93 protein-coding genes, 2 tRNA genes, 1 other RNA gene and 1 pseudogene (2 of these 97 running past the window's edge) are annotated in these 115343 nt (G+C 34.5%); 46 read left to right on the top strand and 51 right to left on the bottom strand.

Going from position 1 to position 115343, the window contains the following annotated elements:
- The 7 genes from ACJJVN_RS07320 to ACJJVN_RS07350 all read right to left on the bottom strand — a co-directional run.
- Positions 1-766, bottom strand: the 5' portion of a protein-coding gene (locus tag ACJJVN_RS07320) for a hypothetical protein (protein WP_405377650.1). 299 nt of this gene lie to the left of the window's left edge; 766 of the gene's 1065 nt are visible here — the first part of the coding sequence; it begins with the start codon at positions 764-766; its stop codon lies beyond the left edge, outside the window.
- Positions 766-1200: a c-type cytochrome gene (locus ACJJVN_RS07325; protein ID WP_405369076.1), complete on the bottom strand. Its 435-nt coding sequence runs from the start codon at positions 1198-1200 to the stop codon at positions 766-768. The genes ACJJVN_RS07320 and ACJJVN_RS07325 overlap by 1 nt, the downstream gene beginning before the upstream one ends.
- Positions 1201-1331: 131 nt before the next feature.
- Entirely contained in the window at positions 1332-2525 is a 1194-nt protein-coding gene (locus ACJJVN_RS07330; protein WP_405377651.1) for a PQQ-dependent sugar dehydrogenase, read from the bottom strand.
- 186 nt (positions 2526-2711) lie between these two features.
- On the bottom strand, positions 2712-2840 hold the full coding sequence (locus ACJJVN_RS07335; RefSeq protein ID WP_262497522.1) for a hypothetical protein: 129 nt from the start codon (positions 2838-2840) through the stop codon (positions 2712-2714).
- Positions 2841-3194: 354 nt separating this feature from the next.
- Positions 3195-4994, bottom strand: coding sequence for a M56 family metallopeptidase (locus tag ACJJVN_RS07340; protein WP_405377652.1), 1800 nt, complete (start codon positions 4992-4994; stop codon positions 3195-3197).
- A gap of 2 nt (positions 4995-4996) precedes the next feature.
- On the bottom strand, positions 4997-5353 hold the full coding sequence (locus tag ACJJVN_RS07345) for a BlaI/MecI/CopY family transcriptional regulator (RefSeq protein ID WP_405377653.1): 357 nt from the start codon (positions 5351-5353) through the stop codon (positions 4997-4999).
- Positions 5354-5511: 158 nt separating this feature from the next.
- Positions 5512-5922, bottom strand: a complete 411-nt coding sequence (locus ACJJVN_RS07350; RefSeq protein WP_405377654.1) for a DUF2452 domain-containing protein — start codon at positions 5920-5922, stop codon at positions 5512-5514.
- 272 nt (positions 5923-6194) lie between these two features.
- On the opposite strand from ACJJVN_RS07350, the gene ACJJVN_RS07355 reads away from it, so the two are divergent.
- The 4 genes from ACJJVN_RS07355 (at position 6195) to ACJJVN_RS07370 (ending at position 11209) form a co-directional block, all read left to right on the top strand.
- The gene (locus tag ACJJVN_RS07355; RefSeq protein ID WP_405377655.1) at positions 6195-6461 is read left to right on the top strand and encodes a hypothetical protein; all 267 of its coding nucleotides are present in this window, start codon (positions 6195-6197) and stop codon (positions 6459-6461) included.
- Positions 6462-6495: 34 nt separating this feature from the next.
- Positions 6496-7335, top strand: a complete 840-nt coding sequence (locus ACJJVN_RS07360) for a 1,4-dihydroxy-2-naphthoyl-CoA synthase (protein ID WP_104516279.1) — start codon at positions 6496-6498, stop codon at positions 7333-7335.
- Positions 7336-7530: 195 nt separating this feature from the next.
- Complete coding sequence (locus ACJJVN_RS07365; RefSeq protein ID WP_405377656.1) at positions 7531-9975, top strand: DUF2339 domain-containing protein; 2445 nt, start codon at positions 7531-7533, stop codon at positions 9973-9975.
- On the top strand, positions 9959-11209 hold the full coding sequence (locus tag ACJJVN_RS07370; protein ID WP_405377657.1) for a DUF3999 family protein: 1251 nt from the start codon (positions 9959-9961) through the stop codon (positions 11207-11209). Before ACJJVN_RS07365 ends, ACJJVN_RS07370 begins: the two co-directional genes overlap by 17 nt.
- Before the next feature lie 65 nt (positions 11210-11274).
- On the opposite strand, the gene ACJJVN_RS07375 is transcribed toward ACJJVN_RS07370, so the two are convergent.
- The gene (locus tag ACJJVN_RS07375) at positions 11275-12090 is read right to left on the bottom strand and encodes a sugar nucleotide-binding protein (protein WP_405377658.1); all 816 of its coding nucleotides are present in this window, start codon (positions 12088-12090) and stop codon (positions 11275-11277) included.
- Between the two features lie 11 nt (positions 12091-12101).
- On the bottom strand, positions 12102-13184 hold the full coding sequence (gene gcvT, locus ACJJVN_RS07380) for a glycine cleavage system aminomethyltransferase GcvT (RefSeq protein WP_104516287.1): 1083 nt from the start codon (positions 13182-13184) through the stop codon (positions 12102-12104).
- Between the two features lie 147 nt (positions 13185-13331).
- Between gcvT and ACJJVN_RS07385 the strand changes: the two genes are divergently transcribed.
- On the top strand, positions 13332-14876 hold the full coding sequence (locus tag ACJJVN_RS07385; protein WP_405377659.1) for an NAD(P)H-hydrate dehydratase: 1545 nt from the start codon (positions 13332-13334) through the stop codon (positions 14874-14876).
- Positions 14877-14915: 39 nt separating this feature from the next.
- The gene (hutH, locus tag ACJJVN_RS07390) at positions 14916-16418 is read left to right on the top strand and encodes a histidine ammonia-lyase (RefSeq protein WP_104516289.1); all 1503 of its coding nucleotides are present in this window, start codon (positions 14916-14918) and stop codon (positions 16416-16418) included.
- Between the two features lie 38 nt (positions 16419-16456).
- On the opposite strand, the gene ACJJVN_RS07395 is transcribed toward hutH, so the two are convergent.
- Positions 16457-16828 (bottom strand): hypothetical protein, encoded by a 372-nt coding sequence (locus ACJJVN_RS07395; RefSeq protein WP_405377660.1) that lies wholly within the window; start codon positions 16826-16828, stop codon positions 16457-16459.
- Between the two features lie 276 nt (positions 16829-17104).
- Entirely contained in the window at positions 17105-19669 is a 2565-nt protein-coding gene (locus tag ACJJVN_RS07400; RefSeq protein ID WP_405369054.1) for an ATP-dependent Clp protease ATP-binding subunit, read from the bottom strand.
- Positions 19670-19937: 268 nt separating this feature from the next.
- On the opposite strand from ACJJVN_RS07400, the gene gyrA reads away from it, so the two are divergent.
- Both gyrA and ACJJVN_RS07410 read left to right on the top strand, forming a co-directional pair.
- A complete protein-coding gene (gyrA, locus tag ACJJVN_RS07405) occupies positions 19938-22463 on the top strand; it encodes a DNA gyrase subunit A (RefSeq protein WP_104516292.1) in 2526 nt (841 codons plus the stop codon).
- A 15-nt stretch (positions 22464-22478) separates the two neighbouring features.
- Positions 22479-23663, top strand: a complete 1185-nt coding sequence (locus ACJJVN_RS07410) for a tetratricopeptide repeat protein (RefSeq protein ID WP_405377661.1) — start codon at positions 22479-22481, stop codon at positions 23661-23663.
- Positions 23664-23732: 69 nt separating this feature from the next.
- On the opposite strand, the gene ACJJVN_RS07415 is transcribed toward ACJJVN_RS07410, so the two are convergent.
- Positions 23733-24482, bottom strand: a complete 750-nt coding sequence (locus ACJJVN_RS07415; RefSeq protein WP_405377662.1) for an NlpC/P60 family protein — start codon at positions 24480-24482, stop codon at positions 23733-23735.
- A gap of 11 nt (positions 24483-24493) precedes the next feature.
- Positions 24494-25666 (bottom strand): acetyl-CoA C-acyltransferase, encoded by a 1173-nt coding sequence (locus tag ACJJVN_RS07420; RefSeq protein WP_104516298.1) that lies wholly within the window; start codon positions 25664-25666, stop codon positions 24494-24496.
- 139 nt (positions 25667-25805) lie between these two features.
- On the opposite strand from ACJJVN_RS07420, the gene ACJJVN_RS07425 reads away from it, so the two are divergent.
- The 8 genes from ACJJVN_RS07425 (at position 25806) to ACJJVN_RS07460 (ending at position 33270) form a co-directional block, all read left to right on the top strand.
- Positions 25806-27839, top strand: coding sequence for an HD family phosphohydrolase (locus ACJJVN_RS07425; RefSeq protein WP_405377663.1), 2034 nt, complete (start codon positions 25806-25808; stop codon positions 27837-27839).
- Between the two features lie 96 nt (positions 27840-27935).
- A tRNA-Ser gene (locus ACJJVN_RS07430) sits at positions 27936-28019 on the top strand.
- Positions 28020-28103: 84 nt separating this feature from the next.
- Positions 28104-28178: transfer RNA gene (locus tag ACJJVN_RS07435), tRNA-Pro, on the top strand.
- Between the two features lie 371 nt (positions 28179-28549).
- Positions 28550-29194, top strand: a complete 645-nt coding sequence (pdxH, locus tag ACJJVN_RS07440; RefSeq protein WP_405377664.1) for a pyridoxamine 5'-phosphate oxidase — start codon at positions 28550-28552, stop codon at positions 29192-29194.
- Positions 29194-29679, top strand: a complete 486-nt coding sequence (locus ACJJVN_RS07445) for a SixA phosphatase family protein (protein ID WP_405377665.1) — start codon at positions 29194-29196, stop codon at positions 29677-29679. Before pdxH ends, ACJJVN_RS07445 begins: the two co-directional genes overlap by 1 nt.
- A complete protein-coding gene (gene ppk1, locus ACJJVN_RS07450; protein WP_405369042.1) occupies positions 29676-31724 on the top strand; it encodes a polyphosphate kinase 1 in 2049 nt (682 codons plus the stop codon). The genes ACJJVN_RS07445 and ppk1 overlap by 4 nt, the downstream gene beginning before the upstream one ends.
- Positions 31724-32620 (top strand): Ppx/GppA phosphatase family protein, encoded by an 897-nt coding sequence (locus ACJJVN_RS07455; RefSeq protein ID WP_405377666.1) that lies wholly within the window; start codon positions 31724-31726, stop codon positions 32618-32620. The genes ppk1 and ACJJVN_RS07455 overlap by 1 nt, the downstream gene beginning before the upstream one ends.
- 74 nt (positions 32621-32694) lie before the next feature.
- On the top strand, positions 32695-33270 hold the full coding sequence (locus ACJJVN_RS07460; protein ID WP_104516308.1) for a porin family protein: 576 nt from the start codon (positions 32695-32697) through the stop codon (positions 33268-33270).
- A gap of 81 nt (positions 33271-33351) precedes the next feature.
- Here ACJJVN_RS07460 and ACJJVN_RS07465 read toward each other — a convergent pair.
- Positions 33352-35186: pseudogene (locus tag ACJJVN_RS07465) on the bottom strand (DNA polymerase III subunit gamma/tau).
- Between the two features lie 92 nt (positions 35187-35278).
- On the opposite strand from ACJJVN_RS07465, the gene rnpB reads away from it, so the two are divergent.
- Positions 35279-35606, top strand: an RNA gene (gene rnpB / locus ACJJVN_RS07470) — RNase P RNA component class A.
- Here rnpB and ACJJVN_RS07475 read toward each other — a convergent pair.
- The 5 genes from ACJJVN_RS07475 to ACJJVN_RS07495 are packed head-to-tail and all read right to left on the bottom strand — an operon-like array spanning position 35605 to position 38761.
- Complete coding sequence (locus ACJJVN_RS07475; RefSeq protein WP_405377667.1) at positions 35605-36129, bottom strand: SecDF P1 head subdomain-containing protein; 525 nt, start codon at positions 36127-36129, stop codon at positions 35605-35607. The two genes, rnpB and ACJJVN_RS07475, sit on opposite strands and share 2 nt — an antisense overlap.
- A 27-nt stretch (positions 36130-36156) precedes the next feature.
- A complete protein-coding gene (locus tag ACJJVN_RS07480) occupies positions 36157-36699 on the bottom strand; it encodes a hypothetical protein (protein ID WP_405377668.1) in 543 nt (180 codons plus the stop codon).
- A 7-nt stretch (positions 36700-36706) separates the two neighbouring features.
- Positions 36707-37264, bottom strand: a complete 558-nt coding sequence (rsmD, locus tag ACJJVN_RS07485) for a 16S rRNA (guanine(966)-N(2))-methyltransferase RsmD (RefSeq protein WP_104516313.1) — start codon at positions 37262-37264, stop codon at positions 36707-36709.
- Positions 37255-38064 carry a DUF3822 family protein gene (locus tag ACJJVN_RS07490; protein ID WP_405377669.1) on the bottom strand — a complete coding sequence of 270 codons (810 nt, stop codon included), beginning with the start codon at positions 38062-38064 and terminating at the stop codon, positions 37255-37257. The genes rsmD and ACJJVN_RS07490 overlap by 10 nt, the downstream gene beginning before the upstream one ends.
- On the bottom strand, positions 38009-38761 hold the full coding sequence (locus ACJJVN_RS07495) for a hypothetical protein (RefSeq protein ID WP_405377670.1): 753 nt from the start codon (positions 38759-38761) through the stop codon (positions 38009-38011). The genes ACJJVN_RS07490 and ACJJVN_RS07495 overlap by 56 nt, the downstream gene beginning before the upstream one ends.
- Before the next feature lie 118 nt (positions 38762-38879).
- On the opposite strand from ACJJVN_RS07495, the gene ACJJVN_RS07500 reads away from it, so the two are divergent.
- From ACJJVN_RS07500 to kdsB, 6 genes are read left to right on the top strand one after another with little or no spacing between them, the layout of a single operon-like run.
- Positions 38880-40304 (top strand): ATP-dependent RecD-like DNA helicase, encoded by a 1425-nt coding sequence (locus tag ACJJVN_RS07500; RefSeq protein WP_405377671.1) that lies wholly within the window; start codon positions 38880-38882, stop codon positions 40302-40304.
- A 1-nt stretch (position 40305) separates the two neighbouring features.
- On the top strand, positions 40306-40890 hold the full coding sequence (locus ACJJVN_RS07505; protein ID WP_405377672.1) for a DUF4126 domain-containing protein: 585 nt from the start codon (positions 40306-40308) through the stop codon (positions 40888-40890).
- 53 nt (positions 40891-40943) lie between these two features.
- Positions 40944-41399 (top strand): hypothetical protein, encoded by a 456-nt coding sequence (locus tag ACJJVN_RS07510; protein ID WP_405377673.1) that lies wholly within the window; start codon positions 40944-40946, stop codon positions 41397-41399.
- A gap of 17 nt (positions 41400-41416) precedes the next feature.
- Positions 41417-41860, top strand: a complete 444-nt coding sequence (locus ACJJVN_RS07515; RefSeq protein WP_405377674.1) for a hypothetical protein — start codon at positions 41417-41419, stop codon at positions 41858-41860.
- A gap of 35 nt (positions 41861-41895) precedes the next feature.
- Entirely contained in the window at positions 41896-42327 is a 432-nt protein-coding gene (locus ACJJVN_RS07520) for a hypothetical protein (RefSeq protein WP_405377675.1), read from the top strand.
- Positions 42328-42357: 30 nt separating this feature from the next.
- Positions 42358-43095 (top strand): 3-deoxy-manno-octulosonate cytidylyltransferase, encoded by a 738-nt coding sequence (kdsB, locus tag ACJJVN_RS07525; protein ID WP_405377676.1) that lies wholly within the window; start codon positions 42358-42360, stop codon positions 43093-43095.
- A gap of 75 nt (positions 43096-43170) precedes the next feature.
- Here the strand turns inward: kdsB and ACJJVN_RS07530 are convergent, their stop codons facing one another.
- Positions 43171-43482, bottom strand: a complete 312-nt coding sequence (locus tag ACJJVN_RS07530; RefSeq protein ID WP_104516328.1) for an N-acetyltransferase — start codon at positions 43480-43482, stop codon at positions 43171-43173.
- Between the two features lie 187 nt (positions 43483-43669).
- On the opposite strand from ACJJVN_RS07530, the gene ACJJVN_RS07535 reads away from it, so the two are divergent.
- The 7 genes from ACJJVN_RS07535 to ACJJVN_RS07565 all read left to right on the top strand — a co-directional run bounded on the left by ACJJVN_RS07535 (position 43670) and on the right by ACJJVN_RS07565 (position 50297).
- On the top strand, positions 43670-44317 hold the full coding sequence (locus ACJJVN_RS07535; RefSeq protein ID WP_170034646.1) for an alpha/beta hydrolase: 648 nt from the start codon (positions 43670-43672) through the stop codon (positions 44315-44317).
- Positions 44318-44395: 78 nt separating this feature from the next.
- Entirely contained in the window at positions 44396-45367 is a 972-nt protein-coding gene (locus tag ACJJVN_RS07540) for a lytic transglycosylase domain-containing protein (protein WP_405369019.1), read from the top strand.
- A 3-nt stretch (positions 45368-45370) separates the two neighbouring features.
- Entirely contained in the window at positions 45371-46849 is a 1479-nt protein-coding gene (gene cls, locus ACJJVN_RS07545) for a cardiolipin synthase (RefSeq protein WP_405377677.1), read from the top strand.
- Between the two features lie 17 nt (positions 46850-46866).
- Entirely contained in the window at positions 46867-47268 is a 402-nt protein-coding gene (locus ACJJVN_RS07550; RefSeq protein WP_245890736.1) for a sulfite exporter TauE/SafE family protein, read from the top strand.
- A 69-nt stretch (positions 47269-47337) separates the two neighbouring features.
- Positions 47338-48183: a DUF2911 domain-containing protein gene (locus tag ACJJVN_RS07555; protein WP_405377678.1), complete on the top strand. Its 846-nt coding sequence runs from the start codon at positions 47338-47340 to the stop codon at positions 48181-48183.
- Between the two features lie 154 nt (positions 48184-48337).
- Positions 48338-48892, top strand: coding sequence for an RNA polymerase sigma factor (locus ACJJVN_RS07560; RefSeq protein ID WP_104516337.1), 555 nt, complete (start codon positions 48338-48340; stop codon positions 48890-48892).
- Positions 48882-50297 carry a hypothetical protein gene (locus tag ACJJVN_RS07565; protein ID WP_405377679.1) on the top strand — a complete coding sequence of 472 codons (1416 nt, stop codon included), beginning with the start codon at positions 48882-48884 and terminating at the stop codon, positions 50295-50297. Before ACJJVN_RS07560 ends, ACJJVN_RS07565 begins: the two co-directional genes overlap by 11 nt.
- A 273-nt stretch (positions 50298-50570) precedes the next feature.
- Here ACJJVN_RS07565 and ACJJVN_RS07570 read toward each other — a convergent pair whose 3' ends face one another.
- The 7 genes from ACJJVN_RS07570 to ACJJVN_RS07600 all read right to left on the bottom strand — a co-directional run bounded on the left by ACJJVN_RS07570 (position 50571) and on the right by ACJJVN_RS07600 (position 58514).
- Positions 50571-51194: a hypothetical protein gene (locus ACJJVN_RS07570; protein ID WP_405377680.1), complete on the bottom strand. Its 624-nt coding sequence runs from the start codon at positions 51192-51194 to the stop codon at positions 50571-50573.
- Between the two features lie 3 nt (positions 51195-51197).
- Complete coding sequence (locus tag ACJJVN_RS07575; RefSeq protein ID WP_405377681.1) at positions 51198-52925, bottom strand: sodium:solute symporter; 1728 nt, start codon at positions 52923-52925, stop codon at positions 51198-51200.
- Positions 52926-53005: 80 nt separating this feature from the next.
- Positions 53006-55552 (bottom strand): PIG-L family deacetylase, encoded by a 2547-nt coding sequence (locus tag ACJJVN_RS07580; protein ID WP_405377682.1) that lies wholly within the window; start codon positions 55550-55552, stop codon positions 53006-53008.
- 191 nt (positions 55553-55743) lie between these two features.
- Positions 55744-56196 carry a hypothetical protein gene (locus tag ACJJVN_RS07585; RefSeq protein WP_405377683.1) on the bottom strand — a complete coding sequence of 151 codons (453 nt, stop codon included), beginning with the start codon at positions 56194-56196 and terminating at the stop codon, positions 55744-55746.
- 5 nt (positions 56197-56201) lie between these two features.
- Positions 56202-56978, bottom strand: coding sequence for a DUF1206 domain-containing protein (locus ACJJVN_RS07590; RefSeq protein WP_405377684.1), 777 nt, complete (start codon positions 56976-56978; stop codon positions 56202-56204).
- A 78-nt stretch (positions 56979-57056) separates the two neighbouring features.
- Positions 57057-58169 (bottom strand): serine hydrolase domain-containing protein, encoded by a 1113-nt coding sequence (locus tag ACJJVN_RS07595; RefSeq protein WP_405377685.1) that lies wholly within the window; start codon positions 58167-58169, stop codon positions 57057-57059.
- Positions 58170-58229: 60 nt separating this feature from the next.
- Positions 58230-58514, bottom strand: coding sequence for a hypothetical protein (locus ACJJVN_RS07600; RefSeq protein ID WP_405369002.1), 285 nt, complete (start codon positions 58512-58514; stop codon positions 58230-58232).
- Positions 58515-58638: 124 nt separating this feature from the next.
- Here ACJJVN_RS07600 and ACJJVN_RS07605 point away from each other — a divergent pair, with 124 nt between their 5' ends.
- The 9 genes from ACJJVN_RS07605 (at position 58639) to ACJJVN_RS07645 (ending at position 80433) form a co-directional block, all read left to right on the top strand.
- Positions 58639-62163, top strand: a complete 3525-nt coding sequence (locus tag ACJJVN_RS07605; RefSeq protein WP_405377686.1) for a methylmalonyl-CoA mutase family protein — start codon at positions 58639-58641, stop codon at positions 62161-62163.
- Between the two features lie 747 nt (positions 62164-62910).
- Positions 62911-65790, top strand: a complete 2880-nt coding sequence (locus tag ACJJVN_RS07610; protein ID WP_405377687.1) for a T9SS type A sorting domain-containing protein — start codon at positions 62911-62913, stop codon at positions 65788-65790.
- Positions 65791-66065: 275 nt separating this feature from the next.
- Positions 66066-68942, top strand: coding sequence for a T9SS type A sorting domain-containing protein (locus ACJJVN_RS07615; RefSeq protein ID WP_405377688.1), 2877 nt, complete (start codon positions 66066-66068; stop codon positions 68940-68942).
- Between the two features lie 219 nt (positions 68943-69161).
- Complete coding sequence (locus ACJJVN_RS07620) at positions 69162-70076, top strand: DUF3078 domain-containing protein (protein WP_405377689.1); 915 nt, start codon at positions 69162-69164, stop codon at positions 70074-70076.
- Positions 70077-70423: 347 nt separating this feature from the next.
- On the top strand, positions 70424-71176 hold the full coding sequence (locus ACJJVN_RS07625) for a hypothetical protein (RefSeq protein ID WP_405368990.1): 753 nt from the start codon (positions 70424-70426) through the stop codon (positions 71174-71176).
- Positions 71177-71285: 109 nt separating this feature from the next.
- The gene (locus tag ACJJVN_RS07630) at positions 71286-76400 is read left to right on the top strand and encodes a translocation/assembly module TamB domain-containing protein (protein WP_405377690.1); all 5115 of its coding nucleotides are present in this window, start codon (positions 71286-71288) and stop codon (positions 76398-76400) included.
- A 10-nt stretch (positions 76401-76410) separates the two neighbouring features.
- Positions 76411-78693 carry a BamA/TamA family outer membrane protein gene (locus tag ACJJVN_RS07635; RefSeq protein ID WP_405377691.1) on the top strand — a complete coding sequence of 761 codons (2283 nt, stop codon included), beginning with the start codon at positions 76411-76413 and terminating at the stop codon, positions 78691-78693.
- An 81-nt stretch (positions 78694-78774) separates the two neighbouring features.
- Positions 78775-79278, top strand: a complete 504-nt coding sequence (locus tag ACJJVN_RS07640; RefSeq protein WP_405377692.1) for a DUF805 domain-containing protein — start codon at positions 78775-78777, stop codon at positions 79276-79278.
- A 75-nt stretch (positions 79279-79353) separates the two neighbouring features.
- Positions 79354-80433 carry an endonuclease/exonuclease/phosphatase family protein gene (locus ACJJVN_RS07645; RefSeq protein ID WP_405377693.1) on the top strand — a complete coding sequence of 360 codons (1080 nt, stop codon included), beginning with the start codon at positions 79354-79356 and terminating at the stop codon, positions 80431-80433.
- 49 nt (positions 80434-80482) lie between these two features.
- Here ACJJVN_RS07645 and ACJJVN_RS07650 read toward each other — a convergent pair whose 3' ends face one another.
- Positions 80483-81259, bottom strand: a complete 777-nt coding sequence (locus ACJJVN_RS07650) for a DJ-1/PfpI family protein (RefSeq protein WP_405377694.1) — start codon at positions 81257-81259, stop codon at positions 80483-80485.
- A 55-nt stretch (positions 81260-81314) separates the two neighbouring features.
- Here ACJJVN_RS07650 and ACJJVN_RS07655 point away from each other — a divergent pair, with 55 nt between their 5' ends.
- A complete protein-coding gene (locus ACJJVN_RS07655) occupies positions 81315-81524 on the top strand; it encodes a hypothetical protein (RefSeq protein ID WP_405377695.1) in 210 nt (69 codons plus the stop codon).
- On the opposite strand, the gene crcB is transcribed toward ACJJVN_RS07655, so the two are convergent.
- From crcB to ACJJVN_RS07670, 3 genes are all read right to left on the bottom strand, one after another.
- On the bottom strand, positions 81525-81902 hold the full coding sequence (gene crcB, locus ACJJVN_RS07660) for a fluoride efflux transporter CrcB (RefSeq protein ID WP_405377696.1): 378 nt from the start codon (positions 81900-81902) through the stop codon (positions 81525-81527).
- Positions 81903-82925 carry an SRPBCC family protein gene (locus ACJJVN_RS07665; protein ID WP_405377697.1) on the bottom strand — a complete coding sequence of 341 codons (1023 nt, stop codon included), beginning with the start codon at positions 82923-82925 and terminating at the stop codon, positions 81903-81905.
- A 453-nt stretch (positions 82926-83378) separates the two neighbouring features.
- Positions 83379-84719, bottom strand: coding sequence for a M28 family peptidase (locus ACJJVN_RS07670; RefSeq protein ID WP_405377698.1), 1341 nt, complete (start codon positions 84717-84719; stop codon positions 83379-83381).
- Positions 84720-84988: 269 nt separating this feature from the next.
- Here ACJJVN_RS07670 and ACJJVN_RS07675 point away from each other — a divergent pair, with 269 nt between their 5' ends.
- Entirely contained in the window at positions 84989-85843 is an 855-nt protein-coding gene (locus ACJJVN_RS07675; protein ID WP_405377699.1) for a polysaccharide lyase family 7 protein, read from the top strand.
- 63 nt (positions 85844-85906) lie between these two features.
- On the opposite strand, the gene ACJJVN_RS07680 is transcribed toward ACJJVN_RS07675, so the two are convergent.
- From ACJJVN_RS07680 to ACJJVN_RS07730, 11 genes are all read right to left on the bottom strand, one after another.
- Positions 85907-86767, bottom strand: a complete 861-nt coding sequence (locus ACJJVN_RS07680; protein WP_104515174.1) for a mechanosensitive ion channel family protein — start codon at positions 86765-86767, stop codon at positions 85907-85909.
- Between the two features lie 209 nt (positions 86768-86976).
- Positions 86977-87798 carry a mechanosensitive ion channel family protein gene (locus ACJJVN_RS07685; protein WP_405368970.1) on the bottom strand — a complete coding sequence of 274 codons (822 nt, stop codon included), beginning with the start codon at positions 87796-87798 and terminating at the stop codon, positions 86977-86979.
- 161 nt (positions 87799-87959) lie between these two features.
- Complete coding sequence (locus ACJJVN_RS07690; protein WP_104515172.1) at positions 87960-89765, bottom strand: acyl-CoA dehydrogenase family protein; 1806 nt, start codon at positions 89763-89765, stop codon at positions 87960-87962.
- A gap of 39 nt (positions 89766-89804) precedes the next feature.
- Positions 89805-90995, bottom strand: a complete 1191-nt coding sequence (locus ACJJVN_RS07695; RefSeq protein ID WP_104515171.1) for an acetyl-CoA C-acyltransferase — start codon at positions 90993-90995, stop codon at positions 89805-89807.
- 4 nt (positions 90996-90999) lie between these two features.
- The gene (locus tag ACJJVN_RS07700; protein WP_405377700.1) at positions 91000-93408 is read right to left on the bottom strand and encodes a 3-hydroxyacyl-CoA dehydrogenase/enoyl-CoA hydratase family protein; all 2409 of its coding nucleotides are present in this window, start codon (positions 93406-93408) and stop codon (positions 91000-91002) included.
- A 1-nt stretch (position 93409) separates the two neighbouring features.
- Positions 93410-93868, bottom strand: coding sequence for a MarR family winged helix-turn-helix transcriptional regulator (locus ACJJVN_RS07705; RefSeq protein ID WP_104515169.1), 459 nt, complete (start codon positions 93866-93868; stop codon positions 93410-93412).
- A 199-nt stretch (positions 93869-94067) separates the two neighbouring features.
- The gene (locus ACJJVN_RS07710) at positions 94068-96995 is read right to left on the bottom strand and encodes a gliding motility-associated C-terminal domain-containing protein (RefSeq protein WP_405377701.1); all 2928 of its coding nucleotides are present in this window, start codon (positions 96993-96995) and stop codon (positions 94068-94070) included.
- A 31-nt stretch (positions 96996-97026) separates the two neighbouring features.
- The gene (locus ACJJVN_RS07715; protein WP_405368963.1) at positions 97027-99075 is read right to left on the bottom strand and encodes a gliding motility-associated C-terminal domain-containing protein; all 2049 of its coding nucleotides are present in this window, start codon (positions 99073-99075) and stop codon (positions 97027-97029) included.
- 30 nt (positions 99076-99105) lie between these two features.
- A complete protein-coding gene (locus ACJJVN_RS07720; protein WP_405377702.1) occupies positions 99106-102381 on the bottom strand; it encodes a T9SS type B sorting domain-containing protein in 3276 nt (1091 codons plus the stop codon).
- A gap of 138 nt (positions 102382-102519) precedes the next feature.
- The gene (locus tag ACJJVN_RS07725) at positions 102520-103362 is read right to left on the bottom strand and encodes an ABC transporter permease (protein ID WP_405377703.1); all 843 of its coding nucleotides are present in this window, start codon (positions 103360-103362) and stop codon (positions 102520-102522) included.
- 8 nt (positions 103363-103370) lie between these two features.
- Positions 103371-104267: an ABC transporter ATP-binding protein gene (locus ACJJVN_RS07730; RefSeq protein ID WP_405377704.1), complete on the bottom strand. Its 897-nt coding sequence runs from the start codon at positions 104265-104267 to the stop codon at positions 103371-103373.
- 59 nt (positions 104268-104326) lie between these two features.
- Between ACJJVN_RS07730 and ACJJVN_RS07735 the strand changes: the two genes are divergently transcribed.
- A complete protein-coding gene (locus ACJJVN_RS07735) occupies positions 104327-105391 on the top strand; it encodes a hypothetical protein (protein WP_104515164.1) in 1065 nt (354 codons plus the stop codon).
- 71 nt (positions 105392-105462) lie between these two features.
- On the opposite strand, the gene ACJJVN_RS07740 is transcribed toward ACJJVN_RS07735, so the two are convergent.
- From ACJJVN_RS07740 to ACJJVN_RS07765, 6 genes are all read right to left on the bottom strand, one after another.
- A complete protein-coding gene (locus ACJJVN_RS07740) occupies positions 105463-106521 on the bottom strand; it encodes a nucleoid-associated protein (protein WP_104515163.1) in 1059 nt (352 codons plus the stop codon).
- Between the two features lie 3 nt (positions 106522-106524).
- On the bottom strand, positions 106525-107055 hold the full coding sequence (locus tag ACJJVN_RS07745) for an IS1096 element passenger TnpR family protein (protein WP_104515162.1): 531 nt from the start codon (positions 107053-107055) through the stop codon (positions 106525-106527).
- 134 nt (positions 107056-107189) lie between these two features.
- Positions 107190-107417: a putative signal transducing protein gene (locus ACJJVN_RS07750; RefSeq protein ID WP_104515161.1), complete on the bottom strand. Its 228-nt coding sequence runs from the start codon at positions 107415-107417 to the stop codon at positions 107190-107192.
- A 158-nt stretch (positions 107418-107575) separates the two neighbouring features.
- A complete protein-coding gene (locus ACJJVN_RS07755; protein WP_405377705.1) occupies positions 107576-108052 on the bottom strand; it encodes a Dps family protein in 477 nt (158 codons plus the stop codon).
- A gap of 104 nt (positions 108053-108156) precedes the next feature.
- Positions 108157-109209: a COX15/CtaA family protein gene (locus ACJJVN_RS07760; RefSeq protein ID WP_405377706.1), complete on the bottom strand. Its 1053-nt coding sequence runs from the start codon at positions 109207-109209 to the stop codon at positions 108157-108159.
- A gap of 29 nt (positions 109210-109238) precedes the next feature.
- Positions 109239-109847, bottom strand: coding sequence for a tRNA-(ms[2]io[6]A)-hydroxylase (locus tag ACJJVN_RS07765; RefSeq protein ID WP_104515158.1), 609 nt, complete (start codon positions 109845-109847; stop codon positions 109239-109241).
- Between the two features lie 170 nt (positions 109848-110017).
- On the opposite strand from ACJJVN_RS07765, the gene ACJJVN_RS07770 reads away from it, so the two are divergent.
- From ACJJVN_RS07770 to cmk, 4 genes are all read left to right on the top strand, one after another.
- Positions 110018-110380, top strand: coding sequence for a SnoaL-like domain-containing protein (locus ACJJVN_RS07770; RefSeq protein ID WP_405377707.1), 363 nt, complete (start codon positions 110018-110020; stop codon positions 110378-110380).
- Between the two features lie 163 nt (positions 110381-110543).
- Positions 110544-111872, top strand: coding sequence for a tRNA (N(6)-L-threonylcarbamoyladenosine(37)-C(2))-methylthiotransferase MtaB (mtaB, locus tag ACJJVN_RS07775; RefSeq protein WP_405377708.1), 1329 nt, complete (start codon positions 110544-110546; stop codon positions 111870-111872).
- Between the two features lie 79 nt (positions 111873-111951).
- Complete coding sequence (gene porQ, locus ACJJVN_RS07780) at positions 111952-112965, top strand: type IX secretion system protein PorQ (RefSeq protein ID WP_104515155.1); 1014 nt, start codon at positions 111952-111954, stop codon at positions 112963-112965.
- On the top strand, positions 112966-113661 hold the full coding sequence (cmk, locus tag ACJJVN_RS07785; protein ID WP_405368951.1) for a (d)CMP kinase: 696 nt from the start codon (positions 112966-112968) through the stop codon (positions 113659-113661).
- A 97-nt stretch (positions 113662-113758) separates the two neighbouring features.
- Here cmk and ACJJVN_RS07790 read toward each other — a convergent pair whose 3' ends face one another.
- The 3 genes from ACJJVN_RS07790 to ACJJVN_RS07800 form a co-directional block, all read right to left on the bottom strand.
- On the bottom strand, positions 113759-114217 hold the full coding sequence (locus ACJJVN_RS07790) for a hypothetical protein (protein WP_405377709.1): 459 nt from the start codon (positions 114215-114217) through the stop codon (positions 113759-113761).
- A 2-nt stretch (positions 114218-114219) separates the two neighbouring features.
- Complete coding sequence (locus tag ACJJVN_RS07795) at positions 114220-114678, bottom strand: DUF1801 domain-containing protein (RefSeq protein WP_405377710.1); 459 nt, start codon at positions 114676-114678, stop codon at positions 114220-114222.
- Between the two features lie 318 nt (positions 114679-114996).
- Positions 114997-115343 carry the end of a T9SS type B sorting domain-containing protein gene (locus ACJJVN_RS07800; protein ID WP_405377711.1) on the bottom strand. The gene runs 3019 nt beyond the window's last position, so only the last 347 of its 3366 coding nucleotides appear in the window; its start codon lies beyond the right edge, outside the window; its stop codon occupies positions 114997-114999.

Consider the following 115343-nt stretch of genomic DNA (forward strand, 5'->3'; position numbering starts at 1 on the left):
TATAGAATACGTGATCCACTTCTTGATTTTTTTTATTTAGATATAATTTAGATTTAAATGTGGTCGGTAAGACTGAATCATAAAATTTCTCATACCTAATAGTAGAAACAGGTATATGATTTTTATCATAATTTATTTGTAGAGATTCTGCTAATCTTAATGGATTACCCCAATATTGTTCCCATCCTATAAACTTTTGTTCTTCATCAAAATTGAAACTAATGTAAGATGTAATACTATTATCACCTTCATGATCAGAATCCTTAGTTTTAAATTTAGTCTCCTTTAAATATTCAAAACGTTTTATCGAAGTGGGAATAGAATCTTGTTTATTATCAAAATACTTAATCGCAGTAACTCTATCTAGTTCATCCCAAGTAAATACTTTTTTTTTATTACCAGATTCTATGATTGCTAAGTTAACTGCCTCAAAACTTTCAGGATAATGGTATTTGAAAATAGTTATTGTAGTATCTATTTCTATAGGCCAATTATTTCCTTTTCTATAAGTTAGGTAGCCTTTATCATTAAATTTTATGGAGTAGTATTTTTTTGGGATAGAGTCTTTTAGCGTCAAGCTGCTAGGATAATCGTATACCTCTAGATAATAGGAATCTCTACTTTTTACCTTACCATTTAAATTATAAGACTTTAAATCTTCCCAATGATTATCCTCATAATATCCATAAGGCAGTTGCTTATTATCAATCTTTTCCTCACAAGAAATAAAAGCAAATAGAATAAAAAGGAAAAGAAGGTATTTCATTACTTCTCCACAGCCTTAACCTCTTCTTCTGTAACCATATCTCCAGTGTTCCAGGTCTGTATGGCATAATTCATAACATCTGCTACTTCTTTATCATCTAGTCCTAATGGCAGCATGACACTATTATATGCAGCACCATTTACGGTAATTTCTCCTTTAAGACCATATTTTACTGCATGTATACTTGCTATACGTTTGTTAGTTAACCAGTCCGATGGGTTAAGTGGTGGGAATGCGCCAGGGACACCTTTACCAGTAGGCATGTGACAGGTAACACACAACTCGCCGAAGATATCTTCTCCACGTTTTACACTTTTTTCTAGCGGTGTAGTAGGTGTAGTCTCTACATTATTACTACCTAATGTAGATTTTCTTTTATCATTACCGCAGCTAGTTATAGCGATGGCTAGTAGTAATAGATATACGTATTTCATAATGGTTTTCTTGATGTTTAAAAATACAATTCCATTTGTAAATGGAAAGGTTTAAAAGGCACAATTTTTATCGAGTAAAAACGGTTTATTTATCTGACCGTACCTTTAAATGGATTACATAAAACTGTAAATTACTTTGTGATTTTAAAAATACCTTTTCCTTCTACACTTATATAAATAAAGCCATCGGGCCCTATTTTTACATTGCGCAAACGTCCTATACCGTCTACTATTTTTTCTCTTTTTGTAACTGCATTATCATTTACATAAAGCATTTCTAAGTATTGAAACTTTAAAGAACCTACTAAGTAATTTCCATTCCAATCGCCATAAGCCGTGTTATCTAGAATAGCAAATCCGCTAGGTGCAATACTAGGCACCCAATAATAGAAAGGTTGTTCCATTCCTTGCTTTGCAGTACTTTCGGCAAATTTTCCACCGCCATAGTTCTCACCATAGCTTATTACTGGCCAGCCATAATTGCGACCAGGTTTGACAAAATTAATCTCGTCACCACCTTGTGGACCATGTTCATGACTCACTATTTTACCTGTTTTAGGATGTACGGTAATCCCTTGCGGATTTCTATTTCCATAAGTAAAAGCAGCAGTTTTTGCACCAGCTATATCTATAAAAGGGTTATCAGCAGGCACGCTACCATCGTCATGCAGTCTGTATATCTTACCACCATCACGACTCAAATCCTGCGGATTCACATCACGCTCACCGCGCTCACCTATAGAAAAGTATAAATAACCATCACTATCCCAAGCAAATCGAGAGCCAAAATGCTGTCCTTTTCTAGTATTAGGTGTCGCTTTGTAAAGTACTTTTAAATCTGTTAATTGATCGTTTTTAAGAACAGCCGTAGCAATAGCCGTGTTCCCGCCAGATCCTTCACCCTCAGAACTTGCATAAGAAATGTAAATGCGCCCATTTTTATCAAATTCTGGATGTGTTATTACATCGAGTAAACCACCTTGACCACGTAAATATACCTCAGGTAAACCAGTGATTTCTATAGATTTTGTACCATTATATCGATAGAGTTTTCCTTCTTTTTCTGTGTAGATAAGATCACCATTAGGCAACCATGTCATTCCCCAGGCATTGTTTAATCCCTCAATTACAGGTGTAACCGTATACTTTTTTTGATCTTCAATAAGTGGTATGTTTTCAACAAGTGGTACTTGTTGATTACTATTTATACTAGTAATGGTGTTGCTATTAGTCTGTATAGCCACAATAGCTTCATTTGATTTAGATTCATTTTTACAACTTAAAACAAGAGCAGCAAGTAGTAAAAGAGTGAAGAGATGTTTCATAATCAGTAATTTGGCTTAAAAATAATTGTTACCAGCTGCCAAAACGTTAATAAAAGTAAAAATCCCTTAGCGCTAACTAAGGGATTCAGTTGTTTTTGGTGGTTTTGTGAAGTCTATCAGGCAAAGTAAAAAGATGTAAGAAGGCTAATTCAAAATTATCTAGATGTCTTTGCGGCTTCATGCTGCCTAGCATAAAAAGAAGGTGTTTGTGGCTTCCATGTTTTCATTAAATGGGTTATTCTCATCTATAGATCTATTTCTAGATAGGATAGGAAAGTCAGAGTTAAGGCTCAATATTTTTTGTGAAATTTTCATAATAAAAGTTTTAAGAGTTGAGGTTTAAATTATCTATAACGACGTCTAGAGTTCCATGAATCAGAAAAAGTAGTTGCATTGCTTGTTCTGTTAGTAGTCTGTTGGTTTCCGTTTAAAAATCCTGTTGAAGTTTTCATAATATTATTATTTTGTGGTTATATCTAATAGACGACCACGCTTTTCAATTGTTACAGTAAAATAAACAAATAATATTCGATTTTAATTTATAATACAGTTATTCAGATGGTTACATTGCTAATATTTTTAGCTATAAAATAAAAAAGCGATTCTTTTTAGTAAAGAATCGCTTTGATTGTGTTTGTTTCGCTTTCGCGAAAGCGGAATAAGTACCATTTATTCCTTTATTTCAAAAATGATAGGTAAAGCATAAATAGTGGTTACTGCTTTTCCTTTTTGCTTACCAGGAATCATTTTTGGTAGTTTGTTAATTACACGGGCAGCCTCATTTTGTAGCTCAATGCTTTTAGCTTTAGACTGTACACCTGTGACATTTCCATTTTTATCGATTTTGAATTGAACCGCAATTTTATGGCGTCCTGGTAAGTCTTGTGCAATCTCTGTATTGAAGTTTTTGTTTACAAATTTTGCGATTTTTTCTGAGGTACATTTTTTGATCTCGGTTTGAGTTCCTTTACAGTCTTCAAAATGTGGCACTTCTTCTATAATTGCAAAAGGAACGTCCTGAGAAATAATTTCAGCATCAGGATCAATTTCATCTGAAAAAGGATAAACCTCTTCTATTTCTATTATTTCTTCTATATTAACTTCATTATGTAGTTCTACAATACGGGAGATCATTTGTCGATATTGTTCATCGCTCAATTCTGAAACTCTATCTTTAAATGTACCACTTAAATAACCATCTACATAAGATTTAACTGAAGAACCGTTCCAACTGTAAGGAGCTGTCATATAACTAGGATCTCGATTAGGAGATTCTTTTAATATTATAATATTGAAATTTTCATTTACGTCATCTACTATCAACGATTCCCCATTTTTATTAACTATTGAAGATATTTTAGAATATCGTTTGCCATCTTCTGATTTCATTATTACATTTAATTGATCAATAGTGTTTACAGTTATACTATCAACTTTAATACTATTTAAAAATGAATCATAAAATGTAATTTCATTTTTACTCAACCCTTTGTAAAAGTCCTTTTTACCATATTCAAATTTTGAAAGTCTTGGTAAATAGCTAGGTTTTTCTTCTTTATTTATTAAAAAATTCTGTTCTTCTATAGTCTCAATTTCTTCATTACAAGCTGTAAAAATCAAACTACCCAATACTATAGGAAATAAGAAAGCTAGTTTAAATAAAGCTTTTGCGGTACTTTTCTTTTTTTGTAACATAAGGATCCGGTTTTTTAAAAGTGATTTATTGAAATAAGAGCTAGCAAGTGAAAATTGTTCTGCTCCAAAAACAGTATTCAATAAAGACTCTTGATAGGTTATAGGTTCTTGATTTTTAGTTAGTACATGATCCACGATGTATTCATGGACTTGTTTTAATTCTTTTTGTGCGATATAACAAATAGGGTGGAACCAGAAAAGGATTTTATACACCTCATAAGCCATCAAGTCCCATGAATGGAATTGTTTTACATGGATAATTTCATGATTTAATATTTCATCTACCTTTTTAGGGTCTAGATTTTCATCTATCACTATATTTTTAAAAAATGAAAAGGCAGTAAGTTTTTGAGATGTTTTAGTGATCCATATTCCGTCTTTGAAATGAGTTGTTCCTTTCCTAATAATCTCTTTTATGCTAGACACATTATATAGAAAAAAGAGAAGACTGATAAATGCACCTATACTATATATACTCACGGCGATCATTGTATAATCAATAGGTGTTGAGGTTTCCATGATAATAGGTTGTTCACTTGTCATAGATACATTACCTATATCTACCGACGCGAGTGGTACTACCTCATCGATTACCGTTGGAGTCATGTCTATAGAAAAAGGCGCGCTCAAAAACGGAATGGTTATGCTAAGCAAAGGAATAGCTAGTAAATAAGCTCTGTTCCACTGGAAAAACGTTTCTTTTCTTAGAAAGAGATGATAAACACCATAAAACAATATGGCAAGTATGGAGCTGTGTAAGATATGTTGTATCATGATTATTTCTTATTAATATCATTTAATATCTCTTCTAGATCTTGTACGCTTAGGTCTTCTTGTTCCATAAAAAACGAAACCATATTTTTAAAAGAACCTTTAAAATAATTACTAGCTAGTTTTCCGGCAGTGGCAGCAGTGTAGGTTTCTTTATTTACTTTAGGAAAATAGATATGTCCACGACCTTCTTTGCGATAATCCACAAACCCTTTGTTCTCTAAAATTCTAATTATGGTAGAAACGGTATTGTAGGCAGGTTTAGGAGATTTCATTTTTTCTATAATGCTCGCTACGTTTGCTTCTTTAAGCGACCATAGGTGTTGCATTATCTCTTCTTCGGCAGTGGTGAGTGTTTTCATATTCAACTAAGTTCTTAGTTCAAACTTAAACTAACTATTTAGTTTAAACTAATTTTTTAGTTGAATAATGTGAAATAATTAATTAAACACAAGAAAATCAGGCGGTTAATTAATTATTATACAAATCGATAAGATGTGTTGAAAGGTGGTGATAGAAATTAAGCGTTTATTTCTTCCCAAAGTTTTTCAGAAGTAAGTCTATAAGTACCCACAAAATCCCAAGAACATTCTGAGGGATCGATGACAGATAAGAATGGCTGTCCATCTTTACGTCCTTTATATAGATGATAGATTTCGCCCACTATAGGTTCAAAAGAGAATTTTGCTCCATAGACCAATTGGTTATCCTCAAATTTTTTAACCATAGCATCATATTGCTCTTTAATTTGGTCAAATTGGGATTTGATCTCATGGTTGACTTTATTAATGTTAGTCTGTTTCCATGAGGTAATATCTGGAGTGGTAATTTTAGGAGCGGCAACACCGCTAGAATAGGGAAGAAGTGCCGCGTTATAAGTTCCTGTCTCCTCATCATATACTACGTAATCTGGTTTTTTATCCTCGCTCATATTACAAATTTACGACTTGAAATTCTGTTTTGTAGAACATTAACATGAATTTCTTAAACAAAAAATCGAGACAGATGCATCTGCCTCGATTATGTTAATTCATCAATCCCCTACAACTGATGAACTCCTATGCTAAATTACTGACAGATAAGGTTCTTACACACGGTGATTAGATGATTGTACTTTCTGATTCTATGTATGGTAAGGATGACTTGATGAAACTCGCTTTCGCGAAAGCGTAACAAATATCATTTTACCTATACATATAAAGTATGACAAACGAAATACACTTTATAGATTTTGAGCCTCAGGTTTTAGAAAAAAGCTTTTGGGGTACAAAAACCTACGAGTCCACAGAAATTGTGATGCAGCGCGTGAATGAATGGGTTAGGAAGAATTACAACCGAGAGATTATTAATGTAGAAACCTTAATAGCTCCAAAAACACCTAATTCTACAAAGAGTTCTAATGCTAATAAATTGAACATGCAAGCCGGTATCGTTTACATGATTGAAACCATACGTGTGTGGTATAAATAGGATAGACCTTATATTTGTATAAAAACTAGATCATATGTCCATTAACTGGAAAACAGCAATAGAATTTGAAGATATTACTTATAAAAAAGCAGACGGTATAGCCCGTATAGCTTTTAATAGACCTGAGGTGCGCAACGCTTTTAGACCTAAAACGGTGAGCGAGCTTATTAAGGCTTTTTATGACGCACAAGAAGATCTTTCTATAGGTGTGGTTATTCTCACTGGAGAAGGACCTTCTAAGAAAGATGGTGGTTGGGCTTTTTGTAGTGGTGGTGATCAAAATGCTCGTGGACACGATGGCTATAAAGATGACTCTGGGACTGGTAGATTAAATATTCTAGAAGTACAGCGCATGATACGTTTTATGCCTAAAGTGGTTATTTGTGCAGTACCTGGCTGGGCTGTAGGTGGTGGACACAGTTTACATGTGGTATGTGACATGACTATAGCGAGTAAAGAACATGGTGTTTTTAAACAAACAGATACGGACGTAGCTAGTGTAGATGCTGGTTATGGTAGTGCATACCTAGCAAAAATGGTAGGGCAGAAAAAAGCTCGCGAGATTTTCTTTTTAGGTCGTACGTATAGTGCTCAAGAAGCAATGGATATGGGAATGGTAAATGCGGTTGTACCGCATGAAGAACTGGACCAGACGGCTTATGACTGGGGACAAGAAATACTTAAAAAATCTCCTATTGCTATAAAAATGGCAAAATTTGCTATGAATGCGACTGATGACGGTATGGTAGGACAACAGGTGTTTGCTGGAGAAATGACACGTCTTATCTACATGACTGACGAGGCAAAAGAAGGTAGAGAAGCGTTCTTAGAAAAACGTGCTCCAGAATGGGGTAATGATCGTTATATTCCATAATTTTTTTTAGAAAGATAGAAATTACAAAGTGTCAATTTAAAGAATTGGCACTTTTTTATTTTACGGTAAAAAAAGAGAGCTTTCTGTATCCCAGATTTTACCTGTAACTACATAGATTGTACTTAGTTCCATGAGTTTTTACTTACATTAGCACTAGATATAGCTTACAACTATATCTAGCCCAACCACACTCTTATGGCAGATCAACAAGATGTTATTAATCAGCTAATTGAAAAATTAGCAATTCTTTCTCAAAAGCAAGAGGCTTTTAAGTACGAGATATATGAGTTAAAAACACAGCTTAATCAATTACAGTCTGCTGCACAAGCTAGCAATGAGCAAGAAAAATTAGAGGAAGAAAAACCTACCGTTACAGAAACAGATGCTGTATCTAATAATCCCATGGCAGATTGGGAATCTTCTAATCAACAGCAGCAGCAGCAGCCGCAGCAAAATCAGCCGCAGCAAAGTCAGTCTGCATCAAATGATAATTGGGATGCAGTACCTAGTAAGAAGACTGTAAATTATCAAAAACCCATACAGCAACCTAAAAAGAAATCACCACTTCAAAAATCTAATCTAGAAAAATTTATAGGTGAAAACTTATTGAATAAAATAGGTATTCTTATAACGGTTATAGGTGTAGGGATAGGAGCAAAGTATTCTATTGAGAATGATTTAATAAGTCCACTAACTAGAATTATTTTAGGGTATTTGTCTGCAATAGGTTTGTTTGGTTTTGGAATGAAACTAAAACAGAAATATGAATCTTATAGTGCTGTGTTGGTAAGTGGAGCGATAGTAATACTTTACTTTATTACTTTCTTTGCCTACAGTTTTTATGAACTAATACCGCAAACAGTCGCCTTTATTCTCATGGTGGTGTTTACTGGGTTTACCATAGTCGCCTCGCTTAATTATAATAAACAGATTATCGCGCATCTAGGACTGGTGGGCGCTTATGCAGTTCCATTTTTACTAAGTAATGGTTCTGGTCAGGTAGAAATATTGTTTAGTTATATAGCGATTATTAATATAGGGATACTCATTCTAGCCTTTAAAAAATACTGGAAACCTTTATATTATTCTTCGTTTGCTTTCACTTGGTTAATTTTTATCTCTTGGATGATAATGGATTATAAGGATCAAGAACACTTTACTCTTGCGTTAGGGTTTTTACTTGTTTTCTTCATCATATTCTACCTTACTTTTCTCTCGTATAAACTGGTTAAGAAAGAATCGTTTGCAGTTTCAGATATTGTTTTACTGCTCTTAAACTCTTTTGTTTTCTACGGTTTAGGATTTGCTATCTTAAGTGATAATGAAACAGGAGAACATTACCTAGGTCTATTTACATTGTGTAACGCGGTAGTTCATTTTGCGGTGGCAACAGTCATTTATAAACAGAAGAAAAGCGATAGAAAATTGTTTTACCTAGCCACAGCACTAGTACTTGCTTTTATATCTATTGCCATACCAGTTCAGCTAGATGGTAATTGGGTGACTTTATTATGGAGTGCACAAGCTGTGTTGCTTTTCTGGTTAGGGACCTCAAAGAAAATTGAGATTTATGAAAAGCTATCTTACCCCATTATGCTACTGGCGACTTTAAGCCTGTTTCAAGATTGGGATAATGATTATAATATTTATGATATAGAATCTTATAGCGATATTATTCCTTTGTTGAATATAAGTTTTATGAGTTCTATGCTATTTGTAGCGGCACTAGGATTTATAGTTTATCTTCAAAGGAAAGAAACTTTTCTATCGGCACTTTCTAAAGACGGTATTTTTTATAAAATGGCTATGTATGCCATACCTTCTGTTTTAATTTTCACCTTGTATTGTGCGTTTAGATTAGAGATAGAATTTTACTTTGATCAATGGTATGATACTTCTCGAGTTCAACTACCAGAAGGATCTAGTCCTTATGCAAATAGTGTATTTGATTCTAGTATCAAGGATTTCAAATCTATATGGATAATTAATTACACACTCTTATTTATAGGTTTATTATCTTATTTTAATTACAAGAAAATTAAAAATAACGTTCTAGAAAACGCCGGATTGATATTTACGGTATTAACTGTATTTATCTTCCTAGTACAAGGTTTGTATTCTTTGAGTGATTTAAGAGAAGCCTATCTATCCACATCAGAATATTATAATAGAGGTATTTTCTATTTACTTATACGTTATATATCATTTGCTTTTGTAGCCTTTGCGATGCTCACTTTATATCGATTTATAAAGAAGCCAGAAATAGCCAAAGGCTTTAAAATCACCTATGATCTTATTCTACATATAAGTATAGTATGGATAATAAGTAGTGAGTTAATACACTGGCTCGATATAGCAGGCGCAACAGATGCTTATAAATTAGGTCTGAGTATATTATGGGGCGTCTATTCTTTCTTATTGATAGGTTTTGGAATATTAAAAAACAAACCTTATTTAAGAATAGGAGGCATGGGATTATTTGGTATTACCCTAATAAAACTATTCTTCTATGATATTGCGCATTTAAACACCATTTCAAAAACTATAGTATTTGTATCTCTAGGAGTATTGCTTTTAATAATCTCATTCCTTTATAATAAATACAAGAACCAAATCAATTATAATGAAAAGGAAGATTAAACTTTTTACTGTTTTAACGCTGTTAGTTAGCGTTATATCATTTGCTCAATTAAAAGAGTACGATTATAAAAGATCTCTAGATGCTGTAAAAGAGGATTGGCATACGGTTACGGTACCAGATGATGTATTTAGTAAGGTATCTCCATCTTTAAATGATATGAGGATTTACGGAATATCTACAGCGCTAGATACTATCGAGGTTCCTTATATTTTAAAGATTAATAAGGAAAAGACTATTTCTCAAAAACATCCTTTTGAGATTATAAATACTTCAAAAACTGATAAAGGCTATTACTTTACCTTTAAGTTAGACGCACCGACTAGCATTAATAACATACAGTTGTCATTTAAGGATACAAATTTTGACTGGAAAGTAGACCTAGAAGGTAGCCAGCACTTAAAACAATGGTTTACGATTCTAGAAGATTATAGAATACTAGACATTCACAACACGACCTCTGTGTATTCATTTACAGAATTGGTTTTACCAGAATCTAGTTATCGATATTTCCGTGTGCTAGTAAGAAGTGATCAACAGCCTGTGTTGGAATCTGCTTTAATATCTATGGATAAGCTTATAGATGGTGAGGTAGTAAAGCATCGTGTTAAAACTATGAAACTCAAGGAAGATAAGAGTTCAAAGTCGAGTGTATTTGAATTTGAGTTAGAAAATAAAGTTCCTGTAAGTCGCATTAAAGTTCATGTAGATGCAAATTACGATTACTTTAGAACTATTAATATATCTTATTTATCAGACAGTATTCATACAGAAAAAGGTTGGAAATATAACTACCGCAACATACGCACAGCGACTCTTAATTCATTAGAATCTAATGAGTTTAAGATTGATAAGACGATTGCTCAAAAATTTAGAATATCTGTTTTAAATGACGATAATCAAGCACTAGACATTACATCAGTAGTAGTAGAAGGCTATAAACATGAATTAATAGCTAGATTCACCCAGCCAGCAGATTATGTACTTGCTTATGGAAACGCATCAGCTTACCGACCTAATTATGATATACAGAAATTTAAAAACACCATTCCTGCTCAGTTAACGAGTTTAGGATTAGGTAAAGAAGTGGCTATTGATAAAATCAAGTCCACTGAAGTATCACCTTTATTTGAAAACGAATGGTGGCTTTGGGTGGTTATGGGAATTGTTATTACTTTATTAGCTGGTTTTACTTTTAAGATGTTAAGTAATACTAGTAGTAAGGTAGAAGAGTAGAGTAGTGTTTATATAAATTCCGCTTTCGCGAAAGCGTAACTATAATAAATCTTCTTCAACGTCTATTAAAGAGCAATACTACTTTCTACCACATCTTCTATGGTAAGTTGAAGATGTTTAGGAAGTAAATTATCTTTAGGTAATACAGCTAGATGTCTATCTTCATTAGAATCAAAGACCTGCTTTAATAAAGGAGTAGGAGTGCCCATTCGCTCACAAATATCACTTACTAAATCTATATGGTGGATAAGATTGCGACTACCTAAATGAAAAATACCACGACGTCTTCTATTAATAATATAATGGAGTTGCTGTACTAGTTTTTTAATATGTGTCGCGTTAATAACCACATTAGGAAAGACCTCGATAGCTTCATTTCTCTTAAGTTGATCTTTGATCTCATTAAGGCGTGGTGAGCCGGTACCGTAAATCATAGGTATTCTACAAATCACGTACTTGGAAACTGGTTTTCTAAGCAGCTCATTTTCAATTCTTATTTTAAAACGGCCATAAATACTTTCGGATAGTGTTTTATCATACTCATAACTTGGGTAGTTAGTAAAACGGTCAAAAACGTTTGCACTAGATAGAAAAATCACCTTACAATCTCGATTATCTATGTAGTCAGATATCTCAAAATGCATTCTTAAAAGACTATTCACATTACCTCTTACGGCGGTTACTATAAATTTAGGTTTTAAATTATCTAGTAATACGTCTAGGCTTTCTAATTCATAATCAAATTGATGAAAATGCTTATTTTTTTCAAAGACTTTACTATCTGTTTTATAGGTAGCATGTACATCAAAAAAAGGCGCAAGCTCTTTATAAAGGGCATTCCCTATAAAGCCGCTTCCGCCTAGTATTAAGATTCTATTCAAAAATGTAAGATTTACTTTTTATAAAAAGGTAGTTTTACTACTGTGGCAGGTACTAACTTTTTTCTAATTTGTATGTGTATTTTACTACCAGGAGTTGCAAAAATAGGTGGTACATAACCCATTCCTATTCCTATTCCCATAGATGGAGACATGGTACCGCTGGTAACTATTCCTAGATCTTGCTGGCTGCTATCTTTAATTTCATAACCACCACGAGGTATAGCACGCTCGTCCATTTCAAAGGCAATTAATTTTCTATCAACACCTTTTTCTTTGTGTTCTAATAACTGCTCGTGGTTTACAAAATCTTTAGTGAATTTTGTAACCCATCCTAGTCCAGCTTCATATGGAGAAGTGGTGTCGTCTATATCATTACCATAAAGACAGTAACCCATTTCTAATCTCAAGGTATCACGTGCAGCAAGACCTATAGGTTTGATACCATAATCTGCCCCAGCTTCAAAAACCTTATTCCAGATTTGTTCTACCTCAGTGTTTTTACAATAGATCTCAAAACCACCAGAACCTGTATAACCAGTTGCACTAATGATTACGTTTTCTATACCTGCAAAGTCAGATACTTCAAAGTGATAAAATTTAATAGCACTTAAATCTACAGAAGTAAGTGATTGCATTGCTTCTACAGCTTTAGGTCCTTGAATAGCAAGAAGTGAATAATCTTCAGAAAGATTTTTCATGTCTGCATTCATGGTATTATGAGAGGTAATGTGATCCCAATCTTTATCAATATTAGAAGCATTTACGACTAGTAAATATTGCTCTTCTTTGATTTTATAAACAATCATGTCATCTACTATACCGCCAGTAGCGTTAGGTAGGTAACTATATTGAGCTCTTCCTACTGTAAGTTTAGACGCGTCATTAGAAGATACTTTTTGAACTAGATTTAAAGCCTCAGGTCCAGAAATTAAAAATTCTCCCATGTGAGAAACGTCAAAAACACCTACGTTATCTCTAACAGTCTGGTGTTCTATGTTAACACCTTCATATTGAACAGGCATATTATATCCAGCAAAAGGAACCATTTTTGCTCCTAATGATTCATGTATAGCGGTAAGCGCGGTATTTTTCATATTCTAATTTTTACGAGTTCAAATGTAGAGATTTCTCCTTTAAATAGCACACCTTTTTAGATTCTGAAAATGCTAACTAATTCACAATTCTAATTAAATAGCTTTACACTCGATTTCCTTAACTTGCAGATTCATAAAATTGACACTTTGAAAATTCTAAGCGCACAACAACTGGCAGAAGCTGATCTGTCCACAATTAATAAACAACAAATTTCTAGTAACGACTTAATGGAGCGTGTGGCAACACTCGTTTTTGAAAGACTCCATCAACGATTAAATGGTGCACCAGTACCTGTAAAAATCTTTTGTGGGATAGGAAATAACGGTGGTGATGGTCTTGCGATAGCTAGACACATGATACAACATGGTTACCATGTAAAAGTTTATGTTACTAATTGTAGTAAAAAAAGGTCTCCGGACTTTTTAGTAAACTATGACCGTATAAAAGATGTGACTAACGAGTGGCCGGTGTTATTGAGCTGTAAAGAAGATTTTCCAGAAATCACACCTCAGGATTTTATTATAGATGCCATTTTTGGTACAGGAATTAATAGACCGGTAGATGGCTGGATGGCAGATTTAATAGTCTATTTAAATAGTGTCAAAGCATTTAAAGTTGCTATCGATATGCCTAGTGGCCTGTATGCAAATACAGCACATAAAACTGATGATGCCATCTTACAGGCAGACCATACCTTTACTTTTCAAACGCCTAAACTATCTTTTTTCCTTCCAGAAACAGGTCAGTATACCGGTACTTTTGAGGTGATTAATATAGGGTTAGATCCTGAGTATTTAATGGCAGCAGCGCCAATAGCTCAATTGATTACTAGAGAGGCCGCTCAAAATATGTATCAACCTCGAGAGAAATTTTCTTATAAAGGAGATTATGGTCACGTGTTAACATTTGCTGGTAGTAAAGGTAAGATGGGTGCCGCTGTACTTTGTGCAGGAGCAGCCATAAATGCAGGAGCAGGTAAAGTGACGGCCTATATCCCAGAAGACGGTAATTTTATAATGCAATCTTCTTTACCAGAGGTCATGACGGTAGAAAGTGATGGTGACGATTATGTAACAGATTTTAATAATCCTATTAAGAATGCAGTTTTGTGCATAGGTCCTGGAATAGGTGTCGAGAAGGATACGTGTTCCGCTTTCGCGAAAGCGGTAAAAGAACAATCTACTCCTATAGTTATTGATGCTGACGGAATTCAAATTCTAGCAAAGCATCCAGAATTAATAAAAGATATACCTAAAGATTCTATTTTAACTCCTCACGATGGTGAGCTTAAAAAGTTGATAGGTGAGTGGGATAATAGTTATACAAGGTTAGAAAAAGCACAAGAGTTTTCTAAGAAAAACAATGTAATTCTTGTATTAAAAGGAGCACATACTATTACTGTGGCAGGTTCTGGTCAGTATGTTAACAGTACAGGAAATCCTGGAATGGCAACTGCAGGTAGTGGCGATGTGTTGAGTGGTATTATAGCTTCTTTTCTTGCACAAGGATATGACCCACTTACGGCAGCTGCATTCTCTGTGTATTTACATGGAGCCAGTGGCGATCTAGCATCACAAACATATGCACATGAGGGTCTTAAGGCTTCCATAATATCTAATTTTATAGGTTCTAGTATACTCCAGCTATTTAGAAATCCGTCGCAAGAGCAACAAGCGCAACCACAGAGTTAAACTTTTTGTTTAATATTGCCGCAGTCTAAACAGCCCATCATGACACACGAAATTTCTTCAAAACGTTTAAGTTTAAAAGATTTACAGCACATAGTAAATAATGTTACAGCTCTAAAATTATCAGATAACGCTGCACAAGCCGTAAAGGAGTGTAGAGATTATTTAGATAAAAACTTTGGCGATACAAATAGCAAACCTACTTATGGTATCAATACAGGATTTGGTTCTTTGTGTAATACCCAGATAGAGAGTGATCAACTAACGCAGTTGCAACATAATCTAATTATGTCACATGCATGTGGGGCAGGAGAAGAGGTTCCAGAAAAGATAGTGAGATTGATGCTTTTTCTTAAAGTTCAAAGTTTAAGCTATGGACATAGTGGAATAAGTATAGCTGTAATACAACGATTAATTGATTTTTACAATGCAGGAGTGCATCCAGTAGTTTATCAACAAGGTTCTTTAGGAGCATCTGGAGATCTTGCACCACTAGCACATCTTGCTTTACCCTTAATAGGATTAGGAGAGGTTTCTTACCTAGGAAAACGATATACTGGTGCTGAAATCAATGATCTTATGGGATGGGATTCTCTCCAATTACAGTCTAAGGAAGGTCTAGCTCTTATTAATGGTACGCAATTCATGCTAGCTTATGGAGTTTATTTAAGTCTAGAATCTCAAAAACTATGGTACTGGTCACATGTGACTACCGCTATATCTTTAGATGGTTTTTCTTGTAATATGTCACCCTTTGACGAGCGAATTCACTTGATAAGACCACACAAAGGACAGCTTAAGAGTGCTTCCATTATCCGCGATTTATTAGAAGACAGTCAGATAGCGTCTGGTAAAAAAGAGAATGTACAAGATCCTTATAGTTTTAGATGCACACCACAAGTTCATGGTGCTACAAAGGACACACTAGATCATGTTATTAAAACAATAGTGACAGAATGTAACTCAGTTACCGATAATCCTAATGTATTTCCAGAATCTGACACCATTATATCTGGTGGTAATTTTCATGGACAACCACTTGCTCTAGCTCTAGATTTTCTTTCTATAGCAATGAGTGAAATAGCCAGCATTAGTGAGCGTAGAATATTTCAATTAATGAGCGGTACTCGTGGTTTACCACCTTTCTTATGTAATAATGCCGGTTTAAATAGTGGTTTAATGATTATTCAATATACCGCAGCAAGTATAGTAAGTCAGAATAGACATCTTGCAAACCCAGCTTCTACAGATAGTATCGTTAGTTCTAACGGGCAAGAAGATCATGTAAGTATGGGGGCAAATGCTGCAACTAAGGCTTATAAAATAATTGATAATATAAAAACAGTACTCGCCATAGAACTTATAAGTGGTACACAAGCATTAGAATTTCAAGGCAAGAAAACATCTGACTTTTTAGAATCTATTGTTATGCTACTGCGCAGTTCTGTACCTTTTTACGACACGGATAGAGTCATGTATGGAGATATTCAACTAGCTAGAGAGTTAATGGATTCCACAGCTTTGGACCTAGAAATAATAAATTAAGAAAAGAGGTGAACGTTACTATAGTTCACCTCTTTTTTTTAATTGAGTAATTGAGAGTTGGTCCAGTTGATGGCATGTTCTTTATTGAAAAAAGATTGTAGCTTTCCAGGTTTAAAGAACTTACTCTCTAGATCTACAGAGCTTATAATTTGAGAATTGCTCTCCACTATACTTATACTTCTTAAATTTTGATGTTTTGTATTATATAAATGCACCATAGGATCTATGCTGTAACTATTCTCGCGCACACTTATATACCCTAATTTTTGCTCGGTACCATAATGAGCAATAATCTCATCGTTAAGTATGGAGTTAAGAGCCATATTAAAGTGTATACCTTCATTAATTATACCTATAATTATATCTTTATGTAATTCAAATTTTCCGAACCCTAATTCTAAAATATTCATAATTCAATTCTTAAATCGAGGTGCAAATATAAGTGCTTTTTACTATGCGTGCATAATAAAAAATGTAACCAAAGATTAATCGATCAACTACTTAATTGATAGTTTTAAGACCTAAAAAGAGTATGAATATGTCTTTTTCGCCTCATTTTCACTAAAGGATTACTTATATGTTTTTTCATATTTCATGATAAAAATAACATAAAACAACAGATCATAAAAAAAACGAGTCTTAAGAAATACATCTTAAGACTCGTTTTAAAGAAATTATTTTGAAAATTACTCTGCAGACTGTTCTTCAGATTCTTTTTCAATTTTTATCACTAGTTTATCTTCTTCTTTATCAAAATTCATAAAAATAGAATCACCTTCACTAAGCTGACTGTTTACTATTTCTTCAGCAAGAGCGTCTTCTATATGTTTTTGAATAGCTCTTTTAAGTGGACGTGCACCGTACTCTTTGTCAAAACCTTTTTCTACAATGTAGTCTTTTGCCTCATCACTAAGAGAAAGATTGTACCCTAGACCTTTGATTCTAGTAAATAACTTAGCTAGTTCAATATCTATAATTTTATGAATATCATCTTTTTCTAAAGAGTTGAATACGATTACATCATCTATTCTGTTTAAGAATTCTGGTGCAAAGGTTTTCTTTAATGCTGCTTGTATAACTCCACGAGCGTTGTCGTCTTCGGCCATTTTGCGAGCTGCAGTACCGAATCCTACACCAGACGCACCAAAGTCTTTCAGTTTTCTAGCACCTACGTTAGAAGTCATTATGATGATAGTATTTCTAAAATCAATTTTTCTTCCTAAACTGTCTGTTAAGAAACCGTCATCAAGAACCTGCAGTAACATATTAAACACGTCAGGATGCGCTTTTTCTATCTCATCTAGAAGTATAACCGCATACGGTTTACGTCTTACTTTTTCAGTAAGCTGTCCACCTTCTTCATAACCTACATATCCTGGAGGTGCTCCTACTAGTCTAGAAATAGCAAATTTCTCCATGTATTCACTCATGTCAATACGTATAAGTGAATTCTCAGAATCAAATAATTCGTTTGCTAGAACCTTTGCAAGTTGTGTCTTACCTACACCAGTCTGTCCTAAGAATATGAAAGAACCTATTGGTTTATTAGGGTCTTTTAATCCAGCTCTATTACGTTGTATGGCTTTTACAACTTGTTTCACCGCTTTATCTTGACCTATAACTAGATCTGCAATAGTGCTATTAAGATTACTTAATTTCTTTAACTCTTTAGTAGCGATACGATTAACAGGTATTCCAGTCATCATGCTCACTACTTCGGCAACATTTTCTTCAGTTACCGTGTCTTTATGAAGTTTAGAAGCTTCTTCCCACGCATTTTGCGCTTCTTCCAGCTGTTGTTCTAACTTCTTCTCATCGTCTCTTAATTTTGCAGCTTGTTCATATTTCTGCTTTTTAACGACGTTATTCTTTTCTTTCTTAACATCTTCTAGTTGTTTTTCTATTTCAACTATTTGTTCAGGTACCTCTATATTAGTAATGTGAATTCGAGATCCTGCCTCATCAAGCGCATCAATAGCCTTGTCTGGTAGAAAACGATCTGTCATATAGCGATTAGTTAACTTCACACAGGCTTCAATAGCCTCTGGAGTATAAATCACATTATGATGGTCTTCATATTTTGCCTTAATATTATTAAGAATAGTAATAGTTTCTTCAACCGAGGTAGGCTCTACCATTACTTTTTGAAAACGTCTTTCTAGAGCGCCATCCTTTTCAATACTATTTCTATATTCATCTAAAGTAGTGGCTCCTATACATTGCAACTCACCACGAGCAAGTGCAGGTTTAAACATGTTAGATGCGTCTAGAGACCCAGCTGCACCACCAGCGCCTACTATGGTATGAATTTCGTCTATGAAAAGAATGATATCATCATTTTTCTCTAATTCATTCATAACCGCTTTCATGCGCTCTTCAAACTGCCCTCTGTATTTAGTACCAGCAACTAGGCTAGCAAGATCTAGAGTAATAACACGTTTATCATAGAGAATACGAGATACCTTTTTTTGTACGATACGTAAGGCTAGCCCTTCGGCTATGGCACTTTTACCTACACCAGGTTCTCCTATTAATAAAGGGTTGTTTTTCTTACGACGACTCAAAATTTGTGAAACACGCTGTATTTCTTCTGTACGACCTACTACAGGATCTAGTTTATCATCCTCGGCCATTCTAGTAAGATCACGACCAAAGTTATCTAGAACCGGAGTTTTAGACTTCTTATTTGTTTTCTTATCGCCAGATGGTGAGAATAAATTCTCTTTACCGCCATCGTGCATTTCTTCTCCTGCGTCATCGTCACTAAATGATTGTGCACTCACATCTTCTATATAACCATCTTCTTGTGATAGAATCATTTTAAATTCATCCTTCACATTATCATAGTCTACACTCAGCTTATTTAAAAGTTTTGTAGTAGGGTCATTCTCATTACGTAAAATACATAATAATAGATGAGCCGTATTAATAGATGTACTTTGAAAAAGTTTTGCTTCTAAAAATGTAGTTTTCAGTGCACGCTCTGCCTGTCGAGTAAGATGTAAATTCTTCTTCTCGTTAACTGCAGCTGTTATATTAGGGTTTGCTGGACTTAATATCTCAACTTTACGGCGCAGGTTATCAAGATCTACCGATAGATTATTTAAAATCTCAATCGCTTTTCCATCTCCATCTCGCAGTAATCCTAACATTAAATGTTCTGTACCTATAAAATCGTGACCTAATCGCAACGCCTCTTCTTTGCTATAGGCGATCACGTCCTTAACTCTTGGTGAAAAATTATCGTCCATATTGCTTCTTTCGTTTAAAAGTATTGAATTTATTCTTTCAAAAAGCATTCCGTAATATAAAAAAGGGTTAATACTTTGTTCGCTTTCGCGAAAGCGTAACATTTACAGTGCTTTACCTTATTATATAGACTGATAAAACTTATTCACAGAGAAGGTTTAAAAGTGTTAATAAAAACAGAGCTAAAACCGTATCAACACCTTATTATTACTAGCGATTTCCTTAAATTGCTAGTTGTTAAAATAACTAATTTAATATAATCTGATTTACATGGCAGATGGAGAAAAGTTAATCCCGATTAATATCGAGGATGAAATGAAGTCAGCATACATCGATTACTCGATGTCAGTCATAGTGTCACGTGCACTGCCAGATGTGCGAGATGGACTAAAACCAGTACACAGAAGGGTTCTTTACGGTATGTATGAACTGGGTGTACTTTCTAATAGAGGTTACAAAAAAAGTGCAAGAATAGTAGGTGAGGTACTAGGTAAGTATCACCCACATGGTGATACGTCTGTTTACGATACTATGGTGCGTATGGCTCAAGAATGGTCATTGCGTTATATGATGGTAGATGGTCAGGGTAACTTTGGTAGTGTAGATGGTGACCCACCAGCTGCAATGCGTTATACTGAAGCAAAAATGCGCAAGATATCTGAAGAGATGCTTGCTGATATCGATAAAGAAACAGTTGATACACAACTGAATTTTGATGATACCTTATCAGAGCCTACAGTTTTACCTACAAAAATTCCTAACCTTCTTGTTAATGGAGCCAGTGGTATAGCCGTAGGTATGGCAACTAATATGCCTCCTCACAACTTAACTGAAGTGGTGGATGGTACAATTGCCTATATCGAAAATAATGATATTGAGATAGAAGAGTTGATAACGCACATCAAAGCACCAGACTTTCCTACTGGTGGTATCATTTATGGTTATGATGGTGTTAAAGACGCATTTCATACCGGTCGTGGACGTATTAAAATACGTGGTCGTGTAAGAATAGAAGAAGTAAAAGGTCGTGAATGTATAATCGTTGATGAATTACCATACCAGGTAAACAAGGCAGATATGATTAAGAAAACTGCCGACCTTATTAATGATAAAAAGCTAGAAGGTATTGCCTCTATTAGAGATGAGTCTGATAGAAAAGGTATGCGTATCGTTTATGTATTAAAGCGCGATGCTATACCTAATATTGTTATTAATAAACTTTATAAGCATACTGCGCTTCAGTCTAGTTTTAGTGTAAATAATATTGCTCTTGTTAATGGTCGTCCTCAATTACTTAATGTAAAAGAGATGATTCACTACTTTGTAGAGCATAGGCATGAAGTAGTAACACGTAGAACAGAATATGAACTACGCAAGGCTGAAGAAAGAGCTCATATTTTAGAAGGATTAATTATTGCTAGTGATAACATCGATGAGGTTATTGCTTTAATAAGATCTAGTAAAAATGGTGAAGAGGCTCGTGGGAAGTTAATCGAGAGATTTGAACTTTCAGAAATTCAGGCACGTGCTATTGTTGAAATGCGTCTTAGACAATTAACTGGTCTAGAGCAGGATAAGTTGCGTAACGAGTACAGTGAGTTAATGGAAACTATTGCTGACTTAAAAGATATTCTTGCAAAGAAAGAACGTCGTATGCAAATTATCAAAGATGAACTTATTGAAGTTCAAGAGAAATTTGGTGATGAGCGTCGTTCAAAAATTGAATATGCTGGAGGTGATCTAAGTATAGAAGACATGATCCCAGATGAGCAGGTAGTTATAACTATATCTCATGCTGGTTACATTAAAAGAACAAGCCTTACAGAATATAAAACACAAAACCGTGGTGGAGTAGGTCAAAAAGCAAGTACTACTAGAGATGAAGATTTCTTAGTAGATCTATTTGTGGGGACTAATCACCAGTACATGTTATTCTTTACTGAAAAAGGTAAGTGTTTCTGGATGCGAGTTTATGAAATTCCTGAAGGTAGTAAAACCTCTAAAGGTCGTGCTATTCAAAACCTTATTAACATTGAACAAGATGATAATGTTAAGGCAGTAATTTGTACTCAGGATATTAAAGATAAAGAATACATTAATAGTCATTTTGTGATTATGTGTACAAAGAAAGGTGTGGTTAAGAAAACATCTTTAGAACAATATTCTAGACCAAGATCAAACGGTATTAATGCTATTACCGTTAGAGATGGAGATACACTTTTAGAAGCAAAACTAACCACTGGAGACAGTCATGTTATGTTAGGTTTAAAGAGTGGTAAAGCTATACGTTTTGACGAGTCTAAAACAAGACCTATGGGTAGAAATGCCAGTGGTGTAAGAGGTATTAGATTATCTGACGACGAGGACGAGGTAATAGGAATGGTTGCTGTAAACGATATGGATTCTAATATTCTTGTTGTTTCAGAAAAAGGATATGGAAAACGTTCTAGCCTAGATGATTATCGTGAGACTAATCGTGGTGGTAAAGGTGTTAAAACTATATCGGTTACTGAAAAAACAGGTGGTCTAGTAGCGCTTAAAAATGTGAATGATAAAGATGGTCTTATGATTATCAATAAATCAGGAGTAGCTATACGTATGAATGTCGCAGATTTAAGAGTAATGGGACGTGCGACACAAGGTGTCCGTCTTATTAATCTTAAAGGAAATGATTCTATTGCAGCCGTTGCAAAGGTGGTAAAGGATGAAGATGAAGAAGAGATAGAGTCTGATGAAAGCGTAATTGCCGCTCAAGAAGATGGAACAGATCTTGAAGTAGATGATAGCGAAGAATAAATTCAAAATATTATTATGAAATTTAAATTAACAATAACTTTTCTAGCAATAGCCTCTATGGCTGTTGCTCAGAAAAAGGAGATTAAGAAAATTACTAAGGCAGTAGAAAAAGGAGAATTCAGCAAAGCACAGGAATTATTTAATTCTATAGATGAGAATTCTGTAGAAGCAGAATACGCAGGAGCTTATCAATTTTTCAAAGGTGCAAATTATATGGACCTTTCAGGTGGACAGCCAGTAAATCTTGATAATTTACGTAAAGCAGAGTCTGCTATCGCAAAGTCTAAAGAATTGGGTTATTCAAACTTGAAGTTTGAGCCAATTTTAGAAAATTTAATTCTCAAAAGTAAGCTTCAAATTGCAAATGATAAAGTAGCTAGTGGTGATGCAGATATGGCGTTGAAACTGGTAGATGAGTTGTATGAAAGTAATCCAGAGAATTTAGATATGCTTTATAATGCAGGTAATCTTGCTTATAGTAGTTCTAAATTTGACGTGGCTTTAGAAAAATATTCATCACTTTTAGAAAAAGGATATACAGGAGTAAAAACTACTTATGTAGCGACTAATTTAAATGGTGTAGTGGAGCAATTTTCTAATGAAAAAGTGAGAGATTATTCGGTAAAAGCAAAAACTCATACAAATCCTGCTTTAGAAAAAAGTAATTCTAATTTAGGTGATATTGTTCTTAAGACGGTATGGTTACATGTGAATAAAGAGGACAAGGTTAAGGCAAAAGAGGTTTATGAAACAGCTCTTAATGCTCATCCTAACGATCAGTCTCTTAAGTTAGTTAAGCCAGATGTATTATTAACTTTAGGAATGATGGAGGAGTACAAAGAAGCTATAGAGAATATGGACTCTGATATATCTGATCCTAAGGTTTTTGATAATCTAGGAGCTGCAGCAATAGAGAAAAAGAATTATGAAAGTGCAATACGTTACTTTAAATCTAGCCTTAAGTTAGAGTCTAAAAACTATTATGCTTTAGTAAATTTATCCAATGCTTATCTAGAAACAGGTAATTTAGAGACGACAACTGCTGCAGAGCAAAAGGAGTTTTATACTCAAGCGGTTTCTTATTTAGAAAAGGCACATGATTTAAAGCCAGAGGATAAAGGTGTGATGGCAACCTTAGTTAGTCTGTATGACTTTTTAGGTATGACAGATAAGTCTGCACAAATTAAATCTAAGATGTAAGTATTTATAACGCTTTCGCGAAAGCGGAATAGAAAAAAAAGCTCTTGATTTATTCAAGAGCTTTTTTATTTATATTATTTTCTTAATAACTCTCAACTTGTGAGTATGAATGTTTTCTTCAACATTAAAAATACCACTCTGGTCTAAGCGATCTATTCTTACTTTACCATGAGCATGTATGATATAATTATCACTCATTATTATTCCAACGTGTGTAATTTTACCTTCATTATTATCAAAAAAAGCAAGGTCGCCTGGTTCAGCTTCTTCTATAAAGCTCAACACTTCACCTTGTGTAGCTTGCTGGCTAGCATCTCTTAATAGGTTAAAACCACTTAGTCTATATATTAACTGAGTAAAACCACTACAGTCTATGCCTAGTGGTGTCCTGCCGCCCCATAAATAAGGAGTGTTAAGAAATAATAAAGCGTTATTGATAAGGTTAGAACTACCAAGTATAACTGTGTTTATGTCGTTTTGAAAAGTGTCTTTTAATAACGATGTGGAGCTTACTTGAGCACCTATGGTTAGTGTGCTCAATGTTTTGTCCTCATGTGTTAAATGAGATATTAAATCTTTAGAATAAAATTTTGAGTGCTTTACAAAGTGTTGGTATTGTTCAGATTCAATTTCTTTGAACTGTTTGTTATCAATCCAGCCTTCATAATTATCATGAGCAAGTCTAATTTTAGACCATTTCTTTCTTTTTTCTAATACCTTAAATAATTCTCCATAGAGAACTTGTGATACCATCTCGCTGGCATCACTAGTTTCTAACCTTAAAGGAGCAATAGAAATCGGACAGACACCGTATCTCATAGATTCTTAACTTACGATTGTATCACGATTGCACTTGCGCCACCGCCACCATTACAGATAGCTGCAGCACCTATCTTTCCTTTCTCTTGTCTTAAGACACTCATGAGTGTCGTTACTATTCTAGCACCACTACAACCTAGAGGATGTCCTAAAGAAACAGCACCACCGTACACATTTACATTACTGTCATTAAGACCTAATATTTTCATGTTAGCTAAGCCTACTACAGCAAATGCTTCATTAAATTCAAAGTAATCTACATCACTTATAGCTACACCTGCTTTATTAAGAGCTTTAGGAAGCGCTTTGGCAGGAGCTGTTGTAAAATATTTAGGCTCTTGTGCAGCATCAGCATAACCTATTATAGTTGCTAGTGCAGTTAATCCTAATTCATTTGCTTTTTCTTCACTCATTAAAACTAGTGCTGCGGCACCATCGTTAATAGTAGAGGCGTTTGCTGCAGTTACAGTACCGTCTTTAGAAAAAGCAGGTCGCAATGCAGGTATTTTTTCCATTTTTACATTAGAAAACTCCTCGTCTGTATCGACTATTACATCGTCTCCTCTTCTTTGTGGAACAGCTACTGGTACAACTTCGTCGTTAAACTTACCAGATTCCCATGCAGCTTTAGAACGTTCATAAGATTGTACGGCAAATTCATCTTGGTCTTCACGAGTAAAACTGTGGTCTGTTGCGCATAGGTCAGCACAAGTTCCCATAGCTTCTTGACTGTATGCGTCAACTAGTCCGTCTTTTTGCATACCGTCTACTAGAGTAGTTGGTCCAAATTTTTGACCATTTCTCATATGTACATAATGTGGTATCATGCTCATATTTTCCATTCCTCCAGCAATAACGATATCGTTATCTCCTAAGGCAATAGATTGAGCAGCCATCATAATAGTCTTCATTCCACTTGCACAAACCTTATTAATAGTAGATGCTGGTGTGTCTATAGATATTCCTGCTCCTAATGCTGCCTGTCTAGCTGGAGCTTGTCCAGTACCTGCTTGCACTACGTTACCCATTAATACCTCGTCTACAAGGTTGGGCTCCAAAGAAATTTTATCTAGTGCACCTTTAATAGCTACAGATCCTAGTTTTGTGGCTGGAACTGATGATAATTTCCCCATAAAACTTCCTATAGGAGTTCTTGCATAAGATACTATAACTACTTTTTTCATGTCTTGATTTTTATACTGCAAAAATAATGAATTTAATAAGTAATTTAGGTCTAACTGGTCTACCAAACACTCATTTGTGTGACTATATTAATGGTTTATTAAAACTATAGTCGTTAATTTGTCTTCTTTGCATCACGTAATGAATAGATTGTACAATTATCAAAGTCTTGTTTATAAAATCATTTTACTATGTTTTTGTACAGCATTGACTGTTTATGTGTTTCCTAATAATAATCGTTTTAAATATGATTATAACCAGGGTGAACCATGGGATTATGAAACTCTATACGCTCCCTTTTCCTTTCCTATAGAAAAAGGAGAACAAGCTTTATTGTTAGAACAACAAGCAGTTTCTGCTAAGACGCCACGTTATTTTAAAGTAGACAATAATATTAACGATAAGGTTTATAATAAGTGGTTATCAAAATATAATCCTAGTACCGATTCTTTAAATAGCGATGAGTATAAGCTTCTTTTAAAGGATGTGAAATCTATATTAAATAGGTTGTATAAAGTCGGTTATCTAGAAGTTCCATTAGATCTTGATGATAATCAGCCTGTTGTTTTAACTGCAAATAATGAAGTAATATCTTCCAATTATGGTAATATTTATTTACCAAATGAGCTAAGCGATTTAATAAGTAGTAAAAATCTTCTAACTAGTAATCCAAGTTTAAATAAAACAGTTTTATTATCTAGCCTACTTAGTTCTATTGAGTCTAATGTTGTTTTTGATAAAGAATTAACTGACATAGCTATAAAGGAAGAATTAAGCAAGATTTTAACTACCAGAGGCTTAGTTACTCAAGGTGCTCGTATTATCGCTCAAGGCGAAATAGTGGAAGGACAAAAGCTCTTAATATTAAATACATTAAATAATACCTATAAATCACAAACTTGGACGGACTCCCAGTATAATTGGAAGCTTACCGGTTATATTATTTTAGTAGGTATGGCATATGCAATGCTGTTATTGTTCTTATGGAGGTATCGTCAAGATATTTTTTCTAATTTCAGGAAGTTGTTTTTTATATTTTTTAATGTTGGATTAATTGTAGTATTAACAGCGACAGTAGTCAATATTAATGTAGAGTACATATATGTAGTTCCTGTATGTATTCTTCCTCTAGTACTTAAAGCTTTTTTTGATGCTAGATTGGGTTTGTTTACTCATGTGGTAACTATTTTTATCTTAAGTTTTATAGTACCTAATAGTGATGAGTATCTTTTTCTTCAAATGATGTCAGGTATAGTGACAATTCTCTCAGGTAAGGAAATATATAAAAGAGCAAATCTATTTCTGACTGTTGCACAGATAATTGGAGTGTATTTTGTGTCTTATTTTGCTTTTTATGCAATAAATCAAGGAGGTATTGTAGGATGGGAATGGGGGCGTTTAGGTTACTTTGTTCTGTGTGGTTTGGCTATGCTGTTTGTTTGGCCTCTTATTTACATATTTGAGAAAATATTTGGATTGGTAAGTGATGTTTCTTTGTTAGAGCTTAGTGATACTAATTCACGACTTCTTAAAGAACTATCTAATAAAGCTCCTGGAACTTTTCACCATTCTTTAAATGTGGCAAATATTGCAGAAACTATAGCTAATGAAATAGGAGCAAATGCAATGCTAGTTAGGGTAGGAGCGCTTTATCACGATATAGGTAAAATGAAGAATCCAACATATTTTACCGAAAATCAAGGAAGTGGTATTAATCCACACAATGATTTAGATCCAGAAGATAGCGCTAGGATCATTATAGATCATACCATCAACGGTATAGAAATCGCTCGTAAATACAATTTACCAGATAGAATAATCGACTTTATTAGAACGCACCATGGAGATAGTTTGGTGTATTATTTCTATTCCAAAGCAAAAGAGGATAATCCCGACGTAGATAAAGATAGCTTTAGATATCCAGGTCCTAGACCATTTAGTCAAGAAACTGCTATACTTATGATTTCAGATAGTGTAGAGGCAGCTTCAAAAAGTTTAAAGAATCCTACTTCTATTAAGATAGACAATTTAGTAGATAAGATTATAGAGGGACAAGTGGATAGCGGTCAGTTCTTAAATGCAAATATTACTTTTAAACAGATTGAATTGATTAAAGCAGTGATTAAAAAGAAGTTAGCTAGTATTTATCATGTTAGAATAGAATATCCAGAATAATTTTTGAAAAAAAAGTTCTTTTTATTTGTGAGAAACAGAAAGTAGACTTAAATTTGCAACCGCTTACGGAAACGAAGCGAGTTCATTAACATATTAGGAGAGGTGCCAGAGTGGTAATGGAGCAGATTGCTAATCTGTCGACGGGCAACCGTCGCCAGGGTTCGAGTCCCTGTCTCTCCGCAAAATTAACCTCTTTAATATTTGAATTTAGGTATTAATATACAAGGTTAGTACATCAGAACCGAAACTGATATAAATAAAAATCGGGGTGTAGCGTAGCCCGGTCATCGCGCCTCGTTTGGGACGAGGAGGTCGCAGGTTCGAATCCTGCCACCCCGACTAAAAGTCGTAAGGCTTTTGTAATTACCGTTTTCATCTTACGATGAAAACGGTTTTTTTTTGTTTTATAGGGTAGGACTTCTCTTTTTATCTTAGATAATTTTCACTTTTATCGATGCTTTTTTTTCTTCCAGTTTATTTAATTTTCACCATTCTAGTTTGTTTTAAATAAGTTGGTTCTACGGAATTCTTATTTAATTAGGAACATCTTTTTTTTTACATATGTATCGTGAGCCTTACTTGATGCTTTAGGTGCATCTGTATTTGTGGTGATGGTATTGAAGAATTTATTAAATTAATAATGATATTTAATAATTGTTTCATATTACAAAAGTTGCAATTAATGTAAATTGCATAAAACAATAAATTACATGCAAAGAGACCTTCAAAACCTGCGTAAATCATACGACAAAGATGCTTTGCTAGAGACTATACTGCCTGCTAGCCCTTATGAATTATTTGACTCTTGGTTTCAAGATGCAAAAGATAATATTCAAGTGGATGAAGCAAATGCAATGAGTCTTTGTACATTAGGTGTAGACGGCTTTCCTAAATCTCGTATTGTTCTGCTTAAAGAAATAGTCGATAAGAAGTTCCTTTTTTATTCTAACTATTCTTCAGAAAAAGGAATGGCAATGGATGCTTATAATAAAGTTAGTTTACATTTCTTCTGGCCTTCATTAGAAAGACAAATTGTAATAAAAGCAAACGTTACAAAAGTTTCTAGAGAAAAATCGTTATCTTATTTTAGATCTAGACCTAGAGGAAGCCAGGTAGGAGCATGGGCAAGTAACCAAAGTAATTCCATTTCATCTAGAGAAGAGTTAGAAAAACAATTATTGCATTTTGAACAAAAATTTGATGGAGTTGATGTTCCATTGCCAGATTTTTGGGGTGGCTATTCTTGTGACGCTTTAACTTTTGAGTTTTGGCAAGGAAGACCCAATAGACTTCATGACCGTATTTTATATGAAAAGTTAGAAGAGAATTGGTCGTTTAAAAGATTACAGCCTTAATGAAAAAACTAATTTTAATACGTCATGGCAAGTCCTCATGGGAGCTGCAAGTAAGAGATCACGATAGGGTACTCACTCAACGTGGTATAGAAGATGCACACCTTATAGGTAAAGCGTTGAAAACAGCTCAAATAAATCCAGATGTGGTCTGGACCAGCACAGCGGCTAGAGCTTTGCAAACGGCTACATTAGTTACTGAGTATATAGATTATCAATTAAGTACTCTTAAATTGAAACGAGATTTGTATACTTTTAATGCGCAAGAATTGTTAGAAGTAATATCCACTTGTGACGATAGTGTAGAGACTTTAGTTATATTTAGTCATAATAATGGAATAACTGATTTAGTAAATTTACTGGGTACTACTAGATTTGATAATGTTCCTACCGCTGGAGTAGTTGCTATAGATTTTGAGACTAAATCATGGAAATCTTTAGAAAAAGGAAGTACTAAGTTTCACATATTCCCGAAATTAATAAGATGAACCAATACTATAATAGAGAATTAAGCTGGCTGCGATTTAATGCTAGAGTTTTACAAGAGGCTAGTGATAAAAAGGTACCACTTATTGAACGTTTAAGGTTCTTAGGTATATTCTCAAATAATCTAGATGAATTCTTTAAGGTGCGTTATGCGACTATACAGCGCATTCAAAGAGCAGGTAAAAATGCTACAAAATCACTAGGTGGGATTACAGCTGAAGAGTTATTACAGAAGATTAACGAGATGGTTATTGTTGACCAGGCACGTAGTTTTAATGTCCTTGCAGAGCTTGAGGAAGAACTAAAACATGAGAGTATTATTATAGTGGATGAAACTGAGGTGCTTACCGAGCACGAGAGTTTTATTAGGAATTATTTTAATGATAAAATTAGTCCGGCTATAAGTACGATAATGATTAACGATCATGTAGATTTCCCTCATTTAAGAGATGGATTCGGATATCTCGCTGTGCGTATGGTTATGACAGATGAAAGTATAAGGTATGCCCTAATAGAAAAGCCTAAGTACCTAAATAGATTTGTCGTACTACCTCAAATAGAAGGTGATGATAAGCAATATATCATATTAATTGATGACTTGATAAGGCATCGTATGCATTACATCTTTAATATTTTTGATTATAAAGAGATAGAAGCTCATATGATTAAGGTAACACTAGATGCAGAGTTAGATATGGAGTTAGACCTTAAAAAGAGTCTATTAGAAAAAATACGTCGCAGTGTTCATGATCGTAAAGACGGTGATCCTGTGCGCTTTGTATATGATAGGAATATACATGAAGATACACTGACTCTTATCAAAGATAAATTACAAATTGATAATAATGATAGCATTATACCAGGCGGTCGTTATCACAATAGAAGAGATTATCTTAAATTTCCAAGTCTAGGAAGAACAGATTTACTCTATGAGAAATTGCCGGCATTGCCTATTAAAGATGTTAAGATTCGAGGTTCTTTATTAGAAAGAATTGCTCAAAAAGATATTCTTCAATATACGCCTTACCACACATTTTCAAATACAACTAAATTTTTAAGAGAAGCAGCTCTAGATCCTAAAGTGAGAACCATAAAGATAACGATCTATAGGCTGGCTGAAGTTTCTCAAATTGCTGGTTCACTTATCAACGCTGTTAAAAACGGTAAAAAAGTAACCGTTTCTATTGAGTTACAAGCCAGGTTTGATGAGCAAGCAAATATTAATTATGCAGAGTTGATGCAGGAAGAAGGTGTGCGTATGATATTCGGCGTACCTGGTTTAAAAGTACACTGTAAAGCATGTTGTATAACGAGAGAAGAAGAAGGTAAAATTTCTAGATATGGATTCATTTCCACAGGTAATTTTAATGAATCTACAGCAGGAATTTATACCGATTACACTTTGTTTACTGCAAATCGTAAGATTTTAAAAGAAGTAGAACGTGTTTTTGATTTCTTTGAAGTCAATTATAAGCAACATAGGTATAAACATCTACTAGTTTCTCCTAACTATCTTAGAAATGGAATTGAACGTTTAGTACGTCGTGAGATCGCTTTCGCGAAAGCGGGAAAACCAGCAAAGATACGTGCCAAAGTAAATTCTTTCTCAGATTTAAAAATGATAGACTTGTTCTATGAAGCTTCTAATGCAGGAGTGAAAATAGAATTAATAATACGCGGTATATGTTGTTTAATTCCAGGTGTTAAAGGAATGAGCGAAAATATTAAAGTAATCAGTGTTGTGGATAGGTTCTTAGAACACCCACGTGTTTATAGATTTTATAATCAAGGCGAAAACGACCTATATATCTCTAGTGCAGATTTTATGGCGCGTAATTTAGATAGTAGGGTAGAGATAGCTTGTCCTATTTATGACGAAGATATCAAGAAGGAGATTATAGAAACCATGGATATATGCTGGAGTGATAATGTAAAAGCGAGAGAGATTTGTGCTGACCAGCTTAATAATTATGTCACTAACGACGATAAGCCTGTTCGATCACAATATGCAACATATCAATATTATAAAAATCAAATTACAGATTAATGGCGTTTGAAATTAAAAAATATGGAGCGATAGATATAGGTTCTAATGCAATAAGGTTATTAATAGCTACAGTAACTCTCTATAATGACGAGCCGCCTGTATTCAAGAAAACGAGTCTAGTTAGGGTACCTATAAGATTGGGACAAGATGTTTTTGTTAACGGAAAGATATCTCAAGAGAACATTGATAGAATGGTAGATTCTATGAAGTCATATCAGTTATTAATGGGTGTCCACAAGGTAAAAACGTATAAAGCATATGCCACTAGTGCAATGAGGGAAGCGCTAAATGGTACAGATGTCGTTGCAAAAATTAAGGCAGAATCAGGTATCAATATAGAGATTATAGATGGCTCTCATGAGGCTGCAATTATAGCTATGACCGATTTACATGCTGTTATTGATCAAGAAAAGGTGTATTTATATGTAGATGTGGGTGGAGGTAGTACAGAATTTACTCTATTTGCCTATGGTAAAGAGATTGTTTCAAAATCTTTTAAAATAGGTACGGTCAGATTGCTTAATGATATGGTAAGTAAATCTTTGTGGGACGAGGCAGAGGCCTGGATTAAAAAAATTACTAATGCATATGATCATATAGATCTTATAGGGTCTGGTGGGAACATAAATAATATATTTAAAAGTAGTGGTAAAAGAGTGGGCAAGCCTATTTCTTATTTTTATCTAGTAAATTATTATGAGCAATTGCAAAATTATAATTATGAAGAGCGCGTTTATCATCTTAATTTAAATCATGATAGAGCTGATGTAATAATACCTGCCTGTCGCATATATCTACGTGCTATGAAGTGGAGTAAGGCAAAAAATATTTATGTTCCTAAAATAGGATTAACAGATGGTATTATTAAATCGATTTTTAATGCAGATAATCGATAATCTCAAACGTTTACATGTTTAATTTATTACTTTAGAATATAGTTAGATTAACTTTGACAATTAAATATTTAAAAATGAAAAAATTTTTACTATTAGTTAGCATTATTTTTTGTGGAGCTACGGCTACTGCTCAAAGATCTCAAGACGTTTTTTATGGATTTCGTTTAGGTGCAAATTATTCAACCCTTTCAGGAGGTAATGAAAAGTGGGATGATATAGATAGTAGAGTAGGGCTTCATGCAAGTTTTTTTGCACAAGTAGCTTTAAGTGATAGCTTTTCTTTACAACCAGAATTAGGTGTGTCTGCCTTGGGTGTAAATGAAAAAGAGTTAAGACTTGAAAATGGAGATAATGTACAGTTAAAAACAAACTGGTTACAAGTGTCGGTTCTAGCTAGATTAGACTTAGGACGTCGTTTATTCATTTTGTTAGGACCTCAAGCAGGTGTTAATGTAACAGAGAGAGATAATAACGATTATTATAACTATGACTTTGCTGCAGTAGGTGGTATAGGTTATAAGATGGATGAAAACTGGGCAGTAGATGTACGTTATGGTTATGGGCTTTCTAATATCTTTGATAGAGAATTTGCAGAATTAGAAGATGCAAACAACAGATGGTTTCAACTAGGGGTTTCTTATAAATTATAAGTTACACTTCTGTAGATATACTATATAAAAAAAGCCTCTTAATTTTTTAAGAGGCTTTTTTTTGTGCGTAAAATTTTAATTTTAAAAATCTAGGTCAAATGTTCTTCTCAATAGGTCTACTGCAGGGTTTTTCTCTACTAGTTTAGAAAATTTATCTTGGTCTGTATAAACGTATTTTTTAGTAACGCTTTTATCGACGGCTATTTTAAAATCTATAAGGTAATTATTGAGTTCTCGTTTTAAATATTCTAATATCTGACCTTGTGACTTTTCAAGATCTTCTTTCATAGATTGATTAGGGAATCTTAGTTTTATGGTAGTACCTTCTAAAACAGGTCTGTCAGCATTTATTATACTGGCTAGAATAAGCTGCCCTCTTTCTGTTAAATGCTCTACATATTTTATCCAGACATTGGTTAATTGTTCTTGAGTAAAATCTTCTTCTGGTAGTTTATCATGAACGACTTGCTTACCTTGAATACTTGCAATGTGAACCTTTTTAGCCTCTATTCCTTGTATGGATAGGCCGCTCACCTTTTTCTTGCTCCTGGCAAACAAAGCTTTTCTTGCTTCTTCTAGTGATCCAGACACTGCAGGTGATGGTGCGCTAGTAATAGTGGTGTTGGTTGATTTTTCTACAGGAGGTTCATTAACTACAGCAGTTTGCTGTGTTGTAGATTGGGTCTGTTTATAATTTCCTGAATTCTCAGTAGGTGGAGAATTAGAAGAGGTTACTTCTGGTGTATTGTGGCTCTCTTTGCTAGATACAGTTTTTGCTGTACTAGTCTGTTGAATCGCTGTATCATTAAAGTGTGTTGCAGGAATGATGTAGTTTACATCATTTTTTTTTTTGCTTCATCAGAGGTGATGGAGGCAAGCTGCATGAGAGTTAATTCAACTAAAAGGCGCTGGTTGCGACTGGCTCGGTAATTAAAATCGGCCTGGTTTGCTATTTCTATTGCCTTCCTTAAAAAGTTAAGATCAACGTTTCTAGCTTGTTCTAAGTATTTATTTTTAGTTTGATCTCCTACTTCTAACAATTCGATAGTACGTTCATCTTTGCAGACCATTAAGTCTCTGAAATGTGAGGCAAGACCACTTACAAAATGCTGTCCATCAAAACCCTTAGTCATGATAACATCATAATCTACCAGTAATTGCGGGATGTTGTTTTCTAGTAATAAATCTGTGACTTTAAAGTAAGTCTCTCTATCGAGTACGTTTAGATTTTCAGTAACTGCCTTAACGGTAAGTTCTTTACCAGAAAAGCTAACTACGCGATCAAATATAGAAAGGGAATCTCTTAGCGCTCCATCTGCTTTTTGAGCTATAATTTGTAGCGCATCTTCTTCGGCAGTAATACCTTCTTTAATAGAAATACGCTTTAAATGTTCACGCATGGCGCTTACAGTAATGCGTTTAAAATCAAAAATTTGACATCTAGATAAAATCGTAGGTATGATCTTATGCTTCTCTGTAGTTGCTAGAATGAAGATAGCATGTGCTGGCGGCTCTTCTAGTGTTTTAAGAAACGCATTAAAAGCTGCATTTGATAGCATGTGTACCTCATCAATAATATAGATTTTGTACTTACCTACTTGTGGTGGTATACGTACTTGATCTACTATACTTCTTATCTGGTCTACACCATTGTTAGAGGCAGCATCCAGTTCAAATATGTTAAAGGCAAAATCTTCATCGGGATCATATTCTCCACTTTCATGGTTGATCTTTTTTGCTAGAATACGTGCGCAGGTAGTTTTTCCTACACCTCTAGGACCAGTAAATAACAATGCTTGTGCTAAGTGATTGCTTTTAATTGCATTCTCTAGTGTCTGTGTAATAGCGCCTTGACCTACGACATCTTCAAATGTCTCAGGGCGGTATTTTCTAGCTGATACTATAAATGGTTCCATAGGTCAAAGATACTTTGCTATGATCGTATAGCCTTACTTTCTAAGAGTATAATTTCTGTAAATTATCAACATTTATTAACTAGTTTTGCAGCATAGCAGGTCGCCTTATCGATCTTGTGTAAACAAGGTAGGAAAGTCCGGACACCGTAGGATAACATAGCGGCTAACGGCCGTCGTTTTGTTTTCACTTTTGTGTAAACGAGATAGGACAAGTGCAACAGAAAGTATGTACAGGTAATGCTGTAGTGAAACCAGGTAAACTCTATGTGGTGAAATGTCGCGTAAATCAGAGCTCGAGCGCTATCCGCGCGATTCTGAAGGGTAGGCAGTTTGAGATAACAAGTAATTGTTATTCTAGATAAATGATGAGGTATTCAAGCAATTGAAGAACAGAATCCGGCTTATAGACCTGCTATTTTTATATTTTAGAATTACGTTCTTTAATTCCAGCTATGATATCACTTACTTGATCCATAGTAAAATCACCACTTATTTGAAGTCGCCCTCCAGAAATAGGGCCACTATTTACCATCGGTGCGCTTACTACTTTACCGTTAACTATAACGAATAAAGGGCTTTTATTTTGAAATGCTTTTTTTGTAGCTTCATACCATTTATCGTGAGCACTTTCGTGTAACTCTACAGTAATTACAGGATCACCTATTGGACTTACTTCTCTTGATAGGTGTTTAAAGTCTCTTGCAACTATAACAGGTGTATAGTTTATAAAGTAAATATTTTCAGGAGAATATTCTAAAGTATGCGATAAACTAGTCTCATTACCGCTTTCTGCATATATTCCATCCACAAATTTACCTGTGGTTTTATTTATATTTTCAGCTTGTTCAACAGTAGGCCCGTTAAGGTGCAGCTCTTTTTTGTTGAAAATACTGCAGCCGTTTAATGTTATAAATAGTAAAATTAGAAAAGTAGACTTTATCATATTAGGGTATTTAAAACTTTTACTTTATTACCTATCCCAGCCATCTATTAGGTATTCTTTTTCAATAATTTTTACAGCTGGAAGTATTTCATTGTTAGATTGAAACCATAATTCAAATCTTGCAGGATAAAACTTATCAAATGTACCTTCGTGAATGGCTGTTTCTTCAGAATGCAATTGATATAAATTATTAGTTGCGTCTATAATTATAGAAGTTCGATCCTTAAGTAATTCAGGCATTAATTCTATGTTACGTTCTGTTTCATAGCCTTTTATAAATAGGGTTCCTTTAGAACTAGGTTGGTACCGACTATAAAACGTGTAGCCACTATAACCATCACCTATAACTAATAGGTCGTTACTTTCTTTATGAATATGGTGTAATGAATCTTTCTGTGCATAATTTAAATAGGGTATTGGTTTCTTTAAATACTCATATTTTTCAGGGATTTCATAAGTTCCAAATCGGTGGTCCTGATAAGTATAATAGAAAAATATGCCAATGAAAATTAAGAATATTATAATTATCAGACCTACTATAGAGCCTATTATAATTAAAAATACTTTCAATATTTCACTACTCTTCTTCCTCACTACTAGGTCCATTAAAGAAACTGAAAACGGTACCGCCATAACGGCGCTCGTTATCAAAATGCTCGCTACTAGATAGAGAGGTATGCTTAGAATGCTCAATAATTAGTATGCCATCTTCTGCGAGAAGTTCATTTTTAAATACATATTCTGGTAATTTAAGAAAGTCTTCTTCTTCTAGCGCATAAGGAGGATCGGCAAAGATGATGTCGTACTTTCCTTTATGTTTTTCTATAAACTTAAAAACATCTGCCTTGATAGTGTCTATCGGGAAATCTAGTTCTTCGGCAGTTTTTTTAATAAATGCAATACATGGATAGTGTTGATCTACTGCTAGAACGCTACCAGCGCCGCGACTACAAAATTCATAAGCCATATTACCACTACCAGCAAATAGCTCTAACATTTTTATATCATGAATATGAATCTTATGACGCAATATATTAAATAAAGCCTCCTTTGACATATCTGTAGTAGGTCTTACAGGTAAATTTTTAGGTGCCGATATACGACGTCCTTTATGTGTTCCAGATATTATACGCATATGATTTGTTCTAGGTAATTTGGGTAATTTTCTTCTTGAGTTACGTATCGCACATAGGTGTATAATAGCTCTAAGAGTGCCTCGTTTTTTTCTTCACTACATACCACCATTTTCATGGTCTCTGGATCGAGGTCATTGTGGTGTGTGGTAAACATAGTGTAGTATAAAATGTCTTCTATCGCATCATGAGGGAAAAGATTATGTGCGACTAGTTTTCCTTTGTTAAAAATAGAAAGGTAAAAATGACTGTCTTTTATATCTAGATAAACTTGTGGATGTAATTCTATGGTAGATTTACTTCTTGCCTCTAGAATACGAGAGCTGTAATGATAGTATTCATAACTTCCATAACGTTCAAAGAAGTAATTATTTATGTTAGAATAGGCTATGTAAACGGTATTTACACCTGTTTCACCCAGGTTTTCATCTACACTTAATACATCTGTCTCAAGAATTCTAGCATTGTATTTAAGGTAATCTGCTGCATGGTCTTCATTGTATAAAAGTGCAGGGACGCTTGTAAAAATGTTGTGGTGGTAGAGTAGGGTAGCTTTCGCGAAAGCGGAATCCAAAAAAGACTCTTCTCTAAAACAAGTCTCAATAATTTGTAAAATCTCAATAGGATTTGCACTGTGATTAAATTCTTTATGTAAAGAATCTATAATTCCTGTTGAGTTATAGGTATAAAAAGAAAGTCCATCCTGATGAATCAGGACGGACAGTTTCTTTATGGTGTCGTTAGGACTAGTTGTCGTTAGGTGCATACTGTCTCGGCCAGTTACCACTAGTAGTAATCTCATCTAGGCTACCTACAAAAATAGTAGGACCATCGATCGCTTCTACACTCTTAATCTCTAATTCGTCTTTTACAAGTCTTTCTGGTTGATCAAAAAGAATGTCTTTCTTATTTGCTACCGCACGGAAAACAGGAACTCTATTCTCTTTGTCTATTACTACGTCAGTTTTAAGCTCTATAGAACCAGGTGTACCTTCTACCTTGTATTTTAATAATTGAGCAACATCTACATTCTTGAAAAGAGAATCTTTTACAGATGTAAATCCTAATGTATCTACGATAGTAATCTCTTTCTTATAACCATTAGGGTCATTTGCACGTAGTCTAAATTTAAGGTTACGCTCTTCATCAATTACAGTACTATCACGTTTTTGAGTAAGTGCAAATTTTGCGGTGTCTACAAAACGAGCTAGTTTGTTAATGTCATTTGAATACGTACCAGTAATTGATTTGTGAGCATTTTGTGCTTCACGTAATTTTACTAGTTGACTAACTATTTGCATGTAGCGTTCTTCTTTTGCTTCGGCAAATTTTACTGGCTCTTCGATAGATTTGTAAAGTTTGTACCCAAAGAATCCACTTACCGCTAATAAGGCGATGATAATGATAGGGTGAAACTTTTTAGGAATCTTGTTTATGAATACGGCTAGTAGGATTAGTACTATTAGACCTAAAACAACTGATATAATTAAATTGAACATACTATTAATGGTTTAATGCTATTTTTCAAAGCAAACAAATCTACAATTTTTTTTCACTCATCCTAGCTTGAGATATGAAATTTGAGTTAAGTTTATACTCAGTTTTCCACAATTTGCAATGACACCACAAGAATTTTACAAAGTATTACTATTAGATTTTCCGTTTAAACCTACAAATGAGCAAGATAGAGCGCTAGAGTATCTGGCCGATTTTATTTTAGATAAAAATAAAGATCGGTTATTTATGTTGCGTGGTTATGCCGGTACAGGTAAAACTACCTTAACAAGTACGATTGTTAAGAGTATTTGGAAGCTCAAAATGAACTGTGTTCTTCTAGCACCGACTGGTAGAGCTGCAAAAGTGATAAGTAATTATGCAAATAAACAAGCAGCAACCATTCACAGAGAAATTTACTATCCTAAGGGACAAGGAAGCGGTGGAGTACAGTTTACTTTAAAACAAAATAAGCATCGCAACGCACTATTTGTTGTTGATGAAGCATCGATGATTCCTGATGTTGCTGCAGAGAATAAAATGTTCGGTGGTAATGGTTCTTTATTAGACGACCTTATAGAATATGTATATAGCGGTGTGAACTGTAAATTGATGATTATAGGAGATACGGCTCAATTACCGCCTGTTAAACTAGATGTTTCTCCTGCGCTAGACAGCCAGCTTATAGAACAGCGTTATTTAAAAGAAGTCACAGAAATAGAATTAGACGAGGTAAAACGACAAAGTGAGAACTCTGGTATTTTACTCAATGCGACTACTATACGTAACTATATTCTAGAGGAGAACTTTGACTTTAAATTTGACGTAGAAAGATTTACAGACATTAACAGGCTTATAGATGGTCATGAAATTATGGATGCTATCAATAGTGCTTATGATTTTCATGGACATGAAGAGACGGCTATAATCGTACGTTCTAATAAAAGAGCAAATCTTTATAATGAACAAATAAGGTCTCGCATTCTATTTAATGAAAACGAGCTATCGCCTGGGGACTATTTAATGGTAGTAAAGAATAACTACCACTGGTTGCAACCATCTAGCGATGCCGGTTTTATTGCAAATGGTGATATTGTAGAGGTTTTAGAAATTTTTGCTTTTAAAAACATTTATGGCTTTCATTTTGCAGAGGTAAAGGTGAGAATGGTAGATTACCCTAATATGAAAGAATTTGAAACCGTACTTTTACTAGACACATTAACATCAGAAACTCCATCGCTTACTTATGAAGAGAGCAATAAACTCTATCAAGAAGTGCGTATGGATTATTTAAAGTTGCCTAAATATAAACAGTACAAAGAGATAAAAGAAAACCCTTTCTTTAATGCCTTACAGGTTAAATTTTCATATGCGATAACCTGTCATAAGTCGCAAGGTGGACAGTGGGAAAACGTGATTATAGAACAACCCTATTTACCAGACGGACCAGATAAAGGATATTTAAGATGGTTGTACACGGCAGTGACACGTGCCAAAACAAATTTGTATCTTATAGGTTTTAAAAACGATCATTTTATAGAGGATTAATATGTTTGAAATTATTTTTAGCATTTGTTTAGGTATAGGACTAGCCGCTAGTGCTGGTTTTAGAGTTTTTATACCACTACTATGTGCAAGTCTCGCAGCTTACTTTGACGTCATACCACTTAATGAGAGCTGGCAGTGGGCAGGTAGTCTTACCGCTGTGATCGTACTAGGAGTAGCCGCAATAGTGGAGATACTTGCATATTACATACCTTATATAGATAATTTGCTAGACACTATATCTGTACCACTAGCCGCCATAGCAGGTACTGCTGTAATGGTAAGTGTCATGGGAGATATGAATCCAGTTTTTACATGGACTATGGCTATTATCGCAGGTGGTGGTACTGCAGCCGCTATTTCTACCACCACATCTGGAGCGAGAGCAATGAGTACTTCTACAACAGGAGGTTTTGCAAATCCCATAGTAAGCACTGCCGAGGCTGGTTTTAGTGGCATGCTATCCTTAGTTTCTATAGTGTTTGCACCGCTAGCTGTCGTAATTGTGTTCTTCCTTTTGATAGGTATTAGAAAGTTGTATAAGAGAATTTTTAATAAGAAAAAGCAAGAAGTCGTTATTAATAGATAATGTTTTATGATAATTCCGCTTTCGCGAAAGCGAGATAAAACTAACAAATAGATATGTTTAAATACTTGAGACCTAAGAATGCTGTTTATCGATTTAGTGAAGATAAAAAAGCACTTTTAATAAATGATAATGTAAAAAATAGATTTTGGTTGAGCATTTGCTTAATGTTTTTCGGAAGTCTTAATCTATTACTGACAGTGAATAATTGGGGTATGTATTTTAAAATATTCAGTTATGCGTTATTGTTATTTTCAACCATAGTAATAGTGGTTATGTTTCAAACTCATACATTAAAGAATGAAATACAAAGGGCAGAGGTAGATTATCTTTTATTTAGAAATAATAAAAGAGTAAAACAAACCATGATTAGACTAAAAAACGGCAAGTATCGTAACGTCATTTTTAATCATGAAGCACATCGTTTAAATTTTGTGCAATTCATAGAAGAGAACGATTTTGAGGTCAAGAGAGTAGAAAGTATATTGCCACTAGTACTGCTCAATTATTAAAAGTGATAATAAAAAGAATGTTTAAAAGCGTCAAAAAACTATTTACAGATAAGAATTCTACAATAGCCTTTGATCCAGACAGGCAATGTTTTAAAATAGATGATCATGCAAAGGGGCAGGTCTGGATGTTGAGAATACTGTCTGTAACCATGCTGTTTTTCTCGCTTTTAGGATATTTTAAATCTGATAATCTCAATTTATTTTATTTAGTACTTGCTATATTTTTTACAGCTATGTTGATTTTAGGTTTTGTAAATAATAATGCATCTGCAACCATACCTCTAGACCAGATTAAATCGGTAAGCTATCGCAAGTCTACAACCAGTGCTACAGGTAGTATCAGGTTAAATAATAAAAGGCGTAGAGTGTTATATCACTATAATTTATCGCAATTTGATGAACAAGTAGAGCTTTTTAAAAGTCATGGTATAGAGATTAAAGAGAAATCATCTTGGTTTTAAAATGAAAAGAAATATTTATAAAATTCAATTGTCAAATGTTATCTAAACTTAAAGATTTATTCAGTTATCAAATTTCTCAAGTCAATTATGATAAAGATTTACAGCTTTTTGAAATAGAAGATAATGTTAAGAAGCAACTAGTTATCTTTCAGGTAATTAATTTATTAATGATATTTTTAGCTGTTATAAATTATTTAAATTTTGATGAATTAAATTGGTTAAGTGTTACTCCATTAATCATATTTCCTATTCTAGCTATTTTTAATTTTTTTCTTTTAACAGGAAAGTCTAAAATAGCTTTATCTGAAATTAAATACCTTATTTATAGTAAAGGCAATAATTCTATAGGACTAGCAATAAAATTAAAAAACAGAGCACGTAGGACTCTTTACGTTTTAGAGCGAGATAAGACAGAAGAAATAGTAACTTTGTTTCGTAATGAAGGAGTTCTTATTAAAAATAAGTAATTTCTATTGTTTTAAATTTTAAAATATCTTTTGAAAAAAATAGCCGTAATTCCAGCACGTTTTGAAGCCAGTAGATTTCCTGGTAAATTAATGAAAGACCTTTGTGGTAAAACAGTCATTATGCGCACGTATGAGGCTGCATTGCATACTGGATTATTTGATCAGGTTCTTGTTGCGACAGATAGTGATGTGATTTATAACGAGATTATTAGTAACGGTGGAGAAGCAGTAATGTCTCAAAAAAACCATGAAACTGGTAGTGACCGCATTGCAGAGGCTGTAGAGAGTTATGAAGCAGATATAGTGATTAACGTACAAGGCGATGAGCCGTTTACAAATCAAACAGATCTTAAAAAACTGATTGAGGTTTTTGAAAACGATAAGGATCAGGAGATCTCACTAGCATCATTAATGCATGAAATTACTGAAATAGAGGATATTGAAAATCCTAATAATGTAAAGGTAATAACAGATTTGAATAGTAATGCTCTTTATTTTTCACGTTCTGTGATTCCTTTTCCTAGAGACAAAGCTGTTAAACAGCCTGTTTATAAACACATAGGGATTTATGCTTTTAGAAAAAGTGCTTTATTAGATTTTTATAATCAGTCGCCTACACCGCTAGAATTATCTGAAAAGATAGAATGTATAAGATATCTAGAACACGGTAAAAAAATTAAGATGATTCCTACGAGTCACTTGAGTATAGGAATCGATGTGCCAGAAGATCTAGAAAAAGCTAGATTAGAATGGCAACGTCTTCATTAGAATAAGAATGTACTAATAAAGGCTCTTACCTAGGTAAAAGCCTTTAAATTCTAAATAATTATTGGGGTAAAATCTTTAGATAGCTATTCCTACCGGTAGCATATCTTTATATTTGTTTCTAAATTTACGAACAAAACCTGCAATTTTAGGATGTGTAGGAACAACTTTTAGTTCTTTTTCATCTCTTATGTTATCAAAAACGCCGGTTAAGAATTCGTTTCTAAAATCTAAATCATCCTCCAGATCTTCTGGTACAATGTATTTAGTTAAGAATATTTTTCTCTCTTGTTGAGAATATTCAATTTTTGCAAAAATATCGCCTTTGCGACATTCATACTGACGCAAAAAAGCATTGTCAGTAATTTCTAGAGTAGTAGAAGGTTCCATATTCTTTTTTTTAACTCATTTAATATCTAAAAAATAGATAAGCACTAATATTTAAAAGTTAACTTTATGGCTGATTAGTGTCGTGAGTAAAAATTTTCACTTAATATCTTGTAAAGATACCTTAAAATTTGTGTCATAAAACCATTAAAAATGTTAAAGCGCTGAAATGACAGCGTTTCCTTAAATTATGAAGCATGTTTATTTAATGCCAGGTATGGCAGCTTCTCCATTAATTTTTGAAAATTTAAAATTACCAGAGAAAGATTTTACCGTCCATAAACTAGAATGGATTATCCCTAAAGTGAAAGAACCTCTGAGGGATTATGTAACGAGGTTGTTAACGCATGTTAAGCATGAAAGTCCTGTGTTGATAGGGGTTTCCTTTGGTGGTGTTATAGTTCAAGAAATGGCCAAACAGATAGATGTAGAAAAAGTTATTTTAATATCTACTGTTAAATCAAAGAAAGAATTTCCAAGAAGAATGCGTTTTTCTAAAGCGACTGGACTTCATAAAATATTACCTACTAGACTGGTAGAAAATTTTGATTTACTCGTTAAATATAATCCTGGTTTTGCACCTAAAAAGATAGAACTTTATAAAAAATACCTGTCAGTTAATAATAGAATATACCTTAATTGGGCCCTAGATACTATCTTAAATTGGGAACAAGAAGAGCCACTTTTAAATTCCATACACATTCATGGTGATGAAGATCCCATATTTCCTATTAAATATATAAAGGACTGTATTATCGTGCCCGGTGGTACGCACATTATGATTATTAATAGATTTAGGTGGTTCAATGAACATTTACCAGATATCATACTTTCTTAAAATATTATAAAGCTTAACTGTTTGTAATGCTTTAATACTCGCATGTTTTATATCTTTAACCCATAATTATAGTTAGATATGAAAAAGATATTTTTAGGAGCAGGAATCGCAGTAGTTTTTATATTCACCATAGGTGCCATACAACAGGATGGTGATTCTAGCAGTGCATCTAGCACCACAAATTCACAAAGTACAACAACAGCTGCCACCAGTTATAAAAGTAATGATAACGATAAAAGAGTAGAAGATTATAACGTGTACAGTGTACAATTGCCTAAGAGTCTAGACTTTGCGGGAGAGGCTGTGCCATTGCACCAGCCAGATATAAGAGAACGAGTAGATAGAGAGTTTTTAGTAAATACTTACTGGCAATCTAACGGTATTTTACTTATAAAAAGAGCTCAAAAATACTTTCCTATTATAGAACCTATTCTAGCAGAAAATGGTGTGCCAGATGATTTTAAATATCTAGCAGTTATAGAAAGTGGATTACAAAACGTTACATCTCCAGCAGGAGCAAAAGGTTTCTGGCAAATCATGAGAGGTACAGGAAAAGAACTAGGTCTAGAGGTTAATGATAATGTAGACGAGCGTTATCACCTAGAAATGGCTACTAAGGCGGCTTGTGATTATCTTAAACAAAGCAAAGAAAAATTTGGCAGTTGGACACTTGCAGGTGCCGCTTATAACGCAGGTAATGGAGGTATTAATAAACAATTAAATGCCCAAGATGTTTCTAGTTACTATGACCTACTTTTAGGTCAAGAAACAGGTAGATATGTTTTCAGAATATTAGCTATTAAAGAGATCTTGAAAAATCCTAAAAACTTTGGTTTTAATGTAGATCCTAGTCATGGTTATGACACCATACCTACTAAGAATGTTTTAGTAGATTATCAGGTAGATGACCTTTCCGCTTTCGCGAAAGCTAACAACATCAACTATAAAATTCTTAAAATTCACAATCCGTGGTTAAGAGAGCCTAAACTGAATAACAAATCAGGTAAAGAATACTTAATCCAAATTCCTGAAGAGGGATATTATAACTAAATTATGTTAGACTGGTTTCTCTCTAACTGGTTCATGGAGCTACTAATTATAAATTATGTGGTTGCATTAGGTGCAGCTTTTTTTCTAATACGTAGCAATCAAAACCCTAGAAAGACGCTATCTTCTTTACTATTTCTTATCACATTTCCATTTGTAGGTCTTGCGATCTATTACTTTTTTGGAATGGAATATAGAAAGTCTAAAATTTTTAAGCGCAAAGATCTAGCAGGACATCACCTTATTAAATCATGGGAGAAACGTTTACATCTATCAGATCAAAAATTATCAGAGTACGAAGATGATTTTTTAGATAATCGTGTAAAGCTAGTCAGGTTATTAAATCAAAATCAATCGTCTTCATTAACTCTTAAAAATGACCTTAAAGTTCTTATTAACGGAGAGAACACCTTTAAATACATTTTTGAAGACTTAGATAAGGCTACAAATCACATACACCTCGAATACTTTATTATTAAAGACGACCTTATAGGTAATGCATTTATAAATAAATTGATAGATGCTAGAAAAAGAGGTGTAGAAGTAAAGCTTATCTACGACTCGGTAGGTAGCGATTTATCCCGTAAGGCAAAAGCTGAAATGCGAGCAGCCGGAATTGATTTTCATGCATTTATGCCTGTTATATTTTCTAACTTTACTCGTAAGGCTAACTATCGAGACCATCGCAAAATATGTATCATAGATGGGCACATAGGCTATTTAGGTGGTGTAAATGTAAGTGATGATTATGTAAATACAGTAGATGACTCTAGTGAGGATTACTGGAGAGATACTCATTTAAGAATAGAAGGACACGCTGTAAAAACCATGCAAGCGCAGTGGTTGCTTAACTGGTATTTTGTTAGCGATCATATAAATGAAAAAACCATCATTGAGTTGCCAGACAGCTATTTTCCAGAGATAGATGAAAAAGTAAATAAAGCAGTTCAAATAGCGGCTAGCGGTCCAGATACCGATTGGGCTAATATTATGGAAGCTATTTTTATAGCCATTACTACGGCTAGTCATAATATTAAAATTACCACACCTTACTTTATTCCTAATGAGGCTATTTTAACAGCATTAAAAAGTGCAGCGAGAGCAGGAATAGAAGTAGAGATTATGGTACCTAAAAAAGGAGATAGTTGGGCAGCAAGATTTGCCAGTCGTTCTTATTTTAGAGAAATATTAGAAAGTGGTGCAAAAATTTACTGGTATCATAAAGGCATGTTGCACGCAAAAACCATGGTAGTAGATGAGGAATTCTCAACAATAGGGACTTCAAATATGGATTATCGCAGTTTTGACATCAATTTTGAGATTAATGCACTTATTTTTGACAAAGAAATATCTCATGAATTGAACAATCAGTTTAAGTTAGATCTAGAACACTGTGAAGAAGTGGTCATAGATAAATGGCTTAAAAGAAATAAATGGAATAAAATCAAAGAGTCTTTTTGTCGATTGTGGGCTCCTTTATTATAAATATGAAAAGAAAAAAAATGACGTTAGAAATTATATTGCTCTTATTGTTATTAGGTTTACTAGCAGGATTTTTAAGTGGAAGTGTAGGAGTAGGTGGCGGTGTTATTATGGTACCACTCGCTATTTGGTTTTTAGGATATAGCCAGCACCAGGCACAGGGAATGAGTCTAGCAGTTCTAGCAGTCCCAGTTACATTACTTGCTGCTTATACCTACCATAAAAATGGATTACAAGTTAATGAAGGTCTAGACTGGCGTTATGTCCCTTTTATCGCAGTTACCTTTGTAATAGGTGGTTACTTTGGGTCTAAGTTAGCTCTTAACATTGATCAACAATTATTGAAAAAGATATTTGGAGTTATACTAATTATAGTGGCTATAAAAATGATCTTTTTCTCTAGTGCAAAAGGCGTTAGTTAAGAAAACTCTAACATTTCTAAAAGACTAAATCATCGAAATTTACAGACTTAAATATTAAAAATTATCACAATGAAAAAATTATTATTTGTTTTGAGCTTAATGCTTGTGGCTACAACAGTTAACGCTCAGATCGAAGCTCCACAACCTAGCCCTAGTGCAAAAACAGTACAAACTGTAGGACTTACAGAGGTTACTTTAGATTATTCTAGACCAGCTAAAAGAGGTAGAGATATCTTTGGTGATTTAGTACCATTTGAGACATTATGGAGAACCGGCGCAAACGCTAACTCTAAGATAACTTTTTCAGACGATGTTAATTTTGCAGGAACTGATGTAAAGGCAGGAACTTATGCTGTTTTTACAAAGCCAGGTAAAAAAGAATGGACAGTAATGTTATATAGCGACACATCTAACTGGGGTACACCAGGAAAATGGGATGATTCTAAAGTTGTTGCTACTACTACAGTAGAGGTTTCTAAACTTAAAAATGCTCAAGAAAGCTGGACTATGGCAATTAACGAGCTTAATATGGATGGTGCTCACTTACAAATGATGTGGGATGAGACTATGGTTGCTGTTCCATTTACAGTACCTACAGCTGCAAAAACGCAAGCTAGTATTGATAAAGTAATGGCAGGACCAGCTGCAAACGATTATTACAGCGCTGCTACATTTTACTTAGATGCAAATAAAGATCTTCCACAAGCTCACCAGTGGATTACAAAAGCAGTAGAAGCAAATCCAGACGCATTCTGGATGCACAGAAGAAAATCTCTTATCGAGGCAAAGATGGGTAACAAATCTGCAGCAATTGCGAGTGCAAAGACATCATTAGAATTAGCAAAAAAAGCTAAGAATGCTGACTATGTAAAACTAAATGAAGACAGCCTTAAAGAATGGGGCGCAAAGATGTAATTATCTTTTATTACATACCGCTTTCGCGAAAGCGAAACATACATCAAACCGTCCAGAATATTCTGGGCGGTTTTTTATTTTTGAACGCAACCTTTTTAACTGTTCCATACTTATAAGTATAATTACATTTATAATCTATTTGAATTAACCAATCTTGAAATTAAACGAACTTCTCAAATTATGTAAAAAGGATGATATTAGAGCTCAAAAAGAGCTCTATAATATCTATAAAGACCGACTCTTTGTTCTTAGCTTAAAGTACAGCAGAAATAGAGAAGAGGCAGAGGATAACCTGCACGATTCTTTCATGGTTATTTTTACTACTATTAAAAAGTACAAAGGTAAAGGCAGTTTTGAAGGATGGATGAAACGTATAGTCATTAATAAAGCGATTACTTCATTTAAAAAGCAATCTAAATTTAACGTGCTTATCAATGAAGAAATAACTGAAGACGTGATGGTGGAGGAGACAACTCTAGACCAAACTTCTTTACAAGTAATACTTAATGCAGTGCAAAATCTTCCAGATAGATATAGAATGGTCTTTAATCTATACCAAATGGATAATTATACACATAAAGAAATTTCTGAAATGCTTGATATAACAATAGGTACGTCAAAGTCTAATTTACATAGAGCAAAGGTTATTCTTAAAGAAAATCTTCAAAAATTAAATGTTAACTCAAAAAATGGATCTTATGGGAACTAAGAAAGAAATAGGCTCTGTAATAAAAAACCAGTTGGACTCATTGAATGTTACTCCTAGCGAGCAGTTATGGGATAGACTGGAAGAAAGTTTACAAGAAAAAAAGAAAAGAAGAATATTACCTTTTTGGTTTTGGTACGGGACTGTAGGTACATTACTTATAGGTATTTTATTAGGTGGTAGTTTTTATCACTTCTCATCAGTATATAATTCTAAGCATGAAGTGTCTAGTAAGGAGACTAATGTAGAAAGTTCTATTTCAGAAAAACAAACGCTTGAAAATGAAGATCCTGACTACCTGTTAAAAGAAACTACTGATAATAACTTAAATGATAGTAATCAACTACCACATGTATCTGATTCTTATAACCATGCAGTTGCAGTTGTTATGGATGATGATGCAAATACAAATACTGATGCAGCTTCTTATTCTCAAAATAATTCCAACTCATATTCAAGATCTAGTGCTCCTATAGCAACTAATTCTAGCATAGCTATGTCCATTCATGAGGATCAAAATGAATATAATCAACCTAATATAGATCAAAATGATTCTGATATTCTAAAAGAGGATCTGAATACTAAACGAAGTTTTTCAGATATAGAAAACGCGTTGATTTTAAAAAATACTACAAATACAGAAGCAGCTGTAGAAGATTCTTTATCGGTTAATCAAAAGGAGAAACAAAAGAAGAAAAGAAAGCGAAATAAAAAAGAAAGAAAGAAAGATACTATAAGTAAACCGTATGTAAGCCCATGGAGTGTAAGTGTTTCTGGGATAGTTAACTCTTATGATAATTTCGGTAAATCATCTTTAATAGATAATAGACTAGACGGGAATCAAGTAGATAGAGATTACAACTTAAATTATGGTATAGCTTTGCATCATAGTATACAGGATACTAAGTATACCTTAAGAGTAGGTGTCAATTATATTAAGTATGGACAGACGACACAGTTAGAAAACTCATCTATCAATTTAGAAAGATTGCAGTATGTTACTTATAAAGCAGACCCTACATTGGTGAGTGATTACTTAAGTACTGCTACAGATATAGACATTTTTCAAGAGTTTACCTATATCGAGTTTCCTTTTCAATTACGTTATTCGTTGTATAAGGAAAAGCTAGACTTAGGATTAATGGTAGGTGTTCAGTCTAGAGTATTATTAGAAGATAGTATTACATTTAAATCAAACGTGGGAGATCTAGAGGTAGGAGAGTCTAATACGTTATTTGATTTTGGTGTATCGGCACACCTTTCCTTGCCAGCTCGATTTAAGCTATATAAAAAGTTTTACTTTAATGTAGAGCCATCAATTTATTATCATTTAAAGCCTTATGAGGCTGACAATATAAGTACACCGTCAGAATTTAGGCTAACTACTAGCTTAGAATATAAATTTTAATTTGGAATAGCCACCGCTTTCGCGAAAGCGAAACGCACACGAAGCCGTCTAGAATATTTCTAGGCGGTTTTTTTTATGTCTTACTTGATTATTTTTATTCATCTATTCAAAGTAGGAGTAAGAACTATCTAATAGCTAGATCTAAATGTTATCAATAGGAGAGATGGATTTTATGATAGACTTCTACTGTTACATACACAAAGGTTGTGAAATATAAAAGCCGTTTGATAATACTATCAAACGGCTTTTATAAGTTATAAATGAATCAGTTAATTAATTAACTAACCAGTATACCTGGCGTGCTAACTGGCTGATGATGATGATTACAGCAAATACTATAGCTATAATACGCAAGCTAGATTTTTTGATGCATATAGCTAATAGTAAAGGTATAAAAGCAAAAAGAATGTTTATAAAAATACGAATAGCCTGTCCTGGACCATGCCAAAATTCTATAGATAATGATGTAAATAACCAATCCAATAAGTTATCGAACAACCAGAAAGAAATAATCGCTAGTAACAGTTTAGGTCGCCATCCTACAGATTGTGGTGCTGCAGTATAGTTAATTTGATTACTAGAATTATTTTGAGTTCCTTGATAACTTTGTTGCTCAAAACTTAAGTCACGCTCAAATGTTTGTGGTGCCGCTTGTTGATTATTACTTACAGGATTAGGCTGTTGGGGTATGTGAGTAGTATTTTGATACGGTTGCTGTTGGGTGTTTTGTTTTTGCTTAAATAAATTAGCAACCTCTATAACCTCTCTAGCAGGCTTTAATTCTGACGTTCCATCTAGTCTTAACTTATAATCAGGACGTATATTTTTATCGAGTAATTCTTGTGGTGTAAAAGGACCGAATTCTCTAAAACCATCGTGGTAGAAATACTTGTTCATGCTTTAATTCTTTTGAAACTCAAAAATACTATTATCCTCTTTATTCACCGAGCTTATAATTAAGGCTAGGGTAATAGTAAGAATAGCACCTAGCGGATTCAACCATAAGAAAGGCAATATCTCTATTCCTTCTACAAATTCATGAAGTATAGCACAAGTGGCAACAATTACTTGAGAAATGCATGCAGCAATAAAAATAGCTTGACCTTTGATTTTTTTAAAGTAAAAAGCAACTAAGAATATCCCTAAAATAGTACCGTAAAATATAGAACCTATAAAATTAACTAACTGTATGAGGTTATCAAATAACGATACAAAACTAGCAAAGCCTATGGCTATAACTCCCCACATAAGCGTGAACCATTTACTCATGTTTACATAATGGTCGTCATCTTTTTCTTTTGTGCTGTATCTTTTATAAATATCTACAGCAGTGGTAGAGCTTAATGCATTTAATTCTGACGCGGTAGAACTCATAGCAGCACTCAGGATAACAGCTAGTAAAAGTCCTATTAAGCCTTTAGGTAAATGGTTTAAAATAAAATGAATGAAGACAAAGTCCTTGTCATTAGTCTCAATACCTTCGTCTGCTTTATTAATTAATTCTCTTGCTTTTTGTCTATTGGTTTCTTCTTGTGTTCTTAGATAATCTAAAGCGATTTCATAATTACCTACATCTTCAGAAGAGGTGCTCAAAGCTGCTGCATAATTTTTTTGAACTTCCTGTTTTTCATTCAGGATTTCTTCATGACTCGATTCTAGTCTGCTGTATTCTCCAGCATATAGACTTTCTTTAACAGCTTTTTCTGCCGCAGGATTAAAATTAAGAGGCGTAGAATTAAATTGATAAAATACAAATACCATCACACCTACCATGAGTATAAAGAACTGCATCGGTACTTTAAGTAATCCATTAAACAGTAGTCCTATACGCATTTGCTTTATAGATTTACCAGAGAGGTAACGTTGTACTTGTGACTGGTCGGTACCAAAATAACTAAGCATTAAAAATGTAGCACCAAATAAAGCACTCCATACGTTATACCTATCGTTAAGAGAAAAGTCAAAGTCAAGGACCTTCATTTTATCAGCACTACCAGCCATAGTAAGCGCGTTATCAAAACTTACATTATCTGGTAGTTGTGTTACTATAAGTACAAATGCGGTAACCATACCAGCCATGATAATTATCATTTGCTGTTTTTGAGTCACATTAACGGCCTTTGTACCACCAGAAACAGTATAAATAATAACCAGAATACCTATAATTATATTTAAGTATTTTAATTCCCAATCCAGTACAGCGCTTAGTATTATGGCAGGTGCATAAATCGTAATTCCTGCTGCAAGACCACGTTGTATTAAGAATAATATAGAAGCTAACGATCTTGTTTTTAAATCAAATCGCTTTTCTAGAAACTCATAAGCGGTATAAACTTTAAGCCTGTGATAAATAGGTATAAAGGTGACGCATATGATAATAATAGCTATAGGTAAACCAAAATAGAACTGCACAAACTCTAAACCGTCTGTATAAGCCTGTCCAGGCGTACTCAAAAATGTAATAGCGCTAGCCTGTGTGGCCATTACCGATAGACCTACAGTCCACCAGCGGGCATCTCCACCTTTTATATACTCTTCGCTGGTTTGTCTTCCTCTTGTTTTATAAACACCATAAAGGACTATAAACGCTAGGGTACTTACTAGTATGAACCAATCAATTACCTCCATAAACTGAGCTTAAAATGTAAAACAAAATTGCAAAAACTAGGTTTGCTATAATCACCAGTGCATACACACGGTTCCATTTTTTAGAGTTTTCTTTGGCCATCTTTGTTTTCAATAGGTTGATTTTCTACTCCTAGACTTATCATATTTGCCAGTAATTTATAAGCTCCAGAAACACCAGCAGGTAATTCTCTAAAGAGACTTAATCCGGTGTAGATAATATGTCCATCACCATATTCTGCTACAATAAGACTTCCCGTAGTCATTTCTTCTTGCTTATCGTGCATTCCTAAAATAGGTGTGAAGGCAGCATCCCATTTTGTAGGGAAATAAAGACCTCGTTCTTGTACCCAATCTTCAAAATCTTTAGAAGTTATCGCATTAGGTGCAGACATGATTTTATGTTGAGGTTTTAATATGGTTACTGTTGCATTTTCATCGGTCACTCGCTTTCGCGAAAGCGTAATAGGTAAAGGCCCCAATGCATCTGGACTAATTCTTCTATTAGTATTGTACTGCATCATTAAGGTCCCACCATTTTTTACATAGGTATCGAGTCTAGGTTGTAAAGCTGCCATGTCTTCTTTTGCAACATTAAAAGCTCTAATACCTACTACTACCGCGTCATATTTAGAAAGGTCGTTAGGTACTTCACTAGGTTCAAATTTAAATACCTTGCTACCTATAGCTTCTATAGCTTGTGCAACGTCGTCACCAGCACCATTAATATAAGCAACGGTGCGCGCGCTATTTACTAGACCTGGTTTTACTACTTGAGATTCATTGTTTCTTACTAATTGCTGGTCAGGAATATGATCATAATCTATTTTAATTACTTCTTGAGAGTAGGTTTTTGCCCCTATTTTAACTAGTCCAGATACAACACCTCTGGACGCATTTTTAGGTGGCTGTACATTAAAAATAAAGGTTCTTTCTTCTCCTTTTTTAAGTTCAGTTAGATTAAAATCTCTAGGTGTAATATTCCATCCATCAGGGTGACATAATTCTAAGGTACCTGTTGATAATGCTTTATTAGCTTTTACGGTAACTTGAATAGGTTGGGTAGAATTTCCAGAAAAAACATAAACAGGATTCTCGATACTTACGGCAACTTCTGGAACGATGTGAAAAGGTTCATTAACCTCGCCGCGTACAGGGTCAGTGCGTTTATGTATGATAGGGATTTCTCTATATAACTCTGTGTTGTTTATTTTAAGAATAGTGCGTATTACAAATTCAGCACCAGTTTCTGGTTTACCAGTTAAGGTTCTATCCTTAAATTGATACATACCTAAGGTAGATTTTTCTTTCAAGTAATAAGGAGAACTAGCCTCATAAACTGCTGGTATCTTTAAAGTAGCATCTAGGGTAAAACTTTTTGCTGCATTTAGTGATACTTGACTTTTATCTACCTCCATTAACTTATTAGGTAAAAGAGTTACCTCATAATTTTGATTAGAACGATTAGTCATTTCCACTTTTACCTTCAGATTTTCTCCTGCAGTAGCTGTAGCTGTATTAATGCTCGCCTCTAGATATACACCTGTAATATCTAGAATGACTTGATCTAATTCTGCTAGTTTGATGTTTTTCCAGTGATCTTCTTTTAATTTTTCAATTTTACTTCTCAACTCTAACAGGGCAGGAATACTCTCTGTAGGTTTTTTAAAATTATAATTTGCGATAATAGAATTAAGCGAGGTCTGTACACGACTTCCTCCTTTTACTCTGGTCCAAGTCGTATTTATACCAGAAAACAAATCTGACTTGTCACTCGGGAAAGAGCCTTTTAAAAATTCTAAATACTCTGTTTGTGAACCACGAGACCCTGTACTACCAAAACCTTGTGATTTATGCTGGCTTCTACTCAACGCAGCAATCTCGCTGTTAGATAAACCTTTATAAGGATAATAAGTTCCTGCTTCTATTTCTAATAAGTTGGTTTTATCTGCAGCGTCAAATGCCTCTTGACTACCATAAAACCACCAGCTAGTATTAAAAAATACACGTTGCGCCTGCCAGGTATCTAGACCTTCTAACTGATTAGGATAACTGTTTTTATTTGCTGCGAGATCAAAAACTTTCATGCTCAACATGGCACTTGTAGTGTGGTGACCGTGTGTAGTACCAGGAGTGCGGTGATTGAACCTGTTGATAACCACATCTGGTTTAAATTCTCTGATAATGCGTACCATGTCTTCCATAACGGCTTGCTCATCCCATATCTCTAATGTCTCATCAGGATGCTTAGAATAACCAAAATCATTTGCACGTGTAAAAAACTGTTGCCCACCATCGATGTTTCTAGCTTCTAACAATTCTTGAGTACGTATCATACCTAATTGTTCACGTAATTGAGGTCCTATAAGGTTCTGACCACCATCACCACGTGTTAATGATAAATAGGCAGTGCGTGCCATTTTATCATTTGCTAGCCAGGAGATAAGCCGCGTGTTCTCGTCATCTGGGTGAGCTGCTATAAATAGAGCAGTACCTAGAAAACCTAGTTTTTCAATGTTGTGATAAATTTCAGCAGTATTGGGCTGTTTGTGAGCGAGTCTATTTTCTTGTGCAACCGCAGTTGATAGGAATAATAGCGCAATGATAGAGGTGATAAAGTTCTTTTTCATACAGTGTGTGAAGATAGAAGTTTCAAATCTTAATTTTTTGTGAAGATTTATAACGTTTCCTAACACTTTCTCTTGATTCCACTGTGATTTCAGTAAGAAAAACCTTTCACATGAGTTGTTTAGTTATAAAATGATATTGGGTAGGATGGTTGTGTTAAAATTCCGCTTTCGCGAAAGCGAGATTATAAAAACTAAAAAGAATCTATTCTAGTATTAGGGTAGCAATGAGCCATGTGCTTTTCAAATGCCTCGATATTTGAGTTTGCTGTACTAACCATAAAAGAATAAGAGTTTAGATTATTTCTATCGCCGTTATAATAAATGGTATAACTGTATAGTAAAAATCCCATAATTTTAATACCAGAAGGTGTGGTGGTAATACTGCTTATTTCGGCAAGATTTATTTTATGAGTTCCCCTTTTATCAATTAGATATAGAAAACTAGTATCATAGAACGCATTTGAATTTTGATTAAACGATCGTAGCGCGATGAAATAACCTATGATTATGGTGATAAGCACGACAGGACCGACTACTAATAAATAATCCTGCAGTAACGTGATAAGAATTAGGCATACTATAAAGGTAAGTACTGCCGGTAAGATGGTCTTGTGAATTTTATTATAAGGAGCAAGATTTTCCATTTGAGTTATCTTATAGGTATGTTTCTATATTTAGAACTAAGGATTAAGAATAAACCGTAAAAAAGAACGCCGGTAGAGGTGAGTCCCATTATTATAGCGCCATATTCCACATGCATAAATGCAAATGCTGCGTCGGCTCCTTTGGGTAAGTTTGCCATATTGTAAATAGCAGATCTCCCTAAGATGTAGGCAAATACAGCAAAGACAACACCACGACTAAATCTACCTATACGTCCTAATAGCATTAAATACTTGTACTGGCTGTCAGTTAAATTTTCTTTGTGAGTCATCTTATCCATCATGGTAGAGAAAGATATCCACCATTCATTAATTGCACTAACGGCTAGTCCTATAGAAATGATAAAGACTATTATTTTACCCCAAATAGACTGTAGTAGCATAATTTTCCAGCCCGAATTACCATCATCATCTGGCATACCGAATAGTAATTTGAGACAAGTAAAAAAGAGTAGACAATAACCAATACCGTTAATAAAATAAGCCACCCTGCGGAAAGCAGGCTTACCATCATCACCATCATAATCACCTCTATTGAAGGTAAGATAGAATCTGGAGAAAATATAACCAGCTAGTCCTATACTCATTAATAGAAGTAAAAACCACCCAAAACTTAAATGAGATATCCATTTGAGTACATCGTCACCACTTTTAAGTGCATAGGTAAGTTGAAATGCTGTTATTAATGCCATGATACCCATTAATAAAAACACTGCACCTTTAGTTGCTATACCTATTCTGGCAAATCTTCTGTAGTTTTTCAAAGTCTGTTTCTAATCAAATCAAAAATAGTATCCAGACCTTTCAGTTAGGTAGTATGTAACAAAACTTTAGTTGTTTTATTAATCTATCACTTCCATAATTTTTTCCCACATTTCATCATGAAAAATTACTGGAACTAAATTTCCAGAAGGTTCATTTCCCATGCGTATAACAACCATCTTTAAACTAGGGACAACATCTATAAACTGACCGTTTTTACCTAACGCACTAATCATATCTACCGGTGCAGATGGTGTTACAGAAGAATTAAATGATGTAGTTGACCCTGGGAAAACAACAGAGTTTTTACCATTTAACCACCATAAATAACCATAGGAAGGATTTATGGATTGAGAAGTACTAGTCATAGCGTTTACATAATTAGAATCGCCTAAAACGGTTGTTCCATCCCAATTTCCTTCATTTAAAGTTAATAGTCCAAAACGTGCTGCACTTCTAGCTGTGCTCACATATAAATTATCAAATAATGCAGTATCTGTCCACTGGCCGTCCATTCCTATTTTATCATTTATGGCTGTGGTAGTATATTCATTATTAGTCATACCTGTAGCAGACTCTAATACGTTGTGTAGTATTTGATAGGTACCGTTGTGATAATACCATTGATCGTCAGCATCTGTTAAATAATCAAAACATGCTGGTGCTGTACAGTCTGGATTTGTCACATTGTAATCAATACCAGTGGTTTGTGTTAAACTATTTTTAATAGTAATTAAGTCTTCTTTATCCTGCGGCATGTTAGTCCACCCATTACCTAGGTAGTCAGATGTTTTATCATTTATATTTAAATAACCTTCTTCTTGTGCGATACCTACTGCAGTAGCTGCAAGTGATTTACCAGCACTTGCCCAGTACCAGTTGCTATCCTTATCAAATGGCTGACCAGATAAGTCTGTATTCCAGTATTCTTCAACAACTATTTTACCATTTACCAGAACTATAAAAGCTCTTGTCTCATTTTGCTCTAGAAAGGTATTTAGTTCCGTAGCTTTTTGAGCATTCCATTGCAAATCAGATAAGGAAGTAGTTTCCCATGTATCTCCAGTTAATGGTGGGAAATAACTAGTTTCTATAGGGTCTATAATTATGTCGTCATCGCTAGAATCATCAGTAGAACTGCAGGAGATAATAATTAGAGATATAAGAATAAGGTAAGTATAAAGATTTTTCATTTATAATAGTTTGGTAGTTAGTGTTTAAGACTTTGGAAAAGATAAAAAGTTTAAAATAAGTTATCCTGTACCTCCACCATGACCTAAACCGCTTTCATAAAAGCCGCCACTTTGCTTTCTTATCAGTCGGTCTCTACGTTTTTTAGTCATGGTGCGTCTATCTATTCTTATAAAATCCTTCATAAGATAATACCAGACAAAGGGAATAGTCCATATAAGAATAGAATTGAGTATTTTCTGACGTTTGCTTAAAACCAGTGCGGTAGAAACTACTTTCTGTGCTTTTATGGTATACCTCAAGTATAAGAATAGAAAAATTATAGAAAAGATAATGAGGTACCACATGAACATTAAAATTACAAACAATAATCGATTTATTAGATAGAATTTGGGAAGGATTTAGTTGATAAGGTAGGTAGATACGCTATCGTTTTCGTAAATTTGAGCCATATAAAATGTGAATTTAATAATGCAAGATCAAACTCCCTATATTCCAGTAAATAAAGTACGTATAGTAACGGCTGCGAGTCTTTTTGACGGTCACGATGCCGCGATTAATATCATGCGTCGTATCATTCAATCTACCGGTTGTGAGGTAATACATTTAGGACACGATAGAAGTGTAGAAGAAGTAGTAAATACTGCTATTCAAGAAGATGCAAGTGGTATCGCGATGACTTCTTATCAAGGTGGTCATAACGAGTACTTTAAGTATATGCGTGATTTACTAGTAGAAAAAGGAGCTGGTCACATCAAGATTTTTGGTGGTGGTGGTGGTGTAATTTTACCGTCAGAGATAAAGGATTTGATGGATTATGGAATCACTCGTATTTATGCTCCAGATGACGGTCGTGCGATGGGTTTGCAGGGTATGATTAATGATCTTGTGCAGCGATGTGATGTTGCTGTTCCCGCTTTCGCGAAAGCGAAACAAGGAAAAAACCTTTCCACAAAAGAATTATTAGAAGAGAAACATGTACCTACTATCGCAAGATTAATATCACTTGCAGAAAACAGACATGAAGAATTCCAAGCAGAATTTAAATTCGATGCAGAAGAACTAGCAGGAACTCCAGTTTTAGGAATTACAGGAACAGGTGGATCTGGTAAATCATCTCTAGTAGATGAATTGATACGCAGATTCCTAATCGATTTCCCTGAAAAAAATATAGGTGTTATCTCTGTAGACCCATCAAAACGTAAAACAGGTGGTGCTTTATTAGGTGATAGAATACGTATGAATGCGATCAATAACGACCGTGTTTATATGAGATCTCTTGCAACGAGACAGTCTAATTTAGCTCTTTCTAAGCATGTACAAGAAGCTGTAGATGTTTTAAAAGCTGCAAAATATGACCTAATTATTCTAGAAACGAGTGGAATAGGGCAGAGTGATACAGAGATTTTAGAACACAGTGATGTGTCTTTATATGTAATGACACCAGAATTTGGTGCGGCGACACAGTTGGAAAAAATCGACATGCTAGATTTTGCAAATGTGGTAGCCATCAACAAATTTGACAAACGTGGTTCACTAGACGCACTGCGTGATGTAAAAAAACAATTCCAGCGCAATCATAATCTTTGGGAAACAGATCCAGCAACTCTTCCAGTGCATGGGACGATAGCAAGCCAATTTAACGATCCAGGAATGAATGCGTTATATGAAGCGTTAATGGCTGAGGTAACTGAGAAAACAGGTGTGGATTTAAGTTCTAAAAATGAGCTTAACAAAGCACAAAGTGAAAAGATATTTGTTATTCCACCATCTAGAACACGTTACCTAAGCGAGATAGCCGAAAGTAATAGAGCTTATGATAATACTGCCGCAGCTCAATCTAAAGTGGCACAGAAATTATATGGTGTTTTTCAAACGGTCAATACTTTATTAGATCAAAACGAAAACGCACCTGCGGTAGAAAACAGAGAGCGTTTAATTACCGATAAAGGATTAAATGAAGAGTACATTTTATCTCTCGTTTTAGTAGACGATGCAGATTTTATGAATCTTCTTATTGCACAATTCAACAAATCATTAAAAGACCTTGATCCATATAACTGGGAAGTAATTACCGGTTGGGATGCAAAGGTGAATAAATACAAGCAACCAATATATGAATTTCAAGTACGTGACAAGGTCATTAAAATTGAAACACATACAGAGTCGCTTTCTCATAAAATGATTCCTAAAGTTGCACTACCTAAGTACAGTGCTTGGGGTGATATTTTAAAATGGTGTTTACAAGAAAATGTGCCAGGAGAATTTCCTTACACAGCAGGATTGTATCCGTTTAAACGTACTGGAGAAGATCCTACCAGAATGTTTGCTGGTGAAGGAGGACCAGAACGTACAAACAAGCGTTTTCACTATGTGAGTTTAGGCATGCCAGCAAAACGTTTGAGTACTGCATTTGATAGTGTAACCTTATATGGTAACGATCCAGGATTACGACCAGATATTTATGGTAAAATTGGTAATGCAGGAGTAAGTATTTGTTGTCTAGATGACGCAAAGAAATTGTATTCTGGTTTTGATTTGTCGCACGCTATGACCTCGGTTTCTATGACTATTAATGGTCCTGCACCTATGTTGTTAGGATTCTTTATGAATGCAGCGATTGACCAGAATTGTGAACGATTCATTACAGAAAACGGACTAGGCGATAAAGTAGAGGCAAAGCTTAAAGAAGTATATGACGATAACAACGTAGAACGTCCTTCTTATTTAAACGCTCAAGGTGAAAAAGTATATTCTAAAAACGGAGCGGTAGACACTAGCAAATTACCAGAAGGAAATGATGGTCTTGGTTTAATGCTTTTAGGTCTTACAGGAGATCAAATTCTAGATCCTGCAGACTATAATCGCATTAAGATAGAAACTCTTGCACAAGTGCGTGGAACCGTTCAAGCAGATATTTTAAAAGAAGATCAGGCACAAAACACTTGTATTTTCTCTACAGAATTTGCTTTGCGTTTAATGGGTGATGTACAACAGTATTTCATTGAAGAAAAAGTACGTAACTTCTACAGTGTTTCGATTTCTGGTTATCACATTGCCGAGGCTGGAGCAAATCCTATCACGCAATTGGCTTTTACACTAGCAAACGGATTCACTTATGTAGAATATTACTTGAGTCGTGGAATGGATATCAATAAATTTGGTCCTAACCTAAGTTTCTTCTTCTCAAACGGTATCGATCCTGAGTATTCTGTAATCGGTCGTGTGGCTAGAAAGATTTGGTCCAAAGCAATGAAGAACAAATACGGAGCTAACTCTCGTGCACAAATGTTGAAATACCACATTCAGACTAGTGGTCGTTCTTTACATGCACAAGAGATAGATTTTAACGATATACGTACGACCTTACAAGCGCTGTATGCGATAAATGATAACTGTAACTCGTTACACACAAACGCTTATGACGAGGCGATCACTACACCTACAGAAGAATCTGTAAGACGTGCAATGGCGATACAATTGATTATCAATAAAGAATTAGGACTTGCCAAAAATGAAAACCCTATTCAAGGAGCATTTATCATTGAAGAGTTGACTGATCTTGTAGAAGCAGCAGTTCTAGAAGAATTTGATAGAATAACAGAGCGTGGTGGCGTGCTAGGAGCAATGGAAACGATGTACCAGCGCAGCAAGATTCAAGAAGAATCTATGCACTATGAGATGTTAAAGCACACTGGTGAATTCCCTATTATAGGAGTAAATACTTTCTTAAGTTCAAAAGGTAGCCCAACGGTTTTACCAGCTGAGGTAATACGTGCAACTGAAGAAGAGAAGCAAGCTCAAATAGCTACTAAGGATAATTTACATTCCGCTTTCGCGAAAGCGCAACAAGATCAATTATCTAAGATCCAAAAAGCAGCTATAGAACAAGGCAACATCTTTGAACATTTAATGGAAGCAACAAAGATTTGTACACTAGGACAAATTACCGATGCATTGTTTGAAGTAGGTGGGCAGTATAGACGTAACATGTAAGCAGTGAACCGCTAGCTTTGCTAGCGTGTGAATCGCTTATCCCGATGAATATCGGGATCTGTATCTTTCTCAAAGCTTGATGAAGAGCAATCATACAAATTACAAATTTTACAAAAAGCGCAAACCTATCGGTTTGCGCTTTTTTTGTTTTAGAATGTCAATCCGCTGCAGAGCGGATTCGGTACTTACCTTTCTCAAAAGCTAATTCATAGCACGATCAAAAAGCATTTCCCTTTGCAAAAGGGAAAACAGGTGGACGACGAAATCGGTGCAGCCGATAGAGCCACCAAAAGGGTTTGGCGCACTTCTAGGAGAAATCGAATGGTAGTTTATCAGCCAGCTGTTATTGCTTAAAACCTGTCAGGTTGCCATCGCTGCACCCATGTGAAACCTTACAAGTTAGAGTAACTTTTTTTAAGTCTGTCATGCTGAATTTATTTCAGCATCTGCTAGTGATGAAAATAAATTGATTGTTTATTACTGCAAAAACGAGAAGAGAAACGACTAAGTAATCTACTCATTGTACCCACAAATGCAGATTGCCACGCTGTGCTCGCAATTACTTTGGCCTAGTCAATCCAGTGCAGAGCGGATTAGGATTATAATGACCTAAAATGTCAGTTCGAGCGCAGTCGAGAACAGTTTAAGTGTAGAATGAATCCTTCAATCCAACAATTCTTTAAATTTTTTCCAACTTCATTAGTTAGTTCTGTTTTTAATTTTTTAACTTGTAGGAAAAATTTGATTATGAGGAAATTGATTGTAGCCATCATGTTATGTTATTCTATAAATAGCATTGGTCAGGTAATTAATATTCCAGATTCTAATTTACTCAATGCTTTAACCTCATTCCAAGTAGTGGATAGTAACAATGATGGAACTGCAGATGCATTACTTGATGTAAATCAAGACGGATTTATCCAAAATTCAGAAGTGATAGGTGTAGAAACCATTTTACTTTCTTCCAACACAGGAGGAATTACCAGCTTTGAAGGTTTTCAATTTTTCACTGATTTAAAAAAACTTAATTTTAGCGGCTCCATAGATAATAACGCTATGCTCCTCAACTTAGAAAGTTTAGAAGAATTTAGTGCGAGTGGTTTCGGTGCTCCTAATATTGTTAGTTTAGACTTTATTAATTTCACAACTTTAAAAAAACTAACTCTAACTTCCTATAAAACTTTAAACTTATCGTTAGGTTCATCGACTCTATTAGAAGATTTAAAAATCAATAACACTTTAAATTTAAATCTAAGTAACACTAATAACTTAGTTAATTTACAGCTGGTAGATTTAAGTTCTAACGTTATAATAAATGATTTAGATTTTTCTAATAATCTCTTATTACAAGAATTAAATTTAGGATTTACTCCTTTAGGAAACTTAAATCTGTCAACTAATATTCAATTAGAACTATTAAAATTGACTGAACAAACCTCGCTACAGTCAATAGTAAATAATTTGACAGGACTTAAATTTTTAGAAGTATATGAGAATGCAAATTCTAACTTGAGCTCTTTAAATTTAAGCAATAGTCCTAATCTTGAAGAGCTAACTTTAGGGGATTCGGATATGACTAGTCTAACAATTATAAATAATCTCAATTTAAAAAAAATTCTTATTGATGATTTATTTATTAACAATTTGAATGTACAGAACTTAACTAATCTAGAAGAGTTGATTTACAATCGAGGTAATCCTACTATTTCCTTTGCGAACAATAATGCGTTAACTCATTTAGAAGTGAATGCACCTAATTTTTCTAGTATTGATGTATCACAATGTCCGAATCTAAGAATTTTCAAGTTGGACAGTGTTAATTTTTCAGGAAGTTTAAATTTATCTAATAATATCTTTTTAGAAACTTTAGAGGTTGAAGGATTCCGTTTTGGACAAATAGATCTTACTAATAACTTGCAATTGAAACGTCTTGTTTTAGATGTTACTTCCGCGCCTACATTGGTAACGTTAGGAGCGCTTCCTCAAATAGAATATATCAATCTCGCTTACGATAATATAATGGAATTAAATTTTTCACAATCTGAAAACTTAGCTGAGCTATTAATCGAAACTAATAATTTACAGAATTTAAATTTAAAAAATAATGGTACTGTCCTTACGCGCATTCGCTTTGACACAAATAATACCTTAAATTACATTTGCGTTGATAACGCAAATTTAAATAGTTATATGACTCTATTTGATAATAGCTGTTGTGAAAGTATAACTAACATTGCCTTTAACTCATATTGCTCATTTACACCTTCAGGTAGTTTTAATGAAATAGAAGGGTTTGTTTCTATCGATACAGATAATAATGGCTGTAATACATCAGATCCTGTTTTTTCAAATTTGAGTATAGATATATCTAATAATTTATCTAATAGGAATATCTTTTCTGACCAAATCGGTGAATTCAATATTCCTACTCCTGATGGACAATTTACTTTAACCCCAAACCCAGAAAACCCAACCTACTGGAACTTCACACCACCAAACGTAATTGTAGATTTCCCAACTCAAACCAGTCCATTAACTCAAGACTTTTGTGTCACGGCAAATGGAAGTAATGAAGACCTAGAAGTAATCGTAGTTCCATTAGAACAAGCACGACCAGGTTTTGATACCGATTATAAAGTGGTAGTTAAAAACAAAGGAAATGTTACGACCAGTGGAACAGTAACATTAGATTTTGAAGAAGATTTCATGAATTTACTTTCTTCAACGCCTACGGCAGCAACTCCTGCAACTAATCAGTTGAGTTGGTCAGTGAGTAATTTACAACCATTCCAGATGGAAGAGTATGAATTTACCATGACCTTGAATACACCTACACAAACAACCAATCCATTAAACGGTAACGATATTCTAACTTTTACAGGAACGGTTACTGGAACAGGAACAGACGCTATGCCAGCAGATAATACAATGGTTTTTGATCAAACGGTTGTGAATTCTTATGATCCTAATGATAAAACCTGTCTAGAAGGTAAAACTATTGACCCTAGCGATGTTGGTGAATATGTTCATTATATGATTCGTTTTGAGAATACAGGTACGGCTAGTGCGGTAAATATCGTGGTGAAAGATGAAATTGATTTGGCTCAATTCGATATTACTACTTTGATTCCGCTAGGTGGTAGTCACGATTATTATACTCGTGTACGAGATAACAATGTGGTTGAGTTTATTCACGAAGACATCAATCTAGATTTTAATGATGCGACTAATGATGGTTACGTATTATTTAAAATCAAAACTTTAAGCACCCTGGTTGCCGGAGATACTTTTGATAATACTGCTGATATCTTCTTTGATTTCAACGCTCCAATCATAACCAATACAGAGACAGTAAGTATCATGAGCACAGCAAGTGTAGGAGAGTCTACAGATAGTAGTATCTCAGTTTATCCTAACCCAGCAAAGAACTTTATTACCGCGACTGCAAACAATGCCATAGAGAGTATCAGTATAACCGATATGAATGGTAGAATGATCACAGCAACTCAATTTACAGGTGCATCAAACGAGCAACGTGTAGAAATAGGAGAGTTGTCTTCAGGTATTTACTTGGTAACTATAAAAAGTAACGCAGGCCAAAAAATAGAGAAGTTACTAGTAGAGTAAATTTCTCATGTATTCCAATAAAATAATAAGCCTTTTCTTAATAGAAGAGGCTTTTTTTGTTTCGCTTTCGCGAAAGCGAATAAGATATAATTACTTTAAATAGGTAAGAATGTTGAAATAGTAATTTGAATAGGTTTCTATTACCAAATAAATTTAAGATTTTATTCATTCGTTCTCAAATGATAACTAAGTAGTTAAATGCGTGTTAAAGAAGTTTAAGAAAATTTTATGATTCGAAAAGTAAAGTAATTTAGGGAAATCCAAAACCGCCCAAAATGAAAAACTTTACTTTATTATCAATTTTATTAATGCTTGTAAGTATGCAATTTACTTCAGCACAGGATATCTCATTTACCGATCCAGATCTTGAAAATTATTTATTGAATTGCTATTGCATGAGAAATTTGAATGGAAATGGCTTGGGGAGTATAGACATTAATAATGATTCAAGTATTCAAATATCTGAAGCTCAAAATGTCGGTAAAATGTATTTAACTGGAATGTCTATAGATGATTTATCAGGGATAGAATTTTTCTCTAATCTTACTGAATTGGAAATGGAAGATACTTCAGTAACATATATCAATGCAAGTATTCTTCCTTCTAGTCTCCAAAAATTAGAATTAAACGATAATTTAATTTCTCAGATTAATATAGCAAATCATAATAGTTTGCAATACTTTTCCATGAATTGTACAGGAACCAATTGTCCCAACATCAATTCTTTAGATTTAATTAATTTAAACATGTTAATATCACTTGCTGTTTCTCATGATAATATAGCGAGTTATAATATTTCAGGTTTGCCAGCCTTGAAAAATTTTAATGTAAGAGGTTATCCTAACTCGTCTTTGAATTTGACAAGTGTCAATCTTGAAAACCTAAGTGTTAGAGATGCATCTAATCTCAACCAATTGAACACTAATTCTTTTAGTGTTCTAGAATTTATTTCTTTAAATAACGTTCCAATAAATAATTTAGATTTGAGTTCAAATCTCACACTAGAGAGGATTTCGTTCACGGACATGACTCTCAGTAATCTTGATGTTTCCAACAATGCACAATTAAACTATTTACAACTAACTAATTTTAACACCAATAATTTAGATTTATCTAACAATGCTGGTCTAGAAAACATTCAAATTAGAGATGGGTCAATCTCAAATTTGATAACGCCATCATTTACCAATTTGACCAATTTAATATTACAAGATATTAATATTCCTTTATCAAACTTCAACAGTAGTTTTAGTACATTAAATCAATTAGGTTATCTCCATAATGGAATCTCTTCATTTGATATATCAGGATTTACAGCTCTGAGAAATCTAGACTTATCTGGTAATAATCTAACTCAACTCAACGGATCTAATTCCAATATTATTTCGGTTAATTTAACTTGGAACCCTTTGACCAACTTTGATTCTTCAAATTTAGTAGGCTTGGAATCATTAACTGTTTACCAAGTACCGATTACTTCTCTTGATGTTTCTAATTCGCCAAATTTTCGAAGTTTAGGTTGTAGTAATAGCTTACTAACTGAGCTAGATTTTAGTAATAATCCACTTTTTAGTTCATTGACAGCTAGTAATGTTCCATTAGAAATTTTGAATCTAAAAAATGGGTCACCTAACTATAATCACACTAATACAGGGATTAAAGTTACAAACCATCCTTCTCCAGCTCAATTCAGATACTTATGTGTAGATGATGATGAGATCGAAAATATGAATATTCTTGATTTTACGTTTCCTAATTTAGAAATTAACTCTTATTGTTCATTTACAACAGGTGGAATAAGTCATGAGGTAAGTGGTTTTTCAACTATAGATTTAAATAATAATGGTTGTACTACCAGTGATCCTATTTTTTCAAATTTAGTTTATACAGTTAGTGACGCATTAAATTCTGGTTTATTTTCATCAAATACAGATGGCTTTTACTCATTATCTGTTCTCGACGGTCAACACACCATCACCCCAAATCCAGAAAATCCAACCTACTGGAATTTCTCACCACCAAACGTAATTGTAGATTTCCCAGCACAAACCAGTCCATTTACACAAGATTTTTGTGTCACGGCAAATGGTTCCATAGAAGATCTAGAAGTAATAGTTGTACCACTTGAACAAGCAAGACCAGGATTTGATACAGACTATAAAGTGGTAGTTAAAAACAAAGGAAACGTTACAACAAGTGGAACAGTGACATTAGATTTTGAAGAAGATTTCATGAATTTACTTTCTTCAACGCCTACGGCAGCAACTCCTGCAACTAATCAGTTGAGTTGGTCTGTGAGTAATTTACAGCCTTTCCAGATGGAAGAGTATGAATTTACCATGACCTTGAATACACCTACACAAATAACAAATCCGCTAAATGATGGAGATGTTCTCACTTTCACTGGAGTAGTTATTGGAACTGGAACAGACGCCATGCCTGCAGATAACACAATGGTTTTTGATCAAACGGTTGTGAATTCTTATGATCCTAATGATAAAACCTGTCTAGAAGGTAAAACTATGGACCCTAGCGATGTTGGTGAATATGTTCATTATATGATTCGTTTTGAGAATACAGGTACGGCTAGTGCGGTAAATATCGTGGTGAAAGATGAAATTGATTTGGCTCAATTCGATATTACTACTTTGATTCCGCTAGGTGGTAGTCACGATTATTATACTCGTGTACGAGATAACAATGTGGTTGAGTTTATTCACGAAGACATCAATCTAGATTTTAACGATGCGACTAACGATGGTTATGTATTGTTTAAAATTAAAACTTTAAATACTCTTGTTGCAGGAGATACTTTTGATAATACTGCTGATATCTTCTTTGATTTTAATGCTCCAATTGTAACCAATACAGAGACAGTAAGTATCATGAGTACAGCAAGCGTAGGAGAAGCTACAGATAACAGTATCACCATTTATCCTAATCCTGCAAACAACTTTATTAACGCGACTGCAAACAATGCCATAGAAAGCATCAGCATAACCGATATGAATGGTAGAATGATCACCGCAACACAATTTACAGGCGCAGCAAACGAGCAACGTCTAGAAATAGGAGAGTTGTCTTCAGGTATTTACTTTGTAACTATAAAAAGCAACGCAGGCCAGAAAATAGAGAAGTTACTTGTGGAGTAAATTTCTCATGTATCAAAAAAATAAAAAGCCTTTTCTTGATAGAAGAGGCTTTTTTTGTTCCGCTTTCGCGAAAGCGATAACAACACAAAACTTAAAGAAAACTTAAAGTTTTGATAAGGTTATAGTCTCTATTTTGGGTTTAATATATTTGTTTCAAACGCATAATTTACTAGTTTGAAGTCCTATTTTTTCTCCATTTTATTTTGTTTAATTACCAGTATGACTGTTGCGCAGGACAGTATTCCTCCTGTAAAACAACCTAACTGGATGTCGTGGGGTAGAGTTAGTTTTATATTTAATCAAAGTGCGTTTAATGCAGACTGGCAAGGTGGTGGGGTTACTAATGTTTCAGGTAACCTAGGAATCAGTTATGACATACAGTATAAGCGTAAAAAGCTTTCATGGGATACTAAATTGATTACTGATTTCGGTCTTTCTCAAGTTAAAGATCAGCGATATATACGTAAGACTACTGATCGATTAGAGTTAAATAGTATTCTAGGTAATCAAATAAATCAAAGTTTCTGGAATTACAGTACGATTTTTAATTTTAGATCTCAGTTTATTTCTGGTTATGAATTCTTTACAGAAGAGGAGACAGGCGAGGACGGTCTTACGAGAACGGTTCAAAGACGTCGCGAGACCTCTGGCAGTTTTTCTCCTTCTTACTTTCAATTAGGATTAGGTTTTCTATGGAAAAAGTCTAAAAATTTCAATTTCAATATTGCTCCTGCCACAACAAGGTTAATCAAAGTATCTTCAAATTTTACTGATGTAGATATGAATGACCCTGTAGCTGTTGAGGCATATGAACCATTTTTTGGTGTAGAGGCTAATAGAACAACGCGATGGGAAGTAGGTGCTTCTTTTAGAGGTTATACAAAATTTGAAGTAGCAAAGAATATTCAAATGGAAAATGTGTTGAGTCTATACAGTGATTACCTCGCAGATCCAGAAAATATTGATATAGATTATAACCTTAATTTATTTTTAAAGGTAAATAAGTACATCAGTGGTAATTTTGAATTTCAGGCTATCTATGACGATAATACCACAAAAGGATTCCAAATACGTCAGGTTATAGGGTTAGGTTTTAAATATGATCTAGGAGAACGTCCTAAAAAAACCGCATAGTTATCAGGTGATTGGGATTTTTTTTAAACTAATTTTTTGTGGTACATCAAAACTTATATTCATGAAAAAATGGTGTCCAACAAGTCTGTTAAAATTTCTTCTATTAAGTAATTTATCTATCAAATAAGTAGTTTAATTCTACACAGGTGTCATAGACCTGTCATGTTGATGAGGTAAGGTGACAATATAATAAATCAGACATTTTTTCAGCTCTTAGGCTAGTCATAGCCTGCTATTTACCGTTAATCGATAAAGTACCATTTACTGTAGAGTTTAACTAAATTTTCACATCTGTTGTGGCGTTATGGTACGTTTATGTGGCTACTATTTCCATAATGAAAAGAAAAATGAAAAATTATTTAATGGCAATTCTATGTGCCTTATCACTAGGTTTTGTTAACGCTCAAGTAGGTTTAAATGTGCAGAATCCAGACCAGTCTGCCATACTAGATATCAGTTCTGAAGACAAAGGAGTTTTATTTCCACGTATGGATTTAAAAAACCTGTCAGAAGCACAACCGGTTAATAATCCTGCTACGGGACTTGTAGTATGGAATACAGATGCGGCAAATAACGGTACAGACTCAGGTTTTTACTTTTGGAACAATAGCTGGATCAAATTAGGAGTCAATGAAGTCAGTGCGCCAGGCACTGTAGATACTAAAGCTTATGGGCAATTAACTATTAATAACGACTGGAATAGCAATTTACAACAGTATACTTTTACAAGTATAAATACTAACTCTGCTGGACTAGCAACGTCTAACGTGCGTGTGAATGATGGTAATAATTTTTCACTAAGGCCAGAAGTAGCAGGTTTATATAGAGTAACTTTTACTATTACTTATCGTAAGAATAATGACAATGGGGCAAGTGAAATAGAGTTCTATTTATTTAAAAATAATAATGCGATTAATGATGCTAAGATCAAAGCCCCATTAAACAGAACAGTAAATACAGTTTCCTTCTCAAAATTAATGAATCTAGATGCTTATCAATATTATGGATTAGGTATTTCAAAAAGTGATATGGCACCACAAAGTTTGAGTATTACTATTCTTAAGAATCAAACGAGCTTCAATATCGAAAAAATAGACTAAAAATCAGTTTTTTATTCTTAACACAACTTTATCGTAGATAATTCTGTTAATACGTTGGTATTTTATCAACTTGCAATCCGGTTGGGTAAACAAATTCCTACATATAAAATTGGCAGAAAAAGAAGACAAAAAAACACCTCAAAAAGGGAAGAAATATAGGTGGCTGCGCAGGATTGCGCGCACTATGTTAGGTGTTTTAATAGTTCTTATTTTGTTGCTACTATTTATACGCAGTCCATGGGGACAAAGTATAATTATAGATCAGGCGGTTTCTTATGTAAAAGGTAAAACTGGTACAGATGTGCAACTTGATGGTGCTTTCATAACATTTGACGGAGATATTAGGGTAGAAGGTCTTTATCTAGGCGATGTTAAAAATGATACGCTGGTATATTCTAAGAGTCTTGAAGCAAATATTGCATTACTGCCGCTCATCAAAGGTTCAGTTTTTGAAATAGATGACGTAGAGTGGCATGGACTTACCGCTCGAGTTAAAAGAGTAGATTCTGTTAGTGGTTTTAATTATGAATTTTTAATAGATGCATTTGCAACTACACCAGATACCACGGCTACTAGTGAACCTTTAGATATTAAAATAGGGACCGTTAATCTCACTAATTTTGATATTATTTATAAGGATCAGGTTGATGAAATGGACGCTAGTGCAAATTTTGACGAGCTGTTTCTAGAGATGAATACCTTAGATCTAGATAAAATGATAGTAGATATAGAGACTTTGACTCTCAAAAATGCTGTTGTTAACTATGAAAAAGATGTGGTTACCGCTTTCGCGAAAGCGGAACAAGATACAGACCCCACTAAAGATACCAACCTAGCCGAAGCCATAACCGATAGTGCAGACGATTCTCCATTGCCATTACTCAAAGCAGGTAAGATAAGACTGGATAATGTGGTGATGAATTATAATTCTGAACCAGATGGTATTGTTCTACGTACCGACTTCGGTATTATGGAAACCTCTATACCTAAGGCAAATGTAGAGAGTAGTGATATACTGGTTTCTTATTTTAATTTAGAAAATAGTAGTGTAGCGGTGCATATGAGTGATGTGGCTGCAAATACTACAGCGCCAGTAGAGCCTAACGAACCTACTACTTTTGAATGGCCTGACATGAAAGTTGCTTTAAAAAAGTTAGACTTTAAAAACAATAACTTTTTATATACAGTAAATGGCGCTCTACCTTCTGGAAATGAGCTTAATCCAGATGCTATTTCTTTACAAGATATTACAGTAGGTCTAAGTGATTTTAATTTAGGAGATCATAAAGCAGCGGTAATCATTACTGAATTAAAATTAAAAGAGATTTCTGGTTTAAGTGTAAATGATTTGAAAGGTTCTATTAGTATCACAGATGAGAAATTAAATGTGAACAGTTTATATGCTTTTGTAAATAAAAGTTCTTTATCAGCTGATTTAAATTTAGGTTACCCAAATTTAGATGCGTTGATAAATAATCCAGAATCTTTAAATGTCCAGATTAATGTACCGCAATACAATTTTGATCTAAGTGATGTTTATGCGTTTGTGCCAGAATTAGCACAAAACGAGTATGTAAGTAAACTAGCTCAAAAACCATTGAATGGTAAATTGATAACCAGTGGTAGTACAAGAAATTTAAATTTAGACAGTTTTATAGTAAACTGGGGAGCCGATACATCCATAAATGCGAGTGGTAGGTTACAAAACGTGACAGATGTAGATCAACTGTCTTTTAATATAGATTCTATTAATGCGGTAACGACCAGAGCTACAATTCTCAATTTTATAAAAGAAGATGAACTAGGAATCACACTACCAGAAAATGCGAGACTTAACGCAAGTGCTTCTGGGACGATTACAGATGTAAAAACTAAGGTGAATCTAGCTACTAGTTATGGAGCTGTCGCACTAGATGGTTCTTTTAAGAATGATAAGAATATAGAGTTTAATGCAGGTGTAAAATTAGACACACTTAATCTTAATAAAATGCTAGCTATGGAAGAGCTAGGTAATTTAAGTCTAGAATTAAAAACAAGTGGTAGCGGTAATGACATCAGTACGCTGGATGCAGTTTTAAAAGGTGAGATTCTAAACTTTTCTTATAATGATTATCCATTAAAAAACATTCCTATAGAAGGAAAGATGAAGAATGGAAAAGGAGATGTAAGCACCGAGTATAGAGATGATAATATCAATATATCTCTAACTGCAGACGCTACTCTCGATACCGATATAACCAAAGCAAATGCACAAATAAATGTTGTAGGTGTAGATTTAAGAGCCTTTGGTATTACTTCTCAAAATGTGAAAGCAGCTGGTAACATAGGTGTTTCTTATGAAGGTGATGGAGTAAACTATAAAGTGAATTCTACCATAGGAGATGGTATTGCTGTTTTTGATAATCAGTCGTATTTATTAGGTAATGTAGATGTCGCAGCATTTGTACAACCAGATTCTACATCGGTAGATATTCATAACAAGATGTTAGATCTTCAGTTAAGGTCTAATGTAGATCCACAAAACCTAACGGTTGCCTTAGAACGTCATATTAATAGATATCTAACTACTAGTACAGCAATAGATACTGCACAACCTGTGGTTATGAAGATTAAAGGAAATATAAGTCCAGCACCTATTTTAAGAGATGTCATCTTACCAGGGTTGCAAGCGCTAGATACCATAAATATAGCTGTAGATTTTGATGAAAAAGAACGTAGATTAAATAGTGACGTAAAAGTGGCTTATTTAAAATATGTAGATAGTGAGGTAGACAGCCTAGTAATATCATCAGCGTCAGATGCTCAAAATCTTAAATTTCAATTAGGTTTTAAGAAAATAGCATCAGGTCCAGTTAATATTAAACGTACTGCGATGACTGGTATAGTAGCAGGTAACACGTTAAACCTAGACTTTACATCTTATGATGATGAGGAGAAGTTGATGCATTTTGCTAGCACGCTTTCGCGAAAGCGAGATCAAAACGGTCTAGAGAATCTCATTTTTAACCTTTCTGTAGATGATCTTATTCTTAACAAGCAACCCTGGACCATACCGTCAAATAATGAAATAGCGGTAGGAGAAAGTAAGGTTTTATTTAATGATTTTAAGTTGACTAACGGAGATCAAAGTATAGAATTAAGGTCTGATAGACCAAATACAACAAATGAACATGTGGCGATGTTGATCAATAATTTTAGATTACAAGGATTGCTTAGTTTCTTAAATTCTGATGAAAAACTAGCTACAGGAAAGGTGAATGGAGAATTTGTCCTAGATGATATTTATGGAGCAACAGGTTTCATTGCAGATTTACAGATAGAGGATTTTCATGCTATGGAAACACCATTAGGAATATTAAAGTTAGATGCAAAATCACTAGACGCATCTAAGTACGATATGAATATGAGTGTAAAGGGTGAAGATGTTGATATAGTGCTGGATGGAGATTATGAGGCAAATGAAGTTGCTGCAAAATTAAACTTAGATCTAGATATAAATAAAGTTGCGATGAGTACACTGGCTGGTATTTCTGATGGATTTCTTAAAGATGGTAGTGGTTCTATAAATGGAACGTTTAAAGTAGCAGGGACAACCGTAGATCCTGAGTATGATGGGGTTTTAAAGTTTAATAATGCAACGGCTAGTGTTTCTATGCTAGACACTAGTTTCACTTTTAAAAATGAAGAAATTAAAATAGATAATGCAGGTGTTTATATGAACAACCTATCTATTACAGATGCAAATGGTAATCCATTTACCATAGATGGAACTATAGGAACAGAAAACCTATTACAACCGACTCTAGATTTAGACTTAAAGGCAGTTAATTTTACAGCGCTTAATAGTACTGAAAAGGATAATGACCTGTATTATGGTAAGGCTACCTTTGATGCAAGTGCAAAAATAACTGGTAATACAGACGTTCCTGTAATAGATCTAGATGTAACGGTAAAGAATGTAACTGATGTAACTTATGTTTTACCAGCGACAGAGTTAGATGTGGTAGAGCGTGATGGTATTGTGCAATTTGTAAATAAGATGAATCCGGATGCTATTCTTACACAAACAGAAGAAGAGTCTGCGACGTTAACAGGGTTTGATATTACTGCAAATTTTAAAGTACGCAGTGACGCAAAGGTCACGGTAATAATAGATCCAGATACAGGAGATCAACTTCAAATTTCTGGAGATGGAGATTTTAAATATAGAATGACGCCTAATGGGAGAATGACACTTGCAGGAAGGTATGAGATTTCTGAAGGTTTTTATCAATTTAATCTTTACGACATTGTTTCTAGACGTTTTGATCTAGCAAAAGGTGGTAGCGTTACCTGGTCTGGTGATCCATTTGATGCCATTCTAGATGTAAGTGCTATTTATAAAGTAGAGACTAGTGCAAGTGCGATAATGGCTAGTCAGACCAGTGGTGCAGATCTAGCAACGCAAGAAAAATACCGTCAGAGATTGCCTTTTGTAGTGTATTTGAATATTGATGGCGAGCTGCTCAAACCTGAAATTAGTTTTAAACTCGATTTACCAGAAGATGAACAAGGTGCTTTGGGAGGAGAAGTGTACAGTAGGTTACAACAAGTTAATACTCAAGATCAGGAATTAAATAAGCAAGTATTTTCTCTTCTTGTTCTTAATAAATTCTTCCCTACTAGTGGTACCGATGGTAGTAATGGAGGAACGGCAACTATTGCTAGAGATAACTTAAACCAGGCTTTGAGCGATCAATTAAATCAGTATGGTGGGCAGTTATTAGGTAAGACAGGTATAGATTTCAACTTTGGGTTAGATAGTTATACAGACTATGCTAGCGGTAGTGGACAGGAAAGAACACAATTAGATGTAACGGCAAGTAAAAAATTATTAGATGATAGATTAATTGTAAGTGTAGGTAGTGAAGTAGATATTCAAGGTAGTGCGCAAGATGGAGAAGAAGCGCCTGTAATAGGTAATGTAAGTCTAGAATATTTATTGACACAAGCTGGTCAGTGGAGATTAAAAGGTTTCCGTCGCAATCAATATGATAATGTGGTAGATGGACAGCTAGTAGTAAGTGGAATTTCATTAATTTTTACCAAAGAATTTAATGAATTTAAAAACCTATTTGCAAAGACAGCTCTAACCGAAAATCAAAAAGCTAGAAAAGAAGAAGAGGAAGAATTAAAGAAGAAAGAGGACAGCGAGAGTAAAACAACAGAAGAAAATAAAAACTAAATCAAAGCACTTGAATTTAAATAATTACATAAAAACCATTTTAGTTATAAGTATTGTTCTTATAGCGTCTTCATGTGCGGTAAAGAAATACGTGCCAGAAGATGAATTGTTATTTACTGGCTCTTCACTTGATATAAAATTAGATTCCCTGACTGATGTTAAGAATGTAGCTGCTCTTAAATTAGAGCTAGAAGCAACACTTTCTCCACAACCTAATTCAAAGTTTCTAGGAATGCGTCCAGGGTTGCATTATTACTATAAAGTGAATAAAGATAGTGCGGGATTTATTGCAAGATTTTTAAATAAGAAAATAGGAGAGAAGCCTGTTTATTTAAGTGATGTAGAAGAAGAAGCGACTAGAGATTTATTGCGCAATAGATTAGAAAACAGGGGTTTTTTCTTTAGTAATATATCGTCTAAAACCCTAAAGGATGAAGATGCAAAGGAAGGTAACGTATCGTACAACGTTACTTTGCCTAATCCATACCGCATGAAAACCTATCAGGTAGATCGTGACTCTATTCCATTTTATGCCGTTTTAGAAGATCAGATAAAAAATACTCCTATAAAAGTAGATTCTCGTTTTGATTTATCTGCTTTAAAGCTGGAAAGGGAACGTATAGATTCAAATTTAAAGGATAAAGGGTATTATAATTTCAATTCTGGTTTTTTAATATTTCAGGCAGACACTAATCAATATAAAAATAGAAAATTTGATCTGTTTTTAAAATTGAAACAAGATGTACCTACAAAGGCCATAAAACCGTATCAAATAAAATCAGTAAATGTTTTTCCTTATAACGTTACTACTAGCGACACGATTAAGGTAGACACAGTACGTTATGCAAATAAAGACTTTATCCAAGAATCAGATTTCTTCAGACCAGATCGATTAGACCCTTTTATACTTTTAGAGAAAGGTGATTTGTATAACCCAGAAAAATCTAAGGCTACTAGCAGGCGCTTAGGTTCCATAGGTGCTTATAAATTTGTCAATATAGAATATACAGAAATAGATGGAGAACAAACAGATAGTCTCAATTATCTAGAAGCAAACATCTTTCTATCTCCTTTAAACAAAAGAGCCATCCGTGCCGAATTGCAAGCGGTAACTAAATCAAATGATTTCTCTGGTCCTACATTAGGACTTACTTTTTCTAATCGTAATTTATTTAAAGGTGGAGAAACTCTGAATATTAAAGCTACAGGAACTTATGAAGTGCAAGTAGCTGGTAACAGTAGTGGTGGTCTAACTAGTACAGAATTCGGTCTAGGTGCAGACTTAATTTTCCCACGTGTGTTAGCTCCTTTTAAGGTAGATAGTGATTACTTTGAGTATGCCATTCCTAAAACTAAAACCAGTCTTAATACATCGATCTTAAATCGCAGCCAGTTGTACAGTTTACTAACTTTTTCTGGTAGTTTTGGTTATGTGTGGCAAGCAAATAAATATGTAACGCACGAGTTAAATCCGGTGTCGATTAACTATGTGAGACCTACTAATATATCTGAAGAATTTCAAGCTATACTAGACGATAATGCATTTTTACAAAGTAGTTTTGATCAACAATTTATTTCTGGATTAACCTATTCGTTTACTTATAACGGTATGTTGAGTCAGCGCAAGAGAGCCTTGTTCTATGTTAACAGTACGGTAGATGTTGCTGGTAATAGCATTAGTTTATTAGCTCAAGAAAATGACTTGGGTAAAAAAGAATTCTTAGGATTAGAATATGCGCAATACGCAAAGGCCGATGTGGACTTTAGATTTCATTATCTGTTAAATGAAGAATCTAGAATAGCTACACGATTCTTTGCCGGTTATGGATTACCTTTTGGTAACAGCGATGTCTTGCCATTTAGTAAACAGTATTTTTCTGGTGGAGCGTATAGTGTGCGCGCTTTTAGAACTCGATCTTTGGGACCTGGAACCTACACTCCAGAAAATGATGAAGACATCTCGTTTTTTGATCAATCTGGTAACGTGCGTCTAGAGGCAAATGTAGAGTATCGTTTTCCTATTTACGGCTATGTTAAAGGAGCTCTTTTTGTGGATGCAGGAAATGTATGGTCTACCGCAGGAAACGGTTTAGATGGTGGGCAATTCAGCAGTAATTTTGTGAACGAACTAGGTATAGGTGCAGGTGTAGGAATGCGTGTAGATGTTCAAGGATTTGTGATACGTTTTGACCTAGCTGCTCCATGGCACGATCCATCTCTTCCAGAAAATGAACGTTGGAATTTTGATGTAGAAAATCCTGTGTTCAACTTTGCCATAGGTTATCCGTTCTAAAAGTTTTTTGCTGTGTCCGCTTTCGCGAAAGCGGAATATTTAAAAATACTATATTGTACCTTTTTTTAAATAGATAGAATAATGGATAATCTCGATAACAATAATAACACTTACCGTCAAAGAAGAGGTAGAGAAGAGTACCAGCCGGCTGCAACTAATGATGCAGGAATGTTTGAGATGATAGGCAAGTGTTTTAAAAACTATGCAAACTTTACAGGTAGAGCCCGCAGGTCAGAATATTGGTATTTTAGATTGTTCAACTTCATAGTTTTGTTTTTCTTCTTTTTCGTATTTATGTTATTAGGATCTGATAAAGAAATGCGTGTTGTTTTATTGATCATTTATATTCTTTATGTGCTGGCAACCATTGTACCTAGTGTAGCAGTTACAGTTAGAAGATTACATGATACTGGTAGATCTGGATGGAGTTTTCTATTAGCGTTTGTTCCTGTGGCAAGTATAATAATACTTATTTTCTTAACGGAAGACAGCAAGTATGGAGCTAATCAATGGGGTGTTAATCCTAAAGGATTAGGAAGTGATAATTTTAACGCTCCTAAAAATCAATATAATGACGGTTTTTAACTTAAAAACTTTTAAATCTTTCTAAAACATAAAGAGTTACTTTCAATCTGATATTATATTTGTTTTAAAAATATTATGTGGAGAAAAGTATTTCAAGTGTTAGGACTAGTCGCAGCACTTTTAAGTTTACTGCCTCTTATAGCTGCAGACTACTGGTGGATAAGAGTTTTTGATTTTCCACATCTTCAACTTACCGCTTTTACTTTATTAGCAATTCTACTTTATTTCTTTACATTTAAGCCTAAATGGATTAATGATTATGCATACATAACAGTCTTATTAGGTTGTTTTGCCTTTCAATTTTTTAAAATAGTTGATTACACACCGTTATATCCGGTAGAAGTGGAAGACAGCTCTTCTGCTATTTCTGAGGATAATTACATTAGTATTTATACGGCAAATGTGTTGCAAGAAAATAAAAACACAGAAGAACTATTTAAAGAAATAGAATCTAAAGAACCAGATTTAATTGTTTTTACAGAGACTAATGATAGGTGGAGTGATGCTATAAAAAATAGAATAGGCGATTCATATCCTTTTAAAGTGGAGCAACCACAGGAGAATACTTATGGTATGCTAGTGTATTCTAAGTTAGAATTATCAGACACGAGAATTAAATTTCAAGTAGATCCAGAAATACCTTCTATTGATGCTAAGGTCAGGATGAAGAATGAAAATTTATTTCAATTATATGCGATACATCCTACACCACCCATGCCGCAGCACAATCCTTTAAGTACAGACCGTGATAAGGAGTTAATGCTTACTGCTATCGCAAGTAATAAGTCTAAAATACCGGTAATAGTTCTAGGTGATTTTAATGATGTGGCCTGGTCTCATAGCACCCAACTAACTAAAACAGTAGGCAAATTATTAGATTTGAGAATAGGAAGAGGGTTTTATAGCACCTACCACGCACAGTATCCATTGATGAGGTGGCCACTAGATCACATACTTATCTCACCAGAATTTAGATTAAAGAAAGCAGGTACTGGTGCAGATTTTGACAGTGACCACTTTCCGTCTTGGGCAGTTTTAACCTATGAGCCAGAGCTTGCAGATCAACAAAAACCGATTGAACCAGATGAAGATGACTGGAAACAAGCAAAAAAGCAATTGAAAACTACTGATTTACAATCTCTGTTAGATATTTGAGGTCTATTCTAAAAATTTAAGTACAGAATGTGAAATAGATAAGAATAACCTATTCTGTTTTTTCAGATTCAATTATTAAGTGAGGGTATTTATCCAGTTCATAATCTAGAACTAGTCCACCAGCAAGAGATTGAGTAATTTCAGATCCATAAAGTACATCGCATAGATACATGGCAGCCTCAAAAGATCTCGCACCGCCAGCGCTGGTAATTACATTTTGATCATGTACAAACCATATATTTTTTCTTATATCTAACTGAGGGAAAAGATCTTTCATTTGATCGATATCTGACGGGAAGGTTGTACTTACTTTATCGTCTAAGATTCCTGCTTGTGCTAGTACAAATGCACCATCACAATGGGACGTGATATACATGGCATTTTCACTTACTTGTTTTACAAAGTTGATCATTGTGTTGTTTTCTAGATCTGTATCTAGATGATGCTCTGCACTGGGAACTACCAGTATATCTATATTAGGCGCGTTATCAAATGTATAGTCAGGTAATATTCTTATTCCTTCAAATGTTGTGACCGCATCCATAGTTTGCGCTACCAAAAAGACATTCATAGGTTTTATGCCTTCACGGTATTTAGTGTGTTGAAATATATCAAATGGCGCTGTAAGTTCTGTGTTAAAAGTACCGTCCATTATTAGAAAACCCACATTGTATGCATTTTGTTTAAGTTGAGGTGTGGATACTTCTTCTTTAGTTATAGATTTTTCTAATTTGCTAGTTTTATTACAAGAAATTAAGCCGATGACTAAGAATACTGTTAAGAGTAAATTGGCATTGTTAGTTAAATTATAAACAATTGATTTCATATTAACTGTAGAGATAATACTTCTGGACGATTTTTGGGAAACCAAACTAAAACTCATGAATAGGATTATTTTAATTGTTAGTATAATAACACTTATTTCTGGAATGGCAGGTTTTTATCTAACTACACCATTAACTACATTTTTAAGAATTGTATTTCTCATCTCTGCAGATGTATTGATCATTATGCTACTAGGTAAATTATTATTTGCTGGTAATCGTGCTTTGAGAGTAAAGACAAAAAATAAAAAAGTAAGTGCTTCTTAATTAAGATTTTAATAAAAATGCCTCGGTTAATTTATAACTAGCACCAGCAGCTATTATTCCTAAACTTATACTTAGTATCAAATACCATATTGCAGATGCATAAGAGCCGTTTTTGAGTAGTAAAAACAACTCAGCACTAAATGTAGAAAACGTGGTAAGTCCACCACAAAAACCTACACCTAACAATACATACCACTGATGGGATAATTGCTCTCTATGAAATGCTGCTAAAAAACCACCTAGCAGTAAGCAACCTAATATATTGACACCTATGGTAGGAATCCATTTTAGTGTATTACTGTTCTCTATTAAGGAAAAATAAAACCTTAAGCTACTTCCTAGTCCACCGCCTATAAAAACAAATAAAAACGCCTTCATTTATTCTATAGGTATATAAATTTCAGTACGATAATCTGCTGGGTTAGGAGTGAGCATAGGGTCTGTTTTATATATTTCATAAGGAGACGCTATTGCTTTTACCAGTCCGTTTTGAGATATAAATTCTTCACCTTTTCTCCATGCCTCAGCGAGGTTGCTATACGCACCATTAAGAGTGATTTTCACTGCTTTTCCAGGTTCTTGGTAACTAGATAGGATATTACTGTTAGTAGCAGTAATCTCTCTATTTTCAACAGGAAGTGCTGCAGAGAATAAAACACTATTATTAGTAGGATCTATCTTTTCATATACCACACGTGGCATGCCGTACATATCGATATGATTGCGATTCATGTAAGACATAATGTTTTGAAGCATTTGAGATTTTACAATTTGCAATTTTTCTCTCTTTGTACTAGATGACATGTATAAAAAGTAACCACCTCCAGTTTCAATAATACCGTCTACATGAACTTGGTGTACAGACATTTGGTTATTCACATAGTCGTCTAGATTTTCTAAACCTGCAGTATACTTAGGTTTAATTTCATCTTCCATATTAAAGCCTAATACGGTAGTCATTACTTTATCTAATAGACCTTGTTCACCCTTAATATTCCATGTTACTTTAGTACCATTTTCGACGCGTTCTAGATCCATGATTACATCACTGTTAGAACTTGTCATACCATTATCATAGAACATATTCATAGCCACATATTTATTAGGCTCTATTCCTGTTATAGTCATTTTACCATTACCATAAGGATCTGTAAAAGAATAATTACCATCTACACCTTTAGTTTGTGTACCCATTGTAGAGGTTGTTTCTTCATCTTCTAACCATGGATTCCAGTTATCCCATTCTTTAAAATCTGCTAGTTGATCATAGATAAGGGATGGTGGTGCTGCGATAATACGAGATTCTGTTATATCATATTTTCCATCTTTTAATGAAAAATAGATAGCACCTCCTATGATGACGATTAATATTAGTATAAAAATGTACTTGAAAGCTTTCATTTAGGGTCTAATTATATATCAAAGATACGATTATTGAAAAAGATCTTAGTTAGAAAAGATATACTAGACTAGGTATCGCATATCATGCACGAAATAAATAGTCTACAATTAAATGAAAATAAGAAATATTTTAAAATAGGTGCAAATAAAAACTGCCAGATTAGATCTGGCAGTTTTAGAGAAAGTCATTATTAATGAGCTTTCTTCCCCCTAAAATTCTTTGTGTTATTTGGTTGGTTAGTCTATAACACATGAGTAAAATTAAGTCTAATTAAACCTTTAAAAAATACCCATTAATGGGTATTTTTTGTTAAAAAAACAGAGTGAAACAGCAGTTTTATTTAACGATGGTTAATTATGTGGGAAGAAGCCTATTTTTCATATTCTTTAATAGACATGTTGTAGAGTAATTACTACATGTTAAATAGTTTTTATTTTACATGTAGCATCTAATTATCTAAAAGTACCACTAGGAAAACTGACCATACTCTCTATACCATCTTTTCCTATTGCAGCTATACCAAAAAAGGAGTTGTCGATTACTATTCCTTTTAAAGTATATGCGTTTACATCACCTACATATCGCGAGTTATCCCAGGTAGGACTAGTAGTATCTCTCCAGTAAATTTTATATCCTACGGCATCTTTTACTTTGTCCCATTTAAATTTCACATGAGCTTCTACTATACCACCTATTTTAACATTTTGAGGTCTGCTAGGAGCCCATGCCAGTTGAGCTAGGTTAATAGCATTTACAGCAGTTAATTTTCTAGCATAAGGGAAATTAACATGCTCTACGACATCACCATATGCTATACCGTTTTCTGTTCTTATGTCTTGGTGTTGTTGGGTGTAATTTTCATGTGCTTCCATAATTCGTATTCCAGGAAAACCTAGATCTGCAAAAGGTCTGTGATGACCACCTCTCCCAAAACGGTCCAGTCTATAAACCATCATAGGCTTCATTTCTGGCATGTAAGTCTTTACTGATTTATGTATGTATCGAGCTAGTTGTCTAGAAATTCCATCTACTTCACCACCATAAAATCTGCGACCATTACGCTGTCGTTCTGTCTCAGTAGGATCTGTAGGTTCAGAAAAAATTCTAAATTCCCTGTTGTTGATTACGCCATCTACACCTTCTATATTTCCTATCATATCGTTATTTAAAAACCCTATGACATTCCATTTTTTCTTTTTAGCGTATTCAGCCAGTCCTTTTCCTCCAAAAAGGCCTTGTTCCTCACCACTTAAACCTACATAAACGATACTGTTCTTAAACTTGCGTTTGCTCAAAACTCGCGCAGCTTCTATAGTACCTGCCATACCACTAGCATTATCGTTTGCACCTGGCGCATCTGTTGTAAAGTCCATAGTATCACTAGCGCGAGAATCTATGTCACCACTCATCATCACCATATCATTAGGACTAGAGGTACCTCTTTGAATAGCAACCACATTTACTACCCAAGCATCTTTAGGTATGCGACTACCCATATCAGTAGAAACGAAATCTTTTTGATAGAACACCTCTAGACAGTCACCACATTCTTTTGATATTTGATCAAATTGTGCCTTGATCCATCTCCTTGCTGCGCCTATTCCTCTCGTGTTAGAAACCGTATCAGAAAATGTATTTCTCGTTCCAAAATCGGCTAGTGTACGCACGTCGTTCTCGATTCTATCTGCACTTACTTCATCAATGATAGTGTATAAGTCCATTTGATGGTCTGTAGGTACTTGTGCAATAGATAAGTAACTACAGAGTAGAGATAGTATTAATAGGTTTTTCATGTTTAAAAATTTAGCTACTAAGATAAGAGCTATGAATTTATGATGTTCTATGAAATTGTTAAAAGGATAATTTATAAGCACGCTTTCGCGAAAGCGGAATTTATATACCTCTAGAACCTTAAAAAAGTACATGTTCTTAATTTACTACACCAGATTATTTAGAGAAATCACACACTTTTTAAAGTCTTTATAATGCCTATAAAAAATTTAATAGAAATAAATCACAGATACTGTAATTTTACAGCAAAATATAATTTTAAAATAAATCGATGATTCAAAGAATAAAAAACAAAAATTATAATAAGATATTTTTGATATCAGGTGTAGTTTTAACTGGTCTACTAGTTTCATGTGGTGGGGCAAGTAAATCTATAGACAGTACTAATGTAAAAGATGCAGAATCGCCATTTATATTACCACTTCATGAGGATATAAAGGAGTGTTTTTCTTGTGACGAAAAAAAACCAATACATCTAGACCAATTTAAAACAGTGCTAACAGACTCAAAATTGCAACAATATAAGAACGGTGGAAAGAGTAGGGAAGAGTTTAAAAAATTAGATACTTTTTGTGATGATACTATTTTTAAAGTTTGTGGTGACGCCATGGTTTTACAAGCAACTGACGATAAGAATGATCGCGTAGAGTTTAGACAGCTCAAAAACTTGAAGCTTAATGATCAAAGTATCTTGAGGTTTCAAGCAAAATTTGAAAATCTACCTAATTCTAATGATAGAAAAGGAGTAACCTTAGCACAAATACATAATGATGCTCAAGGTGTAGGAAGGCCTCTATTTAGAGTAGAATACACAGGTGAAAATGAATTGAGAGCAGTACTTACCGATACGTACATTAAATATGAAGGAGAATCAACAAATGATTATTTAGTTGGTTTTAGAGATGGGCATGAGCTCTATTGTAAACTAGAAATTTTAGAATCTGGTAATCAAATTAGCGTTTATGTGAAGAATATCAATACCGGAAAGTCAAAGACTAAAATTTATACGGTAGATAACAAGTGGTTAGAAAAAGATGGAGATTTTTACTTTAAAACAGGAGCTTATTTACAAGTAGCTGGTAAAGCGCCACGAGTTAGTTACTACAGTTTAAAGTATTCATATTAATGAAAACAAAAATAGCTTATGCACTTAGTGCATAAGCTATTCTAGTAATGATAAGAAAGGATATTAAGCCTCTTTGTGTATCTCCACTGCGTGAGGATAAGGAATTTCAATTTTCTCTCTATCTAGTACAAGTTTTGTATTTTCTATAGTCCAGAAATAAACATCCCAATAGTCTTCTGGTGCACAGTAAGGTCTTACAGCTAGATTAACAGAACTTTCTGCAAGTTCACTAACGTTTACAGATGGTGCCGGATCTTTAAGTACTTTAGGATTAGATTCTAACATAGCAAGTAAAGCATCTTTAGCTTGTTTCATGTCTTCACCATATCCTATTCCTACAGTTGTATCTACTCTCATTTTACCTTCGGCAGTATAATTTATGATGTTACCGTTTGCCATAGGGCCATTAGGTATAAGAGCAAGTTTGTTTGCAGGGGTTATTAATTTAGTAACTAATATGTCGATCTCTTTCACAACACCTAATTCTCCTTGTGCCTCTACTAGATCACCTATTTTATAAGGTTTAAAAATTAAGATAAGAACACCACCAGCAAAGTTAGATAGAGAACCTTGTAAAGCAAGTCCTATTGCAAGACCAGCTGCGGCAAGAATAGCAGCAAAACTAGCTGTCTCAATTCCTAATGTACCTGCTACTGTTACTATAAGAAGTATGGTTAAAACCCATTTAAGTAAACTGGTTAAGAATTTCTTTAAGGTAACGTCATAATCTCTTTTATCCATTAATTTACTAGTAACTTTTACTAGCTTTTTAATGATAAATGCACCAATTATGTAAATTAAAATAGCTTTTAAAAGTGGTATACCATATTCTAGGGCATAACCAGTAATGTTTTCTAAGCTAAATCCGTCAGGACTTATATTTAGGTCTAAATTGTCTGCTTGTACTACAGGTTCTTGAATCATTTTTACTAATGTTTTTGTTTGTTGAACTCAAAATTAACTAGTAAAAAATGGGAATTAAAAAAGGATGATCTGTTTTTTTAAGAACTACGTTTTATCGGTTAAAAACACATTTTAACAGACTTTCTGCTGTTAATCTAAATTGTTAAAATATTAGATACAAAAAAACCGCTCCATAAGAGCGGTTTTAATAATTATTCAAGGAGTTTACTTTATCCTTTTTTCTGAATCTCTACTTGATGTGGGTAAGGTATATCAACACCTATGGCATCTAGAGTAGGTTTAAAGTTTTCTTGCAGATACCAATACACTGTCCACATGTCATCTGTGAGTGTATATGGTCTTACATTAATATTAATGGAGCTGTCAGCATTTGCAGCCACCATTATTTGTGGTGCAGGGTCTTTAAGTACAAGAGGATGGTCTTCTACTAGTTTGCGCAACGCTTCTAAAGTTTGTGTAATATTTGCGTCATAACTTACACCTATGGTGGTGTCACATCTTAAAATACCTTCTGCATTAAAATTAATAATATTCCCGTTCAACAATGGACCGTTAGGAATAATAGCCAGTTTGCGTTGTGGAGTTATTATTTTAGTTTGTAAGATATCTATTTCTTTAATAGTACCTAAAACGCCTTGAGCCTCGATAGTGTCACCTATTTTAAAAGGTTTAAATAATAATAGTAACACGCCACCAGCAAAATTAGACAACGATCCTTGTAACGCTAGCCCGATAGCTAGCCCTGCAGCTGCAATAACCGCGGCAAAACTAGTTGTTTGTATACCTAGTGTTCCTACTACCGTTATAATAAGTAAAATCCAAAGTCCCCATTTAATTAAATTGAGTAAGAATTTTTCTAAAGTTATATCGTAATCTCTAGCTAACATTATTTTTCTCGTTAGCTTCAGAGCTTTTTTAATTAACCACCTTCCTACAATAAAAATTAGAATCGCTTTTACTAACGGAATACCGTATTCTAAAATAAGCTCAAATCCTTTTTCAACATTAAAGTTGTCTAATATCTCTTTCATATAAAACAAAAGTAGAATAAGCCTCGAAAAACCTTGTTTATGATTTGTTAATAGTTGGGAACTTTATGATTTAATTTTAATAAATGATTTCTATTTAATTAAAAAGCCGCTATTTGGAAAATCCAATAGCGGCTTTAATTCATTTAAAATTTTCTAGAATACTAGAAAGGGTACTTATTAGCTTCAGTCACCTTATCTGCGATAGTATCTCTTAGAGCTACAATGTTAGGTAGGTTTGTATATTTAGTGAAACGTTTAAGTCCCATAAGCATCATGCGTTGTTCATCACCTTCAGCAAAGCTAGAAATACCTTCTTCAGCTCTTGCTTGGATAATTTTAGACGCTTGATATAAGTAATATTGAGACATTGCAATTTGCTCTTTTTGCTCTTCTACACTAGTACGAGCGATGTTCTTTTGAGTTCTAAGAATAGCACTCTCTGCCATATAGATCTCGATAAGAATATCTGACGCTGCAATTAATAATTGCTGGTGCTCTTCTAGTGCTGGACCGAATTTTTGCACCGCACTTCCTGCAACCATTAAGAATACTTTTTTAAGTTTCTTAACCATATCCATTTCTTCAGATAATGGCTCTGAAAAATCTGGTGTTTCAAAAGAAGGAATAGAAGTAAGTTCATTTCCTACTGCCATTGCTGGCTCTAGTAAGTTAACGTGACCTTTCATCGCTTTTTTAACTAACATTCCTACTGCTAGCATACGGTTAATCTCGTTAGTACCTTCATAAATACGTGAGATACGAGCATCTCTCCATGCAGCCTCCATAGGAGCATCTGCACTGAAGCCCATACCACCATAAATTTGTATACCTTCATCACTACATGCTTGCATATCCTCAGATACAGCAACCTTAAGGATAGAACATTCTATAGCAAATTCTTCAACACCTTTCAATTCAGCCTCTGCAAAGGTTGCACCTTCTTCCTGACGCAAGTGGATGCGGTTTTCTACATCTTTTGCTGCGCGATAAGAAGCACTTTCACCCACATAAGCATTAACAGCCATTTCAGCAAGTTTCTTTCTTATAGCTCCAAATTTTGCGATAGGAGTTTTAAACTGCTCACGCTCATTAGCATAATTAGTAGCAAGTGTAATTACACGACGTTGTGCATCTAGACATGCTGCAGCTAGTTTTATACGACCTACATTTAATGCATTCATCGCAATTTTAAAACCTTCACCACGACCAGCAAGCATATTTTCTACAGGAACCAGGCAGTCATTAAAGAATACCTGACGAGTAGAAGAGGAGTGAATACCTAATTTGTGTTCTTCTTCTCCCATTGTAATCCCATTACTAGGATCGTTTTCTACGATAAATCCAGTAATGTTTTTATCATCTTCTAGACGTGCAAATACTACAAATACATTACAGAAACCTGCATTTGAAATCCACATTTTTTGACCATTGATCTTGTAGTGTTTTCCATCTGCAGTAAGCTCTGCTTTTGTCTTACCAGAATTTGCATCAGACCCTGCACCAGGCTCTGTTAAACAATAAGCTCCAAACCACTCACCAGTAGCAAGTTTAGGAACGTATTTTTTCTTTTGCTCTTCAGTACCGTATAGAGTAATAGGCATAGTACCTATTCCTGTATGTGCTCCAAAAGCAGTTGCGATAGATCCAGTTGCACCAGAAATATAATCACAAACTAACATAGTAGAGACAAAGCCCATACCTAGACCATCATACTCTTCTGGAACAGCTACACCTAAGAATCCCATTTCTCCAGCTTTGCGCATTACTTCTTCAGTAAGTGCATAGTCTTTCTTTTCAAATCGGTCTTTATTAGGAACGATCTCTTTGTCTACAAATTCCTGTACACTCTCGCGCATCATCTTTTGTTCATCAGAGAAGTCTTCTGGAGTAAATACTTCTGATGGATTTGTTTCTTTCACGATGAATTGTCCACCGCGTATCATTTCTATTTTATTTTCTGTTGACATAATATGTATTGTTATCTCGCTTTCGCGAAAGCGTAATTCTTAATTTAAAAACTCAAAAATACCAGCAGCACCTTGTCCAGTACCTACACACATGGTAACCATACAGTGTTTTCCTTGGTTTCCTCTCTTGCGCATCTCATCAAAGATTTGCACAGATAGTTTTGCTCCTGAACAACCTAGTGGATGACCTAGTGCGATAGCACCACCGTTAACGTTAACGATGTCTTTATTAAGACCTAGTTCTCTAACCACAGCAACAGACTGACTTGCAAAAGCTTCATTTAACTCAATAAGAGCCATATCTTCTTTTTTAAGACCTGCTTGTTTTAATGCCTTTGGAATAGCTTCTATAGGCGCAATACCCATAACTCTAGGTTCTACAGCTGCTACGGCAAAGCTTACTAGTTTTGCAATAGGCTTTATACCTAATTCATTTACCATTTCTTCACTCATTACAAGTGTAAAAGCAGCACCATCACTAGTTTGAGAAGAGTTACCAGCTGTAACACTACCACCTGCAGCAAATACTGGACGTAATCTTGCCAGCGCCTCTAGATTTGTACCTTTTCTAGGTCCTTCATCTTTAGTTACTGTATAGGTTCTAGTTTTCTTTTTACCGTTCTCGTCAAGATAAGTTTCTTCTACATCGATAGGAACAATTTGATCTTGGAAACGGTTTTCAGCTTGTGCTTTTAAGGCTTTCATGTGAGAGTCATAAGCAAATTGATCTTGCTCTTCTCTAGAAACCTTATAGTCATTTGCAACCTCTTCTGCAGTAAGTCCCATTCCCCAGTAGTAGTCTTCATGACCTTGCTTTGCCAGGCTATAAGCAGGAGCAGGTTTATAACCACCCATAGGAACATAACTCATGCTTTCTACACCACCGGCAACGATACATTGTGCCATACCAGATTGTACTCTAGCTACGGCTGCACCGATAGCATCTAGTCCAGATGCACACCATCTATTGATACTTATACCTGGAATGTCTACTCTTTCTAATGCTAGAAGTGATATCTGACGTGCCATGTTAAGTCCTTGCTCAGCCTCTGGCATCGCATTACCTATGATCATGTCATCGATGCGACCTTTATCAAAATCAGGAAGGTCTTTTAACATTCCTTGAATAGTTTCTGCTGCTAGCTCGTCTGGTCTTTTAAATCTAAAAACCCCACGACCTGATTTTCCTACTGCCGTTCTTTTTGCGGCAACTATATATGCGTTTGTCATTTTCTTAGTTTCTTAAAGGTTTACCTTTCTGGATCATGTGTTGAAGTCTCTCCAGTGTTTTTCTCTCTCCAGTAAGACTTAAGAATGCTTCACGTTCTAGGTCTAATAAATACTGTTCAGAGACAAGGGTAGGGGCACTTAAATCACCACCTGCCATTACATAAGCTAGTTTATTTGCGATTTTTAAGTCGTGCTCGCTTATATATTTTCCAGCTTTCATCGCGTCAGTTCCTACTAAGAACATTCCTAATGCTTGCTGGCCCAATACTTTTATATCCTTGCGCATAGCAGGTTGTGTATAACCTTTGTCAGCTAGAAGTCTCGCTTGTGCTTTTGCAAAAGCAATACGTCTATTATCGTTTACAACAACATGATCCACACCTTTTCTCAAGATGCCTAGATCGTATGCTTCATAAGCACTTGTTGCAACTTTAGCTGTTCCTATAGTAAGGAAGTATTCTCTAAGTCTATTTAATTCTACGTCATTTTTCTCAAAAGTGTCACTAGCTCTTAGTGCCATCTCTTTTGATCCACCACCACCAGGGATTACACCTACACCAAATTCTACTAGACCGATGTAAGTCTCTGCACTAGCAACAGCAACGTCAGAGTGCATGGTCATTTCACAACCACCACCTAATGCCATTTGATGCGGCGCAACGATAGTAGGAATACTACTGTAACGCAATCTCATAACTGTATCTTGGAATTGTTTGATAGCCATATTCAGCTCATCATATTCCTGCTCTACAGCCATCATAAATATCATACCGATATTTGCTCCTACAGAGAAGTTAGCACCATTATTTGCTACTACTAAACCGTCAAAACGATCTTCGGCGATATCAATAGCTTTATTCATACCAGCAAGTACGTCACCACCTATAGAATTCATCTTAGAAGTAAATTCTACATTAAGGATACCGTCACCTATATCATGTACAGTTACACCAGAATTTTTGAAGACTGGGGCATTTGCACGTAAATTATCTAGAATGATAAATCCATCCTGACCTGGTTTCTTTACATAATCTTTATCTGGGATAGAGTAGTAGTAAGTAGAGCCATCTTTTACTGTATAGAAAGATTCAAATCCTTTCTCTAGCATTTCTGTTACCCAAGCAGCTGGTTTTTTACCGATTGCTTCCATTAACTCCACACCTTTTGCAACACCTACGGCATCCCAAACCTGATATGGTCCATGTTCCCAACCAAAACCTGCACTCATCGCATCGTCTATACGGTATAACTCATCGCTTATTTCTGGAATTCTATGTTGTACGTATGCAAATAGTGAAGCAAATGATTTTCTATAGAAATCACCAGCTTTATCTTTTCCTTTAATTAATACAGGAAAACGATCTGCTACGTTATCAATAGTTTTTGTTAATTCTAGAGTAGCAAACTTTGCACGAGGTTGTGCAACGTACTCCATAGAATCTAGGTCTAATGCTAGAATCTCTTTCTTACCTTCTTTAGTGATATTCTTTTTATAGAATCCTTGCTTTGTTTTAGAACCCAACCACTTGTTCTCCATCATGGTGTTGATGAATTCTGGTAATTTAAAGGTGTCTTTATGCTCGTCTTCTGGGCAGTTTTCATAAACACCATTTGCAACATGTACAAGTGTATCTAGTCCAACAACGTCTACAGTTCTAAACGTGGCAGACTTAGCACGTCCTATGACAGGACCAGTAAGTTTATCCACCTCAGAAACGGTAAGACCCATTTCTTTAACTGTGTGGAACAAACTCTGAATAGAGAATATACCGATACGGTTTCCTATAAATGCAGGAGTATCCTTTGCAAGAACTGATGTCTTACCTAAGTATTTCTCTCCATATTCCATTAAAAAGTCAGTAACCTCAGGATCACAATTAGGACCTGGAACAACTTCAAATAATTTTAAATATCTCGGCGGATTGAAAAAGTGTGTTACTGCAAAGTGCTTCTGGAAATCTTCACTACGTCCTTCATTCATGAAAGAGATAGGAATACCAGAAGTATTTGATGTAATTAAAGTACCAGGTTTACGGTACTTCTCAATTTGTTCAAAAACAGATTTTTTAATATCTAATCTTTCAACAACGACTTCAATAATCCAGTCGGTGTCTTTAATTTTAGATAAGTCATCAGTTAAATTTCCTGTAGAAATTCTGTTTACAAATGAGTTATTGTATAAAGGTGCCGGTTTACTCTTTACAGAAGCTGTAAGGTTATCGTTAACCATACGGTTACGAACTACCTTGTCCTCTAGAGTTAGACCTTTGGCCTTTTCTTTGTCAGTAAGTTCTCTTGGGACTATGTCCAGTAGGAGTACTTCACAACCTATGTTTGCAAAATGGCAAGCAATTCCACTTCCCATGATACCAGAACCTATTACGGTTACATGTTTTATTCTACGTTTTCCCATATTATTTTTGAGCTAATAGAGCTTTTTTTTTGAAGATTTTTTTAGAGTTTACTATTTCGTTAATTTTAAAGGCAACTTCTAGAAAGGTATCTATTTTTTCTGGTTCAATCTCATTTTTAACGACTTGGTCAAAAGTTTTAACAACTGACTTTGAAAATTCTCTCATTTCAGCGCCGAAATCTGTCAGATGAATCAATACACTTCTTCCATCTTCTGGATTTCTACGTCTTTCTATGAGACCTTTATTCTCCATCATTTTAAGTGTACGTGATAGAGAAGTAGCTTCCATTCCCATTTTAGGTCCTAAAGCTGTACTAGGTGTTCCTGTTTCTGGATCTATACTAATAAGAGCAAATCCTGTAGACATAGTACTGCCCTTAACAGCAGCTTGTTCATTATACATTTTAGAAACTGACATCCATGTAGCTCTAAGAATGTAATCGATTGTTTTATCTCTCATAATTATAAATATACTGCAATATAGTAATTTTTGTTATGCATGCATAGTAAAATATTGTAAAATTTCAAACGATATAGTTTCAAGTGTAATTTATTCAGTCTCGCTTTCGCGAAAGCGGAACTAACAGTACAGCTTAAAGATAAAAAAAAATCCTAGTTAATTAAAACTAGGATTTTGATTATTTGTTAATTCTATTTATTTAGTAGTTGATATAGACCCAACTAGCTGTGTCTTCTATGTCTGCGTCATTATATTTAATAACGTAAAAGTAAACTCCGGTAGGTAGTAAGCCATCGCCAGATAATACACCGCTATTAGGTATTCCTGCAAATTCAACATAATTGCTAGCAGCTGTTTCATAAACAACTGATCCATTACGGTTGAATATTTGAAGACTAAAGTTATCGTATTGTTCAGCAAGTCCAGGAATAGAGAATGTATCATTTATTCCATCGTTATTAGGAGAGAAACCTTCTGGGAAGATGATTTCACATCTCTCAAATATGATGGTAAATTGAGAAGTGTTGAAACATCCTGTAACATTATCTTCTAATCTAGCAAACAATAAATCAGAAGTTGTTCCAGCTTGAAAAGGAACCACATAAGTAGTAGGTAATGCGTTAACACCAGCTTGAGCGTCTGCATCTGTGGTATAGTAACTTATTGTAAAGTCTGTAGCGCTATTTCCATTAAGAATGATATCGTCTTGTACAGACAGTTCAAATAGATTTTGATTTAAATCAACACTATCATCACATATATTAGTAAGATCTGGAGCGTTACCTATAGATGGAGCAGCTTGTACTGTTATCATAAAACTAGTTGTGTTGAAACAACCGTCTGGTGTTTCTGATCTCACAAAGATTTCTTCAGAACCTGTTACATTATATGTGTTAGGTAAAGGATTGTTACCAGAGTCTGCATCACTAAGGCTATTGTAGTAAGAAACAGTATTTAATCCAGTAGGGTCTACGTTGTTATCTTGATCTGATAATATAAAGTCACTACTACCATCTAATGGTGCATCATCACATACTTCAATATTCATCGGTGTAGAAATAGATGGTAAATCTTGAACGATCAAACTTATAGGTGCTGTTCCAAAACAGTCAGCTTCATTTGTATTCTGTAGTCTTACAAATACAATTTGAGGTGATGTAGTGTTTGTAAAAGGTACAGTTGTATCTATTGCTGCGGTATTCATGTCAGCATCCACTTGTGTAGGGTGGTAGGTATAGCTTACGTCTACTGGGTTACCAGCGGTATTCTCTATAACACTTAGGTAACCTGCAAGATCAAAATCTTCTATACCATCCTCGCTAGAGTCATCACATAGCTCAAAATCTGGGATATTTGAAACACTAGGCGTTGTGCTAACGGTAAGGTCAAATGATGCTACAGCACTACAACCGTCGTCTATAGGAGACGTGTTGTTTGCGATTCTTACCCAAACTTGTACAGTACCTACGCTTACATCATAATTATCCGGTAAAGGATTTGTGTCCATTTCAGCATCTGTTTGAGTAGGGTGGTAAGAGATATTGAAGGTTGCTGCGTCTTGAGTACCTAATACATCTGCTGTGAATTGCGTTAAGTCAACAATTTCTGAACCAGAATTATCGTCATCACAGTAATCTAATAATGTAGTATCAACAGGATCTACGATTCCATTTTCATAAATGGTTATGTCTTGCGTAAAATCTCTAACGTCACCAGATACGTTTGTAACATTTACACTAACTGTATATGTTCCTGCAGCAGCGTAAGTATTTTGAACAATTCCAGGTCCTGTAACTGATAAGGTATTACCATCTCCAAAATTCCAAACAGATGCTGCTACTTGTGGTAAACATGCTAATTGAAAATCTGTTGCATCACCTTGACACTGATCATTAACAGTAAATGAGCTTGCAAAATTAGATTGTATAAATACAGGAAGACCTTGTTGAGAAACTCCTGGTGAAATATCGATAGCTGTTGGGTTGTAAACAGGAGTTGCTGTTTCTGGATCAATAGACCCTAAAAAACTAGTACCAAATCTGGTAACATATATTTTCCCATCTCTACCTAGTTGTAATGTACCTCTTGAGCCTCCTGTAATATCAGCAAATTCATTTCTTGAGGCTATAATATTTGTTTCTTCACATAGGTCGTATTGAACTAATTTTCTGTTACTTGTTGCGCTAGGGCTAAATGAGCTACTTATATCGTGATATAAATATTGAGATGATGGAGAAAACTCTACCCCATATACAGGACCATTATCTAGACGTAATCCGGCGCCACCAAACTGACCATTACCAGGATTAAAATCGTAAAGCCAAGCTCCTGTTTGATTAGTACCGCCGCCAAATCCAGCATTTTGATGAGCGACAACTAATTTAGTTCCATCAGGTGAAACTCTTAACATACCTCTATCTCCGTCATTTTCTGAAGCAAGGGCAGGGAAGTTTGCCGAGTTACCATTAGATGCTTGTGGTACTGGAGAGGCATTAACGAATGATATACCTGTTCCAGGAATTCCTCTTACTTCCCATGCAAATAAAGAGTTGAAATTTCCTGTACCAGGATTAGTACTAGTACCATTTTGTCTAGCATAGGTCATCACATATGCATTATTACTATTTGTTTTAATAGTGGCGGCTACTTTTTCAGCACATTCATCCATTAAAATTACATTTTTGACACCAGGTACTATATCTCCTAATCCTCCACTTAGCTGCATTTCAATACGAGAATAGGCTAGGGGACCGTTACCAGCATTACCGACTGTGAATATGAAATATACATCAGACGTTTCAGGAGCCTTTACAATGATTGCTGCTTGCGTTGCAGAACCTCCACCTAGTAAACCAGTACCATTAGACATAATTGCACCATTACGATTCCAAACTGTACTTCCGTTAGTGTAAAATAATAAATTTCCATTATCATCTGAAATAGTACCTACTCCTTCATCTTGCATAAAACCAGATCCAGCTATGAAAGGTTCTGTAGATCTATTTTGAGGATTAGGATTAAACTCTATGGCTGCATTGTCTCCAAAAACCCACCATGAGGATTCTAATTGTGCATTGATTTGAAAACTTAATAAAAAAGTTAAGGTTAGGAGGAAAAGTTTTTTCATTTTTTTGTAGTTAATTGGATTGTAGTTTTTGCTATCTTAAATAAACATAACCGGCTTTGGGCTTTATGTTAGGTTCATTTAATTCTAATACATAAAAATATGTACCTGTCGGCAAAATGTCATTAGTATGAAATAAACCAGTATTTGATGTGCCGTCCCATCCACCAGTTATGTTATTTCCTTCCCAAATCTTTTGTCCGTACCGGCTAAATATATACATTTTATGTTTATCATAAATATTATATAGGCCAGAAACGATAAACGTATCATTTAATCCATCACCGTCAGGTGTTATGACGTTAAAAACCTCAATTTCACAGAGTTTTGTAATTATTTTGAAAGAAAAGACATCAAAACAATTTAAAGTAGATACCCTAACAAAGATTTCTTGAGTTAAATAAAGATTTGTATAACTGCTTGGGTTAAGGATTTGATTTATGTTTTCAAGAGCATCAGCTTCAGATTCGAAAAAGGTAACTTCTTGATTTGAATTGTTATTTATCTGTTCTGCTATTTGTGTTAAATCAAAAACAGCTTTGTCAAAACCTAGCTCACACTCTTCAATAATAGGTTGGAAATCATTGATCTGTACAGAGTTAAAAACAACGACATCTTGCGTTATTGTAAATGTTTGTACTAACGTTTCTACTGTCGCTGTAACAGTGTAGGTGCCAGGAGCAGAGAATAGATGAGTAGGTGTTAAGTCGTTTGAAAAATTGTTTATTCCTGAATCTATATCATCAAAATCCCAATTTATTGATACTATGCTTGCAGCAGTTTGAATACTAAAATCTTGGGGCTCACCAAAACAATGATCCATAGTCTCGATCTCTCCATTAAGTAAAAATGATTGTACAAATATGGGTAGTCCATACCATGCAACTGTATTAGGAGATAAAGGGAATGAGTTGTATTCATAATTAGAACCAACACCGATAGTATCGGGATTATTTATAACGCTTAAAGCGTTTTGTTGTATTCTACTATGGTAAATTTTATTATCCAGTCCTAATTGCAAAGCACCTCTAAAAGGTGTGATGTTATCATCATGTATTACTTGTGCGCTGGCAGCTATATTATTAGAAGTTAAATCGTACTGAATGATTTCTCCTCTTAAAAAATCAAAAATTTGTGTTGTAGATGCATTCATGTAGTCTACTTCGGCATATAAGAACTGACCATTTCCAGAAAATTCAACTCCATAAATAGAACCACCATCAGATCGTGTCAGCAACGCCTGTGGATTAGAAACCACGCCGGTTGAATTGTCAAAATCATAGAGATAAAGTTCACCACCGTTGGTATATGCAAGACTTCTAGCTGTTAGTACATTTGTTATACCAGAAAACTCGGCTGTGGTGTTATTTGAAAAATGAGCTGCGGCTAGTTTGTTACCTCTCGCATTTATTTTTATATAACCTCTCATTGCAGCAACATCTACATTTGTAACTGTGGAGTTAATTAATTCTATGAAAGGAGCGACTTGAGAAGATACTGGAGTTGTGTTAAGTCCACTAACTGTAAGTTCATAAGAATAAAATGTACCTTCAAATTGTGATATAATCCAGAAACCGTCTCCTGCGGCATTTGTAATAGCTGTAAGTTTTTCTGATGTGATGGGTAGTAGATTGATGTTTTTATTAAAAGGATCTACATCACCTGTGCCATTATTAAGTGTCATGTCTACTATAGAATAATGCAACCCTTCTGTATTGCGATATAAGGAGTCATCTGTGTCTACTGTAAAAACATAGTAAATACTAGAATTGCCAGGTAAAGGTACTATTATGGCACTACTTGTACTGGAAGAATTTCCCTTTAAACCAGTCCCGTTAGGCATGATTACATGGTTTGCATCATAAATTAAAGAGCCATCTGTGTAAAATAATAAATTTCCAAAAGGATCTGAAATCGTTGCGCAACCTTCTCCAGTTACTAACTGACCATTATCTACAGCCACAGCATTACCAGATGTGAAATCGATACCTGCATTGATACCAAAATACCAATAGGATGATTCTAGTTGCGCTTTCGCGAAAGCGGAACAGATAAAAATTAATAAATAAAATATATACTTCATTGCTCTATTGTAAAAATAGGCAATCATAATTTATCTTTTTAACGTAAAGTGAGATGAGAAGGTAGTCCCATCCATTAAAGTTGCCTTAAACCAGTAATCACTAGATGGTAATGGAGTGCCGTTATAGTTTCCATCCCAGCCAGGACCTTGTGGAGATAGTTGTTTGAGTAATTTACCATAACGATCAAATATGTAAATCTCGCTATTAGGTTCAAAAACTACAGAAACACCTATTAACTGCCAGTAATCATGAAACCCATCATTATTAGGAGTGAAATATCTAGGGTAACCCACAATACTGAAATCTTGTGTAGTAGTTCCACAGCCATTTCTATCTCTTACATAAGCAGTATAGAAACCTGGTGCAATGTTATCAAAGATAGGGCTGTCTTGAAAGGGTTCATCTAGACTTATGCGGTACTCGTAGTCTCCTAGGCCGCTTGCATTAATAGTTGCACTTCCAGAATCATTAGTACCAGCATTTACTACTTCTATACTGTTTATAGTTGCAGGTTCACTGATAATTACGGTAACTAATCGCTGTCTAGTACATCCATCAGAATTGCTTACCGTTACAGTATAATCACCTCCATTAGTTACAGATATAGACTCTGTAGTTTCTCCTGTGCTCCAAGAGTAGGTGTAATCTGTAGTAGAACCAGTTATAATACCACTATCGATAACTAGTGCTTGTGGGTTATTACCACAATAATCATACAGCTCTGTAAGTTCAATCACGGGAAGTGGATTAACTATAAGTTCTACTTCACTTATTCCAAAACAGTTACCATCAGGAGATTCTGCTCTTGCATAAATGGTCTGGTTATTTGCTGTTGTGTTTGTGTATGCAATAGGTAGAACATTTTGTTCTGTTAGAGCATCGTTGAGAGTGAGGTAATAGTTGAGTGTTACATCAGCTGGTGCATTAATAAGTACATTGCTACTCGCTGTAGTTAAATCAAATTCTGAAAAACCATCTTCTATACCGTCATCATCACAAGTGGAAAGTGTGGTGTCTTGAGCATCGCTAGCACTTACAGATAAGGTGACCATCGAGGTTGTGAAACAGCCTGTAATATCGTTAGTAACTCTGGCAACTATAGTTTGCATAGGTGTTAAGTTAGTGTAACTAGTGCTGTTTAAAGGATTCACGTCATTATCTGCATCATTTTGATTGATGAAATAAGTAACAGAAACTCCTGTTGCATTATCACTAATTGAATTGCTAAAACTCTCAAAACTAAAAATGGTTCTGCCATCTACGGTGCCGTCTTCATCACATTGAAAAGCAGTAAAGTCTAATGCGACAGGTTTAGGGTTAACTATTAATTCAAAAAATTGTGTAGTGTCGGCACAACTGTTAGATAATACATTTTCTACACGCACAAAGACCGTTTCATTAAAAGGAGTGTTGTTTCTATATGTATTAGGTAATGGGTTAATGCCTAAATCTGCATCGTTTTGTGAAGTATGGTAAGAAACATTAAAATCACTTGAATTTTGAGTTCCTAGAATTAATGATGTCTGATCACTAAGGTTAAAGTCTATGATTCCATCAAAATCATCATCGCATTCTTCTAATTCATTTACTGCATTAGAAATAGGTTGATCAAATATTTCTAGGTTAAAACTTAAAGTTTCATAACATGCAGCATTATTAGAATTATAGATTCTAGCGATTAGGCTTTGGTTAGCGACATTTGATTCATAAGGAGTAGTGATAGGGTTTAAGTTATCGTCTGCATTTCTTTGATTTGTGAAGTACCTTACTGTGTAAGTTATGTCGCTTTGTGATCCTAAAATTTCTGGTGTTGCAGTGTTATCTAAATCAAAAGTAGCCATGCCATCTTGATCAATATCACAAGCAGCCTGATCTGATATTGAGTTTGCTACTGGAGATTCATAAATTTGAACGTTTTTACGATATATTCTGGTGCTACCTCCACTGGTAAGAGAAAGTACAACATTATAAATTCTAGCTGCTGCATATGTATGTGTTGGGTTTTCTTGAGTAGAAGTATTTCCATCTCCAAAATCCCATAAAACTGAATCTGGTGGTGTATCTGATTGAAATTCAAAGGTGGTACCATCTCCTAGACATAGATTTTCTACATCTATAAGAGCAAAGAAACTTTGAATAAAAGGTGGTAATCCTTGTGTTGATGCTCGTCCAGAAAGAGGTATGGCATCATGTTGATAATTACATCCTGTTCCTACTGTATTTGGGTTATTGATTACTCCTAAAAAAGGTCTTCCGATATCATAAGAATCTGATATGGCTCTGTAGATTTTGCCATCTATTCCTAACTGTAAAGAACCACGGTATCCCTGTCTTGTGTCTATAACGGTACCGAAAACAATAGGATTTACTAAGTTAGTGTTGGTAAGTTGGTACTGATATAGGGTAGAGGTATGGTTTGCAGCACCAGATCCTCCAGCATCGTTAGATGCGGTAACATACAAAAGGCTACCATCAGGAGAAAATTCTACTCCATATCCAGCTTGATTTGCACCGCTGAAGGATAGTCTACGTTCATTAGAAACAACACCAGAGCTTTGGTCATAATCATAGATATATGTACCTGAATTCATATTACAAGAAACCATATATCTACCGTCTGGAGATATTTTTAAATTTCCTCTTCTTTCAGTGGTAGAAGTAGCTACAGTGGATATTACTGGAGTTAAATTAACACCGGCGGCACTTACAGTATAAGTAAAAAAGGAGTTATAGGCACCAAATCCAGATGCGTTTGCCATAGCTGTTACTAGAATTTCATCGTTAACGGAATGATTAATTGCCGTTAGTTTTTCTGCAGCCTGACCAATTAATTGTGGAGGGTTTGCAATGTTTGTAACTACCTCTCCAAGACCTAGGTTTCCAGTCATGTCTACTTCATAATAATGTATCCCATCAGAACCACCGAAGGCTGGAACATCTACTGTGAAAATATAATAGATATTTGGGTCCTGTGGTTTTGGTATGATAATAGCGCTTTGTGTACTAGATGGATTACCTCTTAATCCCACACCGTTAACCATGATGTTGTGCGAACTATCGTATACAGTAGATCCGTCCGTATAGAAAAGAAGTTGGCCATTTTCGTCAGATATGCTGGCGCAACCTTCATTAGTAGATACTTGACCATTTGTCAAAGCGGTAACAGCACCGGTAGCAGGATCGAAGTTTATACCTGCATTAAAACCAAAATACCAATTTGAGGCTTCTAATTGAGCATTAACTAAACTACAACTAAATAATATTGCCAATATAGAAATGGCATGAAAGAATCTCTTTTTCTGCATAGTGCGAATTTAATGCACACATATCACAATTGAGACTCTTTTAACATTTCCTGATTTTAAGCAAATGAATAATAATGAAAACGTCGCTATAAAATTAATTATAGCGACGTTTTATAAGTAGATTATGTTAATTGTATTTTACAAATCTCTCCTTTTTAATAATGCGTAGGACATATAAATAAATAATGTACTCCATATGCATACAGATGCTACATCTATCCATTCTATGTCGTAGGTAAATTCAATGCCATCAAATGTTAATTGATTTAGTGAAGATTGAACTAGGTCTACTTTAGATCCTGGCTCTTTGATTAGATTTGACATAGCGTTAAGTGGTAAAATATGAATTAACCAATTGTAAATTTCAGTTCCATAAGTTTTATCGATTACAAAAGCTATTCCATTTAAAATTACTTCAAAAATCCACCATATTATGACAAATCCTATGGCAAAGGCGCTTCTTTTGACTAGAATACCAGCAAATAAACAGAAGCAAAAGAATACTAAATGCGCTAAGAAGAATGCCCCTAAATAGCCCATTTGTGAGAAAATTATAGAAGGCTCGTCAAAGTCAGAGTAAATTAAGCCTAATATTAATGAGGCAATAAATACAACAACAGTGGTTAAAAAAGCCAGAACAAATGCTAAATAAAATTTGGAAAGAATCATTTCTTTTTTACTCATTCCATCTATTAAATTCTGCTTTATTGTTCTGTTACTGTATTCGTTGGCTGTTAAAGAGACAATTACTATTGCAATTAATATTTTTAAAAAACTTAAACAATAGGTTGAGATATGCCAAACCAAGGGGAAATTGAAAATGCCTAAATCTGCAATACTACCTTCAATCGGACCGAACCGGAAAGGGATTATACCAACTAGCATGGCTATCGAAATAATCAATAAATAAATAATGGTAAGTACTATACTGCTTTTACTATATCTGAATTTGTGAAATTCTATATCTAATAATCTTTTCATGGCGTGGATTAGTTTTTGTTAGTTAACTCGATGAATTGGTCTTCTAGGCTTTGTTTTCTATGCACTAATTTGCTTAGGATAATACCGCTCTCAAATGCATCTTTATTGATTTGTGCATTATCAACTGGTTCATAAAGTTTTACTTCTAGGCCGTTATCATGTGTAGTGATGGTACCGGCATAAGGTTTGTTTTCAATAAAACTATGTAAAGCTTTTCTATCACTAGCGTCTATAAAAATAGAGCCGTGATTTCTGTTCATTTCATCTACTGGTCCTGCATAAAGCATTTTACCTAATCTCAAAACAATAACATCGGTACATACTTTTTCAACTTCGTCAAGTAGGTGAGAGGCAAGTAATATAGTAGTACCGTTTGAAGCGATCTTTTGTATGATGTCTCTAATTTGTCTTATACCTTGTGGGTCTAGTCCATTAGTGGGTTCATCTAGAATTAATATCTCAGGATCATTAAGTAGCGCACTTGCGATTGCAAGACGTTGTTTCATCCCTAATGAATACGTACTGAATTTAGAATGGCTGCGATTTAAAAGATTTACTACAGCTAGCTTTTCTTCAATCTTAGATTTGTCTATATTTTTAATTTTGCAAACTAACTCTAGATTTTGAATAGCACTCATGCTAGGGTAGAAGTTAGGTCTCTCAATAATAGCACCTATTCTTTTGAGAGCGTCGTGATTTGATGTAGATCCCTCAAACCATTTATACTCTCCGCTAGTGGGGTTTACCACATTGAGCACCATTCCTAGAGTTGTGGATTTACCACTACCGTTAGGTCCTAGTATTCCATAGACATGGCCTTTTTTAATTTTAAATGAAATATGGTCTACCGCTGTTAATGCGCCATATGTTTTGTGAAGTTGGTTAATTTCAAGGATGGTTTCCATGAATGAGGTTTTTTTGTTGTATTATGTGACTGCAAGAAACGAAAAATGTTACTGTAATTATGTCAGAAAAGATTCTCAATGATAAATTATTATCAAATAAGAAGCCTACATTTCCTATAGGTAGTTCATTATCAGACTATGTGAAGCGGTATAATCGAGCTACTAGTATACCTGTGTCGTATGATGATTTACTTAGATTTGCTGGTTGTATAACGGTGTATGATAAGAATGATGAAGATACTTTGTGGGTGAGATGCTATTATTCTGACTCTGATAGAGAGCATATAGATAGGCATCTTAAAAGAATTTATGATATTCTACATAGTGATGGACGTGATGAGACTCTAGATTACTTAAGTGTCGATGCGGTTGATTATTGCACCTTTGGAAATACAAAACCATTCCGTATCAAGGTGAGTAATATTCTTAATGATGCTTTTACTTATTTTTATGTAAAAAAAGCTGATGCCTCTCGCGTTTATGGGTTAGAGTTAGAACATTTACTCTCACCACACCGTATTAATTTTTTAGTTTACAAAGACACTCTCATAGAAGAGCATATAGCAGGTATACCAGGTGATGAATTTATTGCAGATTATATGGATGGTTGCGATCACCAGGAGCTTACTCAAATAGCAAAGGAGTTTGTAAAGTTTAATGAACGTTGTTTGATACGCTTACTAGGTGATATGCGTTCTTACAACTATGTAGTTATTCCAACGCATGATTTTGATAGAGTAAGTTATGCTATACGTGCGATAGATTTTGACCAGCAATCTTATGAGGGTAAATTAAAGGTGTATCGACCACAGTTTTTTAAGGAAAACCTTCCTATGGTAACTAATGTTGCAGAGTGTTTAAAAAGCGCCAGTATAGAACAATATAAAAAAGAAGAACGCGCCTTGATCGCAAAGCGTTTAATCAATACACAAACCAGGTATAAACAACTTATCAAATGTATGAGAGCCGACTTTATATCGACACCTGTAAAGTTTAAACAGCTTAAAAGAGAATTACATGAATTTACCGGTGATGTTAAATTTAAAACGGCAAGAAGTATGGGAGGTATTTTAAATACTGCTATGGAGTTTGTGAAGAGAAATTACCATGATCTAGACCATTAAATAAAAATGTCTCTAACGACTTTAAGTACGTTAGAGACATTTTTTAATTTTTTAAGTATGGGTAAAAAAGTTTATTTCTTTTCTTCACGATTAAAGTAAACTAGATAGTAATACATCTGTTTTTCTTCGTCCCATCCTTTTTCAATAAACTTATCTGCACTATCAGGATTAGTAAAGTCCATTTTTATTTGAACATGAGTGTCTAGATTAATAACACTTTTTATTCCTTTACGAGCTGCACTTACTGCAGTGTTAGAGATAGGAAAACTAGACACATCTTCTATAGAGTGTTTTGCACCTTGATCTACTTTATAATTTTTAAATTCTGGAATTAGATCTGGGTTATCTAATGTTTCATTTAAAAAGGCAGATTCTTCAAAAGTGTCATTTTTTGCAAAATGATTTACTGCACGATTCATAAACATTACTTCTTCCTTCTTATCCTCTGCAGGTAGAACTACGTCTTTTGCAAAGTCTTGACAAAATTTCAAATATTTCTTAGTAAAGAAGTTTTCATCTTCAAAAACATCTACACCTAGAAAACTCTCTAGCCAGTATTTTGCATCATAACGGTTAGAATCTACAGAAAGGATTTTGTACCCTACTTCTTCTTCGACATTAAATATGATGGCACCTTTATCAAGTTTATTTAAGTTCACTCCTTGTTGTAAGATCATCTTTAAATCAGACTCTCCTTCTTCAAATTGTAAAAACTCTTGTTTTATCTCACTCTTAAAAATACCTATTGCATCAGTTTTATTGTTGTCCACCATTACATTATCAAAGTAACATATGTATATCTCACCACTTCTTATGTGTGGATGGTCTGACTGCTGGTATAAGTGTTTTGCCATCTTTTTACTATTTTCTAGTAAAGAAGCTGGTGTTGAGAATATCGCTTTCGCGTAAGCGTACATCTCATGAAACTCTAAGTCATCTTCATGTGTGAAACTATAATAAGCCTCTTCTTTAGAGCGGAAAGATTTTAGAAAATATTCCTTTAAAAGAGAATGCATCTCGTCATCTAGCGGTGTGGTGTTATCTGACGTAAGAAGATGTTCTCCTTTATTCTTATTACCTACACGATGTATGGCTAGGTTTTCAATTCTAGTGTTAAATAAATTAATCATAGGCTAGTATAGGTCGTTTTCGTCAAAGGAATGCTCATCATAGAACTCGTCATCACCATCATCTATATCACCACGATATTCTTCTTCTCCATCTTCATGAAAACGAGGGTCTGCTTCAAACTCTTTGTCAGGAGCGTTATCAGGTAATTCACCTACAGAAAATATTACCTGTGGATAGGCTGTTCCAGATACATTACTAACAATATCTGCTAGTTCTACAGAGAACGTCCATAGACTTAAGAAGTCATAAATGTAGATCATCCTAGTCTTAGTTTTACTCATGGCATTTTCTAATAAAGTGTCGGCCATTTTCTTAACTGGTGCCATACCGCCACTCATATCAAATAGGCAATACTCTTCACCTTGATTCCATTCTTCATCACTGGCGTAGAAACTAGCCATTTCATCTCCTTCTAGTTGAAAGGACTGTACAATAACGTTGTGAAACTCTTCAAGTGTGCTGTTAGCATCAATTTCTATGTCTCTAAAACAGTCGTCATTTGCATCAAGAAGAACTCTTAATCTATAGATCATTTACTTCAATTTTTAAGGATGGCAAAGATATGAATTTTGAACCTGATCTATGTTATTATGATTAGTAGGAATTTCAGTATTTAACCTGTTAAATAACATGGGAAAAATAAGTTCTATTATGGATAAGTACATTTCTAAATGTTGTTAACTGATTTAAAAACATCTACTACTTTTTGCGCTTTTTCTACATCAGTATCTAGAATGTATAGTTCTACACTTTCTGCTGTGGTGCCAAAACCGGCTAGTCTACCAGATTCTTGATTGTTTTTTATAATAGAAGGTATGTTTTGTTCTTCTAGTAATTGTGCTAGTCTGTTAATTGTTATAGCACTTGCTGTGTATATTCTTACCTGTTCTGCCATGAGTATGTTGTTTAATGCTTTTATTTAAAACGTTAGATTGATAGATATAGTTCATGGAAAGCTCAAATATTTGATAAGAATTTCATAAAAAAAAACTCTCGTAATCTTGTTAAGGATTATGAGAGTTTTATTTCTATATAAATAATGGTTTACATTTTTTATTTATTTAAGAATGAAGAATACATCCATACTAGTTTTTCTTGTGAGCTTATGTAATCACTCATTAAGGCGCTAGTACCTTCGTCGTCAGCATCAGAAGAAAGGGATAGTAATTCACGTTGAAGGATAATTATAGTTTGAAAAGAAGATAAAATGTCTTCTACAGCTACAATACCATCACTTACTTGTGCGCTTTCTTTAATTTGAGAAGCAGCTCTATAATCTGCATAATTGTGTTTAGGAGTGTGACCTAGTGTCAGGATTCTTTCAGCAACTTCATCTATTTTAAGAACAAGGTCATTGTATAATTCTTCAAATTTTACGTGTAGTTCAAAAAACTTTTCTCCTTTAATATTCCAGTGAAAACCTCTGGTGTTTTGATAGAATATGGAGTAATTAGCTAGAAGTTCATTTAATTTTTCAGCTAGTTCTTTTGCTTTGTCGCTGTCGAGTCCTATTAAGTTGGTATTTTTCATGGTGTATAATTTAAATATTGTGTGGGTTCTTAATTATTTGATATAAAGTTAGTCTTTATCTATAGTAACTTATGTGACACATGTTACTTAACGTGCTGTTTATATTATGATTTTAGTGCGACCCTTAATCGCATCCATAAATAGAACTGTACGCCTAAGATTAAAGAGGCGATAACTAAATGAACTGCCTGAGAACCAAAAGGGAAATCTAGGTAATTCATAAAAACACCGCTTAAAATGGTAATAACAAATAAACCTGCCAGTAAATAGTATGGAGTTTTAGGATGTTGAAACTTCTGTATCATCTGATAGAAAAACCAAATGTGTGCGATTACTAATAAAATAGAGTAACTTCTATGTATAATAAAAACTAACGGTCCATTTTCTAACCATGTAGAGCTTAATGGATAGCCTAGTAAATCTACTTGATGGTCTATAAACTGTCTAACTTGTGTCCCCATGGCTACTTGTACGAGAGTTAGAATAATAAGTAAAGCAGCAAATTGAGCCATTTTCTTATTAGATTTAAAACGGTAATCAATAGGTTTTACCTCATGTAATAGATAAATCAATAATCCTACGATAAGCAACGCTACTATCATATGAAAGGTGATCAATGCTGGAGATAAATGAGTGTCTACAACTATTTTACCTATGACAGCCTGCACCATCATGGATATTACAGCCACAAAGCTTAAAATAGTTATCCATGGTCTCTTCTTTAAATAACGCAATGAAAATATAAACATGATCAAAACTACCAGACCACCTAGTGCGCCTACCAGTCGGTTAACATACTCCGTCCAGGTGTGGTAAACATTAAAAAGAGCATAGTCATGTTTAGTATAAGGCTCCCAATTTTTTTCAGAAAAGGTTTTTGTAGAGAAAAAATCATCTTTGGCTACACGCAGTTCTTCGTCTACTATAATCACCATTCCTTCTTTGTACGGTGTTTCTGGTGAGAACTCTATTTGAGATTGCTCTGTCGGTGGTATTAAATAACCAAAACACTTAGGCCAGTCTGGACACCCCATACCGCTACCAGTCATGCGCACCACAGCGCCAGCGATAACTATAAGATAAATAAGTAAGATGCTGAGAGATAGCCACTGACGGTATCTTTTTTCTGAGAAGAAATTTTGAATAGTTTTATTCATTGCAATCGTTTCTTTTGTAACCTTTTTAATTAATGTAACCTATCACCACGTACTTCTAGATCGCTTATAAAGCTAGCTTCATAATCTAACCAGTAGTTCCAGCGTACCATGACGTCATCTTCAGGAAAATGCATTTTTGCAAGTTCTAAAAAGAGTTTGTAATGAGAAGCTTCGGCAACCATAAATTTATAATAGAACTCTTGTAAATCTGTATCATCTAGATTTTGCCATAATGTTTTAAAACGCTCACAACTGCGAGCTTCTATCATGGCACAAATAAGTAGTTGATCTAGAAAATACCCTTCACGGCTTTGGCCTTTTTTCTTTCCTTTGACCAGTTTTTTTACATATTCATCCTGTCTTTGTAAACCTAGTTCCAGACCTCGTTCTTTTAACTTTGCAATAACCATTCTAAAATGGCCCCATTCTTCAGTAACTACAGGTGATAAGAGTTCTACAATACCTTCACGTTCAGAATATTGTTGTATTAACGATATAATATTACTTGTTGCCTTTTGTTCACAAAAAGCATGGTCGGTAAGAATGTGTTGTAGGCTTATGGTAGAAATATCTGCCCATCGTGGATCAGTGGGTAATTTAAGACCTAGTGTAAATTTCTTTTCGGCTTTCATTTTCATACTACAAAGGTCGTGAACCCTGTGGATTTATAACAAGATTTGTTAACTTTTCATTCTATTAAATTATATGCACTAGGTAAACGGTTATCTCTACTTAAATACCGTTAAATAAGTTGCTCCTATAACAATAAAAAGGGTACATTTAAGTGCTTAATATAAAACATACTATCATGACCACCAGAGAAGTAGCAAATCAACTAGTAGCATACTGCCGTAATAATGAAGAGCATAAAGCTTATGAAGAATTGTACAGTCCAGATATAACAAGTGTAGAAATGTCAGAGCCTATGAAAGAAGTAAAAGGTTTTGATGGTCTACAGAAAAAAGGGCAGTGGTGGAAAGAAAATTTTGAAGTACATGGCAATAAGGTGTCAGATCCTGTAGTTGCAGACGGTCATTTTGCTGTTACCTTCTGGATGGATACGACGCACAAACCTAGCGGTCATCGTTCTCAAATGAATGAAATAGGAGTGTATCAGGTAAAAAACGGTAAAATATGGAGAGAGCAATTTTTCTATGATACAGAAGAATGAATTTAATTCTATCGCTTTAAATTATCTTGTTTTTTTGATGGAGAACTCGCTTTCGCGAAAGCGGAAACAACATCATAACCAGTACCGTAAAACAGTCTCTGTAGTAGCAATAAAATTCTGCGACTAAAAAACTATCTTTGCAGCCCTTAAATCATAACAGAATATGCCCGTAGAGACAGCTACAAAATCAGTCGCTTTTTACACATTAGGTTGTAAACTTAATTTTAGTGAGACCAGTACCATTGCACGTTCTTTTGAACAAGAAGGTTTTGGTAGAGTAGACTTTGAAGAAAAAGCAGACATCTATGTGGTGAATACCTGCAGTGTTACAGAAAATGCAGATAAACGTTTTAAATCTGTGGTTAAAAAAGCGCAGAAGGTAAATGAAGATGCTTTTGTTATAGCAGTAGGTTGTTATGCGCAATTAAAACCAGAAGAACTGGCCGCTGTAGATGGCGTAGATCTTGTTCTAGGTGCTACAGAAAAATTTAAAATTACCGATTATCTTAATCAGCTATCTAAGGAAGAACCAGCACAAGTACATTCCTGTGAAATAGATGAGGCAGATTTTTACGTAGGATCTTACTCTATAGGTGATAGAACTAGGGCTTTTCTAAAAGTGCAGGACGGTTGTGATTATAAATGTACATACTGCACCATACCGCTAGCTCGTGGAATCTCGCGTAGTGATACTTTACAAAATGTAATGGATAACGCAAGACAGATAAGCGAGCAAGGAATTAAAGAAATAGTCCTTACAGGTGTTAATATAGGTGATTATGGAAAAGGCGAGCACGGTAATAAACGTCATGAGCATACTTTTCTAGATCTAGTTCACGCACTAGATACAGTAAAAGGAATAGAGCGTTTACGTATTTCTTCCATAGAACCTAACTTATTGAAGAATGAGACTATAGAATTTGTCTCAGGAGCAAATGCCTTTGTGCCTCATTTCCATATACCATTACAGGTAGGGAATAATGAGTTGTTAGGTAAGATGAAGCGTCGCTATAATCGAGAGTTATATACAGATCGTGTCAGTAAGATTAAAGAAGTGATGCCAGACTGTTGTATAGGTGTAGATGTGATAGTAGGATTTCCAGGAGAGACAGACGACCATTTTCTAGATACTTATAATTATTTAAGTGAACTAGATCTCTCATATCTACATGTATTCACGTACTCAGAAAGAGAAAACACACCAGCCGCTACTATGGAAGGAGCTGTACCTATTAACGTACGTAAAAAAAGATCTAAAATGCTACGTGGTCTGTCTGTAAAGAAACGCCGTGCTTTTTATGAAAGTCAGTTAGGGAAGACTAAAACAGTATTATGGGAAGCAGAGAATAAAGAGGGCTTTATTCATGGATTTACAGAGAATTATGTAAAAGTAAAAACTTACTGGAATCCAGAATTTGTAAACCAATTGCACGATGTGAAACTATTATCCATAGAAGAAGATGGAATAGTACGCATAGAGGCAATAGATTAAACTTTAAAATACCTTACTTCACATAAAAATAAATTAAACTTGCAAGCGTTATTCATTTGCAGTTATTGAAAAACCATTGATGCGTCACTTGTTTCTTGTTATTTTGTTATGTTCCGCTTTCGCGAAAGCGCAAATAGGAGGAAAATCTACATACCAGTTCTTAAACTTGGTATCTGGAACAAAGCAAGCAGCTCTAGGTGGTAGGGTACTTACTGCTGTAGATTATGATCCTACGTCGGGAATCCTGAATCCAGCAACTATTAATCCTAAAATGGATAATCAGTTACAGGTCAATTATGTCAATTATTTAGGAGATGTAAATTATGGTACTGCTAGTTATGCTTATACCTGGGATAGACACGTGCAAACCTTTCATGCCGGTGTTACTTACTTAAATTACGGGAAATTTGATGGTTTTGACGAGCAAGGTAACTCTACCGGAGAATTCGGTGGTAGTGAGGTGGCCGTCTCTATGGGTTATGCTTATAATATACCGTGGTCTGACTTTTATGTAGGGGCTAACTTGAAATTCATTTCTTCAAAATTAGATATCTACACATCCTTTGGTGGAGCGGTAGATATAGGTTTCTTATATTATAATGAAGATAAGGCTATACGTGCAGCGGTAGTTGTACGTAATCTAGGGACACAATTTACACCTTATAATGAGATTTATGAAGATCTTCCTTTGGAGATATCGGCTGGTTTTTCTAATAACATGAAGTACCTTCCTTTAAGACTGCACGTCACTCTAGAGAATTTACAACAATGGAATATAGCCTTTGTTAATGAGGCAAACGCGCAAACAGATCTAGATGGTAATGTGACAGATGAGAAACCTGGATTTATTAACAATGCTTTGAGACATACCGTATTAGGATTAGAGATTTTTCCAGAACAAGTTTTTGAAGTACGTTTAGGATACAGTTTTAGAAGAGCCGAAGAATTGCGCATAGAGAACACGAGAGCTTTTTCTGGTGTGAGTGCTGGTTTTTCTTTAAAAATGAATAATTTAAGATTTAGTTACACGCATGCTAGGTATACACTAGCGTCACATACGAGCCTTTTTGGGGTTAATATAAATTTGCAATAAATGAGTAAGAAAATTACAATCGCTATAGATGGACATTCTAGTACTGGTAAAAGTACAGCAGCAAAACAACTTGCTGTAAAATTGCAATATGTCTATGTAGATACTGGTGCGATGTATAGAGCGGTTTCTTTTTACGCTTTACGCGAAAACTTGCTCGTAAAAGGTTCTTTAGATATTGAAAAGCTAGTTGAATCTTTACCAGATATTCATATCAGTTTTAAATACAATAAAGACACAGATCGTGCAGATGTGTATTTAAATGGTGAGAATATAGAAAAGCAAATACGCACGCTGGAAGTAAGTGGTATAGTAAGTAAAGTAGCAGAAATATCTGAAGTGCGTGCAAAGCTGGTAGAACAACAAAAAGCAATGGGTGAGGAGAAAGGTATCGTTATGGATGGCCGCGACATAGGAAGTGTTGTTTTTCCAGATGCAGAGCTTAAAGTGTTTATGACGGCAGCACCAGAAGTACGTGCACAAAGACGTTATGCAGAGTTGCTAGAAAGAGGTGATGACGTCTCCCTAGAAGAAGTGCTAGAAAATGTAATAGGAAGAGATCATATAGATTCTACAAGAGAAGATAGTCCGCTTATACAGTTGCCAGAAGCAAAATTATTAGATACTTCAAAAATGACGAGAGAAGAACAATTTGAATTGTTAGTCTCTTGGGCTGAGATTGCTGTTGAAAAAGCTTAGTTCTTTTTCTATAATCGCATCAAGCCATTTTAATTGCTCCTTTGGTGTTGCCTTTTTTGTCTCTAGGTTAACCTATTTCCGCTTGGTTAGAAAGTTATTATTCTAAAAACTTTAATTGATTAGAATTCTTGAGCTTAAATTTTTCATCTTTATTATGTCCAGGTGGGAAATTTGGGCTTTTAATACCGAATGGGCCTGAACCATTTTTCTTATAATAATATTCATCAGGATTGTCAGAGTATCGTCCTGCGCATAATAAATTGAATGTTGTAAATTTTCGATCTACTTTACATACTGAAATATCTATCCATACGGGAACTTTGTTTTTTCTACATAATATATCGACAACTTCGTTCTCATTAAGGTTGAAAAATCTTTTATCATTATCCTCTGGATAAAAATCAAACTGTTCCATAGCAGTATCATCATTTGAATAATTCAAAATAATATCATATCTAAAATCCGATTTTAATTTATCCTTTACAAATCTTTTTGCAAAACGATATGAAACAAAACTAGCTCCAAGCAATAGGTATAAAAACTCTGGTTTCTTCATGACTATTTCTTAATCACACTTTCATAAATCTGCACCCATTCCTGCGGTGTCATTTTTTGACATAATTCTGCAATAAGATCTAGTGGGATATTATCTACCTTCTTAAAGCGGATGCAACTTTTACCCATATCCAGTTTGTACTTAGAATGTTTGGGATATTCTTCTTTAAACCATTCCATCAATTGTGGATTTGCATAAATACCAGAGTGATATAAAGCGATAAAATTCTTTTGAGAAGCGATATTTATAAATGGTAATGGCGTCCATTCTTTACCTACGTGGTAACCTGGTTCATAAACTTCTTTAGGAACATAATAACCCAACATGCCATAAAGCATTCCTTCTTCAAATCCTGCAGGTAAGTTTTTAAGAACAACATCACGTAAATCACTTATAGGTTTTTTGCGCTCCTCCGGTAATTGGATTATGTATTCTTGCGGTGTGGTTGCAGTTGAGGTCATGTATTATCTTAAGTTGAGGTATTAAAGGTACTCCATCTATAAATAACCTCGCAGATAATGATCATACTTCTGGCTTTTAAGTCAATCATTTTACTCACCTGCGAGGTTTTATTTAAGTAATCTTAATCCTTGATTCCAATTAGGATCAACAAACGTTTGATTTTATTTAAATAGTATTAAATCTTTGATTAAAACTATACGAATAGAATAGAAACGACTAGTGATAATTAGTAAAAGGGGCTTTTGAGTGTTTAAAACACCGTATGCGATGAGTGAGTTTGTTATGAGTTCCGCTTTCGCGAAAGCGGAATTTTCAAATTATCTTTTTAATGTAAAATGCCCAGAAAGAGTCTTACCGTCTAATAATGTGATTTGATGCCAATAATCACTAGAAACTAATTCTTGCGAGTTGAATAATCCGTCCCATAAAAATGGAGCGCGATCTATTTTCTTAATTAATTTCCCATATCTGTCAAATATAGAGACGGTTGCTATCTTAGAAGTAGGATCTTCAATTAACCAATTATCATGAAAGCCATCTTGATTAGGTGTGAAATATTTGGGGATTATCAGTTCTAAATTGGCTGTTGTAAATGATGTAATATTACAATTTATGGCATTTCCTATATTGTTATATGGAATTATGGTAACATAAAGTGTTGTAT

Source organism: Nonlabens sp. Asnod3-A02, assembly GCF_045063755.1.
Classification (GTDB): Bacteria; Bacteroidota; Bacteroidia; order Flavobacteriales; family Flavobacteriaceae; genus Nonlabens; species Nonlabens xylanidelens.

Bases quoted from the DNA above. Each gene is read 5' to 3' on its own strand.
- ACJJVN_RS07510 (WP_405377673.1), top strand. From the start codon at position 40,944: ATGTTTAAATACTTGAGACCTAAGAATGCTGTTTATCGATTTAGTGAA.
- ACJJVN_RS07570 (WP_405377680.1), bottom strand. From the start codon at position 51,194: ATGAACAAGTATTTCTACCACGATGGTTTTAGAGAATTCGGTCCTTTT.
- ACJJVN_RS07475 (WP_405377667.1), bottom strand. From the start codon at position 36,129: ATGATAAAGTCTACTTTTCTAATTTTACTATTTATAACATTAAACGGC.
- pdxH (WP_405377664.1), top strand. From the start codon at position 28,550: ATGCAAAGAGACCTTCAAAACCTGCGTAAATCATACGACAAAGATGCT.
- rsmD (WP_104516313.1), bottom strand. From the start codon at position 37,264: ATGCGTATAATATCTGGAACACATAAAGGACGTCGTATATCGGCACCT.
- ACJJVN_RS07325 (WP_405369076.1), bottom strand. From the start codon at position 1,200: ATGAAATACGTATATCTATTACTACTAGCCATCGCTATAACTAGCTGC.
- ACJJVN_RS07580 (WP_405377682.1), bottom strand. From the start codon at position 55,552: ATGAAAAAGAACTTTATCACCTCTATCATTGCGCTATTATTCCTATCA.
- ACJJVN_RS07410 (WP_405377661.1), top strand. From the start codon at position 22,479: ATGAAATTTAAATTAACAATAACTTTTCTAGCAATAGCCTCTATGGCT.
- ACJJVN_RS07725 (WP_405377703.1), bottom strand. From the start codon at position 103,362: ATGAAAAGATTATTAGATATAGAATTTCACAAATTCAGATATAGTAAA.
- ACJJVN_RS07360 (WP_104516279.1), top strand. From the start codon at position 6,496: ATGTCCATTAACTGGAAAACAGCAATAGAATTTGAAGATATTACTTAT.
- ACJJVN_RS07670 (WP_405377698.1), bottom strand. From the start codon at position 84,719: ATGAAAAACCTATTAATACTATCTCTACTCTGTAGTTACTTATCTATT.
- ACJJVN_RS07655 (WP_405377695.1), top strand. From the start codon at position 81,315: ATGAATAGGATTATTTTAATTGTTAGTATAATAACACTTATTTCTGGA.
- ACJJVN_RS07755 (WP_405377705.1), bottom strand. From the start codon at position 108,052: ATGAAAAATACCAACTTAATAGGACTCGACAGCGACAAAGCAAAAGAA.
- ACJJVN_RS07740 (WP_104515163.1), bottom strand. From the start codon at position 106,521: ATGATTAATTTATTTAACACTAGAATTGAAAACCTAGCCATACATCGT.
- ACJJVN_RS07500 (WP_405377671.1), top strand. From the start codon at position 38,880: ATGACACCACAAGAATTTTACAAAGTATTACTATTAGATTTTCCGTTT.
- ACJJVN_RS07350 (WP_405377654.1), bottom strand. From the start codon at position 5,922: ATGAGCGAGGATAAAAAACCAGATTACGTAGTATATGATGAGGAGACA.
- ACJJVN_RS07400 (WP_405369054.1), bottom strand. From the start codon at position 19,669: ATGGACGATAATTTTTCACCAAGAGTTAAGGACGTGATCGCCTATAGC.
- ACJJVN_RS07340 (WP_405377652.1), bottom strand. From the start codon at position 4,994: ATGATACAACATATCTTACACAGCTCCATACTTGCCATATTGTTTTAT.
- ACJJVN_RS07645 (WP_405377693.1), top strand. From the start codon at position 79,354: ATGTGGAGAAAAGTATTTCAAGTGTTAGGACTAGTCGCAGCACTTTTA.
- ACJJVN_RS07675 (WP_405377699.1), top strand. From the start codon at position 84,989: ATGATTCAAAGAATAAAAAACAAAAATTATAATAAGATATTTTTGATA.
- ACJJVN_RS07455 (WP_405377666.1), top strand. From the start codon at position 31,724: ATGGCGTTTGAAATTAAAAAATATGGAGCGATAGATATAGGTTCTAAT.
- ACJJVN_RS07705 (WP_104515169.1), bottom strand. From the start codon at position 93,868: ATGAGAGATAAAACAATCGATTACATTCTTAGAGCTACATGGATGTCA.
- ACJJVN_RS07415 (WP_405377662.1), bottom strand. From the start codon at position 24,482: ATGAGATACGGTGTCTGTCCGATTTCTATTGCTCCTTTAAGGTTAGAA.
- ACJJVN_RS07665 (WP_405377697.1), bottom strand. From the start codon at position 82,925: ATGAAAGCTTTCAAGTACATTTTTATACTAATATTAATCGTCATCATA.
- ACJJVN_RS07425 (WP_405377663.1), top strand. From the start codon at position 25,806: ATGAATAGATTGTACAATTATCAAAGTCTTGTTTATAAAATCATTTTA.
- ACJJVN_RS07625 (WP_405368990.1), top strand. From the start codon at position 70,424: ATGAAAAATTATTTAATGGCAATTCTATGTGCCTTATCACTAGGTTTT.
- ACJJVN_RS07735 (WP_104515164.1), top strand. From the start codon at position 104,327: ATGTCAGAAAAGATTCTCAATGATAAATTATTATCAAATAAGAAGCCT.
- ACJJVN_RS07600 (WP_405369002.1), bottom strand. From the start codon at position 58,514: ATGTGGTACCTCATTATCTTTTCTATAATTTTTCTATTCTTATACTTG.
- ACJJVN_RS07330 (WP_405377651.1), bottom strand. From the start codon at position 2,525: ATGAAACATCTCTTCACTCTTTTACTACTTGCTGCTCTTGTTTTAAGT.
- ACJJVN_RS07690 (WP_104515172.1), bottom strand. From the start codon at position 89,765: ATGTCAACAGAAAATAAAATAGAAATGATACGCGGTGGACAATTCATC.
- ppk1 (WP_405369042.1), top strand. From the start codon at position 29,676: ATGAACCAATACTATAATAGAGAATTAAGCTGGCTGCGATTTAATGCT.
- ACJJVN_RS07760 (WP_405377706.1), bottom strand. From the start codon at position 109,209: ATGAATAAAACTATTCAAAATTTCTTCTCAGAAAAAAGATACCGTCAG.
- crcB (WP_405377696.1), bottom strand. From the start codon at position 81,902: ATGAAGGCGTTTTTATTTGTTTTTATAGGCGGTGGACTAGGAAGTAGC.
- ACJJVN_RS07790 (WP_405377709.1), bottom strand. From the start codon at position 114,217: ATGAAGAAACCAGAGTTTTTATACCTATTGCTTGGAGCTAGTTTTGTT.
- ACJJVN_RS07685 (WP_405368970.1), bottom strand. From the start codon at position 87,798: ATGAAAGAGATATTAGACAACTTTAATGTTGAAAAAGGATTTGAGCTT.
- ACJJVN_RS07550 (WP_245890736.1), top strand. From the start codon at position 46,867: ATGACGTTAGAAATTATATTGCTCTTATTGTTATTAGGTTTACTAGCA.
- ACJJVN_RS07555 (WP_405377678.1), top strand. From the start codon at position 47,338: ATGAAAAAATTATTATTTGTTTTGAGCTTAATGCTTGTGGCTACAACA.
- ACJJVN_RS07540 (WP_405369019.1), top strand. From the start codon at position 44,396: ATGAAAAAGATATTTTTAGGAGCAGGAATCGCAGTAGTTTTTATATTC.
- ACJJVN_RS07365 (WP_405377656.1), top strand. From the start codon at position 7,531: ATGGCAGATCAACAAGATGTTATTAATCAGCTAATTGAAAAATTAGCA.
- ACJJVN_RS07535 (WP_170034646.1), top strand. From the start codon at position 43,670: ATGAAGCATGTTTATTTAATGCCAGGTATGGCAGCTTCTCCATTAATT.
- ACJJVN_RS07765 (WP_104515158.1), bottom strand. From the start codon at position 109,847: ATGAAAATGAAAGCCGAAAAGAAATTTACACTAGGTCTTAAATTACCC.
- ACJJVN_RS07730 (WP_405377704.1), bottom strand. From the start codon at position 104,267: ATGGAAACCATCCTTGAAATTAACCAACTTCACAAAACATATGGCGCA.
- ACJJVN_RS07610 (WP_405377687.1), top strand. From the start codon at position 62,911: ATGAGGAAATTGATTGTAGCCATCATGTTATGTTATTCTATAAATAGC.
- ACJJVN_RS07420 (WP_104516298.1), bottom strand. From the start codon at position 25,666: ATGAAAAAAGTAGTTATAGTATCTTATGCAAGAACTCCTATAGGAAGT.
- ACJJVN_RS07770 (WP_405377707.1), top strand. From the start codon at position 110,018: ATGACCACCAGAGAAGTAGCAAATCAACTAGTAGCATACTGCCGTAAT.
- ACJJVN_RS07595 (WP_405377685.1), bottom strand. From the start codon at position 58,169: ATGAAAAATCTTTATACTTACCTTATTCTTATATCTCTAATTATTATC.
- ACJJVN_RS07505 (WP_405377672.1), top strand. From the start codon at position 40,306: ATGTTTGAAATTATTTTTAGCATTTGTTTAGGTATAGGACTAGCCGCT.
- ACJJVN_RS07520 (WP_405377675.1), top strand. From the start codon at position 41,896: ATGTTATCTAAACTTAAAGATTTATTCAGTTATCAAATTTCTCAAGTC.
- ACJJVN_RS07680 (WP_104515174.1), bottom strand. From the start codon at position 86,767: ATGATTCAAGAACCTGTAGTACAAGCAGACAATTTAGACCTAAATATA.
- cmk (WP_405368951.1), top strand. From the start codon at position 112,966: ATGAGTAAGAAAATTACAATCGCTATAGATGGACATTCTAGTACTGGT.
- ACJJVN_RS07720 (WP_405377702.1), bottom strand. From the start codon at position 102,381: ATGCAGAAAAAGAGATTCTTTCATGCCATTTCTATATTGGCAATATTA.
- gyrA (WP_104516292.1), top strand. From the start codon at position 19,938: ATGGCAGATGGAGAAAAGTTAATCCCGATTAATATCGAGGATGAAATG.
- ACJJVN_RS07345 (WP_405377653.1), bottom strand. From the start codon at position 5,353: ATGAAAACACTCACCACTGCCGAAGAAGAGATAATGCAACACCTATGG.
- ACJJVN_RS07530 (WP_104516328.1), bottom strand. From the start codon at position 43,482: ATGGAACCTTCTACTACTCTAGAAATTACTGACAATGCTTTTTTGCGT.
- ACJJVN_RS07355 (WP_405377655.1), top strand. From the start codon at position 6,195: ATGACAAACGAAATACACTTTATAGATTTTGAGCCTCAGGTTTTAGAA.
- ACJJVN_RS07495 (WP_405377670.1), bottom strand. From the start codon at position 38,761: ATGTTCAATTTAATTATATCAGTTGTTTTAGGTCTAATAGTACTAATC.
- ACJJVN_RS07515 (WP_405377674.1), top strand. From the start codon at position 41,417: ATGTTTAAAAGCGTCAAAAAACTATTTACAGATAAGAATTCTACAATA.
- ACJJVN_RS07745 (WP_104515162.1), bottom strand. From the start codon at position 107,055: ATGATCTATAGATTAAGAGTTCTTCTTGATGCAAATGACGACTGTTTT.
- ACJJVN_RS07795 (WP_405377710.1), bottom strand. From the start codon at position 114,678: ATGACCTCAACTGCAACCACACCGCAAGAATACATAATCCAATTACCG.
- porQ (WP_104515155.1), top strand. From the start codon at position 111,952: ATGCGTCACTTGTTTCTTGTTATTTTGTTATGTTCCGCTTTCGCGAAA.
- ACJJVN_RS07695 (WP_104515171.1), bottom strand. From the start codon at position 90,995: ATGACAAACGCATATATAGTTGCCGCAAAAAGAACGGCAGTAGGAAAA.
- ACJJVN_RS07575 (WP_405377681.1), bottom strand. From the start codon at position 52,925: ATGGAGGTAATTGATTGGTTCATACTAGTAAGTACCCTAGCGTTTATA.
- ACJJVN_RS07700 (WP_405377700.1), bottom strand. From the start codon at position 93,408: ATGGGAAAACGTAGAATAAAACATGTAACCGTAATAGGTTCTGGTATC.
- ACJJVN_RS07650 (WP_405377694.1), bottom strand. From the start codon at position 81,259: ATGAAATCAATTGTTTATAATTTAACTAACAATGCCAATTTACTCTTA.
- ACJJVN_RS07335 (WP_262497522.1), bottom strand. From the start codon at position 2,840: ATGAAAATTTCACAAAAAATATTGAGCCTTAACTCTGACTTTCCTATC.
- ACJJVN_RS07615 (WP_405377688.1), top strand. From the start codon at position 66,066: ATGAAAAACTTTACTTTATTATCAATTTTATTAATGCTTGTAAGTATG.
- ACJJVN_RS07565 (WP_405377679.1), top strand. From the start codon at position 48,882: ATGGGAACTAAGAAAGAAATAGGCTCTGTAATAAAAAACCAGTTGGAC.
- ACJJVN_RS07585 (WP_405377683.1), bottom strand. From the start codon at position 56,196: ATGGAAAATCTTGCTCCTTATAATAAAATTCACAAGACCATCTTACCG.
- ACJJVN_RS07445 (WP_405377665.1), top strand. From the start codon at position 29,194: ATGAAAAAACTAATTTTAATACGTCATGGCAAGTCCTCATGGGAGCTG.
- ACJJVN_RS07460 (WP_104516308.1), top strand. From the start codon at position 32,695: ATGAAAAAATTTTTACTATTAGTTAGCATTATTTTTTGTGGAGCTACG.
- ACJJVN_RS07490 (WP_405377669.1), bottom strand. From the start codon at position 38,064: ATGAGATTACTACTAGTGGTAACTGGCCGAGACAGTATGCACCTAACG.
- ACJJVN_RS07395 (WP_405377660.1), bottom strand. From the start codon at position 16,828: ATGAATATTTTAGAATTAGGGTTCGGAAAATTTGAATTACATAAAGAT.
- ACJJVN_RS07640 (WP_405377692.1), top strand. From the start codon at position 78,775: ATGGATAATCTCGATAACAATAATAACACTTACCGTCAAAGAAGAGGT.
- gcvT (WP_104516287.1), bottom strand. From the start codon at position 13,184: ATGAAAAATACCGCGCTTACCGCTATACATGAATCATTAGGAGCAAAA.
- ACJJVN_RS07715 (WP_405368963.1), bottom strand. From the start codon at position 99,075: ATGAAGTATATATTTTATTTATTAATTTTTATCTGTTCCGCTTTCGCG.
- ACJJVN_RS07605 (WP_405377686.1), top strand. From the start codon at position 58,639: ATGCAAGATCAAACTCCCTATATTCCAGTAAATAAAGTACGTATAGTA.
- ACJJVN_RS07620 (WP_405377689.1), top strand. From the start codon at position 69,162: ATGACTGTTGCGCAGGACAGTATTCCTCCTGTAAAACAACCTAACTGG.
- ACJJVN_RS07370 (WP_405377657.1), top strand. From the start codon at position 9,959: ATGAAAAGGAAGATTAAACTTTTTACTGTTTTAACGCTGTTAGTTAGC.
- mtaB (WP_405377708.1), top strand. From the start codon at position 110,544: ATGCCCGTAGAGACAGCTACAAAATCAGTCGCTTTTTACACATTAGGT.
- ACJJVN_RS07750 (WP_104515161.1), bottom strand. From the start codon at position 107,417: ATGGCAGAACAGGTAAGAATATACACAGCAAGTGCTATAACAATTAAC.
- cls (WP_405377677.1), top strand. From the start codon at position 45,371: ATGTTAGACTGGTTTCTCTCTAACTGGTTCATGGAGCTACTAATTATA.
- hutH (WP_104516289.1), top strand. From the start codon at position 14,916: ATGACACACGAAATTTCTTCAAAACGTTTAAGTTTAAAAGATTTACAG.
- ACJJVN_RS07710 (WP_405377701.1), bottom strand. From the start codon at position 96,995: ATGAAAAAACTTTTCCTCCTAACCTTAACTTTTTTATTAAGTTTTCAA.